The organism is Spirosoma harenae (assembly GCF_054776975.1).
The window spans coordinates 916851-1032193 of the sequence record NZ_BAAHBD010000008.1 but is presented as its reverse complement, the minus strand read 5'-3'; the positions used below and the strand labels follow the sequence as shown (position 1 = coordinate 1032193).

The following is a 115343-nucleotide window of genomic DNA, read 5'->3' as shown; positions in this document are numbered from 1 at the left end:
AAACTCGGTTGGGCTCATCAGTGTGTACTTTCGAAATAACTTACCAAAACTTGATAGATCATCGAACCCCATTTGATGCGCGATCTGAGCAATGGGTAAATCCGATTGAAACAGCAAAACTTTTGTTTCCAGCACAATACGCTCGTCTATCCAGACCGAAGGCGATTTGCCTGTCCGGCTTTTCAATACTTTATTCAAGTGATTTGGGCTCACATTAAGCTGCTCAGCATACGCAGTAGTTACTTTAGATTGCCGTATTTGCGTCGCCAGTAAATCCATAAACCGTTGTACCAACCGCTCACCTGCATCAGTTTTGGTTGGTAACGTACCGACATAGGCTCGATTAATTTCGACCAAAAGAGCCAGCAGATAAGCAGGAATCACATCTGTTTTAGCAGCCCCGTTTTCGGTATAGTCAATGGTTAACCGACTCAGTAAATTGCCTACGAACGTAGTCTGCTGTGGCGTTAAGGTAACATGCGGATTTCCAGTTAGTTTCAGAAACGCGAAGTCCGTCTCACCAACTGCACTGCGTACCAGCTCCTGACTAAAAAAACTGATATAACCTACTGAATCAGTACTGATAGTCTGGATCGCAAAAATCTGTAAAGCCGGTACAATAACCAGACTCTGTGGTTGGATGAGATACGTCTGATGCCCAACGCTTAAATCTACATACCCAGCCGTAACAAAAATCAGGGCATAATTGCTGGTTCGGGATGGGGGCAAAGGAAGTCTAATCACCTGCCAACTAGTTTCCAGCGGGCCAATGATAAACTGATTGAAATTCTCTTTAAATCGCTCCTCCCACGATGCATCCCTGATCAGAAATAAATCCTGTGACATTTCGGGACTAATCGCTGGAAAGGCATCGTCGTTGGTCATGGCTCATACAGCAGTTTACTCGAACGGATCGGACCGTCAGCCGCTTGTAATAACTTGGCTTTCAAGCGAGCGTTATACGCAGGACGATCGGCCAGAAATTTGCGTACCAATTGAGCCGTTTCGGGAGTTTGATAACTCGATAACGTAGATCGCAGCCAGGATTCAGGAAAGAAAATATCGCCCGTTCGCTGAATCTCTTCCAGAAGTTCCAGGCTCTTGAGAAGGTATTTCTCCGACGTTTTGGCTCGCAGCGGGTGGTGTAAATATCCAAGTGCAGCCGTTACGTAGGCTTCCCGTTCGCGATTGCTTTCGTTAGCCAGCGACGCAAAAAACTGATCGCGTTCCGCCACCTTCGATGATAGCGCGGGCATCATAAATTGCAGTCGTTTCTGGCGATCCGGGTTTTTGATCCGAGCTAACTGTTTGGCTAAAATGCCTTCTACTGGATAATCCCGGACAGCAAGCGATAATGCAAGTGCTGTATAATCGTCTTCGGTCAACGTGACACCTGTTGGGGCTTTTTGCTCGTTCCAGATAGCGTATAATCGGTCCTGTGCTTCCTTGCTGAGAGCAATGTTTTGATATAATCGGAACAGTAATTTCTTTTTACCGGGAGATACCTCATTTTCCATTGCCTGCCACGCTGCCTGCTCGACCGAAGCAGCCAAAGCTGGGCGTTTTTCAGGTTTGGTAAAATTCCAGACAATATCAGCTAGTTCGCCAGTAAGTAAACGTAAGTTCAATTCCTCTGACTCTTTGCTCAAAAGTTGCTGATAAATAGCGGCTAGTTTGGCTGGCGTACTTACTTGGCCAGTCAGCATATTCTCGTACAGATTAATGTAGGCAGAAGCTCGTGTTACGGGATTTTTGATCGTAGCCAACTGGGTTGTCATTGCCGTATCGACGGGGAAAACACCGTATCCTTGTCCTGATGAATTAAAGACCACAAACGAAGGAGCGGCTTTCCCAATCGCTTCGGCTACCGTAACGGTAGCCTGATTCATGGCAACAGTTAATTCTTCTATATGATCAGGATAGACAAAAGCAACTTCGAACCCTTGCGGCCACAACCGATTCGAGCCGTCTTCAGCTTTCTGGGAAATAACGAATCGAGAAATTTTTCCATGCTGCTTATCGAGTTGATACGTAAACGTTGGACGACCTGTTTCACTCACCCAAACGCGATTCCAGGCGACTAAATCGGTTGGTGTTCGAGCGTCCAGAATGGCAATCAGATCGGCCCAGGTTGCGTTATTGAACGCGTATTTTTTGAGATATTCCCGCAAACCATCACGGAGAGCAGTTTTGCCCATCAGTCGTTCGAGTTGGCGCATCATAATCGGCGCTTTATGATAAATGATGCCACCATACATCGTACCAGCTTCCTGCAAATTTGCTAGTGGCTGCCCAATCGGATTGGCTCCCTCGGTTCGGTCAACGGCGTAGGCTGCCGGAAAATGATCGACCACAAACTGAAGATCGTAATTGGCGTCGGCACTGGATACTTCCGTGATTTTATCGGCCATGAAATTGGCAAATACTTCTTTCAACCAGACATCATTGAACCAACGCATCGTTACCAGATCGCCAAACCACATGTGCGCCGTTTCGTGCGAAATCAATGTAGCGCGCGATAGTTTTTGATCGCGGGTGGCACCGTTATCCAGAAATAGACTCGATGCGCGGTAGTCGATGGCTCCGGCGTGTTCCATGCCACCGTATTGAAAATCAGGAATGGCAGCAAAATCGAATTTTCGGAATGGATACGGAATTTGGTTATAGTCTTCCAGAAAGCGAAGTGCGTCGGCATGCAGGTTAAAAATCGGATCTAAACTGAGTCGGATTTTCGTCGTATCGGTTTCGCGATGCAGCAGCGTCATTGGGCGGTTGGTCATCGTTCTCGTTACGGGTTTGAATTTACCGGCCACAAAAGCGAATAAATACGTTGGAAGCACATCGGAGGGATGGAATCGAACCGTTTTGCGATCACCTGCGACGGACGAATCCTGAACAGCCGCATTGGTTATGGCCTGCCAATCTTTCTGCACTGTCAGCGACAATTGAAACGAAGCTTTCAAATCAGGCTGATCGAAGCAGGGAAACACCGTTCGGGCGCGGTCGGGAACGAGTAGTGTGTAGAGATAATCATCGTTCCGATTCAGCGATAAATTGCCAGCCGTAAATTGTATAGAAATTACGTTCTTTCCCGGCTTCAGAAAAGCAGTAGAAACGACCAGATGTTCGCTCTCAAATACGATCGGAATGATCTTTTCATTCACTGAAATAGTCTGGATATGAGTACGTTTTTCCTTGAAATCGATCTGAACTGGTGCTGTGGTCTTCTTCCAGGTAAAGGAAATTGTTTCACTGGCTGGAATAGGTTGGCTTTTTTGGTTAGGAATATCGAACTTTAGTGCATAGGCTACCTGACTAATGGTTTGCTTGCGGGCTTTCGCCAGTGTCTGCGATACGCCTGTTTCGATAGGAACCTGTTGTGATGAAGTATTCTGGGCGTTGCCGTCCATTGTCAGGAGAATAAGAAAAAGTGCCGTAATGCCGTAACGAGTCATAGAAGAGTAGGGAGCGTTGGATCAAAAATAAGGTACGCAATGAAACAGTACTTAACTTTTCTGCTGGTATTCCTAGCTATATTGGCTCAAGCCACGCCCGTATGGGCTAATTTCGTCCTGATTCCGATGGATGAACGCCAAACGGATCACCTGAAAGCGTACGGCATCGCGTACAAAGTACTGAAAGATGATGGCGAAGTTGAATGGCTGCTGAACTACCGGGGAGGTAGTTTTATGACAAAACTGACTCCTTCTGTACAGACAGAATGTCGGGTGCGTGGAGTGGCATTCGAAGCCATTTCCGATGCGAGTGCTGAATCCATTCGGCAACAACTGACGAATCCCAATGTAAATATGGACGTCGTCAAGCTTCAGAAAGCGGCTAAAATCATTGTTTATTCACCTGTTAAAGTGGGCCCAGCTGAGTTCGAAAATACGGATGCGGTATTGCTGGTGCTTACCTACGCTGAAATTCCGTATGAATTAGTCTACGACGAAGAAGTACTGAAAGGCGATTTGCCTAAATACGATTGGTTGCACCTTCACCATGAAGATTTTACCGGGCAATTTGGGCGCAACATGCATCGACAGTCTTTAGCGGATATCAAAGCGCAGGAAGATATTGCCCGGAAATATGGCTATCAGAAAGTATCACAGATGAAACTGGCAGTAGCCAAAGGAATTAAGCAATTCTGTATGGGTGGTGGGTATTTATTTGCGATGTGTTCAGCCGCCGAAACGCTCGATATTGCGCTTGCTGCCGACGGTGTCGATATTGTTGGGAGCAGCTACGATGGTGATGGAATGGACCCGAATGCGCAGGAAAAACTTGACTTTGGTAAAACGTTTGCGTTCGGCAATTTTACGCTCGAATCGGATAACGGCTACCGGGGCTTCTCGACGTTCTCAGACATTAATTCGTCAGCTAATCGCGGTTTCGATGACCCCAGCGGTTTTTTCGAGTTGTTTAATTTTTCGGCCAAGTGGGATGTAATCCCGGCCATGCTGACGCAGAATCACGAGAATATCATTAAAGAGTTTTTCGGACAGACCACCGCTTTCCGAAAAGGAGCCGTTAAGCCCAGTAGCTTGGTAATGGGCGAAGGCAAAACCTCAGATCGTTATCTATACGGCGAAATGGGTAAAGGACAATGGACTTTCTACGGCGGACATGATCCCGAGGGGGTACGGGGCGGAGGAGGCTTCCGCAATCCAACCGATCTGAAATTACATCCCCATTCGCCAGGCTATCGACTGATTCTGAATAATGTACTATTTCCATCTGCCCGTAAGAAGAAGCGCAAAACGTAGTCGGCTAACTAATCCGCAAATCTGACAAAGGTCATAAACAGGAATGCTTATGAACATTCTACTGGGTATAATGGTGTTTCTGGCTATACTTGGGTTTTAATATAATTGAATTCTTCATCACTAATCTGAATGATATGTTCAAGATGTTTTCGTAGTTTATCCATAAAGGATAACGGATTCTATTTTACTATTTTTCAGACTTTTTCCACCGTAGCAAATAAATAAATTGATTCTCTTTTGTTTGGAAGGAAACCAACTCCCAACCGTTTCGAGTCATAAAATTCAGTGCGTCGATACTGGAATTAAACCGAATATCTTTATTGGAGGAGTTGCTGATTTTCTGTCGGTTGAATCCATTATCTACATATCGTTGGCCATAATCGATCTGTACCTGTGCTTTGTTCAGGCTTACCGCGTTTGTACAGATTAGTTGACAGAAAGGCGTATTCAGCGTATCGATGGCAATGCCATCCACATAAATCTGCCCAAACGTTTTATCAATAAAGAATAAGGTTAGGCAGACGATCAGGAGAGTTTTCATGCGAGTTGAGGTTTGTTTTATGGATACAGCAAGTCTGCTGGGAACTGGTCAATTTGGGTCTGAATACTGCCTTTCGTCAATGGTTTTCCTGTTCGTTAACGATATGGCGCGTGTGGGCTAGCATCGGTCTGTTGTTGAACCCAAGCGGAGTTCCTTGCTGATCCCTTTTGTCTGGCCGATCCAGGCAGGTTTCCCAGTCCACCAGATTTTTGCCATTAAAGAGCGACTTCCATGCTGTAGGCTTTGGCGCAACTGGAGCCACCATAAACGCTTGCGAAAAAATACCCAGGCAGAGCGTTGCTAAAATCAGCTTCATACATGAGCGGACAAAGGTTCACCTGAGTAAAGGCCAACAGGTTTGCCGACTACCCTACTTCCTGGATTGGGTCTGCCAAATAAACAGTTGTAATTCTGACCATCAATTTATGTTGGCATGATTTTGTGTACCTTTCCAGTCAAAATTCAGTTGAATGCGATTCCTGTGTCTGGTACTTGTTTTATTGCCCTTATTACTCTTTGCCCAACAGAAGGGCTGGCAGGAGATTACTATATCAGAAGGGTTGTCGCAAGGTATGATCTATGATCTCAAACAGGATCACAACGGCTTCATCTGGGCGGCTACTAAAGATGGCTTAAATCGATACGACGGCTATAATTTCACGGTTTTCACCCACAACGCCCATAACCAATACAGCTTGTCGTCGAATGCCTGTTCGGCCTTACTGACTGATCGACACGGGCGGTTATGGATAGGTACGTTAAATCAAGGTCTCAACCTGTATGATGATAAAACCCAACGGTTCTATCATTTCGACATGAGTGATTCGGCTTCACCCGATGCCGGTAATTATGAGATTAGTTTGCTTGTAGAAGACCCGGAAGGGAATATCTGGGTAGGCACCAGCCAGAATAAACTAGTGAAAATAACATTATCTGGTTCGCTAAAAAATGGTTTCCCTAGTCAGGCTGATGCTACGTCACTAGTCCAGTTTACCCGATTTACATTTCCGTTATATGATGTAAATAGTGGCAGCGCACCCACTCGGATCAGTTTTCACCGCCATGGTCAGGCTGATGTTAGCGTTGCCAAAGAATTATATACGCTGAACTGGCGACAGCCACAACCAACCGACTATTCGCCAATTAAGCGGTTCGGGTCATTGGCTACGCTGTTCCAGGCAACTCCCGACGGACAACAACCTGATTATTGGTTTGGATTCAATGAAGACACGCTCATTGGCTGGCAACAGACCAAACAAAAGGTCATTAAGTTACCACGCACTAAAAACTTTAATGTCTATCTAAATAAAATTGATAGCCATACGGTAGCGGTGGCGACGCCCGACTTTTTGTGGCTTATGTCACCCGCTCAACTCTACGCACAGGAAAGCTTGTCGGATCGCAATGCATTTGCCGTGATGCCGCCTGATTTATTTGCTGTCACCAAACTCCTTATCGACAAAACGGGAAACATCTGGGTTGGCACGGCTGGCTATGGCCTTCGGAAATTCAGTCCGCGTATTAAACAATTTCAAGTTTATCTGCCTGGCACCTCGCTCTCTTATTTATTTCAGGATCGACAGGGACAGACCTATGTACGAAATCAGTTTGACTATGGCCGATTAGACCGCGCAGATAATCGCTGGTTGCCTTTTCTGAATGAGAATGGTAAGGCTATATACGGTCGGTTGCGATACCTTATGCAGGATCGTCGGGGAATTTTCTGGGCATCCAATGTGGACAATCAGCACAACATAATTACGCATCAATTGGTGAAGTTTTCAGAGAATTGGCAACGGTTAAAAACGTATTCGCTGCCGCCAGGCACAGCTTTTGGCTTCTATGGTAATCAAACCCGAGAAGATGAAAAGGGGAATCTCTGGATTGGATCAATAAATGGAAAACTCCTTCGATTTAATCCGATTAACGAAACATTTACCGCATTTTCTTACCAGTCCCTGATGCCCGGACAGGCTGCCGAAGTCGAAACGTATTCCCTGTATTTCGATGGTGCGGGTACGGGATGGATCGGTACGCAGAACGGTCTGATTCGGGTCGATCAACCGCAGACAACCCCCACTTTTACGCTTTATAAGAACGATATCGCCAAACCCGAAAGCCTGAGCAACGATTTTGTATCGAGCACCATCGACGATCCTGATCAGCCAAACAAATACCTCTGGGTGAGCACGAAAGGAGGAGGGTTGGAACGACTTGATAAGCAGACGGGCCAATTTCAGCATTTTACGGAAGCTCAGGGACTGCCTAATAAAGTGGTGTACGGTATTCTGGTAGATGAGTTTAAGAACCTCTGGATGAGCACCAATCGGGGGCTGGCCCAATTTAACCACCGAACACGCAAGTTTCGGAATTACACTAAAGCTGATGGCCTTCAGGATGACGAATTCAATACGGGATCATTTTTTAAAACATTATCGGGTGAACTACTTTTTGGGGGCATAAACGGACTAACGGCCTTTCGACCGAAAGACGTAACCGCTACTACGACTGGTTCGATCCCACTGGTTCATATCATCGGGTTGAAAATCAACAATGAAACCGTTACTGTAGGCGCTCCTACTGGTATTTTATCCGAAAGTATCGAACAAACTGGCCGACTCGATTTGTCGCATACCCAAAATTTAGTGACGCTGGAATTCGCCCTCATGGATTACACCAATTCGGCGAAAAATCAGTTTCGCTACCGACTGGTTGGTATTGATCAGAATTGGGTTGATGCGGGTACGAATCGTTTTGCCAACTACGCTCAATTGCCTGACGGTAATTATATGTTTGAGTTGCAAGGCTCAACCGACGGAGACGTGTGGAGCAAGCCCGTTACGCTACAGGTTCGTGTGCATCCGCCGTTTTACCGAAGCTGGTGGGCATATCTGTTATATAGCCTTGTACTACTTCTGATTGGTTGGCAGTTATATCAATTCCAGAAGCAACGGTGGTTATTACAACAACAGATAGCTTTTGAGCATAAACAGGCCACGCGATTAGCCGAACTCGATAACCTGAAAACGCAGTTTTTTACAAACATTTCCCACGAATTCCGTACCCCATTAACGCTGATTCTGGGGCCACTGACGGACTTAAAGCAACGATTCCGTACGGAAAAAGTCGTCACGCTGACTGAGCCGGTTGTGACATTGATGGAACAAAACAGCAATCGGCTACTCCGTCTCATCAATCAACTTCTTGACCTGAGTAAACTGGAAGCTGGCCAACTCAACGTTTTCCTTCAGCCTGGCGACATTGCCGTTTTTTTTCGAACCCTGGCTTCGTCCTTTAATTCGTTAGCGCAAAGTCGCCAGATTCAGTTTTCCTTTACGCAACAACCCACCCACTTTCAAGCTAGTTTCGACCGCGATAAGATCGAAAAAATAGTTACCAATTTACTCTCCAACGCATTCAAGTTCACCTCCAAAGGGCAGCAAGTTCAGTTTCAGATTGACTACTCTTCGCCAGGTTCAACTGGCGAAGTAGTCATTACAATAGAAGATACGGGTATTGGGATTGCTCCGGTTAACCTAACGGCCATTTTTGAACGCTTCTATCAGGTCGATAGTAAAACCAATCGGATGTATGAAGGTACAGGCATCGGACTCTCGCTGGTCAGTGAATTGGTCAAAGTGTTAGGAGGTACGATCACTGTCACCAGCAAAGAAGGGGTAGGTTCACGGTTTGTAGTTCGTTTACCATTAGTAGACATTGAGCCGCCAATAATCAGAGAAGACCTTGAGTTAGCTGGGCCAGTGAACCATAGCGACCTATATCAGGAAGGTCTAATTAATACGATTTCACCAACGCCCGCAACGGATAATGTTCTGTTAGTCATTGACGACAATACGGACATTCGGGCTTATGTGCGGACGGTGTTCGAATCGGATTACCACATTATTGAAGCCGAGGATGGCGTAGACGGTCTGGAAAAAGCAACGGCCAGTTTGCCTACTGTCATTATTTGTGATTTGATGATGCCCCGACTCGATGGTTTTGGTTTTTGTCAGCAGCTAAAAAGCCACGAAATCACCAGCCACATTCCGGTCGTGATGCTGACGGCAAAGGCAACCATCGAGGAGCGCATTGAAGGCTTTGAATTAGGGGCTGATGATTACTTGACCAAACCTTTCAATCAGGCGGAGTTAAAAGCCCGAGTACGGAATCTGATGCAGAAACAAGCCCGCTTGCAACAGTATTACAATAGCAGAACTATCGTGGTGAGTGAAGCAGTTAGTGAGCCTGCTCGTTCGGTGAAGGAAGACGCATTTTTAACGAAAGCGTATGCTCTGGTAATGGCTCAACTGGCGAATAGCAGTTTTGGCGTAGAGGATTTCAGTCGGCAAATGAACATGAGCCAAAGCCAGCTGGTGCGCAAGCTAAAAGCGTTGACAGGGCAGACGGCGGTAGAGTATATCCGTACAATCCGATTGGCGCAAGCGGCTGAGCGATTGCGTCAGGGAGCGAGCGTTTCGGAAGTAGCTTATCAAGTTGGGTTTGAAAGCTTGTCCTATTTCACGCGCGTTTTTCAGGAGAAATTCGGCGTATTGCCTTCTGCGTTTACATGAGCGTAACTAGCCAGTAGTTTTTGATTCTTTTTTGTCATCCTGACTGCAAGGAAGGATCTTGTTGTTTCATAACACTCAGGTAAGGATAACTTAAGATCCTTCTTTGCAGTCAGGATGACAAAAAAAGTCAATCTACTTCCATCGTTTATATTGAATGGCCCTACAGAACGACCGAAATAGGCCAAATGCCGAAAATGAGTGAAAGAATGCCGAAAATGGGTTAACGTCAAAGCCTCAAATGTATCCACTTTTGCCGGGTGCTAACACTACTTCTTGTCTATAGATTTCAGACGGAAGCTTATACTTTATTTCGACTAAAATTGTGACAGTCAAATTAATTATAAGTCGGAATTAAATGTAAGGTAACACAAAAATTATCATACAATAATCTAACCCATAATGAGCTCAACTTTTACGAACCAGCCAAAGCTATATGCTGTTGGCTTCCACTTTTTTATCGCCCTCCTCTGTTGGCTCGTAAGCCAAACCACAGTGCTCGGTCTATCACTGCCAATTAGCTCCAACGGCGCTAATCAACCACCCGTAGTCGTTGCCACATCTACTTCGCTGACGGGTACGTCGCCCCTAAGCGTGACTTTCACGGGTAGCACTTCTTATGATCCTGACGGCGATCCTATTACGTATGCGTGGGACTTTGGCGATGGCGGAACCTCAACCCTGGCTAACCCAGTCCATGTATTCACCCCGATTTTGGGCCGACAAGGCGTACCGCAATTTGGCTTTAGTGTTAAAGTGGTCGTATCGGATAATAAAGGGGGCGTAAGTGCTACCAAAACCTTCCAGGTAACGGTTACCAATCCGCCCCCAACTGCCAAGATCACGACACCAGCCAATCTTTCCAAGTACGCTCTCGATAAGGCGACTACGTACACATTAGCAGCCAACGTTACTGACGATACACCCAGTAGCCTGAACTATCTCTGGCAGGTGAAATTACGCCATAATGGCCAGGACCAACTTTTGACAACGGCTTCGGGCGCTAGCCCTGTGGTTACTGTCTCACCAGCGGGCTGCGATGGTGGTGAAGATTATTACTACGTGTTTTCCGTGAAAGTGACAGATATAGGTGGACTTACTGCACAGGATTCGGTCAAGATTTATCCTGATTGTAGCTCGCCCAAACTGACAGTTACTGGCCTAACCGCTACCACCCTTAGTACGACCAGTGTACGGCTCAACTGGACAAATCCCGCTCTATCCTTCGATGATGTGCTGGTAGTGGGTAAAGCCGCTCCCCGGTTTAATGGTATCCCCCCGTCCACGACCTTTACGGCGAATCCCAGCATCACGGGCAATGGCGCATCCATTTTGGGTGGTAAGGTGCTTTATCAGGGAACAGGCACGTCAGTAACGGTGACCGATCTTACCGCGGGACAGCAGTACTTTTTTCGGGTCTATACACGCAAAGGCAACGTCTGGTCGGCTGGTGTGGAGGTGAGCGTACCCACCAATCGTCCGCCAGTAGCGGTGGCTACAACTACTTCACTAACAGGCTCATCCCCTCTGAGCGTAACCTTTACGGGAAGCCAATCCTATGATCCTGACGGTGATCAGCTTGTCTATCAGTGGAGCTTCAGTGATGGAACCGTTGTAAATCAGGCAAATCCCATAAAGGTCTTCTCTGTACAAACTGGTAATCAAGGGGTAGGTTCTATCAGTACATATACGGCTCAACTTACAGTGATTGATATTAAAGGGCAGCGAAGTTCCAGCCAGGTATTTACGATCTCGCTGAACAACACCACAACGGTTAAAATCACCAACCCCGTTAATAACGCCAAATATGCCCTCGATAAGGCGACTAGTTATACGCTGACCGCTACCACGACAAATGCCAGCAACACTAGTCCACTGTGGCAAGTGAAACTGCGCCGTGGCAATCGCGAACAACTTGTGAAGACTACATCGGGAAATAATGCCGTTATCGATATCTCGCCGGTAGGTTGTGATGGACAAGATACCTATTATCTGATTACAGCATCTGCGACTCCTATAGGCGGTGGGGCTGCGGTAAAAGATTCGGTTAAGATTTATCCGGACTGTAATTCGTCTAAGCTAAATGTTACTGGCCTAACCGCTACTACGCTCAGCAGCAGCAGTGTACGGCTCAACTGGACGAATCCAACCCTCCCTTTTGAAAAAGTACTTGTAGTGGGTGGAACCAGCGCTGGACTTACGGACATTCCCCTCGAGCCGAATTATACAGCAAACTCCAGCTTCACCGGCAACGGATCGGATATACCATCCGTAGGCAAAGTACTTTACCAGGGTACGGGAACTACAGTCACAATAACTGAACTCACGGCGGGGCAGCCCTATTATTTCCGAGTCTACGCTCGCGCGGGCAACGGCTGGTCGGGTGGTGTCGAAGTGAGTGCTACACCCACCAATCCGACGTCGACAACGTCAACTTCGGTTACGACGGTTGAGTATGACAAGTGTTACCGAATCGTTTCTCGGGTTAGTGGCAAGGTGCTGGGTGTAGAAGGTAGTTCTCAGGACGACGGCGCCCTGGTTAAACAGCGCACCGATGCTAATGCGCTTTCTCAACGCTGGCGGTTTGAATCGGTAGGGAATGGGTTTTACAAAATCGGAGCTGTACACAGTAACAAAGCCATCGACGTAATCTGGAGTTCGCAGGATAACGGCATGGGCATTGAGCAATGGACATTCAATGGCGATTGGAGCTTCAACCAGCATTTCTCGCTTCAACGAAATGCCAGTGGGTATTTTCAGATTACCGCTCGCCATTCCAGTAAGGCGCTCGAAGTTCAGGATGGCAATACCAACGAGGGTGGAATGATTGTCCAGAACACTCCAAACGGAGGCATCAACCAGCAATGGAGCATTGAAGAACGTTCCTGTACTACGACCACTCCGCCTTCATCCACGACCACCGCTCCTCCTTCGACCACGTCAATTACCAGCGTCGATCCGGCCAAATGCTATCGCATCCAATCGCGTAGTAGTGGACTGACGCTGAACGTGCCGGATAATTCATACAATGATGGTGCCACATTGAAGCAGAATACGAATGCCAACCAGCCCTGGCAGAAATGGAAGTTTACGCCCGCTGATGGAGGCTTCTATAATATTTCGGTACTGCACAATCAGAAAGGTATTCAAGTGAATAGCTCATCGACAGCCGATAACGCGACAGTTGAGCAGTGGACCTATTGGGGAGGCAGCCATCAGCAATGGAGTATTCAACGAAATGCCGAAGGCTATTTCACCTTCAGCAACCGAAATTCCAACAAAGCAATTACTGTGAAAAATGCCAGTACGACCGAAGGCGCTGAGATTGTCCAGCTAACATTAGGAACCGGGCAAAATCAGCAGTGGAGCATTATCGAAACGACATGCCCAGCCGGAGCTAGAGTAGGCGCTACGGAAATAGGTGTATCATATCGCCTGTCGCCAAACCCGGCTAATAACCATGTGCTGATTGATCTTAGTCCGGCTGTTGGCAAGCCTATTAGCCTGAAATTGAGCGATATTATGGGACGTATCCATGAACAGACGCATCTGGAAACTGCTCCGACAGAGCCTTACCGTTTAAGTACAAATCACTTACTGGATGGGCTGTATTTAATTCAGGTTACGCCCGATGGTCAATCGCCAACTACGTTGCGACTACTGATTCAGCGATAGTATACATTTTTAAAACTCATTTTTTTGTCATTCTGACCGCAGGGAAGAATCTCAAGCTTGCCTAACATGAGGCTTTGAGATTCTTCCCTGCGATCAGAATGACAAAAGCTGTTTATGGGCCTATCACTGCAAAACAAAAAATAATACCTCATTCACGTTAGATTAGGGCAGTTTACAGTTTTCTGTTTAAAGTGGCTAACGAAAAAAGGGAACCACTGTATATTACAAACCGAATATCGTCAAGTAAGATGCTCCATATTTTGCACGCAGGTTCCGTTCATGTTCAGTACGAAAACGGTTTTTTACGCTACATAACCGTCGATGAATCCGAAATAGTCCGAATGATTTATTTCGCCATTCGTGACCATAACTGGAGCACGGCTTCCATTAAAATCACGAATGAATCGATAGTTCAGAAAGCAGATTCCTTCCAGATCGATTACCAGTGGGAAACCGACGATCTCGGCATTCGGATGGTAGGGCAGGTTGTCATTATAGGCGATGAGACCGGTACAATTTCCGTCGATTGGTACGGGGAAGCACTGAATACATTTCGCAAAAACCGAGTTGGCCTTTGTATTCTACATCCGATTGACGGTGTTTTAGGGCAACCGGCTCAACTTGTTTCGCCCGATGGTAAGACAACTGATAGTCATTTCCCGACGTTTATCAGCCCCCATCAGCCATTCCTGAATGTACAGGCAATGCGTTGGCAATCAGCCTCTGGCCCAACCTGGCAGCTTGATTTTTCGGGCGAAGTATTCGAAACGGAAGACCAACGTAACTGGACTGATGCCTCTTTTAAAACCTATTCAACACCCGTTGATCTACCTAAGCCTGTTTCTGTGTCAACTGGGGATGAGTTTCGTCAACGTGTCGTATTTAGAAGGGCTGAAGAAGCGCTTACAGTATCTGCCGATAAGGAGAAAATGCAGGAAATGGACCAAGTTCGTTCCGCATTCGGCTCGACTCGTCCGCGTGTTGGTGTTGGTCAACGAGTAGGAGGGGAACCACTAACTGATACCGAAGCGGACTTACTGCATCAACTAAATCTGTCCCATCTGCGAGCCGATGTTTTCTTTAACCTTCCGAATTGGCAGGATTTGCTAACCAATGCGATTGCGGATGCGCATAAACTGACCGTTCCTCTTGAACTAGCCGTATTTTTTGGCGAAAATCCAGCAACTGAACTAGAAACATTGACGCAGTTTTTGCAGGAGCATCCCGTCGCTATTCAGTCGATGTCGCTATTCAATGCAGCTAGCCTAAGAACGTCTAATGAACTGTTACATGCCCTCGTTCCTACTGTGCGTGCGAACTGGCCTGAAGCAGCCATTGGTGGAGGAACTGACGATAATTTTGCCGAGTTAAACCGAAATCCGTTTGATTTTGATCTGGTCGATTTCGTAACGTATTCTGCTAGCCCGCAGGTGCACGCATTTGATAATCTGACGTTGCTGGAAAATATTGTCGGTCAGGCCGAAACGGTCATAACGGCCAAACACCTGACAGGCGGAAAACCGATTCATATTTCACCCGTAACACTTCGATTGCGCTACATAACGATCACCAATACAGCTACAGAACGACTAAATAGTCCCACCGATCCCCGTCAAACAACTGAATTCGGAGCCGATTGGACACGTCAGAGTCTGGAAGCGCTCGCCAACGCAGGAACCGAATCAATAACCTATTATCAGTCGCACGGCCCATTAGGGCTGGTAGATGGAGATAAAGCGTACCCACTTTTTACCGCGTTCGCGAATCGATAATTAGGGAAAATGAGAGAGTAATTTATTGGAAATCAGAAGCAAATTCTCCCCTCTCCTGTTTAGGAGAGGGGCAGGGGGTGAGGTCAATACGACCCCTACTTCCATTTTTTCTTACCCGAATAGTTCTTCGAGTAGTTCGGTTTCCCCGACTTTTCTTTCTTTGAACTTCCTAATAGCTTCTCTGCTAAATCCGGCCGATTGAGCTTGTTCAATCGATTCCGAATCCAATCTTTATGCTCGGGCTTATACCAGAAGAAGTAGCGATTTTGAGCTTGTTTTTCTTCGCGCGTTTTCGCCGTTTTAACAGGTTTCAACGTATACGGGTGAACACCAGAATAGTAGATCACCTCGGCTACCGTCATCGGTGTCGGTGTAAAGTCCTGAACCTGTTCGAGCTGGAAACCCATGTCTTTGGTTTCTGCCGCCAGATTCGCCATGTCCTGCTCTTCGCAGCCCGGATGCGACGAAATAAAGTACGGAATCAGCGGTTGTTTCAGGTTATGTTTTTCCTGAATCTGATCGTACTTCTTTTTGAATTGCTTGAAGTATTTGAATGACGGTTTCCGCATGATCCGAAGCGTATTATCGGCCGTATGTTCCGGGGCTACTTTCAACCTTCCCGATACGTGGCGGGTGGTCAGTTGCTCCATGTATTCGTCGTGATTGCCGTCGTCGTTGTTTTTATTGAAATCATCGACCAGCAAATCGTAGCGTACCCCCGATCCAACAAACGCTTTTTTGATATCCGGATTCGCATCAACCTTCCGATACAATTCTGTCAGCGGTTTGTGTGATGTATCCAGATTCGAGCAGATAACCGGGTGAATACAACTCGGACTTTGGCAACGGGCACAGATCGATTCATCTTTGCCCTTCATCTTATACATATTCGCCGATGGGCCACCCAGATCGGAAATATATCCTTTAAATTCAGGGTGTTTCGTGATTTCATCAACTTCTTTCAAGATCGACTTCTCACTCCGCGACGCGATAAATTTACCCTGGTGGGCCGAAATCGTACAGAAGCTACAGCCGCCAAAACAGCCCCGGTGCATATTCACCGAGAACTTGATCATATCGTAGGCTGGAATCGGTCCCCGCTTTTTGTATTTCGGATGCGGCAGACGCGTATAGGGTAAATCGAACGATTTGTCGATTTCCGTTTCGTCCATCGTTTTGAAAGGCGGATTGATGACCAGCACCTGATTCTCCACTTTTTGGATGATCCGATTGGCCTGCCACTTATTCGACTCTACTTCGACAATTTTGAAATTAGCTGCGTACTTAATTTTATCTTCCAGGCACTCCTCATGGCTTGCCAGTTCGACCGTATTCCAGTTGTTATAATCACGCAATTCAGTGCTGGCATCGTGCAGAAAAGCCACCTGATTGATGTTCCGCATCGACGAAAAAGGCACGTTTTTGCGAACCAGTTTCAGAATTTCACGCAGCGGCTGCTCGCCCATACCATACACCAGCATATCGGCCCCCGCATCGACCAGAATGGATGGGAGCAACTGATCCTGCCAGTAATCGTAGTGCGTAACCCGACGCAGCGAAGCTTCAATTCCACCCAATAACACCGGAACATCGGGATACAGCGTTTTCAGAATGTTGGAATAAACGATGGTCGCATAATCGGGTCGAAAACCGGCTTCACCACCAGGCGTATAGGAGTCGTTGGAGCGCAGCCGTTTGTTGGCCGTATAGTGATTCACCATCGAATCCATACAGCCCGCCGTAACACCGAAAAAGTATTTTGGACGACCGAATTTCTTGAAATCACGCAGATCATCTTTCCAGTTGGGTTGGGCAATAATCGCTACCCGAAACCCCTCACTTTCCATAATTCGACCGATTACGGCGGTTCCAAAGGCTGGATGGTCTACATACGCATCGCCCGATACAAGCACAATATCCACTTCATCCCAGCCTCTTTTTTCGACTTCTTTCATCGTCAGAGGCAACCAGTCTGTAAGGGGTCTTTCAATCATGAGTCTATAAAATGATCTGTCTAAAAAACACCGATTCGACTAAATAATTCAATGAATGATAGTGAATTGTAGAATCTCAGAAAGAAAAATCAGAATAAGTTGTCTAACTACCTAAACCGTTCTCAGTTGTGGGTTTTGTTATCCTGACGCAGGGAGGAGCCTAGCGTATCATAACGTTTAGGTAAGACAAGTCAAGATCCTTCCCGCGTCAGCATGACAAAAAACGATTTATAATAAGACTTTCACTTTGTTCTTTTTATCGCAACAACTGATTAGAAATAGGATAGAAAATAGCTTTCTCGTTACACGGAATCTTCATGCGGAAAAGCATATCTCGTATTGATATAAACGCAATCATAAAACCTTTAATCGGTCGAATCATGAAAGAAAATCAAGCAATTAACCGACGGGAGTTTGTCGGCAAAGCCGCTACGGCCTTGGCGGGATTTGTCATCGTTCCACGTTTCGTTTTAGGCGGAAAACGGCCCGATGGCACAAAATATCTGGCACCTAGTGATGTGATTTCGTTAGGATTTATCGGAACGGGTAAACAGGGCCGGGGTCTGACGGGCTCCTTTCTGGGGACAAACGAAGTTCGGATTGTTGGTATAAGCGAAGTTTACAAAGACAAAGCACAATTGACCCTTGATCGAATCAAGACGCACTACGAGAAAAATTCGCAGGCGGGTAAATATTCCGACGTACCTGTTTACAATGACTTCCGGGAATTGCTGGCCCGAAAAGATGTTGATGCCGTTGTGATTGCGGCTCCTGATCACTGGCACGCAGCTATGGCTGTGCGGGCAGCCGAAGCCGGAAAGGATATTTACTGCGAAAAACCGTTGGCTCTGACGGTGAAAGAAGGTCGGGCGATGGTCGATGCGACCCGTAAATACAACCGCGTATTCCAGACAGGAAGTATGCAGCGTTCGTGGCCCGAATTCCGGCAAACGGCCGAACTCATTCGGAATGGCTACATTGGTGATGTGAAAACTATTAAAGTGAACGTCGGGCCACCGCCAAAAGCGTATGATCTTCCTGCTGAACCCATTCCGGCTGCACTCGACTGGCCTAGCTGGCTCGGCCCCAATGAGCCAGTAGCATTCAACTCAGAATTAGCTCCACCGACCTCAAAAGACGTCTTCCCAAACTGGCGAAACTATAAAGAGTTTGGCGGGGGGATGGTAACAGATTGGGGAGCGCACATGTTCGATATTGTACAGTGGGCGCTGAATATGGACAATAGCGGGCCGGTTGAAGTGATTGCTCCCGATGGAAAAGATCACCCATTCCTAACCTATCGGTACGATAATGGTATCACGATGACGCACGAAAAATGGGATTGGTCGAACGCCATTCACTTTGTCGGAACGGAGGGCGAAATCAAGGTACAACGCAAGAAACTGGAAACAACACCCGCTACGCTAAAAGACAAAGTGATTGGCGAAACAGAAAAACACGTCTACCACAGCGACAATCATTACAAGGATTTTCTGAATGCCATGCGGAAACGCAGCAAACCTATTTGCGATGTAGAAGTCGGCCATCGTACGGCTTCGGTCTGCAACATTGGCAACATTGCGTATCAATTAAAACGACCCTTGCAGTGGAACCCGAAAAAAGAGCAGTTCAAAGATGATAAGGAAGCCAACGCATTGTTAGGCCGTCCGATGAAAAATCAATGGGCGATCAAAATTTAATTTTATTTACGCAGTTAACTCATTTACCGAAAGCCTGGACTCGTTTAGGCTTTCAGCGTATTTAGAGAATTAATGGATTACTGCTTTGCCTTTTTTGTCATCCTGACGACAGGAAGGATCTTAACCTTTCATGACACTCAAGTAAGGATACGTTAAGATCCTTCCTGTCGTCAGGATGACAAAAAAGGCTTGGTTATTTAATAATTATATTTGTACAATGCTCATCGTTAGTTATGCACTCTGAGCCATTTATTTCAAGGATTTACGAATTGCCATTATTTGATTTTTGCAACGATTGATTTGAATCCCGCAACACCAAACCTGATAAGCCAGTTTACCTTTGTCTGTGCCTTATCACCAACGTTTATCGTAAAGAGATGAATCTGTCAAACAACAAAATTTTGATTACTGGTGGCGCATCGGGGATTGGTCTGGGAATGACCGAGCGCTTTGTTCAGGAAGGAAATACCGTCATTATTTGCGGCCGACGTGAAGACGTACTTCAGGAAGTAGTCGCAAAATTCCCTGGTGTGATTAGTCGAGCCTGCGACCTGTCGGTGGCTGAGGAACGGCAGGCGCTTTACCAGTGGATTGCCGATGAACATTCGGATCTGAATGTACTGGTCAATAACGCTGGTATTCAGCAGTGGACATCCATTACCGATGACGATTTTATGGATCGGGCAAAAGCAGAAATTGCGGTAAACATTGAAGCTCCACTACACTTAACGTCGCTTTTTGTGAAACTCCCTTCCTTAACTACGATTCTGAACGTAACGTCGGGATTGGCTTTCGCACCGTTAGCCAAAGTGCCTGTTTATTCGGCGACCAAGGCTTTTTTTCGTTCGTTTACGTGGTCGCTACGGGCCCTGGTAAAAGCGCAGGGCATTGAGGTAATCGAAGTAATTCCGCCCGCACTCAATACTGATTTGGGGGGCAAAGGTTTGCACGATCATGCGCCACCAGTAAGCGGGTTTATCGACGCTATAATTGACCAACTGAAGCTGGGTAAAACGGAATTGACCTATGGCACTAGTGAGACCAGAGCCAACGGTTCGGCCGACGATCTGCGCAACTATTTCAATCAAATGAACGCGTCAGTCTAGGCGATCAAATAAAAGAGGGAGTTAGCAAAGCGTGTCATACTGCAGAACTTGTTGGCCAACAAATCCTGCAGTATGACACGCTTTGCTTTATAAAAATTAGGCTAAGTACGTCGCTATAAGTCTGTTTGGTATTGATTTTGTATAACCTGATAATTGATTGGTTAACGATTAAGGAATGAAAATTCCAGTTTTATTCATTATAGGTTTTCGAAAAAAGAAATTACTGTACGATCGCTAGTGCTGAACGCGTATGAAGAAACTATTTACGTATTCTATTCTGATACTCAGTTTGCTTCCCGGATTTGCGTTGGCGCAGCCAACCAACTACACAGCAAACACAGGTAATTCTACAACGCCGGGTAGTTATAATACGCTAGTAGGAGCGAATGCAGGAAATATATCTCTATCAGGCTGGTATAACAGCTTTTTGGGATATGCTTCAGGCAGTAACAATTCGACTGGTGCTCAGAATAGCTTTATAGGATTTGCTGCGGGACGGGAAAATATAGATGGTAGCTATAATAGTTTTCTAGGGTATGCTGCGGGGCAGGCTAATTCGTCGGCTAATTACAACACATTTATTGGCTACCGGGCGGGATATGGCAACACAACGAGCGGGTCTAATACCTTTCTGGGAGCTTTTGCCGGTTATTCAAACTCGGGAGGTAGTCAAAATGCGTTTTTGGGTAATTATGCAGGATACGCTAATTTATCAGGTGGGCAGAATACTTTTCTGGGTAATTACGCAGGCTATGGGAATACGACGGGGGCCAATAATACTTTCGTGGGACAGCAAGCTGGTCAGAACGTTACGTCGGGTAGCAACAACATCATTATTGGCCCCAATTCAGGGACCACTGTCATTACAGGCAGCGATAATGTATTGATGGGCTATAACTCTCAAACGGGTCAAGGGCAAGGAGGAAACCATGTCATTATCGGTAGTGGAGCGGGTACTGGTCTCTGGGCAGGCGTAAACAATACGTTCATTGGGCATCAGGCTAGTGCTGAGTCTGTTTCGTTGCACAATGCTACAGCGTTGGGTGCAGGTGCTCGCGTTACTATCAGTGATGCAGTCGTACTCGGCAATAATGCGAATGTTGGCATTGGAACTTCAGCACCTACCGCTCGTCTGGAAGTGGTTGCTCCTGAGGAGAATAACAGCGGCATTCGATTGACCCGATTGACCGCCAGCAGCCCAGCTGTATCCAAGACAGACCAGTTTCTAACGGTGAATGAACGGGGGGAAGTGGTCAAAGGTCGCTACCAGTTGCACATCAATTCCAGCGCGGATTGGAGCGACAAGGTATTTGAAGTCGGCTATCGATTGCCTTCTCTAAACTGGGTAGATACGTATGTGAAGCAACATCGCCATTTACCCGGAATCCCCTCGGCAGATGAAGTCGTACAGAAGGGTATTGACTTAGCCACACTGAACGCTACATTGCTGGAAAAAATAGAAGAACTCACCCTTTACACCATCCAGTTGGAAAAATCCGATCAGGCTAAGCAGTATGAACTACAGCAACTTAAGTTGGAAGTAGGGGAGCTTAAATTACTGGTCAGGCAATTTCTGGAAAAAAAGTAGCAGAGTTGTAAAAGCGATTATCTTGTCGAATGTTTTCACCGGAATGTACCATGCAAACTATCGATAAGCGAATTCGTGCCGGTTTAGTGGCCTTTTGGGCATTTTATTTCTCTATCGTACTGCTTAGTAATACTGCCGACGCGCTTAAAAACCTGTCGATACTTCCGGCAGATTGGTCGTTTGCATCAGGAAATTACATACTGATTGTTAGGGTAATTGCCATTTACCAGTTGCCAGTTTGGCTGGCAGTTGGGTTCTTTACGGGGGTAGTTCTGTGGGAAGCCATAGGGGCGATCCTGTTTTGGAAGGCCTTTCTGGCGACTGTCCGACAGACGCTTACGTATGAAGCTACTGTCCATCGGGCGTTCGGCATTACGCTAGGTTTATGGGCCGCTTTTTTGCTGGCCGATGAAATTTTTCTGGCCTATCTGCTCGGCGGTTTAACGGCAACCCATTTCAGCCTCCTGCTGGCCGAATTAGCTACATTTATTTTGTTTACCAGTATAAGGCAGGGGACTAAGGCAACTGTAAAATGATTTATCACCTACCCTAGCCCCCTGCCTTATACTATTCTGACCGTAATGATTTCACCGGGTTTACCAGCGCGGCTTTGATGCTTTGGAAACTAACCGTCAGTAAGGCGATGGCTACCACTAATCCTCCGGCTAGAGCAAACACCCACCATTCAATATTGATTTTGTAGGCAAATGCCTGAAGCCAGTTGTTCATAGCCCACCACGTAATAGGTGAGGCAATCAAAATAGCTAGAATAACCAGTTTCAAAAAATCCTTCGAGAGGAGAGTTACAATACTGGCTACGGAAGCTCCAAGCACTTTTCGGATGCCAATTTCTTTCGTCCGAACTTCAATAGAGAATGTCATCAATCCTAGTAGACCCAGACATGCTACCAACAGCGTAAGCGCCGTAAATCCATTGAATAACCGAGCCAGCCGCTCTTCTTTCGCGTAGAGTTTGTCATAAGCCTCATCCAGAAAATAGTAGTCGAAGGGGGCTGCCGGATGAGTGGCTTCATATAACGTTTTGAGGTGGCCTACCGCTTCCGGTACGTTTGTTTGTGGCTTTAACTTGATGAACAGATACCCACCATGCTCGAGCGCAGAGCGGTTGCTATCACTGACCACGGTTAACTTCATAGGCGAAACAGCGCCGTGCAGACTGCGCACATGAAAATCGGCTGCGATACCGTCAGCTGGCTCGTCTTTTAGGGGAGCGGGTTGCAGTAATGGATTTCCTTTTATACCAGCATCCCGAATCAGTGTCTGGTTGTAAACCGTCAATTCCTTAGTGACTGGACCAGCCTCCCAGCCAGCCGGACGATAGGCCCAACGAATGCCCATCATGTCGAAAAAGGGTTTATCGACAGCCAGAAAGTTCACCATGAGTTGTTTCTTGTTCGTTTCCGTTTTCACGAACATCGTTGGACAGTGGTCGGTAAATAAGGCAACATTGGAAAAGGCCACATTCTCACGTCCAGCCCATTTTCGTACATTATCACGAAGACCGGCGAATTGAGAAGTCATTTCAGGATCGATAAACATCGCTACGACTTGCGCCCGATTAATGCCCAGATTCTGAGTTCGGAGAAGACGCATTTGTGTGTAAATGACCACACTACAAATCAGCAAACCAATGCAGGCTGTGAACTGGACCGTAGTGAAAATCTGTCGTAGACCAGCCCCTCCGTGCCGTACGTTTGTCGTGCCTTTGAGTACCAGCGCAGGCCGGAACCCCGACAGCATCAACGCTGGATAAGCTCCCGCGAGCAATGAACAACTAATCCACAAGGATACCATAACGCCCCAGTACGGCCCCTGCGACAGCACCCGATTGTCCATGTGCAGATCGAGCGAATGATTAGCCCACGGAAACAACATCTGGAGTAATGCCAATGAGAGCCCAAATGCCAAGGTAGTCGTCAGAAATGATTCGAGAAAAAACTGCCCAATCAATTCGCGTCGCTGACCACCGATGGCTTTGCGGATGCCCACCTCTTTGGCTCGTTTGGTGGCTCGGGCTGTGGTCAGACTAACGTAATTGATAACGGCTAGCACCAAAATAACCAGCGCAATTGACAGCAGAATATAGAGCGATTGCCGCGTACTTTTCGGTTCGCTACGGCTATCTAGATGCAGGGATGGCAACGCTTCCAGGAAGTATTTACCTGTGATGTCGGCAAACTGGACATCGGCTTTTACTTTGGCTAGCTTTTTCTCTACAGCCAATACGTTTGCATCCTGAGGTAGTACAACATATGTGTTCAGAAATCCACCTCCTTTGTAAACCTGTTGCTGATTGGGGCCGAGCGTAGGCATGGAACTCAAGGAAACCAACGCCTTAAACTGAATAATGGAATTTGTTGGTAAATCGTCGAGGACGGCTGATACCGTAAGAGGAAAATGCTTGTCGTACGTTATCGTTTTTCCTACAGGATTCTGATCGCCAAAATATTTCTCACTTAGCTGACGTGTCAGTACAATTCTTCCTGGTTCGCTGAGGGCAGTCGCTGCATTGCCATACCGTACGCGAAATCCCATAATTGCCAGCGTAGGCGCATCTGCAAAGCCAATCTGTTCTTCCTTGAACCGATGATTTTCATCTGACTGAAGGATGGCTTCTCCACCCGCGATCCGAACAACTTCCTCTGCTTCAGGAATCTGCCGTTTTATTTCGCGACCAAACGATTCATGAAGGCCTGTAAACGTAACATCAGCACCCCCAAACTTGACGATCGACATAATTCGATACGTTCGATCAGCAAATGGCTGAAAACGGTCGTAGTGGAACTCATGCCAGACGTAGAGCGCAATGAACGTACTAACGGCCAGGCCTACAGTTAAACCAATGATATTTAATCCGCTGAATAGCTGGTTTTTCCACAGCTGACGAAAAGCGATGGCGAAATAGTTTCGATACATAGTCAGGTTCAGAAAAGGGGTTTTTATAAAATCATTGGGTTGTCGTTTTATCGCAAAAGGCTTGATAAAGCCCAATACATCCCACCAGTATCGCCAACGCGCCGGTCGTTCACCGATTCGTTTTACCTGCCAGGCGAACTCCTCATGCAAATCCCCCTGCACTTCCTCCAACCGTTCAGGCGATAGGAAGACGCGAAGAAATCGGTCAGCGAGTTTGGGAGGTTGCATGGGCGGAGTGATGAGCGATAAGTGATTAACGATAAGTGATGAGCGAGCTTTAGCCATTCATCGCTCGCTCACTCCGACCGAAGTGAGCGAACCGGATTCACCAGGGCCGCTTTGATGCTTTGAAAACTGACCGTGAAAAGGGCAATAACGATGGATACCAGACCGGCTAGGGCAAAAAACCACCACTCGATGTCGATTTTATAAGCGAAACCCTGTAGCCACTGATTCATGGCCCACCAGGCGACAGGTGTTGCCAGCACAATAGCGATGAAAACCAGCTTAAGGAAATCTTTGGAAAGCAATCCAATAATGCTTGACACACTCGCGCCCAGCACTTTCCGAACGCCAATCTCTTTGGTGCGTTGCTCGGCCGTGAACGTAGCGAGACCAAACAACCCTAGACAGGAAATGAAAATAGCCAGAAACGCAAAGTAATTGGAAAGCTTGCTGACCACTTGTTCGCTCTGGTATTGCCGGGCGTATTCCTGGTCGGTGAAGGTGTACGTAAAGGGAAACGTTGGGTTCAGTTTTTTGCAGATGGCTTCTATCTGAGCAAGCGTTTCGGTGGTTTTACCCGCTTGAATCCGCACGATGGCATTGACATTACCCGTCAGACGTTGTGTGCGTAGATTAGCAATGAGTGGTCGGATCGCAGTGTGAAGCGATTGGAAATGGAAATCTTTTACTACGCCAACAATAGTCCCTTTCTGATTGCCCCAATTGATCGGTTTTCCAATCGGTTGCTTATAACCCATGACCTTAAGAGCGGCTTCGTTAATGATAAAGCGACTGGTATCGGCAGGGAAGTCTTTCGAAAAATCCCGGCCTTCCTTCAATTGGATATGCATGGTTTTGACAAAATCATAGCCGACTCCGACAGGCGTGAACCGGACTTTGTCGTTCGGATCACTGCCCGGCCAGCTAATGCCTTCAGTTCCTGACCCATTCGAAGCTGGATCGGCCGTCATATAGGATACATAGCTAACACCCGGAAGTTGGCCAAGCTCAGCTTTCAGCACGTCGTAGTTCTTGCCTAAATCACCTTCTATCGGAAAGAAAATGAGGTTTTCGCGATCGAAACCAATGTTTTTGGTTTGTATGTAATCCACTTGTCGATAAATGATAATCATACCGACAATCAGAATGACAGATAGCGAAAACTGAAAAACGACTAAGCCTTGCCGTAGCCAGGTCGATTTTGTATCAAATTTGAGAACGCCTTTTAAAATCCGAATCGGACTAAGCGACGATAAGAAGAAAGCTGGATAACTACCTGCAATCAATCCAGTTAGTAACGTCAATCCGGACAAACCAACCCAAAATATCGGTGTACTAATCGGTAAGACAATTTGCTTGTCTGTGAGCATATTGAACGCAGGTAAGAGTAGAGCAACCAGTAGAACAGCCAGAAAAATGGCGAAAACCGTCAATAGTAGCGCTTCGCCCAAAAACTGCCCGATAAGTAACGAACGAATGGCCCCGACGACCTTCCTAACGCCCACTTCTTTTGCTCGTTTGGCTGAACGAGCCGTCGCCAGATTCATGAAATTGACGCAGGCAATCAGCAGAATAAATACCGCAACGAGACTAAACAGTCGGACGTATTCGATACGCCCACCATCGATTTGAGCGTTTTTGAAATTGCTGTTCAGGTAATATTCGTGGAAGGGTTGCATTGCTAATTCCGTATGAAATGGCTTGCCCTCATCCCGCTTGAATTTATCCAGTATATGCTTCATTTTGGCCTCTACCTTCGCTGGATCAGCATCCGGCCGAAGCATGAAAAACGTAAGTGGGTCCGTGCTGTCCCAACCTGTGGCCCAATCGTTCCCATCGGCTACATAGGCATCCCAATTGCGCAGGCAGTCGAATTGTAGCGTACTGTTTTTGGGCATATTTTCGAAGACAGCCGTTACGGTCATATCCGTGCGATTGTCATACCGAATCGCTTTGCCAATGGCGGCTTCAGGACTGCCAAAAAAGACTTCGGCCATGCTTCGGGAAATCGCCAGACTATTCGGGTCTTTTATGGCGGCTTCGGGTGTTCCCTGCAAGAGTTTGACACTAAACATCTTAAAGAAATCTGCTCCAGTCGCATTAATCATTTGTTTGTTGACTTTTGTGCCAACGGAAAATGTTTGCTTGTTGGGCCATTCATAAGCCGTTGCATATTGAATTTCAGGGATTTCCTTTTTCAACTCAGCCGCCAGTGGTCCGGGTGTCCAGATGACCCCCTGCATTTTTCCGCTGAAAAACTCACGCATGTAAATCCGATATAGCTGATTCTTATTCGCGTGAAATGCATCGACGCTCCGTTCGTCCTGTATCCAAAGAATAATTAATAAACTACAGGCCATTCCTAAGGCCAGGCCCAGTGTATTGATTGCCGAAAACGTTTTGCTCTTAACGAGATTTCGAAAAGCGATTTTCAGATAATTACGTAGCATAGTTGGGTTCAGTAAGAAAGTTGTTGAATACAGTTCAGTTTTTCGTTTTAAGGCAAAGGGTTGTAAGAAACCGATCACATCCCACCAGTATTGCCATCTTGCCCGTCGTTCGCCGATTCGTTTTGACTGATACGAAAATTCCTCATGCAAATCCCCTTGTACCTCTTCCAAACGATGAGGAGATAGGAAGAAGCGAAGTAGTTGGTCAGCGAGTTTGGGAGGTGTCATCGAATGGTTATTTTGTAGAGACGCAATCCCTTGCGTCTCATGACCGGATGGTTATTAGGCCTATTGCTGACGCCAATGAGACGCAAAGGATTGCGTCTCTACGTTCATCACTCCGACCGAAGTGAGCGAACCGGATTTACCAGGGCGGCTTTGATACTTTGGAAACTGACCGTCAGTAATGTAATGGCTAAGGCACCGATACCGGACGCGGCAAAAATCCACCACGCAATATCGGTTCGGTATTCATAATGCTGTAGCCAGTTGTTCAGATAATAGTAGGCGATTGGGCTGGCGACGAAACAGGAAATGAATACCAACACAATGAAATCTCTGGACAGTAAACTCCATAGATTGAATACCGAAGCGCCTAATACTTTCCGAACGCCAATTTCCTTGGTACGTTGTTCGGCGACAAATGAGGCCAATCCGAAGATGCCCAGACAACTTATGAAAATGGTTAGGATCGCGAAGAAGCTTGCCAGTCGACCGATACGCTCTTCGGCGGCAAATTTTTTGGCGTATTCCTGATCCGCAAACTTGTATTCGAACGGAGCGGCTGGATTGAGTCGTTTGAAAACGGTTTCCAGTTTGCTCAATGCATCCTGAGCACTTATCGCAGGATTTAGTTTGATGTGAATGACGTTCAACGGTCGTTCATTGGTATTCATCATGAAAACTGTTGGCGTTACGGTCTCAAACGGCGATGTCATGACCATGTCTTTAATGACTCCGATCACCTTCCAGTTTTGATCGTGCCAGCGGATGATTTCGCCAATTGGCTTCTTGAGCCCCATTAGTTTTATGGCCGCTTCGTTAAACATAAACGTGAGTGAATCGCTCGTAAACTGCCTTGAAAATGAGCGGCCTTCCTTTACTTTCCACCCCACTACATTGCCGAATTCGGGTGTAACCGAGATCGTACCAAAAGCTGAGGTTCGGTTCGGATCTTTGCCCTGCCATTCCAGATTATTGGCTCCAGACCAGATATTGGTCATCGGACTCGACGATTCGGCCATGTCGGCAACAACGCCAGTTGCCATCAATTCAGCCCGAATTGCATCGTAGCGCCCCTGAATTTCTGGTGTGTTCATCGTGATGTTGATCAATCCATCCCGACTATAGCCAACGGGGCGATTTTTGGCGAATTGTATCTGGCGATAAACGATGATAGTGCCAATAATCAGCGTGACGGATACCGTAAACTGTACTACAACCAGTACCTTACGCGGAATAGCCGCCACACGACCTAACACAAATGTGCCTTTGAGTACTTTAATGGGTTGAAACGACGATAGGAATAGAGCTGGATAACTGCCTGCTACAAAACCCGTTAAAAGAATAAATCCGAGAGAGAGGACCCAGAAACGTGGGTCAGTCCATAAAATGGCTATGGTTTTGTCGGCTACGTTGTTAAAGGCAGGGAGCGTCAGTTGAACCAGACCAAGCGCCAGCACAAACGAGAGTCCGACCACCAGAAACGACTCGCTGAAAAACTGACCAATTATCTGGCTACGTAACGATCCAATCGCCTTCCGAATACCCACTTCTTTCGCCCGTTTTTGCGAGCGTGCTGTGCTCAGATTCATAAAATTGATACAGGCCAGCAACAACACAAACACTCCGATAGAACTAAACAGCCACACAAATTCGATCCGCCCACCCGCATTGACGCCGTTTTTAAACTCTGAGCGCAGGTACCAGTCGTCCATAGGATGCAGAAAGAGCGACGACTGCGTTTTATCCGTTATGTGCTTACCAAAAACACCCTTGATCTTAGCTGAAACATCCTTGAAATTCCGGTTTGGATGTAGTTGCGCAAAAATGGCAAACGAACTACTCCGCCAGTTATCCATTCCCTGCCCCGATTCGAAAAGCAAACCGACGGGTGCAATAAACGCCAGGTCCTTAAACATGGTATTGTGTGGCAAATCTTCAAAAACACCGCTTACCTGAACCGTATACCGATTGCCGACTTTGATGATTTTCTGGAGAGGATCAGTATCACCAAAAAGTGCTTTCGCCGTTGATTCAGAGAGCAGAACGGTGTTAGGGTTTTGTAGTCCCTGCCGCGTTCCCTTCTTCATGGACAGCGTCATCATTTCTGGAAATTCGGCTTCGGTGAAGCAGCCAAATCGGGTGAATTTTTTGTCGCCGTAGGCAAGAATCTGATCGAATTCAGACGAGGCTACTACCGATTTGAAATCCCCGGCATATTTGGTTCGAAGCTCCTGACTTAATGGCAAGGGAAGGGCTCGATATGTCTGAATTCCCTGTTCCAATGTTTGATTTTCCACGATTTGCGCAATGCGTTCGTGGTTCTCGTGGTACATGTTGTATGACAATTCATCATACACCCATAGACCAATTAACATCGCTACAGCCATTCCGACCGATAATCCGCCAATATTGATAGCTGAATAACCTTTGTTGTTGACCAAATTCCGCCAGGCGGTTCTGAAATAATTTCGATACATATTCGGGTTCAGTAAGGAAGTTGTTGAATACAGTTCAGTTTTTCGTTTTAAGGCAAAGGGTTTCAAAAAGCCCAGTACATCCCACCAGTATCGCCAGCGGGCCCGTCGTGCCCCCACCCGTCGCACCTGCCAGGCAAATTCCTCCTGTAAATCCCCCTGTACCTCTTCCAATCGTTCAGGTGATAGAAAGACGCGAAGAAATCGGTCGGCTAGTTTGGGAGGATGCATAAAGAGTGATGAGCGATAAGTGATGAGCGCGCTTTAGCCATTGATCGCTCATCACTCCGACCGAAGTGAGCGAACCGGATTCACCAGGGCGGCTTTGATGCTTTGGAAACTGACCGTCAGTAACGTAATAAGTAATGCACCTGCGCCTGTGGCCGCAAAAATCCACCAGGAAACCTCGGTTCGGTAGTTGTATTTCTGAAGCCAGTTGTTTAGAAAATAATATGCGATGGGCGAAGCGATTCCGAAAGCAACAATCACCAGTACGACAAAATCTTTCGACAGTAATCCCCACAGATTAACTACTGAAGCTCCTAACACTTTCCGGATGCCAATCTCTTTGGTGCGTTGCTCAGCAATAAAAGAGGCTAAACCAAACAACCCTAAACAAGAGATTAAAATGGCCAGCGTTGCGAAAACTGAGGCCAGCTTTCCAATGCGTTCTTCGGCGGCAAACTTCATCGCATATTCCTGATCGACAAAGTCGTACTTAAATGGCGACGACGGGCTGTATTTTTTGAAAACCGCTTCGATGTGCCGCAACGCATCACTGGCGTTAGAAGTAGGATTAATCCGAATGGTAATGAAATTGCCTGATCGTCTGGGGATAAAATAGATGGTCTGTTTGACTGGATCGTAAGGCGACATCATTAACATGTCTTTCACCACGCCAACGACGTTGAAACTGCGGTCACCCCACTGAACAATCTGACCGACTGGATTTTTCAATCCCATGAACTTGACAGCCGCTTCGTTCAGAACAAACCCGGACGAATCGCTGGGAATCGCTCTGGAAAAGTCTCGACCATCGGTAAATTTCCAGCCAACCGTTTTCCCAAAACCATGCGAGATCCCAATAGTCGCAAAGTCGGTTTGCAGATCAGGATCTTTTCCTTTCCAGTTGAAACCCGTATTGTTCGACCAGACATCAGTAGCTGGACTCATGGATTCGGCAAGGGCCAGCACGGTGCCCGATTTGACTAGCTCATCCTGAACCGCATCGAAATGGTCATGAATATCGGGTGTCGTGGTGTGCATCATCACCAGTCCTTCACGGTTGTAGCCAATCGGGCGATTTTTCGCGTGGAGAATCTGCCGATATACAACGACTGTTCCGACAATCAGCGTGATCGAGACCGTAAACTGCATCACTACGAGTACTTTCCGGGGAAGTCCCGCCATTCGCCCAAACCGAAGGCTTGATACGGTTCCTTTGAGCACCTTAATAGGCTGAAACGACGACAGATAAAAAGCAGGGTAGCTACCGGCTAATAGACCTGTTAACAGGCAAAAACTTAGCCCGGCTATCCAGAAAAATGGACTAGTCCATGGCATCTTTATTTGCTTGTCGGCAACGTCGTTGAAGAAAGAAATTGTGAGCTGTGCCAGTAGCAAAGCGAGTACAAATGCAAAGGCAACCACTAGATACGATTCGCTTAGGAATTGACCAATCAACTGCCGACGGAGCGACCCAATGGCTTTACGTATGCCTACTTCTTTCGCTCGCTTTTCAGAACGTGCTGTACTTAAATTCATGAAATTGATGCAAGCCAGCAACAGCACAAACAAGCCCGTACAACTGAATAACCACACAAATTGAATCCGTCCACCCTCGTTAATTCCATTGATCCAATTGGTATGCAAATGCCACCGATCCATCGGGTACAGGTGTATTTCAGGCTTGAACTTAAGTTCATCTTGACCACCTTTCTGTTGCTTGATCAGTCGTATTTTATCAGAAACAGCGCCCAGATTGGCGTTCTCGGCGAGCTGGACGAAGAGCTGAAACGAATTCTGGCCCCACTCGTTTTCGTTGGACGCTTTTTTCACCCAATCAGTTGAGGCTACATATAGATCCCAGGGAGCAATAAACCGAAGATCCTGAAAGGCCGAATTGTACGGTATATCCTCATAAATTCCCGTAACTTTAACATCCAGCTTATTGTCAATTTTGACCAGTTTATCTAACGGATCGATTTCACCGAATAGGGCTTTTGCTACCGATTCGGATAGTAAAATAGACGATGACTCCTGTAATCCCGATGTGGAGCCTTTGAGCATTGTCAGCGACAAAAGTTCAGGTGCGTCGGGTGCCATAAAAGCTCCCATTTTGGTGAACTTGGTGTCGCCAAATGTTAGAATATGCCGGGTATTCCAGGAAGAAAGCGTTACGTGTTTGAAGTCGGCTCCGTACTGATTTTGCAACACGCTGGCCACTGGAATTGGTATCCCCTCCGTCGTTAGAATTTCGCCGTTGACGGTGCGTTGGTGTACCACACGAGCGATTTTGTCGTGGTTTTTGTGATACCTATTGAACGTCAATTCATCATACACCCATAGACCAATCAATAGAGCAACGGCCATACCAACGGCCAGGCCGCCAATGTTGATAAAGGAGTACACCTTGTTTTTTGCCAGACTACGAAACGCGATTTTGAGATAGTTACTTAGCATGTCCGTATATGTTGGGTTGGGGTAATTACTACGTTTTCTTTTATCCGCAAACAGTTTGATAAAGCCCAATACATCTCGCCAGTACTGCCACTTCGCCCGTCGCTCGCCAATCCGTCGCACCTGATACGCAAATTCCTCCTGTAAATCCCCCTGCACTTCCTCCAACCGTTCAGGTGATAGAAAGACGCGAAGAAATCGGTCGGCGAGTTTGGGAGGTTGCATGGGCGGAGTGATGAGCGATAAGCGATGAGTGATGAGCGCGCTTTAGCCATTGATCGCTCATCACTCCGAACGAAGTGAGCGAACCGGATTCATCAGCGCGGCTTTGATGCTTTGGAAACTGACCGTCAACAGGGCGATGGCAAGGGCCAGTAAACCAGCCAGTACGAATACCCACCACTGAACGTCAATTTTGTAGGCGAAATCCTGCAACCACTGACTCATGGCATACCACGCAATCGGGGTAGCAATCAGAATAGCAATAACTACCAGTCTGATGAAATCTGTCGCCAGCATTTGAATGATACTTGATACGCTGGCACCCAGTACTTTACGTACGCCAATCTCGCGGGTTCGTACTTGTGCCGTGTAGGTAGCAAGGCCGAATAAACCTAAGCTGGAAATGAGAATGGCAATTCCCGCAAATACGTTGAATAGCAGGCCCGTTTGTTGTTCCGACTTATACAGGCGATTGAATGATTCATCTAAGAACGCATAGTCGAACGGGAAATCTGCGTTGTACTGCTTGTAAAGACGTTGTGTTGCGGCAACTGCCTGTTGTGCATCCTGCCCTGTTGTTTTGACGTACAGCGCTCCCATTTGGCTGGGTCTGTAAAAGAAAATCGCTGGTTCAATTTTCTGACGCATCGACTCAAAATGGAAGTCTTTTACTACCCCAACGATGGTTCCTTTGTCTTTCCACAACCGGAACGACTTACCAATTGGGTCTTTCATACGAGCTCGTTTAACAGCGGTTTCGTTCAGGATAAAATGCAATGAGTCGGACGGCGTGCCCCTAAAATTCGCTCCCTGCAATAGACTCATTTTGAAGAAAGGAATAAAATCTTTGTCGATGGCTACGGGTCGGATAAACATGGTTTCGCCTTTCTCTTTGCCATCCCACTCGTTATCACCTGTCTGCGCGCCAATCTGAATGATGTTACTACTGGCCCGAGTAACAGCCGCTACACCTGGCTGATTCAGCAACTCAGCTTTTATGGCATCGTAATGTCGACTCATCTTATTACGCATGAAAAAACCAAACACATGCGTTTTGTCGTAGCCCAGTTCTTTCGACTGAATGTATTTTAACTGATTGCTGATAATCAACGTACTGGCAATTAGAATCACTGAGACAGCAAACTGTGTCACGACCAGCACTCGCCGGAACATAGCTTCGCTCAGCCGGGGCGACACTTTGCCTTTCAGGGCTTTCATTGGTTCAAAGGAGGAAAGCAGTAAAGCTGGATAAATGCTCGAAGCGGCTAACGTACCGACGATTGTCAGACCAATGAGCCGCCAAAGCCGATAGTCCGAAAAATCCAGGACCAATTCTTTGCCCGATAGTTGGTTGTAAGCGGGGAGCAGCGCATACATCAATCCGAACGCCAGTATGGTTGCCAGAGCAAACAGAAGGGCTGTCTCGATCAGGAATTGCATGAATAACTGACTCTTCGCTGCGCCTACAATCTTACGCATACTCACTTCTTTGGAACGTAATAAGGAGCGCGCTGTGGAAAGATTAACATAGTTGATGCAGGCAATCACCAGAATCAGCAAGGCAATAATCGAAAACATCCGTACGGTTTCGATGCCGCCATTGCTTCCATCGGCACGGTACAAGTGCATGTCGGCTAGTGGTTGCAACAGATACGTCAGGTCGGTATCGTCGGGTTTGTTGCGGAGGTGGATGTTACGAAGTTTGTCCGTTAGTTGATCGATTGAGGCACCCGGTTGCAATAGGTAATACGTATCGTAGTTGAACTGTGAGAAATCATTCGTCTGATCCCGATCATTTGTACGGTCGCGATACATTGTCTCGAACATTAGCGAAATCGGTAATATCATATCGCGTCGGATGCTCGAATTCTTCGGAAAATCCCGGATTATACCGCTGACTTTGAATGAGTTGTTGTCAGTACTTGCCAGGATTTTACCAATCGGATTTTCGTCGCCAAAATACCGTTTCGCTGTGCTTTCCGTCAACACAATTGAGTGATTATCCGGGAACGGATTCGCTGGATTTCCCTGAATCAGTGGGAAATCGAACATCGAAAACAGCGTCGGATCGGCGAAGGTTGTATTGTCTTCATTGACCGTTTTATCCTTGTATTTGAACAAGGTGTACATATAATTATAGGATAGCCGAACTGACTCTTTGATCTCTGGCAATTCCTTTTTTCCCATTTCAGCAATAGGTGCTACCGTCGATGTCCAGATTTGCCGACTACTGCCCGTTCCGGCCCAGTTTTCGAGCCGGTAAATGTTGGTGGCCTGTTGGTGAAAACGGTCGAAGCTTCGCTCGTCCTGAACCCAGAGCAGAATCAAAATTCCTACGGCTAATCCGGCGGTCAGTCCTGTAATGTTGATTAGCGAATAGAATCGATTTTTGACCAGATTTCGCCAGGCGGTTCTAAAATAGTTTCGTAACATAATTGAGTTCAATAAGTAAGTTGTCGAATAGGTATCAGGTTGTTTAATAGCCCAGGGCTTCAGAAATCCGACCACATCTCGCCAGTACTGCCACTTCGCCCGTCGTTCGCCCATCCGTCGCACCTGCCAGGCAAATTCCTCCTGCAAATCGCCCTGTACCTCTTCCAGTCTCTCCGGCGATAGAAAGACGCGAAGGAATCGGTCGGCGAGTTTGGGCGGGGTTGGGGGCATGGGGCAAAGGGGTTAGGGTTGGGGTTGGGGTGGCGGGCTGGTTTTACCCGATGCGCCCGAACCCCAGGCCATTGGCTATTCAGATCGTAGTGATTTTACCGGATTGACTAAGGCTGCCTTAACGGCCTGGTAGCCAACGGTTGCTAATGTGATTAGGGTAATTGAGAAACCAGTCAGAATAAAGACACCCATACCTAAATTGATATGGTACGCAAAATTTTGTAGCCAACGACTCAGCGCCCAGCCAACCAGGGGAAACGCAATGACGAGGGCTACCAAAAGCAGTTTCAGAAAATCCATCGACAGCATTATTGTGACGTTGCTGACCGACGCACCTACTACTTTTCGAACACCAATTTCTTTTTGCCGTCGTTGGGCCGTGAAGGCTGCCAACCCGAATAGTCCCAGGCAGCAAATCAGGATGGCGAGTCCGGCGAAATAGCGCGATAAAACCCCAATCCGACGTTCAGAAGCATAAAGTGCGTTGTAGTTCTCATCCAGAAATTGATAGTCGAAAGCAAGCCCTCTATTGTAGTTCTCAAAAACGCTTTGAATCTGGGCGATGGTCTGTTTTTCGGAACCGCCCCGAATCTTCACCATGATGTTAGGCATTATTGGATAGACCTGAAAAAAGCAGGGTTCGACCGTTTTATAAAGTGACTCGAAATTGAAATTTTTGACTACACCAACAATTTGACGTTCACGGTCCCAGAATTTAACAGTTTTGCCAATCGGGTTCTTCAATACCATGCTTTTGATTGCCGCTTCATTGAAGATGATTTCTTTGTCAACGCTCTGGTTGTTGGAAAAACTACGGCCTTCTTTCAACTCCATGCCTATGGTTTCGATGAAATTGTAGCCGACTTCGAGATTGGCGAATTCAATGTCTTTGCCAGGATCTTTACCCGGCCACTGAAACCCGGATATCGCCCCATGTTGACCGGTCAGGTTATGGTAATAGCTCGAAACATTTATGACACCAGGAAGACGTTTTAGTTCGCTTAAAAATGCCTCTGATGTTTTCATATGGATGGAATCCATTTCAAACGGTATTTCAAAATGAATGATGTTATCGCGGTTATAGCCCAGATTTTTGGTCTGTATGTAATTGATTTGCTGATAGACAACCAACACCGCAACGATGAAAACAATGGAAACCGCAAACTGAAAGACGACCAATCCTTTCCGCACCATCAACTCGCCAACAGACGTTTTAAGCTTTCCTTTCAAAACGGCCGTTGGATTGAAGCCAGACAGGTATAGAGCCGGGTAACTGCCCGCAATCAGACCGGTTAATATGGTGAGGCCTAAAACGGCCAGAATCAAACTGCCATCGAAAGCCAGACTGATTTGTTTGCCGGTAATGTTATTGAATTGCGGAAGCAGGATTATCAGCAGAAGGATAGCTAGAGCAAGAGACAGAAAAGCCATTAAAACTGACTCGCCCAAGTATTGCGTAATCAGCGAACTACGTAGCGCGCCCACTACTTTTTTGATACCCACCTCCTTCAGACGACCCGACGCTTTAGCCGTACTCAGATTCATAAAATTGATGCAGGCAATCAGCAGAATAAAGAGGGCAATGACCGAAAACAATTGTATGTACGTAATGCGTCCGCCAGTCTGTACGCCATTCTCAAACTGACCATGCAGGTATATATCTGAGTACTTAATGGCGAATAACTGCGTCGTGATTTCTTTGTTTTTTGTCGCTAAATAGCTGTTGATTTTGGCATTGAACTGATCGAGGTTAGTTCCTTCTTTCAGAATCAGGAATGTACTGGGATCGCTATTTCCCCAGTTTTCCATGCCGGGACGCCTTACAACAAATACGTTAAAATTGAACAGCAGATCAAACGGCTCCGTCGAATTGGCCGGTGGGTTCCGGAAAATACCCCCAACGCGATACGTTCCGCTGAACTGGCCCTGATCCCATTGTATAGCCTTCCCAAGAACATTAGTTGTTGTTCCAAATAATTTGATAGCCATATTTTCAGAAAGAGCAATCGTGCTATTATCCGAAAAGAGGCTGTTTTTATTCCCCGCCAGAAACGGGCAGGTAAATACGTTAAAGTAGTCTTTACTCACAAATTGCCCACCTGCTTTCAGATGGTTTTCGCCGACTGAAATCAATCCTTTATTTGAAAACCAGGAGGCCGGAACGACCGTAACGGCGTGTTCGACTTCGGGCATTTCGGCTGCCAATGCATTCGCGAGAAGTCCGGGGGTGTGGTTGCCAGTTTTTATATCATTCTCGTGGAAGAAATTAGACATCACCTGAAAAAGCTGCTCATCTTTTTCGTTGTATTTATCCATATGGATTTCGTCATTCACCCACAGATAAATCAACAGCGTACAGGCTAAACCCGTCGAGAGGCCAGTTAAATTAAGGAGCGTAAACTGACGATCTTTTACCAGATTTCGCCAGGCGATTTTGACGTGATTTCGAAGCATAATCAGGTTCATTACTGAGGGTTGTATGGAATTCAATTCAGGTTGTCGTTTACTCAAAAAAGGCCGTTTTAAAAAGCCAATTACATCCCACCAGTATCGCCAGCAGGCCCGCCGTGCCCCCACCCGTCGCACCTGATACGCAAATTCCTCCTGCAAATCGCCCTGTACCTCTTCCAGTCTCTCCGGCGATAGAAAGACGCGAAGAAATCGGTCGGCGAGTTTGGGTGGACGGTGTTGCATAGGGCACTGATTCGGGGCTGTGCGTTTTGGGAAAAGGTTGGAATTAGACGCTGGTTGTACTCTATGCACCAATCCTCTGCTATAGACTCGTCGCGGGTTTGAGTGGACTCAGCAGTCGATCCCAGAAACTGACGCGCACTTCCTGAATTTCCTGTAAGGTTCGTCTCCCATAGGCCGTTACGGTAAACAGCCGCTTGCGTCGGCCACCCCGTTCGGCGGTTGGCTCGCCCATTTCAGACTTCACCATACCTTTATCTTCGAGCCGATCCAAAGCCGCGTGAATCTGGTTGAGCCGAACCGATCGGCCCGTTTGCTCGATGATTTCGTGGGTAATCGCTACGCCATACGCATTGCCCTCCATAACCGCCACGGTTAGCAGAACAATCTCCTCGAACTCGCCTAAGTAGCTTCGTTTCATTGCCATTGATTAGTTCTAGTTTTGCTGATCAAATGATCGGCCAGAAAATAAAAAGCTCCTCTGTTTAATAGAAAAGGCCTTTTTCGTGAAAAGGATAGTAAATCCGTTGTCCGGTATCGGACAGAAAACGTACGGTTTGGGACATAGGAGAAGGGTAAACCATTTAAACGTGTGTGCAGTCGTTTGCAAATGACCAATGTCGTTGGGAGTAAATGGACCAGCTGAAGAGAACGAACACGATCCTGATAGGTATGGCGTAAGCGTGTTCCTCTTTTGAGTTAGAAACCAAGACGATTCTGTTATGAACTATTGCAAAAAATACCTGTTGTGTGGGATAGCTTTGTTGCTGTGCGCAACCGTCGCACTGGCGCAGAAAGGCCCGGAAGATAAAGCGGGCTGGAAACTCGGCTCTCAAGCCTATTCGTTTCGGCTATTTTCCTTTGCCGAAGCTCTCCGTAAAATTGACAGTTGTGGACTGAAATACGTAGAAGCTTTTCCGGGCCAAACTATCGGCGGGGGTGTCGATGGGAAAATGGATTTCTCGATGGATGCGGCTACTCGTCAGGCCGTCAAGAAGTTAATTAAAGACAGAGGGTTGACGGTTGTTGCGTATGGCGTTGTGAATCCTAAAACCGACGACGAATGGAAAACACTGTTTGAGTTCGCGAAAGAAATGGGGGTTCTGAATATCAACTCTGAGCCAACTCCCCAACAGATGCCACTGGTTCGTAAACTGGCTGAACAGTATAAAATCAACGTTGCCCTGCACAATCACCCTAAACCATCGCGCTACTGGCACCCCGATACGGTTCTGGCGGCTATTGGTGGCAGTAAATACGTTGGTTCGTGTTCAGATATTGGCCACTGGGTACGTTCGGGACTTGATCCGGTCGAATGTCTGAAAAAGCTAAACGGACACGTATTGGGTATGCACTTCAAGGATGTGAAAAAGGATACGCCCGATGGGAAATACCACGACGTTGTCTGGGGAACTGGCGACTGCAAAGTTTCAGAAGTTATCGCCGAAATGAAACGCCAGAAATTCAAAGGCCCGATCTCTGTCGAATACGAATACCATTGGGAAAATAACGGCCCCGAAATTGCCGAAAGTGTGAAAAACTTCCGCAAAATCTACAGTGGTGGGCAGTAGGCTGGCACAGGGGTAAGGGTATAGGAAAAACCAGAATTGAAACTACCCCATGCCCTTACCCTTATGCCCTCCGCTATCTTATTGAATTATCCATATCGGCGGCAATGAGCCAGCGCCCGTTGGGTCCTTTGCGAAGGGCGAGAATGAATTTGCCAATGTCTGGCCCAGTTGCTTTGGCGCGGTAGGCACCAATGATGTAGCCAACGGAGCCTTCCTGTGCAAAAGATAACGCTCGCAGAAACAGCGGCTGACCGGCCCCTCCACGATAAGCGTCTTTTAGATTTTCCTGCCCACGTATAGCCGGTCGACGGGGCTGCATAACAAACCCATCGGGTGTAAATAGGGCAACTAGTTTTTCTATATTATCGGCCTGCCATTCGCGTTCATAATCGCGTAGTACGCGGTCAATCTCAGGTGGTAAGGTAACGGATGCTAGAGAATCCGTTGGCGGGAACTTCTGATTAGATTGTTGAGCCATCAACTGGCTTGCAGAACAAAACAGGCTGAAGAAAAGAAGCAGGCGTAACTGGAACATGATTGTCAATTAGTTGTCCTTGGTAAAGGTAGAGACAAGCAGGCCTTGTCTCTACCTTTACCAAGGTACGGCATTATTCGCTACGCAACGTTTTTACCGGGTTTACCAGTGCGGCTTTTATACTCTGGAAACTGACGGTAAGTAGCGCAATACCAACAGATAATAGCCCTGCCAAGGCAAATACCCACCATTCAATATCGATCTTATAAGCGAAATCGTTTAGCCACTGGCTCATGGCCCACCAGGCAATCGGTGACGCAATAATGAGCGAAATGACAACCAGCTTCAGGAAATCTTTCGACAGTAAAGCAACGATGCTGCTGACCGATGCGCCCAGTACTTTCCGAACACCGATCTCCTTAGTACGTTGTTCTGCCGTAAACATGGCAAGGCCAAACAAGCCCATGCACGAAATCAGAATCGCAATGGCCGTCGCCGTATTGACTAGCTGACTGGTTTTTTGCTCTTTTTCATAGAGGGTAGCAATCGAATCGTCGAGAAATTTGTAGTCGAATTTATTGTCAGGAAATACGCTAATCCATTGCTGCTCCAGGCTGGCCAGCGTCGCTTTTACATCAGCTATATCTTTCCCTTTTGTTTTCAGTTTGATACCGATATTCCGTGCCTGGCCAGGCATATATCCAATAAAGGTCGGTTCGATTTTTTCATGAAACGATTGTTCATGAAAATCAGCTACTACACCGACAATTGGATATTTTTTGCCCTGCCAGTCAATGAATTGATTCAGGGCATCAGCTGGTTTGCGGAAGCCAAGCGCTTTGGCGTATGTAGCGTTAATGATCAGCTCGCGAAGCGAATCACTTTTTACGTAATTCCGTCCCGCTAACAGCCGTAATTGGTAGAGTGGAATGAAATTTTCATCTCCTACTTTCGCCGATACATCGAGTTCGATGGCTTGCTTCTTTGGGGGCTGATAAGTCAACTTAGTTACCATGTAGGCTTGTCCCATCGGTGGAAACCATTGGACTGTGACACGATCAATAGCCGCTAATTGCTTGATTTTCTGCACCAGTACAGGACCCTTATCACCGTTACTGCCCCGTGGAGGACGGATTTCCAGAATCGCATCAGTCGAAAATCCGAGATCTTTATTGCGAATGAAGCTGAGCTGGCGACCTACCATCAGCGTACCGATGATGAACACTAACGAAACTGTAAACTGGAACACAATCAGTGCTTTACGTAAATGACCTTTTTGCCCATTAGTTAATGCGGCCTGGCCTTTGAGCGTGAGGGCTGGTCGATAGGAGGATAATATCCACGACGGATAAAAGCCAGATAGTAATGACGTAACGACCGTAACGAAAAGCAGAAACAGACCTGTTTGGAGGCTAAACAAATCGAATGTCAGACCTTTGGGTGTTAACGACTGAAAACCAGCTAGAATCGGATTAACGAGCAGTAAAGCGATTAGTATTGCGATGAGCGTCAGGAATGTTGTTTCGCTCAGAAATTGGATCACCAGACTCGTGCGGCTGCTGCCCATCACTTTGCGAATACCAGTTTCTTTTGCTCGTTGTACGGATTGAGCTGTCGACAAATTAATGAAATTGATAGCCGCAATCAGCAGGATAAATCCAGCAACAGCCATCAGGCCATATAGCGTTGGTAAATGTGCTTTTCGTGAATAATTATCCCCGTAATCTTCGTTGAAATGTAGGTCAGATAGCGGCTGCAAAGCAGGTGTGTATTTAAACTCCTTTGGATAATGAGCCTTGCCAAAACGCTGGAATTGTGCCGTAAACTGAGCGGGGGTTGCGCCTTTCGGTAATTTGACAAACGCTTGTGAAGCCGACCAGATATCATCCCATTGGTCGAGATTAATGCCTTTCTTCAACTGACTGGCCCGAATCGTTGCGAACGAGATAAAATCAGTGAATTTGAAATCGCTAGGTTGCGCCCACGCTTTCACAATTCCAGCTACGTTTGTGTGGACGGAGTCCTGGTAAATAACTTCTTTGCCAAGCATTTTTTCTATGGGCAGATCGCCGAAATAAGTACGGGCTTTCTGTTCTGACAGGACTACTTTAAACGGCTCATTGAGTGCCGTTTGCGGATTGCCAGCCAGCCATTGATACTTGAAAAGATCGAAATATTGAGGTTCAACAACGATCGTTTCACTGTGTTGATTTTCAAATCGCCTGGGTTTCTCACTACCATCCGGAATCAATACATCTGAACTGATATTATGAAAGGCCGTTACCGTTTCCAGGCCCGCAATTTCTTTTCGGATTGCCGCCGGAACGGCATTGGGAACAAACCCTACCGGATGCTTCTCGCCGGGAGTGCCGTATTGCGATTCGCCAACTAACCGATAAATACGTTCTCTTTCTGGATGGAACGTATCGTAGCTCAGTTCGTAATTGGTAATCAGGTAGATAACCAAACAGGCCGTTACGCCTAGCGTAAGCCCAAGCAGGTTGATCAGCGTGCTGACTTTGTTTTTCGCCAGATTGCGCAGACTGGTTTTGAGATAGTTGCGTAGCATAATTGGATGGAGTAATAGGGGAGAAGAATACTCAGAAGGTTGCCGTTTGAGCGCAAACGGGCGAATAAATCGTAGGACATTGAACCAATACCGACGGTTGGCTTTTGCTACGCCATCACATTTCAGATCCCGAACGTATCGCTCATATAAATCGCCCTGCACTTCCTCTAGTAGATGCGGAGCGCAGAACCATTCAAGTAATCGGTCAGCCAGGCGGGGCGGGGCGGTTCGAGGAGGAGATTTCATAGCAGAGATTGCGGAGTTTGCATGGGTTGCAGGATTGTCCGGACCGTCCACGCAAACCATGCCATTTATTCACTACGTAATGATTTCACCGGATTCATCAGCGCAGCTTTGATACTTTGGAAACTGATTGTCAGCAGGGCAATACAAACGGCTACCAGACCAGCCAGGGGGAGCATCCACCATTCGATGTCGATTTTATACGCGAACTCCTGTAGCCATTGCTTCATGGCATACCAGCCTATTGGTGAAGCAATGAGAATGGCGACCAGAACTAATTTCAGAAAATCGGCGGATAAAAGTGTAACTACGCTGGCGACTGAAGCGCCCAGGACTTTGCGTACACCAATCTCTTTAGTACGTTGCTCAGCCATGAAAGCGGCTAGCCCGAATAGTCCTAGACAGGAAATCAAAATGGCCAGAAACGCAAAATAATTCGCTAATGTACCGATGATGGTTTCGCTTCGATACAGCTTTTGAAACACCTGATCAGCAAAGGTATATGTGAACGGAAACTTTGGATTAAACTGCTGCCATACCGCTTCCAGACTCGCCAAGGCTTGCTTTGATTGGCCCGGCTGTGTACGAACAATGATATTTTTACCATCCGACTTAAGGCTGAGTTTGACAATCATTGGCTCAATGGCCTGATGGAGCGAATTCTGATGGAAATCCTTGATAACACCAATGATCGTTCCCGGTTTACCCCACAGCGTCAGCGGCTTACCAATCGCCTGCTGATAACCGATACGTCGGGCGGCTGTTTCATTGATGAGGTAACTGGTAGAATCCATACCAAAATCACGAGAGAAATCTCGACCTGATACGTTGACTTTCAAGGTTTTGGCGAAATCATAGTCGACCGTTGAAAACTGGAATTGCACACTACTGGTCGGATCTTTACCCGGCCACTGAACATTGCCTGTGCTCCCGAACGTACTGGTTGGCGTACCGTCCATGTATGTAATTGCCTGTATACCTGGCTTTGGTAGTAACTCCTGCTTGAACGCTGCATAATTGGTTGCTAAATCACCTTCACCATAGAGGTAAATCAGATTTTCCCGATCAAATCCAAGGTTGGTTGTTTGGATAAAGCCAATCTGTCGGTAAACTATAATTGTTCCGATGATGAGCAGTATCGACAGTGAAAATTGGAAAACAACCAAGCCTTGCCGAAATAGTCGCGCTCCAGCCCCAAATCGAAGTGTGCCTTTCAGGACCCGAATCGGGTTCAGCGATGACAATACCAGTGCCGGATAACTGCCCGCAATGAAGCCCGTTAAGAGCGTCATTCCCAGCAAGGTTATCCAGAAATTAGCATTGATCAACGGAAAGCTGATGTGTTTATCCGTCAGCGTGTTAAAAGCCGGTAAGATTAATCCGGTTATGCCCAGAGCAATAATCAGCGCTATAATCGTCAACAGAAGGGCTTCGCCGATAAACTGCCCGATCAATAAACTCCGGGCTGCACCGACTACTTTCCGGACCCCCACTTCCCGCGCCCGCTTGACCGAACGGGCCGTCGCTAAATTCATGAAGTTGATGCAGGCAATCAGCAGGATAAAAGCGGCAACAATACCAAACAAACGGACGTACTCAATTCGACCACCATCCTGATACCCATTTTTGAAATTAGAATAGAGGTACGTATCCTGATAGGGTTGCAGAAAGAGTTGAATATCAAAATTCTCTTTTCCGATTGATGGGTTATAGCGTTTCAGGAATGTCTTCATTTTAGCCTCCAGCTTAGCCGGATCAGCCGAAACCCCGGTACGGTCAACCCGGAGTTGGATTCGTGTAAGAGGTGCGTTGTTGCCCCAATCGTTGAGCCACTCGTTACGCTTCAGAAAATCCTGCCAGGAGAGTACATAATCGTAGGTTTCCGAACTATTGACAGGAATATTGTCAAAAACCGCGCTGACCTGATAATCGGTTGTATTGTCCAGACGAATACTTTTTCCAATCGCTTCCTCTGGGCTGCCAAAGTAATTCTGAGCCAGTTTCCGGGAAATGGCAATGTTATTGGGAGCGGCCAAAGCAGCCTCGGCCTTACCGGCCAGCAGAGGTAGGCTAAACATCGTAAACCAATTCGCTCCGGCAGATCGGCCCTTTTCTTTATTGAGTTTATCGCCAACGGCGAACGTGTGCGTCTGTTCCCAGGATAAACTGGCCGCGTGTTCAATTTCGGGAAACGACTTTTCCAACTCATCGGCCAACAGCGCCGGTGTACCTGGACTTGCTTCAACTTTCCCATCAAAAAACTGGCGCTCCATAACTGTGTAGAGCTGTGGCCCATTGGTATGATAGGCATCCACACTAAATTCATCCTGAATCCAGAGGTAAATAAGCAGGCTGGTAGCCATACCCAGTGCCAGACCCATGATATTAATGGCCGAAAATGATTTATTCTGGATCATGTTTCGCCAGGCGATTTTTAGATAATTTTGTAGCATAACCGGGTTACTAAAAAAGGGTTGTTTATAGTCGGATTTGGGTCGTTTAAGGGCAAATGGACGAAAGAAGCGCAGTACGTTCAACCAGTATTTTCGATTGGCGCCAGCCCGACCATTACGTTGCAGATCTCGAACATAGCGTTCATACAGATCCCCCTGTACCTCTTCAAGAATATGCGGAGCGCAGAACCATTCAAGTAATCGATCAGCCAAACGAGGAGGTTTCATAGACTGATGGCTGGTAAGGCATTGGGTTCAATTGAATTCCATAATTGATCACGCATTGCCCGGATGTCATGCAAGGTTCTGCTTCCTAATGCCGTAACGCTGAACAATCGTTTACGGCGGCCGCCCCGCTCTGCCGTGGCTTCGCCCATGTGTGAAGAAAGCATGCCTTTTTCCTCCAGCCGTTGTAGCGCTGCATGGACAGCGCTAATACTGACCGACCGGCCTGTCTGGCGATCCAGCTCATCGGCAATGGCTACCCCATAAGCCCCCTCATTCAATACCGCAACCGTCAACAGGACTACCTCTTCAAACTCGCCTAAGTATGTTCGTTTCATACGGAGAATATATATTCAACTTCTGTAGAACAAATGCTTTGCCAATTTGTGAAAATGCTATTCTGAGCTTAAAAAGGCATTTTTAGATAAATCACTCTGTCCGAAATCGTACAATTTCTGTCCGGTGCTGAACAGGGCGAACAGCCGTTTGGCCACAATAAAAGTTGTCGGAATCGACCCGTTATCTGTCGTTTTTGCCCTAGTGATGGCCTGTTTGAAGAGTGTACCTTTGTCGTGTAAAACATGCAAAACAGTAGAACAACATGCAAAAAATCACCACATTCCTGACGTTCAACGATCAGGCAGAAGAAGCGGCTACTTTGTATACGTCTGTGTTCAAAAATTCAAACATTACTCATGTAAGTCGTTATGGCGAAGGCGCACCTGTACCGGCAGGAACGGTCATGTCTGTTACTTTTCAATTGGATGGCCAGGAGTTTATGGCGTTGAATGGTGGCCCACAGTTCAAGTTTGCCGAAGGCATTTCTCTCTTCGTGGATTGTAAAACGCAGGCGGAAGTTGATACTTATTGGGAGAAACTTTCCGAAGGAGGAGAAAAAGGCCCTTGTGGCTGGTTGAAAGACAAATTTGGCGTATCGTGGCAAATTGTTCCGTCTGCCCTGAGAACGATGTTGGGTGATAAAGACCCCGAAAAATCGAAGCGGGTTATGCAGGCTATGCTGAAAATGAGCAAAATTGACATCCCGACTTTGGAAGAAGCTTATAACGGTCAACTGGCAGATAACCAGAATAAATAAGCCTGTATTAGACACGTTTCACACGATTAACAAATAAGAACAGAACAACGATAAATTATGAGAAAAGTAATCCTATCGATGCAGATGTCTCTGGATGGCATTGTCTCGGACCCTGAAAAATGGATGATGTTAAGTGATGAAATCATTGAAGATTCTCTCACTTATTACAATACGCTGGATGCAATCATTGTAGGCGGAAATTCTTATGAAGGATTGGCCGGATACTGGCAAAATGCCGAGACAGCCTCTGAGTCAGATATTGAACGTCGATTTGCCAAAAAGATCAACGATATCAAGAAGTTCGTATTTTCTCGAAAAGCAATCGATCTTACCTGGAAAAATTCGGAACAATTGCTGGTTGATGACAAGGAATCGTTGATTCGTGAAATTGAGAAGCTGAAGGCTGGTGGCGATAAAAATCTGTCGGTCGAAAGTGGGCTAAAGAGCTGGCAACTGTTTCTGCAGGAATCGCTTTTCGACGAACTGATTATTGGGGTTCATCCGGTAGTGGCTGTAAACGGCGAGAAACTGTTTTCAGAAATTCCCTCCAAAATCTCGCTGCAATTGTCGACTAGTAAAGTGTATAAAAATGGGGTTGTAAGCCTGCATTACCAACGAAGGTAATTGCTCTAATCCATTCGCAAGCTTGTCTGCCAGACAACTAAACTATTTCTGTCTGTAGGAGTCTTATTGACAAAACGTATTCTTCTGAAAGGCTATGCGTATCGTTTTGTTCAGTATGCTTCTGCTGGTAGTTGCCTGCCGCCGACCATCGACGCAATTGGCAGCGATGTTCACGCCAGTGCGCGAACCCGCCGATTATTCAAAATACCTGAAATCGGGCGACGAACTAATTGCTATTGGGAGCAAACCCGTCTGGTTATTGAGGATCAATCCATCGAAGAATCAGCTAATTTTTAAATTGGCTGATGGAGATAGCCTTACATCTACATCGCCTGAACGTCAATCTGAAGCAGGTGAGGTGATTCGCTATTCGGCGAAAACTGAATCAGGCCAGTTGACTGTGCAGTTTAAACCCGATAGTTGTTTGGATGCCGCCACCGGACAACCATATGATTATCAGGTACAGGTTGAGGTTGGTGGTAAAAAATACGATGGTTGCGGGGTTTCGTTGCAAAAGGTGGCCCTGCTTCAGGACATCTGGGTATTGACTGAGTTTCAAGGACAAACTATTAAAGCAGATGATGCTCGTCGTGACGTACCCCGGCTGGAAATTACCTTGACCGAAGGCCGCGTAACGGGAACAACGGGCTGTAATCGACTGAGTGGAACTATAAAAGCCGATACCCGACAGATTGCTTTTGGTCCATTGATAACAACGAAAATGGCTTGCATCGGAAGTGTTGGCGAGCTTGAAACCGATTTCCTAAAGGCTCTAACTGGTTCGCTGGTTTATCAGGTGAACGATGGGAAACTAACCTTAACAGGAAGTAATAATGTCAAGTTGACATTTAAAAAAGTAGATTAGTGCCCTTTATGTCTTTATTACAAGCGAATGCCGCAAGTAGGCATTCGCTTTTTTGTTAGCTTTGTTTCTACTTAAAAGACAAACGAATCGTTGAATAAGGTAACTTTTTCAGTATAGTATTGTAACCAACCACTTTGCTAAAATCCCCAATACCTATGAAAAACTTACGGTTTCCCTCCCGCGCACTTCTGTTAGCGGGCGTGTTGACAACCGCCGTGTCTCATTTGTCAATGCCGGTTGAGGCACAAACCATGGCCAAGCGAGCTGTGGCCACGAAGCCAGCAATGGCTTCTGCAGAGGCACCCATTGCGTTAAATAGAGTGCTGGTTTTCTCCAAAACCAAAGGCTTTCGCCATTCATCGATTCCGGCTGGCAAACAGGCTATCATGAAGTTAGGTCAGGAGAATGGTTTTGCCGTCGATACAACCGAAGATGCGTCTAAATTCAACGAAGCCAATCTGAAAAAATACGGAGCCATAATCTGGCTGAGCACGACTGGTAACGTTCTCGATGATGGGCAACAGGCTGCCTTTGAGCGCTATATACAGGCCGGAGGTGGTTTCGTAGGCATTCACGCAGCGGCTGATACGGAATACGACTGGCCTTGGTATAACCAATTGGTTGGGGCTTACTTTCTGAGCCATCCGAAGCAGCAGAATGCCGAAATCGAAATTATCGATAAAAGCCACCCGGCTACCAAAATGCTCCCTGATCGCTGGAAACGTTGGGACGAATGGTATAATTACAAAAGCATCCAGGGCGATCTGAAAGTGTTGGGCAAGCTGGATGAGAAAACCTACGAAGGCGGTAAAAACGGCGATAATCATCCGTTTATCTGGCACCATGATTTCCAGGGCGGAAAAGCATTTTATACGGGTGGAGGACATACCGACGAATCGTATATCGATCCGATGTTTTTGCAGCACATTCTGGGTGGAATTAAATCGGTTATGGCCAGTAGTCTGAAATTTGGTCAGGCGAAAACCCAGCCGTTTCCTGAAGAGAATCGCTTTGAGCAGCACGTCCTGGTTCAGGGTATGGACGAACCCACAGAACTGGTTGTGCTCGATAACGGAAAGGTACTCTACACGCAGCGGAAAGGCGAACTGACCGTTTACGATCCGCAAAAAAAAAAGACTAAGATAGTTGCTAACTTCCCGGTTTTCAACAAGTTCGAATATGGTCTGATGGGCTTGAATATCGATCCGAACTTTAAGCAGAATAAGTGGATTTACGTGTACTATTCCCCCTTAAATGGCGCGACAGTCGCTGACACGGCGCAGCATCTGTCGCGTTTCGTTTATGATGAAGCCAGAGATACAGTACTTCTCAATACGGAGAAAGTATTGCTGACTATCCCAGTTAAGCGTGATGGTTGCTGCCATACAGGCGGTTCGATTGCCTGGGATCGGAAAGGAAATCTCTATCTGTCCACAGGTGATGATACAAACCCGTTTAACTCAGAGGGATATGCACCCATTGATGAGCGGCCTGGTCGGAAAGGATGGGATGCTCGGCTGACATCGAGCAATACGAACGATTTGCGGGGTAAAATTATCCGCATTCACCCCGAACCCGATGGAACATACTCCATCCCAGAAGGGAATCTTTTTCCGAAAGGAAATCCGAAAGCTCGGCCTGAAATTTATGTAATGGGTAACCGCAACCCATACCGTATTTCAGTCGATCAGCGAACGGGTTATCTGTATTGGGGAGAAGTTGGGCCCGATGCTGGTAACAATAGCGATAAATACGGGCCACGTGGTCACGACGAAATGAACCAGGCGCGTCAGGCGGGGTATTTCGGCTGGCCATTGTTTGTGGCTGATAACCGGCCTTACCACCAGCGTACCTTCGCTGATAGCACCACCGGGCCGCTGTTCGATCCGCAACATCCTATCAATGATTCACCAAACAATACAGGTTTGCGCGAATTACCGCCTGCTCAGAAAGCCTATATCTATTACCCTTATGCCGATTCGCCGGAGTTTGGTGAGATCGTAGGAAAAGGTGGTCGGAATGCCATGGGCGGGCCAGTATATTACTACGATGATTATCCAGAAACGGCCGTAAAATTTCCCCGCCATTACGACGGTAAATTCTTTGCGTATGACTGGATTCGCGATTGGATTCACCCAGTTACGATGAAACCGAACGGCGATTTCGTGAAGATGGAGACCTTTATGCCGAGTACGAAATTTTCGCACATTATCGACATGCAATTTGCCAACGACGGTTCGCTCTATACGATTGAATACGGTCAAAAATGGTTTGGCGCTAATGCCGATGCCCGACTATCAAGAATTACGTACAACGCCGGAAATCGGAAACCAGTAGCTGTTGCCAGTGCGAATAAGATGGTTGGGGCTGCACCATTAACGGTGAAATTCGATGGCAGGCAATCGATGGATTATGATGGCGATGCGCTGAAATATGAATGGTCGTTTGGCAAGAATATGCCAAAACAAACGACCGCTTCTCCAACGGTTACGTTCGCTAAACCGGGCGTTTATCCTACAACACTAAGGGTGACCGATGCCGCCGGAAACGTAGCCGAGAAAACCATGGAAATTAAAGTCGGTAACGATGAGCCAAAAGTAGAGGTCGCGGTTGCCGGGAACAAGACGTTCTATTTTCCGAATAAACCGGTTAAATACAGCGTAAAAGTTATGGACAAGGAGGATGGGACCTTGCAAAAAGGCATTAACCCCGACGATGTGACCATGACGATTGACTACCTCGAAGGTTTCGACAAAACGATTCTGGCTCAGGGACACCAGGCCAATACAGGTTTTTCAACCGGCAAGCGCCTGATTGATCTGAGCGACTGCAAAGCCTGCCATACGATTGATCAGAAATCGATTGGGCCAGCGTATATCGACGTAGCGAAGAAGTACAAAGGTGCTGGTGCTGAAAGTAAACTGGTTCGTAAAGTAATTACTGGCGGTGGTGGTGTTTGGGGAGAACAAGCCATGAGTGCCCACCCACAATTGAAAGAAAGCGAAGTGACGGATATGGTTCGGTATATCCTTTCGCTTGCCGACGATAAAGCGGCAAATCGCAAACCGATTGCTGGTGATTATGTGCCGATGCAGCAGAAAAAAGATGGCTCGTATATTCTGACGGCGACTTACACCGATAAAGGCAATGGCGTTATTGGGCCACTAACCGGATCAACTTCGCTGGCACTGCGTTCGCCATCCGTTAAAGCTGTTACTGCTGATGTAAAACAGGATATTTTTCAATATGATATTCCGAAATTAGGCCCAGCAGCTATCGGTACAAAATCGGGGAGTTACATTGCTTTCAACGACATTGATTTGACAGCAATAGAAAGCATATCACCCACAGTTTTCGCGTCAACTACGCAAACAGTTGGTGGCAAACTCGAAGCCCGGATTAACTCGCCAACAGGACCTTTACTTGGAGACGTCGAAGTAAAACCGGGTACAGCGGGTCCAGTTAATTTGCCTTTCCGTCAACCCGTTCAAGGGATACATAAACTTTATCTCGTTTTTGTGAATCCAGAAGCCGGCCAAAAAGCCCTGTTTGCTTTAGACAAAGTGCAGTTTGATACGCAGGGAATGTAAAGGAATTACTTATTACGATTTTCGAGTAAAAACGAATTGCCCCGGCCAACACTGACCGGGGCAATTCGTTTTTATATTTTCCCCAAACGTCCATCAGCCATGCGAACAGGACGTAAAGGAGTGAGGTCGTAGCCGTAATGCTTAAAAAATAAGGTTCGGTTGACGAAATAGATATCGCCCAGTATAAGGTAATTAACGATTTAGGCCTGAATGGATGCATATCTCATAGCTACTGCCGGAATAGGCTGGGCTCGTTTCCAGATCACTACACCTAGCCAGATGGCCCAAACAGGAGCCAATACTAGGTAGATATTGAGGCCGATGGTTGCTAATCCGGGTAGGCCAATCAGATTGCCCAGCGCGTCGAGGAGTGTAGAGCCGCCTAATATGACGGTTGCCCAGCCGAGAGACTTATGCCAGGTACATATCGTGAAGCCAGTAAGCGTCCACCATGTTCCTGCCAACAGCGTTTCGAGCACATTCCAAAGTCCGTTGTATACAATGCCGTTTAGTGTTTGATACGTGATACGGAGATGGGCCTGTTGGTCAGCCGGTGCAATGAAATATTGACTTAATACCGGGCAAACTACCTCTGACATAATAACAGCTCCAATTGATCCAACTAGTACATAGGCCGTTCCGCAATACGTAGCTAGATCCGCCCAGGCAGTTTGCTCGCGCAGATAGGTACGCAGAAAATAGATGGCGGGTAGAAGCAATAAATAATAGCCAAACAGATCCGCTATCATAGACCAGCGCACGATTGCGATATTCAGGCTAGGCATTTGCAGCAATTGCATTGGATCATCGTAAGCATTAGGGTTGTCGGCAAACGCGATACCGAGCAAGGCGAGACATAGCATTGCCAGCAAGCCAGACAGGATGCTCATAGCGGCCACTTGTTTCGAGTATCTGGTAGAGAAGTTCATGTTCTTAGTTGTTTATTGAGTCGAAATTGAGAAGGAACGGATACGCAGAAAACAGGAAAGGTTATGAAACGGAATAAGTAGCTGTTGGAGAGACTTATTTCTTCATTGATTCCATATTGCAGACTTTCAGATTCAATGACCGTTTACGCAGAAAGCCGTTGATTAAATTAACTTTTTTGCTTATTTACTTCGAAAATCGGTGATTTAGATACCGTTTTTAACTCAACGCAAATAAATAACTGTTGTGAACGGCTTTCGTATTCTCTTTTTGTTCATAAGCTTAGTCGTGGCTTATACTGGCTGGGCGCAAAATCCTGTCAATGGCACGGGAAATCTTACATCGGGTGGCCGTACTCGTTCGTTCGCCTATCATCTTCCAGATAATGTACCTCCCAACAATCTGCCACTGGTGATTGCGTATCATGGCGATGGGGGTACAGGCGCTGGTTTTCAGTCGTATGCTGGTCTGGATGCGATAGCGAATACGCAGAATTTTATTGTCGTCTACCCAAACGCTGCGACGGTAGGAGGGAGCATTCAGTTTAACAAATACGCTGATACGGCTCCCGGTTTTGGCTCGGCTGGCGATTCAGGCGGACCGAACCCTCCCGATCCCAATGCGCCTGATGATGTGTTATTAACATCTGATCTGATTGACTATTTCGCGCAAACGTATCACATTAATCGAAACCGGGTCTATGTGACCGGGCATTCGGGCGGAGGATTTATGTGCTATTTTCTGACGATGGCACTGCCCAATAAAATTGCTGCTTTTGCGCCGGTTGCTGCCAGTTTATGGGTAAATAACGCCTATTCAAATTCCTATTTTTCAGCGAATACCTATACCGCAGTTCCGGTTTTGCACATTCATAGCGCGGGTGACCCTACTGTTACTCCGCCGATCGTTCCCTATCCCAAAACGCCCGCCTACGTTTGGCCGCTCTCGACCTATGCAGGAATGAATTGCAGCAATTGGAGTTCCTACACAACTACTGCATTTAATACGAATGTAGATTTACTAACATTTTGTGGGTCGGGTAAAAAGGTGAATTTGCTAATCACAAAAGATGCAACGCATGGTTGGAGTTCGCAATTCAATGTGGCGCAAACAATCTGGGATTTTGTTAAGAATTATCAGTTGAATATTGTGGTAACAACGGGGCCGGAAATCGACAATCACATCAAAATCGATCAATTTGGCTACTTACCACTGGCGAAGAAAATTGCGGTGATCAGCAATCCGCAAACGGGCTATAATTCGAGCGAACCCTTTACGCCATCCAGTTCATATCAGGTTCGAAAAACGATGAACGATGCCGTTGTATATCAGTCAGCCCCAACATCCTGGAGTGCAGGGGCTACACATACGCAATCGGGTGATAAAGTCTGGTGGTTCGATTTTTCGACAGTACAGGATACAGGCCACTATTATGTGTATGATCTGGTGAAAAACAAACGATCATACACGTTCGAAATCAGCAATACCGTCTATCAAAATGTGTTGAAGCAGGCAACCCGCGTCTTTTTCTATCAACGAAGCGGGTTTGCCAAACAAACGCCACATGCCCAAACTCCCTGGACGGATGGGGCCGCTTTTCTGGGAACACAGCAGGATATAGACTGTCGGTTGGTGAGCAATACATCTGCAGCTACATCGAAGGATTTGCGAGGGGGATGGTTCGATGCGGGGGATTATAATAAGTATGTACCGTTCACCTATGGACCATTGGTCGATATGTTATTGGCGTATCAGGAAAACCCCGCAGCCTGGACGGATGATTTTAACATCCCGGAGTCAGGCAACAGCGTTCCTGATTTGCTCGATGAGGTAAAATGGGAACTCGATTGGCTACTGAGAATGCAGCAATCGAATGGATCACTACTCCACAAAGTTTCGGTAACTGATTTTAGTGCTACCTCGCCACCGAGTGCGGATACGCATATCCGTCGATATGGAGCTGCTAGTACGGATGCAACGGCTACTGGAGCCGCTGTGTTTGCGTTGGCTGCTATCCAGTTTAAGTCGCTCAGTAATCCAACTATGCAGGCCTATGGAACCACGCTTCAGACCGCAGCGATTAATGCCTATAACTGGGCGGCCAGCAATCCATCCGTAGTATTTACTAATTCGGGTTTCCAAAGTGCAGCGGCTACGTGTACGGATAATGATCGACTGGCTCGGCGGATTGCCGCAGCGGCTTTTCTGTATGTGCTCACGGGTGATAATTCCTACAAGACATTTTTCGATGCGAATTACAATCAGGTTCACTTAATTCAGTGGCAATTTGCTTATCCATTTGAAGCTACTTATCAGGATGCGTTGTTGTATTATACACGAGCTGCTGGCGCAACCGCTACGGTTAAAAATGATATACTAGCCAAATACTCGGCTAGTATGAAAACAGGTAATTCCGATAATTTGCCATCGTATCTGAACCAGTCGGATGCGTATAGGGCGTTTCTGAAAAACGACAACTATACCTGGGGAAGCAACGAAACCAAGTCACATCAGGGGAATATGTTTTTTACGATGAATGTCTACAATCAGGATGCGGCCAATAAAGTCAATTATCGGGATGCAGGCATGGGGTTCATTCATTATCTGCATGGCGTCAATCCGACGGCTTATTGTTACTTGACGAATATGGGTGCTCATGGGGGTGAATTTTCGGCGCCTACGATGTATCATTCCTGGTTTGGCGATGGCACTGTTTTCGATACGAATCCACCGCCGGGCTATCTGATGGGCGGAACCAACCCAACCTATGCGCCCGACGCTGCTTATTCGGGCCCGGTTATTTCTCCCCCTCAAAATCAGCCGATTCAGAAATCATATAAAGCCTGGAATACAAGTTACCCCGAAAATTCCTGGCAGATCAACGAACCCGCTATTTACTCACAGGGCGCCTACATTCGGCTATTGTCACAGGCAACGTGCTATACAGATCTGATAACTAGTGTGAAATCCGGTAACTGGAATGATCCGGCTACCTGGGCTTGCGGACGAATTCCGACCTTAACGGATCGGGCACTGATTCAGTCTGGTCATATTGTAACAATTGATGCCGCCGTCAATGCTAAAAAACTCGATTTGAAAGGGAAGGTCAATTACGTCAACAGTGGGAAACTGACCTTAGTGAATTAAAATCGGCTACTGATTTTCAGTCTGATAGTAGTGTTGGTCAATCATCGGCATAACCTTCGCTCGTTTCTGTGGTTATATAACCAGAATCAAATGCTCAACAAAACTATGGAAACGCAGCAACGATTGCAGGGAAAGAAGGTGGCGATTCTGCTAACCGACGGGTTTGAACAGGTCGAAATGACCGAGCCACGCAAGGCGTTACAGGACGCTGGAGCCACCACCCATCTGATTGCGCCGAAAGGCGGTGATGTAAAAGGTTGGGAACATACCGACTGGGGCGATACGTTTCCGGTTGATCTACCCATTGCCGCAGCCGATCCCGCTCAATACGATGCGCTGCTTTTGCCGGGTGGTGTGATGAATCCGGATAAATTACGGATGGAACCGAAGGCCGTGCAGTTTGTTCGTCACTTTTTTGAGAATCAGAAACCCGTTGCGGCTATCTGTCATGCACCCATCATGCTTATTGAAGCGGGCGTTGTAAATGGTCGTAAACTTACGTCATACCCGTCAATTCAAACGGACCTGAAAAATGCCGGTGCGAATTGGGTCGATGAAGAGGTCGTAACCGATCAGGGCTTGGTTACCAGTCGTAAACCCGACGATATTCCAGCCTTCAATCGAAAAATGATTGAGGAAATTCGGGAAGGAAAACACGATCGACAACACGCATAGCAGCCGCTCGATGAAGACGTTTTTCCTCGGAAAGAGGCTACCTTTTGGGTAGCCTCTTTTTGTTGATGAATGTCGCATTTGTACAATGATGCGTATCGGCAGGGAAACATCTTTGTTTTTACAAAACTCATTAGCCAATGCGCTTCTTTTCCAGCCTATTTACGATTTTGGTATTGGCCTCTACCAGGGGGTTAAGCCAAAGTAATGAGCCTTATACGGCTTCGTTCATTGGCCGCATGGGGGTCGATACAGTATTGGTTGAGACGTACACAATGGTGAATAATCATTTGTATGGCAAAGCTTTTGTCCGGGTACCCGAAGATTATATTGGCGAGTTCAGCATCCATTTTCACCCAGACGGCTCGATCCGGGAATTTAATGTGAATGCCATGAATCCAGCCAATAGCTCGGTTCCGTTTCAGGCAAAATCCGGTGTATTCGAATATCGGTTGAACATGAACTGCCGGAACGATACCTGCACCTATTACAATTCGGAGCGGGGCGAAAAGACCGAAACAATTTTTAGACATCCAGCTAACTCAGTTGATTTTGTAGGTGGGTGGGTTCCGTTTATTTCATTGATGGAGTGGAATTGTCTACGTTTGATCAAATCGGGCAAACCGAAACTGCCGTTGAGAATGATCAATCATCGGATTGGCGTGTACGACATTGGCGTGCATTTTGCAACGAAAGATACCATCATCTTCGGTGGCCCATTTCTCGAGTATACTCGGCTGAAGGTGAATCCAGAGGAGTGAATTTTAGCGGTAAACGGGATCGGAACACCGTGGAATTACATCGTCACAAAGCACCAGCCAATTGATATTGAACAGGTGGCTAAACGAATGACGAAAACCCCTGGTATTGGCATACCTTCTCCTACCGAAACTATTCGGGCCACCGTGAAACAATCGGCCATTGAGCTAACCTACGGACGGCCTTTTAAACGCGGTCGTGTCGTGTTGGTGGAGTAGTCCCTTACGATTCTGTCTAGCGAACCGGGGCCAATGGTCCAACCCGAATAAACCTCCCGCAATCGATCCGAATTGGTAAAACGACTATTCCTAAAGGAGTGTATAGTCTCTATTCGATTCCTCAGAAAGACAAGTGGACGCTCATCTTTAATACTGATCTAACTGCCTGGCCTACTGATCCAAACCGACGTAAAGATTTTGCTCAGGTGGTTATTCCGGTAAAAATTACTACGGATCGAAAGGAGCAATTTACAATTGGCATTCAGGAAACAACAACCGGTGGTGAATTAACTTTTCACTGGGATAATGTGCTGGCTACGGCTGCGTTTGAAGTGCTTCCGAAATGACGTTACATCGATTTCGCAAAAGCCAAACTTTTTGCCCTACTCTGGTATAACTATCTCCACTATTTATTAATGGATTGGCGCTACATTCAACCGACGTGATACCCCAGCGCCCGCTTCAGTATGAATTTCTGATGGAAATCCGGGCCGATCTGGGCGGAGTCTCATATTCTGTGTATCGGATTGTATAGCCAAATTCGAAACGATTATAGTTCGTAGATAAGTAGGGTAACAGCTTATCTATGAGAGATTTATTATGTGTTAAATACCTAAATTTGGGGATGGCGTTTGTTTGCAGAAGTTGATATTTTTACGACTAAGAAAATAGCTATCTACAGTTGAACACCTTTATGAAACCTTACTACCTCACTACGCTAACACCACTTCGGGGAATTGCCGCTCTGATGATGGTCATGTTTCACTTCAATCTGCTCGTGCTTCCGATCATTGATCCGGCCATTACACAACTACATCGGCGGTGGTATTTGCTGGTAGACTTTTTCTTTATTCTAAGTGGCTTTATTATGAGTTATGTCTATGGAAACTGGTTCGATGAACGGGTGTCGGCAGGAACGTTCCGTCGATACATGGCAGCTCGTTTTGCCCGGGTTTATCCATTGCATTTCGTAACGTTACTCTGGGTAATTGGCCTCTATATACTGATTACTCAGGTTCATCACATAACTATGGACGCTACGTTGCGATCAGTGCTGGATCCAACGGTTATTCCGCTTCACGTATTCATGTTGCATGGTTTTAACCAAGCCTGGACGGCCACCTGGAACACACCCGCGTGGTCTATTGGTAGTGAGTGGCTTGTGTATTTGATTTTTCCGTTTCTGATGCCCGGTTTCCGACGATTAACCCCAATCGGTAACGCTATTTTACTGCTGCTGGTGCTATGTACCTATGTCTATCTGACTCTTCCAATCAGAACAGGTACACCTTTCAAACCCTGGCTTTGGCATATTCCCTACATGATTGATAACATTATGTTTCCGAGTAGCTTTCTTCGGTGTCTGGCTGGTTTTCTGACTGGTATGGTAACCTGCTACGCGTATTATCAACAATGGGGTATAGGCTGGTTGCGTCGTGGTACGGTAGTTGGGGTTTTAGGTATCGGACTAGCTCTGAGTTACCATTTTCAACTCCCCGACGCATTGACGATCTGGGTATTTCCACTCCTTATTCTGGGAGCTTGTTACAACACGGGCCGACTCGCCAATTGGCTCCAAACTCGGCTATTTCAGCGGCTTGGTGACTGGTCTTATTCGATCTATATGGTACACATGCCGGTTCTGTTTTCATTTCTGGCAATAGAGATCGTTAACAAGCCGAAACCAGTTGCCAACGCACCTGTTAAGCCAATTACCTATGGTCCTGAAGGTGCTATTATATGCCTTATTTATATAGTCATAGTGTTGGTCGTTTCCTTTTTGAGCTATCGGTTTATTGAAGTTCCAGCCCGTGATTACCTAAACAGAAGGCTCAAAACGAAGCAACTTGTTGTATAATAGAGGATTCAGCATACACTATTTCTGAAATCATGCCTAATTGTTTGCCTATCCGTTAGATAGCTATTTAGCTGTAAGTAGCCGAAAAATAGCTATCTAGTAAGATTAGCGTAGATCAGTCTCTGCACCCATGTTTTATCAGAAATATACCCCGGCTCCCCATTTGGCTCCCTTTGTGGAGTGTTATTACATCTGGGAAAAAATGCAGGATACACAGACTGAGCAATTGTCTGGAAAACGTCCGTTTATTGTGGAGTCTCCTCCGTCTGGTTTCGGATCGTTTGTGTTTAATTTAGGAACGCCTTATTCCGTAGAAAACACTCAGCAAAATAGCGTTCGACTGGTACCTCAGGCTTTCATGACTGGCCAGGCTACTCGCCAGTATAGGCTTCATCTGCCTGACCTGATCCGAATGGTGGGTATTGTTTTTCGTCCGGCAGGTATCGGCGGCTTGTTTGGATTGCCCATGGCTGAGTTTACCGATGAGCGTATCGCGCTAACCGATGTGCTGGGGCAATCAATTCAGTTCCTAACCGAACAATTGGCTGAAGCCGTCAATCATTCAGCCCGTATTGCCTGTCTCGAACAGTTTTTGTCGTTTCAATTGATCAAACGAACTATTCAGCCCGACCGAATCGACTATACGACCAACCTGATCGTAGCCCAGCGAGGTGTTGTGAATATGGCCGAATTAATCGAAGATTCGTTTCTATGCCGTCGGCAGTTTGAGCGGAAATTTCTGAATCGGGTGGGGGTAAGTCCTAAATTTTATGCCCGTATCCGTCGCGTGGGATATCTATGTTCCGAGCTGGCTAGTCAGCGGTGGCAGGTTACCGACTGGCAGGATCTTGTCTATCGCTGTGGTTATTACGATCAGTCACATTTCATAAAAGAGTTTACCGAATTTACTGGCAAAAATCCGTCGCTCTACGTCCGTAACAACGTTGAACTGACTCATTATTTGTCAGGGCAATGAAGTAGTAGCGCAAGGTTCTTCAATAGCCGGAAGGTAGTTCTTCATACAGCAACTGAATGTCGCAATTTTACAATGACAGCTTGGGATGGTCCTGTAGTTTTGCCTCATCAATCAACTATGTAAACGATGAACAACTACTGGACAATTGTACGTTTTTTGACAACTACGCGAACCTACTATCTAGGTTGGGCTCTACTACTTCTTATTAACGGCCCACTGCTGGCTCAAACACCCTCACCAGCAAAACTTTGGACCGAGGCCGATCGGCAATACACGATCGATAACCTCAAACGCACCCGCGATCTGATCGTACAGGAAACCGAAAACCTGAGTCCCGCGCAATGGCGTTTCAAGGAATCGCCTGATCGCTGGAGCATTGGCGAAATTGTGGAACACCTCGCTTTATGGGAAATCATCTGGGCGCGGGAAGTGAGTATGGGCAGCCGTAGTAAACCCCAGCCTGAACTTAATCAGACCAGCAAACCTGATCAGTTCTATGCCGACTGGATTATGGAAGATACTCCGCACGTATCACCCGATTTTTCCCGCCCAACGGGTTTTATTGATGGTAAAAACAACCTTACTTTTTTCCTTAAACTACGGAATCAAACCATTGCCTTTGTGGAGAAAACCCAGGTCGATATGCGCGCACAGTTTGAGCTGACGGGCACTGATAACCCCCGCAATATGCATCAGGTGTATATTTTCCAGTGGGGCCACGTAGATCGACACTTACGCCAGATTCGCAAAGTGAAGGCGCATGCCAATTACCCGAAAGAAACGGCAGGAAGGTAGTTTTCACCAGATTGACATCCATACACTTTTCATTTTATAAACACGATATCCCTTACAATCATGGAACTAGTAAAACAGGAATCCGTAGCTGAATTAACCCGAAAAGGGGCATGTTTAGCATTTTTTGAAGCGTATAGTGACCTCGACACCGCCCGAATGATTAACCTGGCTACCCCCGATGCAACCGTCCATTTCGTACCGCTCGGCGAGGATGGTAAAGGCACCTTCTGGGAATTTGGCAAATCGGTTTGGGAGTTAATTATGGATTGCTTCCCCAATGTCGACAATACCGTTGACGCCATCACGGCTGATGGAGATGTGATTACGTGCCAGGTAACGATTTTTGGCACACAGGCCAAGGAATTTATGGGCATTCCCAGTAAAGGACATACATTCAACAGTGATCACATTTTTGTGTTCCGCTTCGATGAGGCTGACCGAATTACCCACGTAGACATTAGCTGGGATGCTGCTCGATTTGCCAGTCAGCTTTCCTGATTGATGAGTTCGAATGAACGCCACTGATCGTGGTAATCCGGCAACTTTCATAAAAACGGTCTTATCTTTACCAAGTTAATAGGAACCGTTTTTATGAAAGTTGCCGGATTTAGTTTTATCCGAAATGCCATTCTGTTCGATTATCCGATTGTAGAGGCTATTACGTCGGTATTACCGGTCTGCGATGAATTCGTGATTGCTGTTGGCGATTCAGACGACGATACGCTTGGGCTGATTCAATCGATTCCTTCCGATAAAATTCGCATTATCCGCACCACCTGGGATCAGGATGCACGAACTGGTGGACGTGTATTAGCTTTGGAAACTGACAAAGCATTGGCTGCTATTTCGCCAGATACCGATTGGGCATTTTATATACAGGGCGACGAGGTATTGCATGAGCAATCGATTCCGGCTGTTCGGGAGTCGATGGAACGCTATCTCAATGATAAGAATGTAGAAGGGTTGCTGTTCAAGTATGTCCATTTCTTTGGCTCGTACAGCTATGTGGGTGACTCCCGACGTTGGTATCGACGCGAAATTCGCGTGATTCGGAATACGGGTAATGTTGTGTCGTACAGAGATGCGCAGGGCTTTCGAACGCGAGGTAATCAGAAGCTTCAGGTCAAATTAATTGATGCCTATATTTATCATTACGGCTGGGTAAAACCACCTGATTTACAGAAGAATCGTCTTCGATACGCGAATCACTTCTGGCACACAGATCCCGAACGAATTGCTGAAGTAGAAGCGTTGCAGGAGAATTTTGATTATAGTGAAATCGATTCACTAGCACTTTTTACGGGTACACATCCCGTCGTTATGCAGCCCCGCGTCGACCGCTTGAATTGGAACTTTACATTCGATACCAGCCAGAAACGATACACGCTACGTGTGCGATTTCTAACCTTTATCGAAAAGTTAACTGGTTGGCGAATAGGGGAGTATAAGAATTATAAGCTGTGAATAGTTAGGACATGGGGTGAAGGGCATAGGGTAAAATGTAGAATAGTTTATTACCCTATGCCCTTCACCCCATGCCTTATGCTCCTTCTACACATCACACAACACCACTGCTTCTTTCAGACTGGTTAGCGGGTCGCGTTTTGGGATAAATTCCTGGGCTACGAAACCTTTGTATCCTGTTTCAACAATGGCTTTCATAATAGCTGGGTAGTAAAGCTCCTGTGTTTCGTCGATCTCATTACGACCTGGATTGCCGCCCGTGTGGTAATGACCAAAGTATTGGTGATTATTTCGGATTGTACGGATGATATCACCCTCCATGATTTGCATATGATAGATGTCGTACAGCAGTTTGAAATTTTCCGATCCGACTTTCTTACACAATTCGACACCCCAGGCGCTATGATCGCACATGTAATCTTTGTGATCCACTTTGCTGTTGAGCAACTCCATAATCATGGTTACACCGTACTTCTGTGCGCTAGGCATCAGGCGTTTCAGACCCACAGCACAATTCTCCATACCTTCGGCATCGCTCATACCCCGTCGGTTTCCTGAGAAACAAATGACCCGATCCAGACCAGCTTCTTTCAACTTCGGAAAAATAGCTTCGTAACTGGCAACCAGTTCATCGTGCAGTTTAGGGTCGTTAAAACCTTGCGTAATGCCCTTGCCAGCGCCCTGCGGCATCGAGCAGGTCAGGCCGTATTTTTTAGCGACTTCCCATTGGTTAGGATCAAGCAGGTCGATTCCCTTAATACCCATGTCTTTTGCCGCTTTGCAAAAATCTTCGAGCGGAATTTTGCTGTAACACCATTTGCAAACGGCATGGTTGATATTTCCTTTCAAGAGGGTAGGGGCTTGTTCAGATTGCGTCATGGAAGTAGCAAACGAATGGGTCAGGGTAGGCAGCGTTAGTGCCGTACCAGTGAGAGTTTTTAGGGCCGTTCGGCGTTGCATAGTGATAGAATGATTGAGTGATAGAATGATTGAATGACTGAATAGGAAAGTAATTGGCCGGGCCATTCTATCACTCAATCATTCTATCATTCAAAATTATAACTCACGAATCCGGATGTTGCGATACCAAACTTTGTTGCCGTGATCCTGCAACGCAATATGGCCAGTCGAATACTTGCCAAAGCCTTCCCATCCCTTGAATTTACTCTCCGAAACCATTTTATCCCACTCAGGGCCGCTGGTTGGATACTCCGCCGTTTTCTTGCCGTTCAGATATTGTTCAGCTTTGCCGTTATTGATAACCAACTTGGCTTTATTCCATTCGCCAGCGGGTTTAGCGGCTCCGGGTGTAACGGGCTTTTGTAAATCATACAAAGAACCCGCCGTACGGTTGCCGTCGCGGCCTTGTTTGGCATCAGGATGGCGCTCATTATCAAGAACCTGCATTTCAGGTCCTGTTTGATACGTAGCCTTGTATTTTGGGTCTTCGTGAACGTGATAGATAATCCCACTATTACCGCCCTCGGCGATTTTCCATTCCAGTTCCAGTTCGAAATTGCCGTATTCTTTGTCGGTAACCAGGTCCCCGGCTCCACCGGCCGTTAAATGAATGGCGCCGTTATCAACGGTCCATTTTTCCGATATAGGTTGGCCTGCTTTCAGGTAAGTGTGCCAGCCTGTCAGGGTTTTACCATCAAATAAGGTTTCCCATTTTCCTTTGCTGGCTGGCGATTCGTAGCGAGAAAGCGTACTGGCCGGTGTATTGACTGAATTAACGTTGAGAGTGAGCGCGATGGCTAGCAGACTGGCAGAAACGCCACCTGTTACCGAAACATGCGTGAGGTTCATAATAGAAAAACGTTTGGATTTTGTCGGAGCAATAGTACTAAAAAAAAGATTCTGGTTAGACGTTTATAGGCCAAAGTTCCAGGTTTACTAGGCATAAAGCAATAAAGATTTGTAAGGTATATAGTGAAAAATTACCCCCATCTATCCAGTGGGACTGTAAAATATTTACGTTTGAACGATCTTTAATGCAATTTTAGCCCCGATAAATCTGTTGGATTAAAGCAACATTGATTTAGGTTGTATATTGCCCTTATGGAAACACGAACCCTCGTACCTGCTGAACAGCAACGTTATCAAAAGCACCTGAATTTACCGGAAATTGGCACTGCTGGACAATTAAAACTCAAAAACGCTCGTGTACTCGTTGTAGGAGCTGGCGGATTAGGATGCCCGGTTTTGCTCTATCTGACGGCAGCTGGTGTAGGTACCATTGGCGTAATTGATCCAGATGCGGTAGACCTCAGTAACTTACAACGGCAGGTCCTGTATACAACTGGCGAAGTTGGTAAACCCAAAGTAAAAACCGCCGTAAACCACCTGAATCGACTTAATCCGGAAATTCGATTCGATACCTATGCAATGGCACTCGATTTTGGTAATGCCCGATCCATTATTGAGTCCTACGATATTGTGGTGGATTGCACCGACAATTTTAAGGTTCGCTATCTGGTCAACGATGTGTGTGTACTATTGGGGAAACCGTTTGTATACGGAGCCATCCATCGATTTGAAGGGCAGGTGGCGGTCCTGAATGCTGAATTAGGTGATGGCCGACGAGGACCAACGTATCGGTGTTTGTTTCCTGAACATCCGGCCGAAATGGAAATTCCTAATTGTAATGAAACGGGCGTGCTGGGCGTGTTGCCGGGTGTAATCGGGACATTTCAGGCCAGCGAAGTCATTAAATTGATTACAGGCATTGGGCAGTCATTGAGTGAGCAGTTACTGATGATTGATCTACTGACTATGGAGCAGCAAAAGATTCGTACAAAACGTCGGACCGATGCGGAAGAGTTGGCCCGAAATGGATTGACATCGGCTGGTTCGCAATCTAATCCGGGCGTGTCGGGGCCTCAAAAGATGACGGTGCACGAATTAGCCGATCACCTGGCACGCGAAGAGCCCGTTTTCTTACTCGATGTACGTGACCGGACCGAATATGATCTTTGCCACCTTGAAGGCGCTGTATTGATTCCGGTGAGTATGATTCCGAATAATCGGAAGCGAATCCCAACCGACCGACCGGTTGTTATTTACTGCCACCACGGTATCCGTTCGGCCAATGTCGCACAGTATTTATATGCGCAGGATGGTCTTACGAATTTATATAATCTCGACGGAGGAATTAACGCCTGGGCGCGTGAGATCGAACCTGAAATGGCAGTTTATTAACCTCCATTTACTAAACCATTGCCAGTCATTTCATCGAAACTCCGTTACTTTGTACCGGAGTTTTTTCGTTGGAACAGCTTCTAATACAAATAGGTCGTTATGTCAGAATGGCCATTCCGTCGCATCATGCGCTTATGAATCTTACAAATATTCTCAAATACGTTGTTTCTCTGGCAATTGCTGGTGGACTTCTCTGGTTTACCTTTCAACAAAGTCATCTCGATGCAGCCGATCTATGGCAGAAGATCAGTGCCGCTGATTATCGGTGGGTATTGTTGTCTGGTGTGTTTACAATTATCGCTCACTGGAGCCGGGCCGAACGATGGCGTATTTTGCTCGAACCCGTCGTTCCACAACGTCCTACCTCGCTTGATGCAACGGTTAGTGTACTGACAGGTTATCTGGCGAATATGGCCCTGCCACGCGCAGGAGAAGTGGCTCGTTGTGGAACGCTGTATCGTTTATCAGGCGTTCCGGTTAATGTTAGTTTCGGGACCGTAGTGGCCGAACGATTATTTGATTTGTTGATGCTTATTCTATTACTAGGCGCTACGTTCGTGCTGGAGTTTGATCGATTGAGTGAATTTTTTACGGAATTTCTGGGGGGTAAACTGCCGCAAGGTTCTAATGGTGCGGTTTTATTGGCTGCTGTTGGTGCGGTAGTACTAGGGATCGCCTTGCTTGGTTGGTTTTTATACAACCGCTACCGGGAAGCGTTGGGTAAACATCCTTTATTTCAAAAAGTCACGGGTTTTCTAAATGGTCTACTGGCTGGATTGTTAAGTGTACGGAAACTGCATCGCCCTGGCGCTTTTATATTCCATACCCTGCTCATCTGGACCATGTATTACCTGATGTCATACGTCTTGTTTTTTGCGCTGCCCGCTACCTCTGGGCTTGGCATGCTGGCTGGTTTGACCATTCTGGTGGTTGGCTCGCTGGGAATGGCTGCACCAACGCCTGGTGGCATCGGATCGTTTCACTTACTGGTAGGTCAGGTTGCTATTTTGTATAACCTGACTAGTCAGGACGGCCAGATTCTGGCGACTTTTATTCATGGTGTTTCGGCCATTATGATTATTATTCTAGGTATCTTGGCACTCTTTGTAGTGTTGTTCAGACGGAATAAAGTAACCAATCTACCAGACGTACTCGACGACCCAAAAGCTATTAAACTGGAACAGTAATTATGACTGAATCCAAAATTCTTACGCGTGAACAGGCTATTCGTCAGGCTGACCAATGGCGGACGGAAGGGCAGCAGATTGTCTTTACCAACGGCTGCTTCGATATTGTTCACCTTGGCCATATTGATTACCTCGAAAAAGCCCATGATCTAGGCAACAAGTTGATTTTAGGGCTAAATACAGATGCATCGGTAAGTTGTATTAAAGGTCCGTTACGACCTGTGGTGAACGAATACGCCCGCGCTCGACTAATGGCCGCTCTTGAATTTGTAGACGCTGTGGTTCTTTTTGGAGAACCAACTCCGCTGGAATTGATCGAAGACGTAAAACCCGATATTCTGGTAAAAGGCAATGACTATTCCGTAGCGACCATTGTTGGCGCTGATTTCGTACTGGGCCGAGGTGGCCGTGTTGAAACTATTGAACTGGTGCCCGGCTATTCGACCACCAAACTAATCGAACGCATCAAACAGAGTTATTAGGGGGTAGTCGATAGTTACGGTCTGTCGTTGCGGTCACGCAAGAGACGTTTGTTGTCAACTCCTATCAACTCTAACTTATATCGTCTCCTTCAACGGTTCGCTGCTTGGATAAATGGTAAAAAGTTGGGATACTTTTTAGGCAAAACTGTTGTTTTACTAACGATGGCCGGTTAATTGGCCATTTTCCACAAACCTAACTAATTAACGATGATCTGGTTAATCATGATTCTAATCTTCGGCGCTAGCGCATTTGTGAGTTGGCGATTACGAAGCAAATTCAATGAATATTCACAAATCGGACTGAGCAATGGTATGAGCGGAGCTGAAGTGGCTCAGAAAATGCTGCGTGAAAACGGCATTTATGATGTTCGCGTTGTTTCAGTTGAGGGTATGCTCACCGACCACTATAACCCGCAGGAAAAGACCGTTAACCTGAGTGCAGATGTATATTATGGTCGAAGTGTAGCCGCTGCGGCTGTTGCTTCACACGAATGTGGTCACGCTGTGCAACACAAAGTTGCTTATGGCCCTTTGCAGTTCCGTTCGGCAATGGTGCCCGTGTTAACAGTTTCGTCGCAGTACTTACAATGGGTGTTGCTGGCCGGTATCTTATTGCTGCAGACTACGCCGATTCCGTTGGCAATTGGTGTTGCTCTGTTCGCCCTGACTACCATTTTTAGCTTTGTTACGCTTCCTGTTGAGTTCGATGCCAGTCGTCGGGCTTTGGCGTGGATTCAGACAAATGGTGTGGTGAATCAGCGGGAATACGGCTTTGCCAAAGATGCCCTTTGGTGGGCTGCTATGACTTATGTCGTTGCCGCGCTTGGTTCACTGGCCACGTTGCTATATTACGCTAGCCTTCTGCTAGGCGGTCGTAGAAGCGACTAACCGAACGCATAAAGGAGTTGACTATCAAAAAAAGCCACGTCTCAACAGACGTGGCTTTTTTTGATAGTCAACTCCTCAATATTAAGCTAATTGGCGAATTGTTATGAGTAGTGCTTCGTAACCCGATTCAACCATTTCGGGGGTTGGTGCTGAACGATCGATCAATGTTCCCACGACGGCTACAGCGAGTGCAATAACCAGGGCAGGCCAGAAACCGACAATCGTGAAGCTATCCATGAACTTGTCGATGAGTTTTAGCAGAAGAGCCGTTACAATAATACGAACCAAGCCAGTCAGCAGGAAAAACGTGACCAGATTGAGAGGAAACCGGATAATCCAGCCTACAAAGAAATTAAGTAAACCTAGTAATAGCGCAATCAGTACGGCTGTTCCGAAGTTCTTAACGTCGACTTGGGGCATGAGGTAAGCCAACCCAAAAATTACGCCGGCGTCAACAAGAATGTGTAGGATGAGATTCATAAACAGGTATATGCAGTGTAAAAAAACAACCGTTTTGGTACACGGATGGTTTAACTCCTAAACTAGATTCGATACGTATGCACCAACTTTGGATTTTACTACTTGTGTCGCTATTTGCCTGTGGACAGCGTTCTCCTCAGCAGGCAACCGCATCCAGTCAGGCCGATACGGTTGCTGCGTATCAGTTGCGTACCCCCAGTCGCGATGGAACTGGCAAGATCTATCAGGGCCGCGAAATCGCGCAGGTAATGGGACATCTGGGCGCATCCTGGCTCGAACGTCCGGAACGCGAGCGTGAAGAACGCACCGATCTGCTACTCAAAGCACTTTCGTTAAAATCAAGCGACGTTGTTGCCGATATTGGCGCTGGAACAGGCTTTTTTACGTTTCTGATGTCGTCACAACTCCCGAAAGGAAAAGTAATTGCCGTTGATATTCAACCCGAAATGATTGAGTACCTGAACCAGGGAAAACGTAAACATAAAGCCTTTAATGTTGAGCCTGTACTTGGCACAGAATCCGATCCGAAACTGGCGGCCGGCAGTATCGATATGGCTATTCTGATTGATGCGTACCACGAATTCTCGTACCCACGAGAAATGATTAATCACATCGCAACGGCTTTAAAACCGGGCGGTCGCATTGTGTTAGTCGAGTATCGGGCTGAAGATCCGAATGTGCCGATCAAAGAACTGCACAAACTGAGTGTAGCCCAGGCGGTCAGGGAGATGAGCGCGGCTGGATTAAAATTGCTCAAAAATGATGACCGTTTGCCGCAACAGCATATTATGTTTTTCGGACGGTAAAAGTCATGACTCTACCAGTTCTCTCCCGGCTAGTTTACTTTTACGGAATCCGTACGAGAAGTAAATCACTAGTCCAATGGCGAGCCAAACAAGGAAAATAACCCAGTTAGTAACACCAAGCTCAGTCATTAAATATAGATTGGTAAGTATCCCCAGAATAGGAAGCAGCGAAAAATTATTCTGAAAAGCAAGGACAGATAGCGTAGCCCAGACAATCCAGAAAACGGCTACAAGCGGCTTTTCGACAATCATTGGTAAAAAATCGCCTGTTGAAAGAATGTAGCCAATCATTAAAATAAAGCTGACCCCAACCAGATATTTTCCGTTGACATAAGGCACCCGAAACTTCGATTGTTGCGAAATTCCCTTAGCATCCAGATATAGAATTCCTCCACAAACCAGAATAAAAGCGAAGAAAGTACCAACGCTGGTTAGATCGATAAAAAACTGCATATCTAGAAATAGCGAAGGAACGGCAACTAGAATGCCAGTAATGATCGTCGCAAATGATGGGGTGCGAAACTTTGGATGAATTTCCGAAAATTTCGGCCACAGTAAACCATCGCGGCTCATGGTCATCCAGATACGGGGTTGCCCCAGTTGATAGGCCAGTAACGCACTCGTAATAGCTACGACAGCACTTACTGAAATAATACCAGCCATAAAGTTTAGGTCCAACTTCTGGAATACGTACGCCAACGGATCGTCGACGCCAAGCTCCTTGAAATTAACCATGCCTGTTAACACCAGAGTGATCAGCACGTACAGAATCGTACAGATCACCAGGCAGTATATCATAGCGCGAGGTAGATCGCGTTGTGGATTACGACACTCTTCGGCTGTCGTTGAAATCGAGTCGAAACCGATAAAGGCGAAGAATACAGAAGCTACACCACTGAGCACACCCTTCATTCCATTTGGCGCAAATGGTGACCAGTTATCGGGTTTTACGTAAAAAACGCCGACGCTAATTACTAGCCCAATCACGAAAAGCTTTAGCACTACCAAAAGATTACTGGCATTCCGGGATTCTTTAATACCGATATAAACCAGTGCCGTGATCAGTACGGTAATCATACCGGCCGGTACATCCATAATGATTTTCAATCCACCTACCGAAGGAGCTTCGTTGAAGGCATTAGCCAGGGCCAGCAGGTTTTCAGGGAGGGCAGTTGCTGCCGGTCTGGCAGCCTGTACCTGTTCGTAGGCACGATGGGCTGATCCGTAATCGGTTGCTAGCCAACCGGGAAATTTTATGCCAAATCCTGATAGCATCGATGTAAAATACTCGGACCACGAAATGGCTACGACCATGTTCGAAACCGCATATTCAAGAATTAACGCCCAACCAATTATCCAGGCAAAAATTTCTCCAAACGATACATACGCATACGTATAAGCGCTGCCACTAACGGGGACAGTACTGGCAAACTGAGCATAACTCAAGGCCGTAAATACGCAGGCAATAGCGGTAAAGACAAACAGGAGTGATACAGCAGGTCCTCCGTTAAAACTGGCTCGGCCGATGGTGCTGAATATCCCCGCACCAATAATAGCGGCTATTCCGAGCGAGGTTAAATCGCGAACGCCCAATACTTTCATCAGGTGCGAAGAGTCGCCTTTACTGGCATCTCCAATGGCTTGCGTTACGGTCTTTTTACGGAAAACGGACATGTATCAGGAGAGGAAAAACGGGTTCTGTTGACGTTAAACCGCTAAAAATAGCCATTCTTTCCGTTTATCCAAAAGGTACGGAAAGGCTCTAACTTCGTTAATAATTTACTTCTTAAGCTTGCCGTAACTGTTATTATAGGTTTTCCCTTCCTTAGGATGAGTGAATTTTAAAGCTGTCCAGGTAGCGTTTACGCTTAGATTCTTACTTTCAACAAGCCCGTAATCATAGCCTATTTCAATCACCTTGGTTATTTTTAGGTCAGTACCCAGTTTTCCGGCTTTGGGCCAGGATACCCAAAGTGTACCGGTAGGTCTTACATGATCTTTTAAGATTGGGAACATCTTATGGAGTGTTGCCTGATCGGTAGCAAATAAATGGATGAAATCGAAATCACCGGATAACGTTTCGGCTATGTCAAGAGTCGGCAAATTCATGGACTCAATTGCTTCTGCAGGTGCGTCGATGAATATTGCTCGCGCACCTGGTTTTATTCCCATCTTTTCTGATACTGATTTGTTTGTGCTCATACCTGTAATGTAAGTAATACTTATTGTGGAGTTTATTTTCCAGGAAATCAGTTATATAACACAGTTAAAACATAGGAAAAGATGAAGCAAGCGAAGGTGATTGATACGCCTGTAAAGGGAATGTTGAACCAATATTTTCTAGCTACCCAAACGTAAAAGCCAACTGTCAGGATATTGGAAAGAAAGAAGAAATGATCGGATTGTAAAACGGAAAAATAGCGAACGGCTAAATAGAAATTAACGATCCCAATAAACATAACGCCACTGCTATGACTTCCATTGAACCCAATCCAGGCTTTCCACATGTTTATTTTCGGAGAGAGAATGGGAGAGGAAATTTTCATTTCGTCAACCATTTTTTCATTTTTTGACGAGAATGCATTGGTTAAAAACGTAAGATATAAGTGCATACTTCCTAGGAATGCAAAAATTAGTGCGCCTATTTCCCAAAGGTATTTTGCTAGCATCATTGGTTTGTAAAAGGAACAGGTGGATATTGCTAAAAGTAGCTTTTTATTTTCGTCTTATGCCAATTCGGTATTCGGCGTCGTTCATGTAGAGCAGAATTATTAAACTATGTCCATACTGGTTCAGAATCTTACGAAAGTATATAATCAGCAGCGGGCTGTCGATCAGATTTCGCTGACGGTACAGCAGGGAGAGATTGTCGGATTTCTTGGGCCTAATGGAGCCGGAAAATCTACAACGATGAAAATCGCAACCGGTTATTTAGCCCCCACAGAAGGAACGATAGAGGTGAATGGATTCGATGTTCGAACGCAGTCGATGGATGTTCGTCGAAGTGTGGGCTATCTTCCCGAACATAACCCCTTGTATCTGGATCTGTATGTGAAAGAATATCTGCGATTTGCAGGGTCGCTGCATGGTTTGCGGGGTTCCAGCCTGAGCCAACGGATAGCTGCGATGATTGAGCTGGTTGGTTTAGGGCATGAACAGCACAAACGGATTAGCCAGTTGTCAAAAGGATATCGTCAGCGAGTGGGATTAGCACAAGCGCTCTTACATAATCCGCCAGTCTTAATTCTGGACGAACCCACTACCGGGCTTGATCCAAATCAGCTAGCTGAAATCAGGCAGGTTATTCGTGAGGTTGGCCGAAACAAAACGGTACTGTTTTCCACGCACATCATGCAGGAGGTCGAAGCCATCTGTGACCGTGTTGTCATAATCAATCGGGGAAAAATAGTAGCTGATAGCCCGCTGAGCCAGCTAAGAAGCGCTTCAACTACGGAAGGTATTATCGTGGTAGCTGAGTTTGAGCAGGAATTGGAAAATTCAGATGTACTGAAGAGGTTACCTGGGGTAGAAAAAGTGGACTTATTAGGCAATGGGCAGTATCGCATCATGGCTAAATCCAGCACAGATTTGCGAGCGTCTATTTTTCGCCTGGCTGCCGATCATCAGTTAACCCTGGTGGGGTTACGCCAACAGGAGAATTCGCTGGAAGGAATCTTTAAGGAACTAACAAAATGAAGTCGTCAGTCGATAGGCACGAGACGCCAGTTACTGACGTTGGTAGCTATTGACTGACGACTAATTTTTTACGGCTAACGACTATTTTGCTGACGCCATCAGCGGATATTGGTCGAAAATAGATCGGACGATTCCTTTGAAGTAGTTGTTCTTGAAATTCTGATTGCGCATCATTTTCGAGGCATATCCTTTCCAGATAACCTGATACGACTCAGCGTCGATCAGCGAAATCATTAACGTACCTTCGTCTAGATTATAATCGATGCGTTTGTACGTAGCATCATCATCTTCACGCACAACCCAGTCTTTGATCACTGGCTGTTGATAGCCTCTGAAACGCAGATCAGATCGGAAAATGTTGTAGGAAATTAATAGATTAGGGCTACGGTTGCTGACGCGATAGCCACGGGCTTCCATCTGGTGTCGGATTGCGTCTTGAATATCGGAGCAGAGAAGCGTTGAATCAACGAATTCACACTCCAGGAAATTAAATGATTCGTAGTTTTTGAAATGACCTTCATAGCTATAATCATGCTCCACAAACAATCTGGTGGATGAGCAACCCGCCATAGCAATAACGGCCATTGTAAATAGAATTCCGACGAACGTTTTCATGCGTGCTTAGTAAAAGTTTTCGAGCTATATTATTAGAGGCAATGAATTAACTTGGATTTACTTCTGGTCGAACTCAAATATAATCGTAAATGTTTGGCAAACAATATTGTATCGCCAAATTTTAATTCTTAATTAGGCCCCGGTAAAATTCTAATCCGCGACGCATTTCGGCTCCAGTTACAACTACATCGAAGGTGCAACTGCCCGGCCCATCAAGCAATGCCATGCGTACTTCCCGACCCCGATTCTTTTTGTCTTGCAACGTTAATGCCAGAATGGGTTCAATATCGTCATCGGCTAGCCGAACATTACCATATACGGAAAATAGGTACTCTTCGGTTGCGGTAAGTAGCTCCTGATCGATCATTTTTTTTTGAAACGCGATAAATGCCTCCGCAACCATGCCTACTGCAATGGCTTCGCCGTGTAAAAGGCGCTTGCGGGGCTGGTTTAAAAAGTAGGTTTCAACGGCATGACCCAACGTATGACCAAAGTTGAGAATTTTGCGTAACCCCTTTTCGGTGGGGTCCTGCTCCACAATACGTTGTTTGACGGTTACCGAATGAGCAACCAACGTACTCCAGTCCTGCTCATCGAGATCACGCCGACGAATCTGGTCCCACATCGACGCATCGGCAATCAGACAATGTTTGATAATTTCTGCAAAACCTGACCGGAGTTCACGTTCGGGAAGAGTTGCCAAAAACGTTGGATCAATTAAAACAGTATTTGGCTGTTGAAACACCCCAATATGATTTTTAAGTCCATTAAAGTCGATGCCGAGTTTGCCGCCTACACTGGCGTCTACCTGAGCGAGCAGGGTGGTGGGTAGTTGAGCAAAGGCGATTCCGCGTTTGTACGTAGCTGCGCAAAAGCCACCCATGTCGCCAATAACTCCTCCGCCGAGATTGAGCACAAGTGCATGTCGGTCAAAATTGGCCCGCGTCAGTGAATCCCAAATTAATTCGCAAGTGGCAATGTGTTTTTGCTCTTCCCCCGCCTTAACCCGGATGACGGTATGTTTGGGTAAGACTGCTTTCAATTCAGGATAACAAAAACGATAGGTATGATTATCAGCGATGACGGCAATGGCCGAAAAATCGTAAGACTCAAGGAAAGCAGGTAGGCTTTCGGAAATCGGAGCAATGGCTACTGTTGACATGGTGTAAAAGTACGGAAACTGCCGTTCTCTGTTGCATATATAAAACGCAGTTAGCACACAAATCTCGATTGAATTTGCCGTGTTTCCCACAGGCCGCTAAATCCGGTTTCGTAATTCCCTGGTCAAAAACCGCAGGAGTATATCTACTTACTATGTACCTATTGGTATTTGAATTGTAACTATCTGCAAATCAGTGCTTTGTAATTTTATATAGAAAGCATATGGCATTTTTTAGTTATCGCCTTATAATAAAGTGGCTATCTGATTATCAAGTAATTATCCTTATGTTTAATAGTAAATTTTTCTATTACACACCAGTTTTTCGTTCACCTTCCTGTATGAAGCACATATTACTTGCGCTTTCCCTGGCTACGCCATGCGTGCTGTACGCCCAATCCGACTCGTTGACCAATGGCTCAGCAGTCGCTTCTCAATCTCCCAAACCCTTACCACTTTATCGCCCTGGATTTGCTGTAATGGCCTCGCTTGGCTCGGCTGGTGGAGGAGTTGCCGTTGGGTACTCAATCAATCGTCAATTAGCTGCCCGGCTTGGTGCTAATTTGTTCAACTATTCCGATAAGCTGAAAAGTGGTAAAGATTCGGATGACCTACAGATTGGCTTCGACTACAAAGTCAAATTACAAACCGTCAATCTGTTAGTGGATTACTATCCATTTAAACAAACGGGTGTTCGGGTTACGGGCGGAGTGTTCTATAATCTGAATCAGATTTCGTTTTTTGGTAAACCGACGAAAGACGTAAAACTTAACGATATAACCTTCACCGTTGACGAGGTCGGAACCTTGGATGGTAAAGCTGATTTTAATCGCGTTGCTCCTTATGTGGGATTAGGATTCGGGAATCCATATACCCGTCGTCGACTCAAATTCATGTTCGATATTGGATTTTTCTACCAGCAATCTCCCCAGATTACGTTTCAAACAACCGGCATGCTGGAACCCTCGTCCGATCAGGGAGCTGTGATTCAGAATAACCTGAAGCCTCTCAAATATTACCCAGTCATCAATTTGGGTCTTTCTTATAAACTATAACCATACCTCTTATTTAATGAATCCCTATCGTATCATGAAAACATCGTTACGCAATTCACGTCGTCCTTTTCTAAAGGCGCTCTCTATTTCAACTGCCTTAGGCCTGATCGTTGGTTGTCAGGATATAAAAGATATTCAGAATATAGATCCACTAAATGGGGTCGTTTTCAAACTCAATTATCAACCGGCTAAAACGCAGATTCAGGGTTTAGTCGTTGATGCCAAAACAGGTATGCCGCTAGAGGTTCCTATCCAGATTTCTATACTAGGCAAGGATGCGAGCCGAACAATTACCTTTGAAGGGAAAGCAGTTACTTCCTATACGGCTCCCAAAGGAGATCTGTTTATTGGCTTGAAAGGTAATATTCCAACAAAAACAGCCCCTGCCGAACTGCGTGTTATTGTCGATGCAGAAGGGTATGTATCCTCCAGTACGAATTTAACCCTAATGAGCGAGTCAAATGCTCCTTTCGTCATCCGTTTAGTAAAAACAGATGCTGTGCCGAATGGAGTTGGAGCCGTAGAGTCAACGGTAGCTGCTACATCAACAGGAGCACTGGCGGCCAGTAAGTCCATTGAGGTAACGACGTCTGCTAATGGTATCGCAACGCCTGTACAAACAACCTTATCGCTTCCTGCCAATACTGTGCTTAAAGATGAAAAAGGACAACCCATTGTAGGGAATATAAAAATGTCGGTTGTAGCTTATGCAGGGCAGAATGAGCAGGTTTCGAATCTGTTTCCAGGTGGACTGGTAACGACTATAGCGAAAGATGCATCAGGTAAAACCGACGTGAGAAAGGTGTTTCAACCTGTTGGTTTTGTGGCGATTGACATGACAGGAAGCAATGGCCAGCAGGTGAGCACATTTAGCCAGCCTGTTCAGATTGAAATGAGCGTGCCATCCACAACCATCAATCCGTCAACCAATCAACCTGTGAAAGTAGGGGATAAGATGGCTGTTTATAGCTACAACGAGAAAACAGGTGTTTGGACATATGAGCGTAGTGTTGCCGTTGAGCAGCAAGGCGGAAAGCTGGTTGTTAAAGCGCCAATTACACACTTATCGTACTACGCGGTTGAATGCGATACGCCTACTAGTTCGACATATATGTTTCAGGTTACTGTTGCCGGTAATGTCGGCTATCCCAAAGGTTTCCCAATTACCTGGCGTATTACCAACAAGAATGGTACCTTGGTTTTCGGTGCTACAGGGGAACTTAGTTCCGAGATGGCGGATGGGTCGTATAGTCATCACTTTGACACGTCTGTTCCTACTTATAATCCGATAGGAATGACAGCGCCCAACAATGGCTACACGATTACAATAACATCGGCTTCAGGTGAGGTATTATATACTGAGGATTTTACCGCCAATTTTACGTTAATGGGAGGCATGGATTTTAAGTATTTACAAATTCAGAAACCTTACAAGCCGGGCCTGAAGGCAAAATTCACGATCCAGGCTAAATGCGAGAATGGTAAGAATCTATCGATAAACCCTTCTGGAATTACAGCCTTTGTCACACCTCTAGACAATTCAGCAGTAACTGTGCAAGGCTTTGGGCTGTATGCACAGTTTGAAAATGGCGTGGGTACCTTCACCGGATTGGCAAAAAATACAAAATACAAGGCTTGTGTTTATAATCAAGGTGCTTTTTGTGAGGAGTTTACAACCGGAGAAACAGATTCAGAACAGACGTTGAACTACATATTAAAGGCGAACACGCAGGTTTGTAAATAGAAGCAAGGTCATTAATTGGCTTTGATGGAATGAATTAAAAAGAAAGGATTCGATTTTTAGAAGTTGACGGCAATCTTTTCGCTTACTTCGCTTAAAATCTAAACCTTTCTTTTTGTTTTATGAAGGTTCGCTACCGTGTTCTGTCTGTTTTATTCCTTCTCTCTACCATTACCTACCTCGACCGCGTTTGCATGAACGTTGTCAGTAAATACGTTAAAGACGATTTACACCTTAACAATCAGCAATTTGGCTGGATTTTGGGCGCTTTCTCGCTCTCCTATGCATTATTTGAAATTCCGACAGGTTCACTCGGTGATAGTGTTGGGCCACGACGTATATTGACTCGCGTAGTGTTATGGTGGTCGGGGTTTACGGCACTTACTGGTACTGCGTTCAATTTTCTCTATCTCCTGATTGTTCGATTTCTGTTTGGTGCCGGTGAAGCAGGCGCTTATCCGAATGCCTCCATTGTGATTGCCCGTTGGTTTCCGGCGGTCGAAATTGGTCGGGCTCAGTCGGTTATTTGGGCCGCCGGACGATTGGGCGGAGCGTTGACCCCTTTGCTGGTAATTCCATTAGTTCACTGGGCTGGTTGGCGGTGGGCGTTTGCTATTTTAGGCATTGTGGGTGTGATGTGGGCTATCGGCTGGTATATATGGTTTCGGGATGAACCGGCTGAAAAAGAGGGAATTAGTCAGGGGGAAGTGCTGGAAATAGAAGCAGGACGTACGGTGAGGCACACCGACCATAGCATTCCCTGGACGACCATTATCCGCAACCCTGATTTGTGGGCGCTTATGCTGATGTGCCATCTGTTTTTCTATGGATCGTACTTTTTTACCAATTGGTCGTCGGTTTACTTTCAGGAGGGGCGTGGTCTTAGCGAAGACGAAACGAAAAATTTTATTTCCCTGTCCTATTTTCTAGGCGCAATCGGTTGCCTGGTAGGAGGAGGATTGAGTGATATTTTGACCAAACGTTATGGGCTAAAAATAGGTCGACGTGTGGTCGGAGTTGGAGGCCTAGGGTTGTCGAGTTTGTTTTTTCTGCTGGCCGGATTGGCTACTGATAACCAAACGGCAGGCTATTTACTGGCGATTTGTGTCTTGATGAAAGACCTGGCCCTGCCAGTGGCTTTTGCCGTGTGTGTCGATATTGGGCAACGAAATGCCGGTACCGTTGCTGGTTCGATGAATTTTGCTGGACAATTAGGTGGTTTTTTCATTACCATTCTGTTTGGCATCATTGTCGAGCAGACGAAGAACTTCAATTATCCACTATTTATGATAGCTGGTTGTCTGCTGGTTAGCTCCTTACTCTGGTTGCGCATTGATCCCACAAAGCCTGTATCGATAAAGTAAGCATCATCGGAAAATCCAACCGTTAAATAAAAACTATACGTCTTATTTCATTAGCAATCTCTACACTAATTGGTAAAAATGAGCTTTATTGGCCGATTTTTTATCAGTATGCTAATTATCAGCTCATTCAGCCTTATAGTTTCTAACCTTCTTGAAAAGTTGGTAAATTAGAATAGTGCTATTTTATTGAAAGCTATCCGCTCATTTGTGTTATTCATTAACCCATTTCTACTCATTGTTGATTGTGCGTCGCCGGACGATTTTGACCGCCATACCTTTGTTGCGGTCAATTAATCAAAACCAATAAACGACAAATACAATGAACAAATTAGTGAAATCGTGTGCTATTGCTTTTGTAAGTCTGAGTGCCTGTACGGGATTAGTTTCCTGTGATAAAAACCAGTTAGTGGAGCCGCTTGTACCAGCCGCTAATCCAACCGATAGCGAAATTGCCAGCATCAATGCGCTGGGACGTAAGCAGTATCGGTTGATGAAAATAAACAAAGTGCACTCGAATGGAAATACCAACGAAACCATCTTTCAGTACAGCCGCGAAGGCAAGCTAACGCGTGTAACATTGTCTGGTAAACGATTCGACTTCGTATATGGCAATAACACGATTACCTCAACTGTTTTTGTTGCAGATACAGCCGGTGTCGTTCGTAAACAAACCGAATGGATTTATAAGCTGAATGCCAGCGGCCGGTGCTACCAGGCGTTAGTGAGCTACTTCGACAAAGACGGACTGTCTTACGGTCAGAAAGAATTAGATTATTATTATACGGGTACTGGAAAGTTGGAAAAAATCAAACATGGAGCAGATATAGAAGCGTCATTTATTTACAATAATAATGGTGATCTGTTTAAAAGCCTGAACATGAGCAATTTTGAGCAGCTCTATTATTACGACAAACCAGGACTTTACGCTGCTAATCTGCTATCCACTAAACCCGGTGAATTACCCTTGCAAGGGCTAATTCCTGATAAAAGTGACTTGAATCCCTGGAATTTGCCTTACGTGAATGAATTTCTGCCAATCTTTGGCCGGTTCCGCACCCACCTTCCCAAACGCTACCAGCAGCATCATATAGATACAAATACGACAAATGCTGATTGGTCGACAGGTTACTCTTTGAATGAGGACAATCAGGTTATCGAACGCAGTATCATTGTTAGTGCAGGTTATGGCTGGAAAGACAGTTATAATTACAATGTAATTCAAATAGAGCCTAATCAGCAATAAAGATCGGATCGGCAGTTGACTGTATAAAAGCAATAGGTGTCTCAATAAGCCACCTATTGCAGTATTAAAAAAAGAGGAAGGATTCTATCTCTTACGAGATCACTTTCAGCACATCGGCGAAGGCTTTCATTTGATCAATTGTGCCCAGGCTAACACGGCACCAGTACTGACCGTCGAATTTCCATTGACGGATACTTACGCCCTGTTCCATCATCCGGCCGACGAAATCTTCACCCTTCATCCGAATCGGGAACATCACGAAGTTGGCACCCGATGGTAGTGGTTCATAGTTTGTTTGTTTCAGGACGCCCAACAAGAAATCTTTCGATTCTTTCGCTTTGCCAAGCGAATAATTGATAAACTCCTTATCCTGCAAACTAACCATGGCTGCCCGTAGGGTCGTCATACTAATACAGCCACCACCCGTAGCGAATTTGCTGATTTCTTCCAGCAACTCAGGCTTAGCAATCATGTAGCCTGTCCGTAAACCAGCAAAGCCATGCACTTTCGAGAAGGTTTTCGTGATGATCACATTGCTGCCTTTTTTCACCATGTCTACCATACTATAATTTTTCGGATCTGGCGTATAATCGATATAAGCTTCGTCGACCAGAATTGGCGTTTTGGCACCAACTGATTCGCAGAATGCCCGCAGCTTGGACGGATCTACGATAATAGCCGTCGGGTTATTTGGATTGCAGAGATAAACCATACCCGTCTGCGCGTTAACACGACTGGCTAATTTATTCAGGTTTATATCATAACCATCGGCCGCTACCAGAGGGACACGATCAATCGTAATGCCGTGTTTGATAGCAGCGCGGGGTAACGCATCAAATGTTGGATCAGGAGCCACAATTGTACGACCCGCATTGGGACGGTAAGCTGCCCATAGCGAAGCCGCCGTCAGCAATTCGCCTGAGCCTGCACCCAATAAAATATAGTCTTCGGGAACCCCTTCCGTATCGGCAACCAGTTTCCGAAACTTTCTGGCGTACTCCATCGCATAGAGATAACCATCTGGAGCGGCTTCAGCAATGGTTTTGAGTACTTTCGGCGACGGACCGTATGGATTCTCGTTGGCCGATAAGCGGGCTTTCAATGGTCCTTTCGGAGCTTTGTAGCCCACTGGCATTTCGGGCGCAGGTTCGCAGAAGGCGGCTGGTGCAGCGGCCAGACTAAGGCCAGACAACATACTGGCCCGGAGCCAGTCTCGACGGTTGATAGACATAGATCAGTTTGATTGCGATGACAACGGATGAAGGTTTTTTTTAGAGACTTTATGGTCCATAAAAATGAAATACAGTTTATGGCCATTTGTTCTGCTATATGATTGCGAACAGATCAAAAATACGCCTATATGACTTGTTTTCGCAAATAATATTTTAACTATTTAAACTGAAATCATATAATGTTCTATATAGTGCAATTTTTTAAGAATAAAATATAATGAATAGATAGTGGTGGCCCCTTTTTACGTATAAAAAAAGGCAAGTGACTGAAAGTCTGACTAGTTATAAACGGTCTGACTCCTTTTCGAGGACTGGAAATGCAATCAATCTAATCGGGCTAATTCCTCTACTGAAATACTCCAGGCGCACCGGAAATGGCCCAACGGACATGCCTTTCGGCCATGCAGATTACAAGGTTTGCAATCAAGATATTCTGAAGTCTGGACAACTCGCGAGCCGTCGGCCAGTGGGCCAAAGCCAAACTCTGGTATTGTCGAACAGAAAACAGCTGTGGTGGGAGCATTCATTGCTGAGCACAGATGTAAGGGCGCTGAATCATTTACATAATTCATCATGGCTTCCTGTTGTAAAGCCGCCGATTGGAGCAGAGTCAATTTCCCCGCCAGATTGATTACTGATCCTTCTCGGCCTGAACGTGTTCGGATCGTTTCGCAGGCCGCTGAGTCGGTTGGTGCGCCCAGTAAATAGACCCGAATATGTTCGGGTAATGCCTGAATCAACTCCGCCCAACGTTCGGCCGGATATTGCTTTGTAAACCAGACCGACATAGGGGCTATGCATACATACGGTTGACCCTTATACGTACGTATGGCTTCATAATCAGCTTCTGACGGATAGAGTTTTGGACGGATAGGTACTTTAATCTCAGAAGATACAAAAGGGAACCGATTCGTGTTTTGCAAAGCATTTAGAATGCCTGCATTACGGTCAACTTCATGCAGCCCCGGTTCAAACCGATGCTCTACCTGAGCCGTAAAAAATCGGGAAAATGGGTTTTTAGTAAAACCAATAGTAACGGCTGCTTCTGATAGAGCCGTAAGCAATCCCATAGTTCCGAATCGTTGCAGATTAAGCACCGCATCATATTTCCGGCTGCGAACGATTCGTAACAGTCGCCATAAATCCCGATATTTGGCGAACGCACCCCCAGATCCTTTTTTGTGCCAGATCAATACTTCGTTCAGAAATGGGTGATTCGCTAATAGGCCTTCATTCCCTTTTCGTACCAGTATATCCAAAACGGCTTCAGGATAGACCCTATGGACCTGCTCGACTAGAGCAGTCGCCAGGATCACATCGCCGATGAAGGCAGTTTGGACGATCAGGAACCGGGGCCGATTGGTTGGGGTTATCATCAGTACGCTTACAGCGTCAATTTAGTTAAAATGGAAGATTACGAAGTATATACTTTACCCAACGGAATTCGGATTGCGCATAAACAAATACCACATACGCAGATTGCTCACTGTGGAATTATGCTCGACATTGGTAGTCGCGACGAGCAGCCGCATCAGCAGGGATTGGCCCATTTCTGGGAGCACATGGCCTTCAAAGGTACGGAAAAGCGTAAATCGTACCATATAATCACCCGTCTGGAAACCGTCGGGGGCGAATTAAATGCCTACACAACCAAAGAGAAAGTTTGCTTTCATGCCTCGGTATTAGACGCGCATTTTGAAAAAGCCACTGAATTACTGGCCGATATCACATTTCATTCCATTTTTCCCGAGAAGCAGATCGAACGTGAACGGGGTGTTATTCTGGAAGAAATGGCCATGTATTATGATTCGCCCGAAGATGCTATTCAGGATGATTTCGACGAACTGGTATTCCCAAACCATTCGCTTGGTGGCAATATTCTCGGTACGACCGAAACGGTAGGTTCTTTTCAGAGGGCAGATCTGCAACGATTTATTGCTGAGAATTACGATACCAGTCGAATTGTTTTTGCGTCGGTTAGTAAGTTGCCTTTTAAACAGGTTGTAAAAGTTGCCGAAAAATATTTTCGCGACGTACCTGCACAGTATTCAACTCGTCAGCGTAAAACACCTACGGATTACGTACCTCGCCACACACGGGTTGAGCGGCCCATTACACAGGCACAGTGCGCTATTGGCCGACCAGCCTATGCGTTAACTGATGCACGACGGCTTCCTTTTTTCATGCTAATCAACCTACTTGGTGGTCCTGGCATGAACTCCCGGTTGAACCTGAATCTGCGCGAAAAATACGGCTTGGTTTATTCGATCGATGCGAATTATACCCCGTATCTGGATACCGGATTTTTAGGGATTTATTTCGGAACAGACCCGAAAAAGGTAGATAAGGCACATTCGCTGATTATGGGGGAATTGAAGCGATTACGGGAGCAACCCCTTACGACGCTACAACTTCATCAAACCAAAGAGCAATTGATTGGGCAGTTGGCGATGGCGGAAGAGAGCAACAATAGTTTCATGCTCATGATGGCCAAAAGTCTGCTCGACATTAATCGTGTTGAAGCATTAACGGATATATTCCACGACATTAAGGCCGTAACGTCTGAGCAACTGCAAACACTGGCACAGGAAGCCTTCGACGAAATGCAATTCAGTTCGCTCACGTTTGTACCGGAAAAATGAGTCGATAGCAGCTATCGACTATCGACTTTTATGACTATCAAAGACGCCCAAACTACGGTTGATGAGTGGATCAAGACAGTTGGTGTTCGTTATTTTAATGAACTGACCAATATGGCTATGTTGACTGAGGAAGTGGGTGAAGTAGCCCGAATTATTGCCCGGCGTTACGGAGAGCAATCAGAGAAAGAGTCGGATAAGCAGAAAGATCTTGGTGATGAAATGGCGGATGTATTATTTGTTCTCATTTGCCTGGCCAATCAAACGGGGATTGATTTGACTGAAGCCTTTGAGAAAAATCTGGCCAAGAAAAATATCCGTGATGCGACCCGCCATTTGGCTAACGAAAAGCTGAAATCGTAAGAGATTCTGGCTTTTTACAGCCCCTCAATTAGATTGCCGCCCATAGATTCTTTGGATGCTATTGCTTCCTTTTGGTCTTGGTTATGCACAAACTCTTTTTAGTTCTTATCAGCAGTTTATTGATTGCCTGTTCAGGTCGGAATTCATCGACGGAGACTACCAATCAAGCTACTTCGCAGTCAGAAACTACAAGTATGTACGATAAAGACCGACAGTTTTTACAAAAGCATCATCCTGACCTTATTGAATTGCAACTTGGCGACGCTCGTGCGCTGATCTGTCCGGCCTATCAAGGGCGCGTCATGACGACTACGGCCGATGGTCAGGCCAGTTATGGCTGGATCAATTACGAATTGATCCAATCAGGAAAATTGCTTCCGCACATGAATGCGTTCGGGGGGGAAGACCGTTTCTGGCTGGGGCCAGAAGGCGGACAATTTGCCTTGTATTTCAAAAAAGGCGACCCATTCGATGGTGATCATTGGCAGACACCAGCCGCTATTGACTCTGAGCCGTTCGCGGTTGCTGATACGAACAAGACTTCAGCAACATTTACCCGTAAATTTTCCGTAACCAACTATTCGGGCAATCGTTTCGACATCGGTATTGAACGGACAGTTCGTTTATTGGATAAAACTGCTATAAAACAGCAACTAGCGATTGACACAGATTCTCTGAGAGTAGTTGGTGTTCAGTCTGATAACAGTATTGAAAATCAGGGAAGTCAGCCCTGGACAGCCGAAACGGGAATGCTGTCCATCTGGATATTGGGTATGATGAATGCGGCACCTACTACGACCATTGTTGTTCCCTATCGGGAAGGGATGGGGCAGCCTGTTAATGATGCTTATTTTGGGAAAGTCCCGGCCGATCGGTTGCGGATGGGCAAAACGGCAGCTTTCTTCAAAGCCGACGCGAATTACCGAAGTAAAATTGGCGTTTCACCCGCACGGGCTACGAACTGGATTGGTAGCTACGATCCTGCCACCAAAACACTGACGCTGGTCACTTATGATTTCAACCCTAGCGATCATCAGTATGTAAATTCAGCCTGGGAAATTCAGAAAGAACCCTTCAGTGGTGATGTGTTGAACGCCTACAATGATGGCCCCATGAAACCCGGTCAGCCGCAAATGGGCCGTTTTTATGAATTGGAATCTTCGTCGCCAGCCGCCAGCCTCGCTCCTGGAGCCAAACAACGGCATCGCCATACGACTTTTCACGTACAGGGTCCAGAGCAACTTCTCAATCAATTGTCCGAACGCTTGTTGCACGCAGGTCTGGAGGACATTAAATAATTTGTTGGAGGATTTTGGTTCGAAGCCGAAGGCTGGTATAAAATGGTGTTGATTTCCACTTTGTCGGAGCAATACCTTAAAACGTCTGCAAAACGTCGGACTCAAATACGTGTTTGCCAATTAATCCCCGTTGAGCAATTTCCATCATTGCACTAGCTACTTTTGAGCCCTCAATTCCTTTATACCTATCGGGAATAAGTGGCCGGAAGAACTGCATGAATCCTGATCCAATTCGCTCACCGAGTCGATATTCTGAACGGTTACCTAATAAAAGTGACGGTCGAAAAATGAGTAGACTAGGGAAGTTGAGCGCAGCTAAATCGCGCTCAACCTCGCCTTTAACCCGATTGTAAAAAATAGATGAATTTGCGTCGGCCCCCATCGACGTAACAATCGAGAATTGTTGGGCACCGCTTGCCAAACTCAGCCGGGCAATATCGATAGGATACTGATAATCTACTTTGCGAAACGCTTCTCTTGAGCCCGCTTTTTTAATGGTGGTTCCTAAACAGCAAAAAACATCGTCGGCCTGAGTGAGCAACCCATTCGGATGATCAAAATCGAAGTTAATCTCTTGCAAACGAGGATGTTGCCAGGGGAGTGATTTTCGGACCAGCACTTTAACTTTCTCATAAAAAGGGGAGTCCACAAGCTGATGGGTTAGGAGATTGCCGATTAGGCCGGTTGCACCGAGTATTAATGCTGTTTTCTGGACGGGCATAGTCGTGATAAAGTAAATATTTGACTAATTTAGTGACTCCACAACCTAAAAAAGGCGCCAAAGCCGTAAATCTATTGTATGCTTTCCAACCTATCCCGTTCAGCTTTTCTGATTTCCTTACTGACATTAGTAATCATTACTGCGTTCCGGTTTACCGATGATGGTTTTGGAAAACGATTAATCGAGCAATTTCGCGCCTATAGTCATGCTCGCCCGGCTGAAAAAGTATACCTCCAAACTGACCGCGATGCCTATCTGATCGGTGAAACGATCTGGTTAAAAGGGTATTTATTTAACGGTATAAATCATGAATCCGATACCGTTAGCAAAGTTCTTTATGTTGATTTAGTTGACCCCGTAGTCCGCCGTACTCGACTGCATATGCAATTACGGGCTACGGGTGGATATGCACCCGGTCAATTGTTTCTTCCCGACTCGATACAGGCTGGAACCTATCAGCTCCGAAGCTACACAGGTTTTATGCGTAACGAGCCTGAAGATTACTTCTTTACCAAGACCATAACCGTGCTACAATCGGATGGGGCCGCATCTAAATTGGATAAGAGGGAAAGTAAGGCCAATAAACTTGATGTTCAGTTTTTACCTGAAGGGGGACAATTGGTGAATGGCATCGAGAATCGGGTTGCGTTTAAAGCAATCGATGAATTGGGTAAAAGCGCAGCTGTAGCTGGATTTGTTCTAGATGCGAAAAAAGATACCATTATTGGATTCAACAGTGTGCACCGGGGAATGGGTTTTTTTACACTTAAACCAGAAACGGGGCAGGTATATACAGCCTTTATAAAACAAGCTGATGGTTCCACAATCTCCTATCCACTCCCGACTGCGCAACAACAGGGAGTAGTGATGCAGGTGGATAACGTGAGTATGAAAGATCAGATTAAGGTGTATATCCGACATAACAAAACAGAGATCAAGCCAATGGATTCGCTTACACTTTTTGCGCAAACACGCGGTCAAATTGTTCAGGTAGTTCGGATTTTGCTGGCTAAAAAAGGATCATTGATTCAATTACCAAAGGCATCTTTCCCCGAAGGAATTGCGCAATTGACGGTCTTTGACGAAACACAAAAGCCGGTTTGTGAACGATTGGTGTTCGTGAATAAGAACGAGCAAATGACTGTTGCGCTTTCCTCGGACAAAAAGACCTATAAAAATCGCGAGAAAGTAAATCTGACCATTACAGCCACCAACGTCCAGGGGCAACCCGTAGCCGCTAATCTATCTCTGGCAGCTGTCGATGCCCGCTTATCGCCGGAAGCCGATTCGAATGGAGCGACTATTACCTCGCATATATTGCTTGCGTCCGATTTAACCGGCACCATTGAACAGCCAGCCTACTATTTCAATCCTGCCAATACAGATCGCTGGCAATTATTAGATCTGCTTTTGATGACCCAGGGCTGGCGACGATTTTCCTGGCCAAATGTTTTATCAGGAAACATCCCGCCTTTAAAATACTCGGCTGAGGGTGGTCTGTCACTCACCGGGCGCGTAGTTCGACCAAATCAGAAAGATATTGGTGGCACAGTGAAATTGTCTTTTATGATCGTAAAACGTGACAGTACCCGCGATTTTTTGATCGGCGATACAGATGAAGCGGGAAATTTTGGTGCCTATAATCTGGATTTGACGGATACGACCGTAATTATGATTCAGGGCATAAAAGGAAAAGCCAATCGGTCGCTGGCTATTTCTCTCGATCAATTACTGGTACCAAAAGTAACGTTAACCCGAGTGCCTTATAATCCATTGGAATTTCGAAGTGATGAACTGGCGGAGTTTATTCGACGAACGAAAGAGTATCAGGAAATCGAGGAACAGATTCGGAGGAATGGCGAGGTTCTCTTAAAAGCCGTAACAGTAAAAGGTAAAAAGACGCAGGAACTTGATTCTCGGGTCATTTACGGCACTCCCGATGCGACCGTTAAATTCGATCAAATGAATACGGCTGGTAGAATGACAATTCTGGATGTGATTCAGGGGCAAGTTGCTGGTGTACAGGTGATTGGGTCTGGCTTTAACGCGCGTGTACAAATTCGGGGTGCGGCCAATTTCAGCGGTCCCGTTTCACCATTGTTTGTATTGGATGGGATGCCGATGGATTTGCAGGGAATTATGGGTATTTCCGTGCAGGATGTAGACCGGGTTGATATATTGAAAGGGGCATCGGCTGCGATTTATGGTTCACGAGCTGCCGGTGGCGTTATCTCGATTCTTACAAAGCGGGGATCGCCAAACTATGATTACACCAAAGATGTAACGCCCGGTACACTGATTGCTAAACTGCCGGGTTATGCGCCTGTACGAGAATTTTATGCTCCTCGCTACGATGTTCAGAAACCAGAACATGTAAGACCTGACTACCGGACAACCCTGTTTTGGGCGCCCATGATTCAGACAGATGCACAGGGAAAAGCGACAGTGTCGTTCTTTACGTCAGATGCCAAAACAACCATGCGGATTCGGGTTGAAGGCGCAACCGTGAACGGCATGCCGGGCATTGGTCAGGGAATATGGCAAGTAGACTAGTTAATAACAAGTAATCGACTGCTCTGTATTTTAAAGAAATTCCCGTGTCTGTGTCCTCACAGACGCCTGTGCGTCACCAACGCTCACCATCCGGAAGTGTGTCTGTGAGGACACAGACACGGGCAGAGTATGTAAGGATTACTTCCCTTTTAAATCGGCTTTCTTCTCTAATTCAGCCCGTTGGTCGTCGCGGAGGGTTGGGTATTTGATACCTAATTGCTCGAGGTAGGTTTTATACTTCGACGGATCGTAGTAGAATTTCTCCAGCTTGGGTTTGAATTCGGTCATAATTTTCTTGTTCAGATAGATGGCCGGCGTTTCCTTCGACGAAATCAGCGATTCGTATTTCGTTTCTTTCGTTTGCTCGTCCGTATAATAGGCTTTTGCCTGTTGAATAATCTCTGGCTTCAGGAGCATATCCAACAACGTCATGGCTTCGACTTTCGCACCGGCCACAACGCCTTTATGAGCAATTGGTGTAGCCATCGAAATGGCGTTTGACCAATGGTGGCCTGGTAAACCTGGAATATTGGACGGATAAACCAGCACGACGGTTGGTAAAGCCCATGAAATGTCGGAAATATCGTCGGAGCCCCCCGTTAGCGGAACCATAGTCTGGCCACCCATCATCTGGGTAGGGGCATTAGAAACCGGCGTTCCAATGCTATCCAGTTTGGTATCCAGACCTGCCAGATTTGGCGACTGAAGCTCTTTTTGGGTTGCTCTTGCCAACATCTGATCTTCGGGCGACCAGGTTGGCAAGCCGATTCGTTTCATATTCTGATACATATCGACAGCAATAGGCTTATTAAAATGCCCCGGCCAGGCTGATCCCAGAATTTCGTAAGTAAATTTTGTATCAGTCATCATAGCAGCCCCTTCCGCCATCTTGATTCCTTTTTCGAACAGCGCTTTGATTTTAGGGTAGGAGCGCTCCCGAAAATAATACCAGACCGATGCTTTTGAGGGAACTACGTTAGGTTGGTCGCCACCGTCCGAAATGACGTAGTGCGAACGTTGCGATAGTTCGAGGTGTTCGCGTCGGTAGTTCCAGCCGATGTTCATTAATTCGACGGCATCGAGCGCACTTCGGCCCCGCCAGGGAGCGCCTGCTGCGTGAGCGGCTTGCCCTTCAAAGGTAAATCGGACGGAAAACATGCCGGTATAACCAGCATCACCATAGGCAACAGAGAGATTATCACCGACATGCGTGAAAATACAGGCGTCAACATTTTTAAAATAGCCATCCCGAACGTAAAATGCTTTCGCACCAAGCTGTTCTTCCGCAATCCCCGGCCAAAGCATTAACGTACCCGATAGCTTATTCTTTTCCATCAATTGTTTGACAGTCAGCGCAGAGACAATGTTCAGTGCCTGACCAGAATTGTGTCCTTCACCATGACCGGGAGCCCCGTCAACAATCGGATCTTTATACGCAACACCGGGCTTTTGGCTGGCTTTCGGAATACAGTCAACATCGGAGCCGATAGCGATAACGGGTTTACCGGAACCCCAGGTAGCAATCCAGGCTGTGGGAATGCCAGCAATGCCTTTTTGGATTGTAAACCCCTCTTTTTCAAGAATACCCGTCAGATATTTGGCCGATTCTTCCTCCTGAAAACCCAACTCAGCGAAGCTGAACAGCATATCGTTGATCTGCTGAGCCTGATCTTTCCGTTGGTCAATGGTTTTTATGGCTTCCTGTTTTAATTGCTCCAATTTACCGTCGACGGGTTTTGTCGCTTTGCTCTGTGCGTATACCAGCGTCGGAATAGCACAGATAGCTATAAATGCTTTTGTAAACCTGTTCATAGAAGTCAAGAAAGTATATTTTGGTGAGTGGCTGTATTCTGGATAAATATATGGTAGAATTGGCGGTTTACATACTGAAAATTTTCATTTTAATGAACTTGCACTTTTTCTCACCAACTGATTAATTCAAGCTTAATCAAACCTGAAATCTGGAAAACGATTTGTTTTTTGTAGATTTGGGTATGAGTGATTTCACTACAATTGATTCCTTCTACAAACGGATTCAGCAACCGCTTCAACCGCTGACCGGAGAAGCTGGACATTTCAATATGTTTCGGATTGAAGATGTGTTGTCACCCGATCATAAACAGGCGAACTACAGTCGACGAAATTTCTTTAAAATCAGCCTGATTACGGGCAAGAATCGGATTTTTTACGCCGACAAGACCTTTGATATTGATGGTACAAGCCTGGTATTCACCGACCCGATGGTACCTTACCTTTGGGAACGGATCACAGAAGAACAAACTGGCTACATCTGTATTTTTACCGAAGCGTTTTTGAACCGAATAGGTGAAATAAAAACCTTTCCAGTTTTTCAACATACCGAATTGGGAGTAGTTATGCTGCCAGAAACCGATGTTACATTCTTCCAGAATCTGTTTCGACGAATGGAGGAGGAATTGCTTGGAAGCTATATCTATAAATACGATCTGATTCGCAACCTATTAATGGAGGTAATTCACGGAGCCCAGAAACGGCATCCTGTTGAAGCATCAACCGTTTCTCAATCTAATGCCGCTGAGCGGATTACCACTATTTTTAGGGTGTTGCTGGAGCGTCAATTTCCAATTGATCTTTCCAATCAGGTGATTCAGATTAGTACCCCATCAGGTTTTGCCCAGCAATTGAACATACACGTTAATCACCTCAATAAGGCTTTGAAAGAGCAAACAGGCCAGACGACGATCCAACTTATTAACGATCGAATCCTGCAGGAAGCCAAAGTGCTGATCAAAACCACTGACTGGACCATCAATGAAATCGCCTGGAGCCTGGGCTTTGAAGAAGCTAATCATTTCTCGGCCTTCTTCAAAAAGCGAGTCGGATTTACGCCTAAGGCGTTCAGTGTAGATTGATTTTTGTAGTTTTTGCTTTCATATTTATATCCCCCTGCTTCGTCTTTCGACGGAACTTTGTCCCATAAAATCAAACTAGTTATGTGGACAACGAATGATATGCCTGCCCAGACAGGTAAAACGGTGATTGTAACCGGTGGCAATACGGGAATTGGTTATGAAACCGCCCTCGCTCTGGCTAAAGCCGGTGCCAATGTACTACTCGCCTGTCGTGATCAGGAGAAAGCCGACAAAGCTGCCGAAGCGATCCGGCAGCAAACTGAAAAAGGGACAGTAGCAACGGCGATTCTGGACCTGGCCAGCTTGGAAGCCATTAACCAATTTGCCGAACAGTTCCGCCAAACGCACAACAAACTCGACGTGCTGATCAACAATGCCGGAGTAATGTACTGTCCCGAAATGAAAACGGAAGAAGGTTTTGAACTGCAATTCGGGGTTAACTTCATCGGACATTTTGCTCTAACGGGCGCTTTATATCCTCTACTTAAGGCGACGCTCGGCTCTCGTGTGGTCACGGTGAGTAGTATGGCCTATCTGCGAGGACAAATAAATTTTGACAACCTGCGTTCTGAGCAGTCATATGATCCCGTTCGGGAATACAGCCAAAGCAAGTTGGCGGATATTTTGTTGTCACTTGAATTAGATCGAAGGATTAAACAGGCAGGAGATTCTGTGTTATCGATTGCCGCACAGCCTGGTGCCAATAGTACCGAATTGTCGAGGCATATGAATCAGGATGACTACAATGCTGCTGTACAACGAGTAGGGGGATTGATGGAACCCTGGCAAGGCGCTTTACCCAGTCTGTATGCTGCTACCATGCCCGATGTAGAGGGGGGAGATTTCTATAGCCCACATGAAGATGGCGGCTATCGGGGTTATCCGGTTAAATTTCCCTACACTGATAATGCATTGGATGAAACCACCGCTGCCCGCTTATGGAATCTGGCCGAAGACGCTACGGGTATCCGTTTTCCTGCATAAGCACCTATAACGAAAAACGGTCTACGACCTTTCTGATAAGTAGAAAGCCGTAGACCGTTTTCTATAAATGATCAGGTGCTTAAACCGCGCCCTGAATCTTCATATTGATCGGGTCCCAGTTCATGATCTTTTTCTGGAAATAGCTCATGTTACCACACTGCGTAGGTCCGCAGGCACGTAAGCCAAAGGTCGCATCTTCCACGTTGGGCGCTCCTGTTCGTATCGAATTGAAAAAATTGACAAAATGTTCGTAGCGGTCGCCTTTGTATTCTTTGGGGAACGAGTATTTAAACTCTTTCGGACCAATCAATTCAGGCGTTTGCGGATACATTTTATTGTATTCGGCGATATACAATTCCTTCTGATCTTTCGGGAAATTATCAACCGACATACCCGGTGCTTTGGGGAATTTGTTTCGGCGAACCGTCAAACTATCCATGCCGAGCGACAAATCACCTTCGGTACCTACTAGTCGAACCAGATACCCGCCACCCCCACCATCGACGAAGTTGGAACGGGTAGTCAGGTTAAATTCTCCATGTTCAGCTGTTTTTGGGTAATCGTAGATACTGAGCTGAATATCAGGTACATCACGTCCATCTTTCCAATAGCGAGTTCCGCCTGTCGAATACACACGCGTAGGACCTTTAGAACCCGTAATCGAGTGCAGCGATGTCAGTAAGTGAACGTATAAATCACCTGCTATACCCGTACCGTAGTCAGTATAATTCCGCCAGCGGAAGAATCGGAGCGGGTCCCAGGGGCGTTTTGGCGCGCTACCCAGGTATTTATCCCAGTCAACGGTTTGGGGCGATGCATCGGGCGGAACGGAATATTGCCAGGCTCCCTGTGCACTGTGCCGATCGTAGATAGCTTCTACAAAAACTAATTCGCCAATGTCACCTGCTTTCAGGAGTTCGCGGGCTTTGGCAATGAGTAATGAACTCGCAAACTGACTGCCAACCTGAAATACTTTACCCGTTTCCTTGGCGACTTTAATCAGTGTATGTCCATCCTCAAACTTCTGAACCATTGGCTTTTCGCAATACACGTGCTTGCCTTTACGCATCGCATCGGTCGAGATTTTTTCGTGCCAGTGGTCGGTCGTCCCGTTGATGATAGCATCGACATCGGTACGATCAATGATTTCCCGGTAATCTTTCGTGACAGGAAGATTCTCTCCCCAAAGTTCTTTTGCCCGGCGCAAACGGCCATCGTAAAGGTCACAGGCGGCTACCATTTCAACGCCATCGACCATCAGCGCTGTGTTGGTGTCGCCCATCCCCATGCCGCCTGTACCAATCAGGGCAATACGAACTTTATCGTTGGCTGCCGTACTGCTGTGGCTACGAACCAGATTTAGATATTGGGGAATAACCGTTGTGCTTGACGCGGTTTCGGCCAATGCAGCGGGTGCCGTAGCTGCGGCTGTACCGGCCAGACCCAGGGTTTTTAGAAACGACCGTCGGGAGGAATTGCTGCTATTGTCCGACGAAGCCGATCGTTTTTTGTTTTTCATGTACGGTAAAGATTGGAAAGAGAAAAATCTCTTAAAAATAGTCGAATATTCGTTATGCCGGTTGCCAACCTGCGAATGGTTTTATCGTTCCGAAAGGAGGTCCTTCATCTTTACCCGTTCCAGAAACCTGCGTGACAAGAGCCTGCCCGACATCTCCCAATAGTTGATGAGCGACATCCCAACTAATTTTCGGTAACGGAATTTTCATCCGACCACTCCATTTGGAATCAGGCTGACCAGCATAGGAACCGACATCGATGTACACAAAACGGGCTGATGGATTACCCTGCACAAACGGGCCGAGGAGTGTAGGATAAACATCATTGTCGGGATCACCTTTTACGCGTACAGTAAAGTCAAAGCGTAAATCCTGTGATTGGGATCGTTGTTTCTGCACCGTTTCATAGTGATGCCCACTTCCCTTTTGCAGACCAAAATCGACACCCGCAGTTGGACCTTCCAGGATAATTCGCAGCGAAATTTCCTTATCCATCTTACTTTTTCTTTTTTGTCTGCTTTTTAATTAATTCCTGTTCCTTATTCTTTTGGGCGGCATACTGCACCATTTCGTTCAGGAGTTTGGCGGGAATTGGCTGATTAATTGGAAGATGAATAGCCGATTTTGTTTGGCTATACACACTCAACTGATCCTTAAAGGCTAAAAGAATGCCAGGTGGCATGTAGATACCATAATGGTTTTTATTGGCGGCAAACCAGATCAGCTTGCCATGATATCGGTATCCTGGCATCTGATAGCTGATTAATTCTTCTACATCAGGAATTGCCTGCTTAATGATCTGTCGAATTTCCGTTAACGAGGGGCGCATCGATTCGGGTTGCAGTGCAATGTATTCGTCAACGGTTGCGAATTGTTTTTTTGTCGAGTTGTCCATTAGTGGTTTCGTCGTTAGATTACTTATTACTTTACCCCCAACACCTGAAAGGAGGCTGAATTTGATGTGGCAATTAGCCCCTCAAAGGGCTGGGGTAAGATTCTACTACTAATCATGGTCCTGATGAAGCGTTTCGTACATTAAAAGTAGTTAGTTGTACGCTTTTCCTCATTGGGTACACACTCTAATTCTTCGTACTATTGCCGCTAAATTCCTGACACTACCCTATGAAAAATACAGCATTACTAGTTGCCGGTTTGCTGACTACAGCTTTGCGGCCTGCCATTGCTCAAACAACGCCTTTACCAACGATTGGCCAGATCGTCAAAGCAGACCCCCGGCTGGATAAACTGATTCCGGCTGAGTCCAAAATTGAAGTGCTGGCCGATGGATTTATGTGGACGGAAGGGCCCGTTTGGGTGAAAAGCGAAGCTTATTTGCTCTTCTGCGATATTCCCCAAAATAGCATTTATAAATGGACTGACAAAGAAGGTGTTACCCTGTTTCTAAAACCGTCAGGCTATACGGGCGTCGGTACATACGGCGACGAACCCGGTTCCAATGGACTGACAATCGATAAACAAGGCCGACTGATTTCCTGCGAACACGGCGACCGACGGATAACTGCCATGCCGCTCAATGGCGGTGGCGGTAAACGTACACTGGCCGATAATTTTAACGGAAAGCGTTTCAACAGCCCGAACGATATAGTTGCCCATTCGAACGGTAGTTTCTACTTTACCGATCCGCCATATGGTATGCCCAAAAAAGAGAAAGATCCGGGTCGCGAAACAGACGGGTATGGCGTTTATCGGATTGCTCCCGAACGCGGAGGAATACCTGGAGCCGTATCGATTGTGGTCAGTGATTTGAGTCGGCCCAATGGGATTGCGCTCTCACCTGATGAAAAAACGCTATTTGTTGCTCAATCTGATCCGCTACGTCCTGTAGTCATGGCCTACCCAATTCAGGCTGACGGCTCAGTTGGGAAAGGGCGTATTGTATTCGGTCCTGAAGGCATGAAAAAGCAGGGTTTGGAAGGTGGATTCGACGGTATGAAAGTTGATCGTGACGGGAATCTCTGGGTAACGGGTGGGGGAGGAGTCCTCGTACTGGCACCGACGCAGGGAACAGGCCCGTACGATTTCCTCGGTCATATTAAAATTGGCGGAGCAACGGCCAACTGCGCCTGGGGCGACGACGGCACCGTTCTATACATCACCGCCGATATGTACCTCTGCCGTCTTCGCACAACCGCGAAAGGGTGGTAATTTTGAGTGATGAGTTATAAGTGATGAGCGATGAGTGCTATGTGCTGGTCGATTTTATTATTTATCACGCATCACTTATCGTTTATAACTCATAATTAATACACTAACTTTGTATAAAGCATACGTAGCTTGATTGAATAGAGTTTATTCTCATGTTAGAGAATCGAAAGTGGGTCATCATTGGCCTTTTTTGTTTGGTTGGCCTGATTTACTTGGCCCGATTGTTTTATCTGCAAGTTCTGGATGATACCTACTCGCTGGGTGCATCGAAGAACTCCATCAAGCGAGTGGTCGAAATTCCCTACCGAGGGCAGATTTATGACCGAAATAATCAACTGCTCGTTTATAATACACCCGTCTACGATCTATACGTAACGCCTAAGCAGGTCAAAATCCCCGATACACTGGCTTTCTGCCGGATGATGGATATTACCCGCTCGGAGTTCGATAGCATTATGGGGCTGGCGGTTAATTATTCAAGGGTAAAACCATCATTGTTCCTGCGTCAGCTTTCCAAGGAGGATTTCGCACGCATACAGGATGCCCTCGTCGATTATCGGGGTTTTGAACCACAGATTAGTTCGATGCGTACGTATCCAGCGCACACAATGTCCAATGCACTTGGCTATGTGAGTGAGATTAGTAAGAAGCAGTTGGAAGAACAGGATATTGTCTACTACCGTCAGGGCGACTACATTGGTCATAACGGGCTGGAAGAACAATACGAAGAGCAACTACGAGGCAGACGTGGTGTCAAATTCATGATGCAGAATGTTCACGGGGTGAACAAAGGCTCCTGGAAAAATGGTGAATTTGATACACTGGCTGTAGCAGGGCAGAATCTGATTACAGGTATTGATGTCGAAGTTCAGAAATATGCAGATAGCCTGATGCAGAATAAAGTAGGCGCTGTGTTGGCCGTAGAGCCCTCAACGGGCGAAATTCTGGTTTCGGCTTCGGCACCTACCTACGATCCTAATCTGCTATCCAGTAGGTTCTTTTCGAAGAATTACCGATTGCTGGTTAAGAATGTCTATAAGCCACTGATTAATAGGCCTATTACCGCTAGTTATCGACCAGGTTCAACCTTTAAGCTGATTCAGGCTTTAATTGCTCAGCAGCAAGGGTCGTTGTACCCGAATACCGTTTACGGTCATGCTGGGTCGCCGATGCGTTGCCACTGTCGGGGGGGTAATAACCTTCGCGGAGCCGTACAGAACTCCTGTAATCCGTATTTCTATTATGTGTTCCGTCGATTTCTGTATTTTAATGGAGAGCGGAATACATTTAAAGCGTCGGCCATTGGGCTCAGGCAATGGCATGATATGGCCGAGAAATTTGGCATTGGGGATCGTTTGGGCGTCGATTTGCCCTTCGAGCGAAAAGGAAACCTGCCAACACCTGAATATTACGATAAAGCGTATCGTGGGGCACTTCGCTGGAAATTTTCGAATGTTTATTCACTTAGTATTGGTGAAGGCGAATTGTTGATCACACCGTTGAAGTTAGTGAACCTGGCCGCAACCGTTGCCAATCGGGGTTGGTACATTACACCCCATTACATCAAAGGTCTTGGCAAAGCTGGGGTTGGTGTACCAGCCGAATATCTCGAAAAACACGAAACAGGTATTGACTACAAATACTATTTGCCGGTTATCGATGGGATGCGGGGGGCGGTTGCTCACGGAACGGTAACTCCTTTGGCGAATATTGAAGGAATTGACCTGTGCGGAAAAACTGGAACGTCGCAGAATAACAAATACGGTCATAAATACGACCACTCGATTTTTATTGGATTTGCTCCGATGAACAATCCGAAAATCGCGGTGGCGGTATTTGTTGAAAATGCCGGTTGGGGCGGTAAAGCCGCTGCATCAGTAGCGGCTCTGATCGCTGAGCGCTATCTGAAACGAAAAACCGAAGCGTTGGTATTAGATGCTCAGGTGAAAGCTTCCAACTATCTGCCTCCAGCTCAATTCCTCCCCGATGCGAGAAAACCCGTTATCCCGAAAAAAGATAAGGATACTACACAAAAGCCGACTACTCCTAAACCGATGATGACGACAACGAAGCCGAAATCGGTTTCGATAGTTGCTGTTTCTGGAAACTAACTGATCTACGAAGCCGTACTGCAACGGTGGACCGTTTTGTAGATCATAAATCATTACTGCTTTGGCACGCCAAAACGACCCATTTTCGCAAAATATTGACTGGCTTACCCTAATACTCTATTTATGTTGTGTAACGCTGGGGTGGTTGAACGTGTATGCGGCTGTGTACACACCGGAAAACCATATCAGTCTGTTCGATCTTTCAACCAACGCCGGAAAGCAATTGATGTGGATCGGAACGACGCTGATTTTGATCACCTGTATACTGGTGCTCAATCACACGTTTTTCGACACGTTTGCTTTTGTCTTTTACGGATTCATGATCCTGATGCTGATTCTGGTGCTGGTAGCTGGAAGCAATATCAATGGATCAAGGTCCTGGTTTAAGTTTGGCGCGTTCTCGATTCAACCGGCTGAATTTGCGAAAGTGGCAACAGCGCTGGCACTGGCAAAATACCTGGATGTGCCGGGCATGAACATCACCAAGCAAAAAGACCTGATGTACATTGCCGGAATCATTGTGTTGCCCTGTTTACTGATTATTGCGTCTAATGAAACCGGGTCAACGCTGGTGTTTGCTTCTTTTGCGATTATGCTTTATCGCGAAGGATTACCTGGCTGGATTCCACTGATTGGCTTCACCGCAGCAGCTTTGTTTATTCTGGCGCTCGTCTTTCCGAAGATGTATATTTTTATCGGCATCGTGGCTTTACTGGTGCTGATTATTCTGATCATGCCACGTTTTAACCGTACCCTAACCAATCTGATTGCGATTGGTGTAGTCGGAATCGGCATGATGGTTTTTGTGACAGGCGTTGATTTTTTTGTAAATAATGTTCTCCAAAAGCACCAGCGAAACCGGATTAAAGTGCTCGTCGATCCGACGATTGATCCGCTGGGCGTGGGCTGGAACGTGACCCAGGCAAAAATCGCTATCGGCTCCGGCCGACTTCAGGGCAAAGGATTTTTGGAAGGAACGCAAACCAAATTTGACTTTGTACCGGAGCAGAGTACCGACTTTATTTTCTGCACAATCGGTGAAGAACACGGATTTATTGGTGCATTGGTTGTGATAAGCCTGTTCATTGGTCTACTCTCGCGAATTGTGATTCTGGCCGAAAAACAACGAACCAAATTTGCAAGGGTATATGGGTACTGCGTCGCTGGCATCATCTTTTTCCACGTCATGGTCAACATCGGCATGACGATCGGCCTCATGCCCGTTATTGGGATTCCGCTACCGTTCTTTAGCTATGGAGGGTCGTCGCTCTGGTCGTTTTCTATTCTCCTCTTCATTTTCCTCAAACTCGATTCCCGTCGAACCGCGTTGACGAGGAGGTAATATGGCGTAGGGTATGGGACTTTGGGCATAGGGATTATTTGTTTTTTAACCCTACGCCTACAGCCCCATACCCTACGCCATATAACCGTTCCCGAAATACTTCATGTTAGTGGAAATGAAAAACCCTTATTTTTAGGGCATTGATTTATAGTGACTTATAAATCGAATTCTCGTATTTTAACCAACTACATGGAATCAACAGCTACACTTCCTCCAACTATTGTTCAAGACGACGTAATCGTCGCCAAACCCGTAAACCTTTCGGAACGAATCCAGACCATTGATGTCATTCGTGGGGTCGCGCTCCTGGGTATTCTCCTGATGAATATTCCATTTTTCGGACGAGCCTTTCAACTGGATTATGATCCCTTATTGCACCCCGGCACCACAGATTATACTGTATTTGTGGTTATCGGAGTTCTGTTTGAAGGCAAGATGCGGGCTTTATTTTCCATGCTGTTCGGAGCAGGTATCCTTATTTTCACGAGCCGAAAAGACTCAACGATTGGCGATTCTGCCGATTTTTATTACCGCCGACTTCTTTGGATGGTGTTGTTCGGGGTGATTCACGAATATGTATTGATGTGGGTCGGCGATATCCTCTTTGATTATGCTATTTCGGGACTCTTCCTTTTTCCTTTTCGCAAACTCAAACCGCGCCAGTTATTTATCTGCTCGCTGGTATGTCTGACTATTTTTATAGCCAAGCGGGAGCGGCAAACAATAGAGTTTAAGGATAAATATGCCAAATATCAACAGACCGTTGCCCTGGAAAAAGCGCACAAAAAACTAACAGACGAACAGAAAAAAGATAAAGAGACTTGGCAGAAAATTGTGAAGGAATCCAAGGCCGATCCGAAGGAAGTTGCCGAATTTAACAAAAAGATGCGTTCGGGGTATGGTACGGTATATAAGACGCTGGAGCCTGAGAATATTCGTTTCCATGGCACGTATCTGTATCTGGGCATCTGGGATGTGTTATCGATGATGTTTCTGGGAATGGCGCTGTTTAAGTGGGGTTTTTTCTCGAACAAATTGTCTACCAGAACCTATTGGCTGACGTTGTTGGGTGGCTATGGAATTGGCTTACCCTTAAGTGCTGTTGGCGTATTTATGGTGCAGCAGCGATTAACCAATCCAGCCGCTTATGCTGAAACGCAATGGCTTTCTCCAAGTCTGGCATACGATTTACAACGAGCACTAGTTGGTATTGGGCACGCTAGTCTGTTGTTACTGTTGTATCGTTCGGGCGCAGTGAAATGGCTGATGCGCGCTTTATCGAACGTCGGGCAGATGGCGTTTAGTAATTATATCCTGCAAACACTTTGTTGTACATTCTTCTTCAATGGTTATGGTTTGGGGTATTTTGGTAAACTGGCTTATCATCAGTTGTTTTACGTAGTCGCTGTTGTCTGGATACTTAATCTGATTTTTAGCGCGATTTGGCTACAGTTTTATCGGTTCGGTCCATTGGAATGGGCATGGCGAAGTCTGACGTACTGGCAAAAACAGCCACTGAGAAAAGTATAAGTACTATAAACAAAAAGGTCTCGACGAGACCTTTTTGTTTATATAAGTTGATGGCTTAATTTACTTTAGATACTTTCAGCGTTTGCTGCTGCGTTGGCGTACTAACCTGAATCAAGAACAGGCCAGATGATTGATTACCAATTGGAAGCGTTTGCCGCTCTACGGTTTTAGCCATACTTACGAATTGATTACTAACCAATTGACCGCGCAGATCCATTAGCTGGAATCGCAAGGGCTGTCCTTCCGCTCCCCGCACTTCGATGTTAATTGTAGACCCTTCAACCAGATTTCCCAGAACTTTTACGTGCAAACTAATTACTGTAACTCTTGTTCCATTTTGGGGTACTTATGGTCTTTTTTACTCTGGAAGTATATTGGTGTATAAGTAGAGTTATTGGTATTGTGGAGGTTAGTCGAATAGTAAGCAACAGGATACTAACGATAGATTATTTCGTCAAACCTGTATTTAGCACCAGATTCGGGTAGTGCGCCAGTTAGTAGGATACGCAACTAAAACATAGGGAATTAGGGGGCAGTGGTTATATTTGGTTGACTTGTTAAAGCATATGAACGCATTACGGACGGGGATAGTGATATTCCTGATGGGCTGGGCACAAAGTCTCGGTTGGGCGCAGCAGTTCATGTTACCAACGCCTTCACGCCAATGGAATCAACCATACCCGATTAAGTTTTTTGACAAAAAACAGACTGATGAACAGAAATTGCTGATTTGGCAATCCAATCAAAGCAGTGGATTTTCGTTTGATGGGCACCATTTTCAACTAACTGATGAAAGCCAGCCCGGGAAAGCTAGATACCGGCTGGCACAATCGGAGTATGATGGGCGGATTTGGGTTATGGAGGATCGAGTAGGTCAGCCTCGTCAATTAGCGTATGTCGATCTCGCCAGAAGACAGATTGTTAACCTGCCAGATTCCAGTCAGTTAGTGAAAATGTACCTCCATTCGCAGGGATTTTCCAGATTGTATTTGGGTAAACATGGGAAAATTTGGCTTAGCCTGCCTGATAATCTACTAGTTGGCGTAAACTCCCGAACGTTGACAGTAGAGTGCGTAGTTAAGGCCGAAGCCCCTAAAGATTTAAGTGAAGCGCCCGACGGGCGGATCTGGTTCAATACACCAACTGGATTGGCAGTGTTGAATCCTAAAACGGGCCAACGTTGGGATTATCAGCATGACCCACAGCAACCAGATGGACTCTCGAAAGGAGAGATAACGGCCATTCGAGTTCGCGACAACGGGGATGTATTGCTGGGATTGCCTAATGAAATTAACATCCTGACTCCCAGTACAGGTAAGATTCGTAAAATTAAGCTTCCATTGCCGACAGCGGCCAGCCATATGTGGACGGATGCGTTTATTCCGGATCGAGCAGGGAACGACTACTTCTCGGTCGGGTTAATGGTCTGCCGGATTTCTCCGCAGGGACAACTACAACGGATTGATTTCTCGCATCCAGCCGAAAAAATCATCTCGTTATTTATCAATTCAGGAGAAGGCTCCGGACCCGACCGGCTATGGGTTCGTGTAATAAGTGGTCGAATTGATGAATATGATTTGAGTCGTTTGAGAGCTACAGAATCGTTCAATATTCTGGATGTAATCGTCAATGGAACCCGACTCATTGAGAATGAGCACACGCAGGAAGATCGGTTTCAGCGCGATTCAACAGGCTACCCCAGTATTCGGATCGAAGAAGGAGAATTTGTGCAGATTCGTTTTACCGCCTTTGCCGACTCTCGCGAATCGCGCTTCCGCTACAAAGTAGATAGCTACAGTCCGCAATGGTCGACATATTCTGATTTTGTTGGCGTTGCTACCTACCAATTGTCTGCCGGAACCTATCATTTTTTGTTTGATCGACAGACGCCTGCGGGCTGGCAAAAACAACCCGCTAGTTTGCGTATTGAAGTGCAACCAATTATCTGGAAAACGCTCTGGTTCCGATCATTGGTACTAATTGTGCTGGTTGGATTGGGATTTTGGGTAATTCGCAGTGCCAATCGAAGACGTAAACTGCGGAAGGAACTTGCCCGTCGGGAGTTTGAAGCGGCAACGCTACGTCAGATGGACGAATTGAAAAGCCAGTTTTTTGCCAACATTACCCACGAATTTCGGACCCCGCTGACAATCATTCTGAACGCAACGGAGCAATTGGCAGATGAACCAAATACGTCTCGGAGAGCTGATCGACTCAACACAATTCAGCGGAACGCCAATCAGTTGCTCAGGCTGATCAACGAAACCCTCGAAATGACCCGATTAGATGCGGGCAGACTGGATAAACGAGATTACCTTGGTGATCCAATTGCGTTTGTATATCAGATGGTTGCGCAGTTTAAAGGACTGGCTGAGCAGAAAAATCTTGAGCTGAATTGGAGTAGTCCTATACCAACCGACGATCATCCGGACTTATATCATTTCGATCAGGACAAGCTGGAAAAGATTACCTACAATCTGCTTGCCAACGCCATTAAATTTACACATACCGATGGTCAGATTCAGGTTGAAGCGCTGATGACAGAGGAACAGAATCTGGTATTTCGAGTAAGCGATTCGGGAATTGGGATACCAACTGAACAATTAGCCCGCATTTTTGATCGATTTCATCAGGTGGATTCGTCATCGACTAAGGCGTATTCAGGCACGGGTATCGGTTTGGCCCTTGTGAAAGAATTAACGGAATGGTTAGGAGGCAGCGTGAATGTGGAGAGCGCCGTTGGAAAAGGCAGTCAATTTACCGTAAGCATACCCCTGAAAATCTACGAATCGTCGGAGGCTGCCGAAGCTATTTTGCCACAACCAATAGATGTTGACAGTAAATTGACTGATGTAATACCTGTTGCTGAGCCGGCAGCTAATTTTGTTAAGAACGTGGCTCTAAAAGATGATAAACGATCATTGGTGTTGGTCGTTGAAGATAACGCTGAACTGCGTCGGTTTGTGGTTGATTATCTGGCTAAGACTTATCAGGTAATTACGGCTGAAAATGGGCTGATAGGCCTCCAAAAAGCGCAGGACCAAATACCAGACCTAATCATAAGCGATGTAATGATGCCCGGTATTGATGGCTTCGAACTGGTTGAACGTCTGAAAGCTAATGAATGTACAAGCCATATTCCTGTCGTGTTATTGACGGCTAAATCATCCTATGATAGCCGTATGAAAGGCCTTGGCGTAGGGGCCGATGATTACCTTGGCAAGCCGTTTAGTTTGGCTGAATTACGTTTACGTATTAATAACGTTTTACAAACCCGGCAAAACTGGCAGTGCTGGCTAACCAATCGAACCGGCGAAGCCGGGCAGACCACAACTGCTGACCCGCAACTAAATCGAGAAGATAAATTTCTAACCCGAATGCGCCAGATTGTGCTCGATCATCTGAACGTCCAAACGATGGATGTGGACTGGCTGGCTGATCAGGCAAGTATGAGCCGTGCGCAACTTCATCGCAAACTAACCGCACTTACTACACTAAGCCCCAACCGGTTTATTCACCGCGTTCGGATTGAGAAAGCCGCTGAATTATTACGGACTGGTGAATTAAATGTGGCACAAATTGCCTATTCGGTTGGTTATAGTTCACCTTCCCATTTTACCAAAGTGTTTCGGGAGCATTTTGGTTATGCCCCCACGAAAGTAAAAGAGTAATCGTTCTGCATCGAAAGACTGTTAAGTTTGTTGTATGAAACTTACTCAACCCGTTCGGCTGACGATGGTAGGAGGGGGAAGTTGGGCGACTGCGCTCGTGAAAATCCTCTCCGAAAATAATGTCAGCGTAAAATGGTGGCTTCGCAAAAAAGCCGATGCGGACCACATTAAAAAATTCGGCCATAATCCCAGCTATCTGAGCGATGTGCAGATCAACACTCGTAAAGTGAAGGTTTGTACCAAAATCAAGGAAGCCTTTCGCGACAGTGAATATATCATTCTGGCTGTACCGGCCGCTTTCGTTGGCGATGCATTAACGGGCATCACGTCAGCGCATTTTGCCGGGAAATCGGTTGTGTCAGCCATAAAAGGCATGATTCCAGGCGCCAATCAACTGGTTACGGATTGGGTAAGCCAGCAGTTTGACGTCCCCGTTGAGCGCATGTCGGTAATTGCCGGTCCTTGCCATGCCGAAGAAGTGGCGCTGGAAAAACAGTCTTATCTGACCATTGCCTCCCAAGATCCTGTCCAGGCTGGGAAAGTTGCTGATTTGTTGCGCTGTCGGTTCGTCCAGACAACTCCTGTGGATGATATTTACGGGATCGAGTATAGCGCCGTGATGAAAAATATTATTGCTTTGGCTAGTGGTATTACGCGAGGATTGGGCTATGGCGATAATTTTCAGGCGGTCCTGGTATCCAATGCCATGCAGGAAATTAAACGGTTTGTGGACGCGATTTACCCAAAACATCGCGACCTAAGTGGATCGGCTTACCTGGGGGACCTACTGGTAACAGCCTATTCGCCATTCAGTCGTAACCGAACATTTGGTACACTCATTGGTCGCGGCTATACAATCCAATCGGCTCAGGCTGAGATGAATATGATTGCTGAAGGGTATTATGCCGTCAAAAGTATACACGAAATAAACCAGAAAGTTGGCGTTGATATGCCGATTACAAATGCTGTTTACTGTATCCTTTACGAACGTGCAGCACCGACGGCTGAAATGAATTTGTTGAAAGGGATGTTAGTGTAAAGTCGATAGTCAATGGTCATCAGTCGATAGGGGTGCCTGCAGAAAGTATACTTGTAAGTCCGTTACCAAGAACCGACGTTTGTTGACGATCGACTCAATAAAAAAGCTCCCTGAAAAATCAGGGAGCTCTATATCGTTTATAGCGGTTGTCGGTAAAAGTTACCGGCAGTTGTGCCTTAGCAAAAATTACTTCGCGCTATCAGCAGCCATCGTCGATGCAGTGTCGGTAGCCATCGTCGTGTCAGCAGCCATCGTCGAAGAAGAATCGGTCGTGGTTGTGGTCGTTTCGGTAGACTCAGTTTTTTTCGAGCTGCAAGACGTAGCCAGGGCGATCATCGCCATGAAAAAGAAGGCTGATTTTGTGATTGCTTTCATAGTTTTGAGAATGTTTTCGTTTAAGTGATTAATGATTAATGTCGACTATTAATACGTGATCAGGAAAAAGGTAACCCAACAATTTTTAATTTTTTTTTGGGTTACGTATCAAAGGTTTCCGTATTAAGTAATGACTCAACCAATGAAGGAAAGTAGGCATTCTGTATTGACTGATGAGGAGTTGCTCATGGGGCTGGCCAACGGTTCCGACGACGCTTTGACTCAGTTATATCGCCGGTATTTTCCGATGGTCCTTCACTTCGTAGCTAATAATAGTGGTACAGACGACGATGCGAAGGATATTTATCAGGAAGTATTGATTGTACTTTATGAAAAAGTAAGGAGTGGTTCGCTGGAGTTACACTGCCAATTGAAAACGTACATTTACTCAGTTAGCAGACGTCTGTGGCTCAAGCAATTAGCACATAAAAGCCGCTTCATGGTGCGCGATGTTGAAACGCCCGCGTCAAACGAAGCCGCACTGGAGCAACTAGATGATGATCTGTCTGTACATGAAGAACGGGATCAACAGTTTGAGTTAATGGCTGATTCTCTAAACCGGCTTGGCGAACCCTGCCGAACGCTGTTAGAGGATTTTTACATTCAGCATCTAAGCATGCAGGATATTACAGAAAAGTTTGGCTACACCAATGCTGATAACGCGAAAACCCAAAAGTACAAGTGTTTGATGCGGTTAAAACGGCTTTTCTTTTCAGAATACAAACAGTGAAAACTAAAGGTCAAAAAGTTGTAAAGTTGATAGAGTTGTAAAGTATAGGTCTGATTATCAAGAGTTTATGCTTCGTAACTACAATACATTATAACTATAGAACTCTTTTCAAGATGGACGAAGAAAGAGATATCGAAAACGCCCTACAGGCATACGGTGAGCGGCTTCGCTTGAAACGGCGGCTGGCCGCAATTCAAGCGGATACCGACATGAATGCGATGCGTCGGGCAGCAGACACGTATCAGTCGGAAGAGAGACAAGCTGGGCAAATTCGTGCCTTGTGGCAAACCTACCGAACTACGCTGGCAGTTGCCGCGTCGGCAGCTATCATCACGACGTTTGGCTCTATTTTTCTGTATCGATCCTATCAGCAAAGCCATAAGCAGGAGCAGCAGTATAGTCAGCTAAGTAAAGAAATTCAGGCTGTTAAGTCGTCGCAACGAAAATTGCTCAGCGATCTGAACGGACGTGGTCGGATGTTGAGCGTTAATCCAGGGCAGGTAGCAGGATCAGGCTTTTTGCTGACAGGTGATGGCTACTTTGTGACCAATAATCACATTGTTCGCGATGCCGATTCTGTCTACGTACAAAGTGGCAAAGGTGAAGTGTTTAAAGCACGGGTTGTATATACCGATCAGGCTCATGATCTGGCTTTTCTGCAACTTTGCGATGATAGTGCGTTTCGTTCACTGCCTCCCGTTCCGTATAGTTTCGATGCTCGTCCGTCGGATTTGGGCGAACGTGTGTATACTCTCGGCTATCCTCGGGAAGAAATTGTATATGGTGAAGGATATCTAAGTTCAGGAACTGGTTATCGGGGTGATTCAACAGCGTATCAAGTAGCGATTGGTGTCAATCCGGGGAACTCAGGTGGTCCGCTGTTGAACGAAAAAGGAAATGTAATCGGAATTATTAGTGGTAAACAAACCACATCGGAAGGAGTAAGTTTTGCCGTAAAAACAAATTATCTGTTTGAAGCGCTCAACGTGATTCCGGCTGATTCGATGAAAGGCCAACCACTGCGCCTTAACAAGAAAAATACGTTAGCTAATTTGCCAAGGAAGCAGCAAATCAAGCGGATACAGGATTACGTATATCAGGTAAAAGTATTTAAGCACAAAGAATAAAATAAACTAAACAGTTGACCTATGTTTCTGGTTATTGTTGATAAGTAAAATAACTCAACGACCATGAAAAAGCTCATAGGATTGACAACTGCGCTACTTTTTTCAACGGCAATAGTGCTGTTCGCGCAGGATACCAAAGAAAAAGCGAAGGAGACAGCCCATCAGGCTAAAGAAACGACAAAAGCAGCTGGACGTAAAGTGAGTCGTGAGGCTGATAGAGCAGGCGACAAAATGTCAAAAGCCGCTAAAAATACGAAAGAGGACGTTAAAGAAGGAACTGACAAAGCCCTTACCAAGACAAAACGTTCTATGAAAAAGGCCGAACGCAAATTAGATAATTCGAAGTAGACGTTGGTTTTAGATTTAAAACGGTGCTATTCCTCACGAAGGATAGCACCGTTTTTTTATGAGGACTTGACGAACTTCAATCCCTGATTACTGCGTTGTTTCCAAACAGGTTATTCTGAATTTACTTATGAATGCATCCGTATCAGTTCTGTTGTTTGGAATCACCCGCGATCTGACGGGCCTGACAACTGTGTCTGTGCCAATTTCTGAAAATGCTCGCGTTGGCGATTTGCTCAATGTGTTACACCAGCAATATCCTAAACTGGCAGGCATCCGGTCATTATTAGTAGCGGTTAATGGCGAATATGCTGAGACGGACCAGTTACTGACCAGTAACGACGAGATTGCTTTAATTCCTCCCGTCAGCGGGGGATAGTTTTCATCACTTTTTTTCATCATTTACTTGTTGTATGATTACCCTTACTGCCGATCCGATTGACGTAGCCACTGCACTCATTGACCTTCAATCAGCACAGGCTGGGGCGATTGATTTATTTCTGGGTGTTGTCCGGAATAATACACAGGAGCGCCCGGTTGATCGGCTTGAGTATGAAGCGTATGATCGGATGGCCATCAGTGAAATGCAGAAAATTGCCGATGAAGCGCGTCGGCGCTGGCCAATTCTGCGCTGTTTGATTATTCACCGGAAAGGTACATTACAAATCGGGGAAGTTGCTGTGTTAATTGGAGTCGCTACAGCTCACCGCGCCGATGCTTTCGAATCTTGTCGCTTCATTATCGACACCATCAAACAAACAGTTCCGATCTGGAAAAAAGAAGTATTTACGGATGGTGAAGAATGGGTAAATGCGCACCCGTAACGATGTATAAATTAGAAGGCTAGTTGATGCGGATATCTCCTATCTCACTTAATCATATATGTTCCGACAATAGGGTAGTGGTCAGAATACTTAATATAATTAATTGTTTCAAAGTCTAAGACTGGCAGTTTTGGATCGTGAAACTGGTGATCGATACGAATAAAGCCCGGTAAACGATTGTAGCTAAAGCCAAAGCCACGTCCACGGTCTTCGAAAGTATTAGGAAGAGTCCGGCGTAAGCGTTCATAAACGACGCTATAAGGCGTATCGTTATGATCGCCAGTTACGATAACGGGGTAGGGGCTTTCCCGGATACACTGCTCTACTTTTCTGACTTCATCATTTCGGTCAATAAACCCAGACCGGAGTGCACTCAAAACGCCCCGAGTTTCGTGCTGGACGCCTTTTATTTTATTTTGTCGTAGTACTCGACCTACCCGAATTCCCATGGAATGCAGATGTACATTAATGACGCGAACTGTATCTTTCCCGACTTTAATGTTGGCCCAAACCATCCCATTATGCATACCGAAAAACTCCCGACCAGAATCAACGATAGGGTATATGGAAAAAATGGCTACTCCAATATCGCCAAATCGGGTCTGCGCAAGTTCGGGATGCAAGAAAGCTGAGTACTGATAACCAGCTTCCTGAAACCGTGGAATAAGATTATATTCAGGTATGCTGGTTGTTGTATAGAATTCCTGAAAACACTTTATTGGGGCTTCATAACGTAATACGTAGTTGAGTATACGTCGAACGCGGGGAGTACTCTGGTTGGGCATCCATTCATCGGTTATTCCAAACTGATGAACATTGTAACTGAACACTTTCAGGGAAGTCCCCTTGCCCGTAGGTTCGATAGGTTCGTGCCAGACAAACGTTCGTGAACCAAATAGAACGATTCCAATCAAAACAGCTAATCCTGATAACCAACTCCGCCAGGGACGCGTTGTGAGCCACAGGCCAACAACAACTAAATTTAAACCCCAGACAACGGGTATGCTAATCATAATCATACCAGCCAGCCAATGCTCAACTTGCAAGCTGTAGAGGAGCCAGTAAGAGAAACAAGTATATAAAACCAGTAGCAGGTTAATCGACCACAGCAACGACCGAAAAAAATAAGCAACAACCTGTCCGACCCGCGTTTTTATTGCCATATTGTCGTTGTCGAATCAAAAAATAATCTCTTGAAGTGCCAAAAATAAGCTATACACGTTGGAACACCCACAATAGCGTTAGAATCTAGCTTGCTAAACATGCAAAAATAGATTACCTTTGTAGCACAAAAGACATGTGGTATTGATTAAAAAGGGGAGTCGCACTCCCTTTTTTGTTAGCCCTACCTTATGGATGATAAAGAAAAACTAAACCAGTGGATTTCTCCTTATCTGAATAATGGACAGTTTTATGTTGTTGATTATCAGATAGCTGGTCGTCGAGGTGGTCATGTTAAAGTCACGATTTTACTGGACAGCGACGCAGGTATTAGTATTGATGAGTGTGCGGAGATTAGTCGTAAATTAGGTGCGCAAATGGACGAGCAGAATTTTTTTGGCGATTCGCCATTTACGCTCGAAGTTTCGTCGCCGGGTGTTGATTTTCCGTTAACATTTCCTCGGCAATTTGTCCGTAATATAGGTCGGCAGCTAGTGGTAATTCTTACGGATGGTTCTATCCGAAAAGGAAAACTGGAATCCGTTGCCGACGATCACATTGTTTTGGATATAGAAGCTGAGAAAAAGTCAAAAAGTAAAAAGAAAAAAGAAGCTGATTTAGTTACTGAAACAGTTCCTGTTGGTCCTACACCAATTTCGTTTGAGCAAATTAAAAAAGCGAATGTAGAAGTATCATTTAAATAAAGTCATCAGTCGTTAGTCGATGATTGCCAGCCTTCACTAACGACTTTCGACTGATAACTAATGACTAAACACTATTATGACCAGTGGACTATTAATTGAATCGTTTGCTGACTTTGCCCGGTCGAAAAATATTGACCGGCCTACCATGATCGGTATTTTAGAAGAGGTTTTCCGAACGATGATTCGTAAAAAATACGGCACCGACGAAAATTTCGATGTGATTATCAACGCGGAAAGTGGTGATCTGGAAATGTGGCGGACCCGTGAAATCGTTGACGATGACTCTGAAGATATTTGGGATTACGACAAAATTCCGCTCGCCGAAGCGCGTAAAATTCAGGACGACTTTGAAGTAGGTGAGCAAGTTGCCGAAGAAGTAAAGCTGGAGGATTTTGGCCGCCGGGTTGTGCAAACTGCTCGTCAGACACTGATCCAGAAGATAAAGGATATGGAAAAAGAACTTCTTTATCAAAAATACAAAGACCAGGTCGGCGACTTAATTGGCGCTGAAGTCTATCAATTGCTAAAACATGAAATTATTCTGGTCGACGGGGAAAATAATGAATTAAGTTTACCCCGCACCGAGCAGATTCCGAAGGACCGCTATCGAAAAGGTGAGTCCGTAAAAGCAGTGATTAGCCGGGTCGAGATGTTGAATGGTACGCCTAAAATTGTTTTGTCTCGAACCTCACCAGTGTTTCTGGAGCGGCTGTTTGAGATTGAAGTACCTGAAATTTACGACGGCCTGATTTCGATTCGCAAAATTGTTCGTGAACCGGGTGAACGGGCGAAAGTTGCCGTAGAATCATACGACGATCGCATCGATCCGGTTGGCGCCTGCGTAGGGATGAAAGGGTCGCGTATCCACGGGATTGTTCGTGAGCTGGGCAACGAAAATATTGACGTCATTAATTATACCGAAAACCTTGAACTGCTGATTAGCCGTGCGCTGAGTCCGGCGAAAATCAGTACAATGCAAATTGACCGTGATCACAAACGGGTTTCTGTTTTTCTAAAACCGGATCAGGTTTCATTAGCTATCGGTAAGGGCGGGCAGAATATTAAACTGGCCGGTCGATTAGTAGACATGGAGATTGATGTATTCCGTGATAACGAAGGGCAGGAAGACGATGAAGACGTTGACCTGATGGAGTTCTCGGATGAGATCGATGCCTGGATGATCGATGAACTCCGGAAAGTGGGTCTCGATACGGCTAAGAGTGTCCTGGCGCTTAGTAAAGAAGAGTTAGTACGACGAACCGATCTGGAAGAAGATACGGTTGAAGAGATAATCAATATTCTGAAACAGGAATTTGAATAAAAATTGTTTGATAAACGATAGGTGATGAGTTGGCTGACGCGAAAAAACACTCATCTTTTATCGTTTATCACTCATCACTAACAAACACTTTTACAAAAGAGGGATTTTAATTGCCCTAACAATTGTTCATACCATAAGAACAACCATTAAATTTGCCGAATATAGACCGAACGTATGGCAGAAGAAAAGTCAATGCGCCTAAGCCAAGTGGCAAAAATTCTCAACAAAGGGCTTTCCTCTGTTGCGAGTAGTCTGTCTGCCAAAGGGTTTAAGGTGGAAATTAATCCTAACACCAAAATCAACATGGAACAGTTGGAGGTGTTAGCGAAAGAGTATAAATCAACGGAACTCCTGAACGGAGCTCGCCGGACCGAACAGCCTGTTGCGGTCGCTGAGCCACCGCGTCGTCAGGAGGAGGATGTTGTTGCATGGCGTCGGGATGACGCTAGACGTCCAAATGTAGAAACAAAGCCGGAACCTACTCCGGCTGAACTGCCTAAAGTACCTACAGCAGAACCTAAATCAATGCCGCAAACTGCTCAGACTGGTTTGCCTGGATTGACAATTGTAGGTAAAATTGACTTGAATCCTCCTAAACCGGCCACACCTTCTGTACCGCCAGTACAAGCAAAAACGACGCCTGTACAGGAGGTAAAAGCTCCTGAGCCACCAAAACCGGTGGAGGTTCGTCCTACGCCGGAAAGCGTAGTGGCACCTGTACAGGAAGTAAAAGCTCCTGAGACATCTAAGCCAGTTTCTGTCCCGCCACAAGCTGAGGTTGTAAAACCTGTTTCGGAGAAGCCGGTTGAAATAAAGACTGAGCCTGTACAAGTAACTCAGCCTACTATTTCTGCCAAAGAAAGTGCTCCGCCTGTTGAGAACAAGCCACAGCCTACGCAGGCTCCAGTGGAAAAGCCGGTTGAAAAAGTTGAAGTAGTGAAACCCATTGCCACTATAGAAGCGCCTAAGCCAGCATCTGTGCAGTCGAAGACGGATGTATCGCCAGCCAAACCGGCTGTAGTCACTCCGTCGGATGATGACGAGGTTGATGCGCCAACGGAAACCATTCGGGCGGCAGGTAGTCACCAATTGGGAGGATTGAAGATTCTCGGAAAGATTGAACTTCCTGTGAACAACCCGCGTCAGGGTCAAGGTGGAAATAATAATAATGCCGATAAGAAAAAGCGGAAGCGAATTCGTGGCGGACGTGAAGGTGCGTTAGGAAGTACGTCACAACCTAATCAGGGCGGTGGCCAGCAGCAAGGCCAGGGTGGAAACCGGAACGATCGTAACCAACGGGATGGTGATCGCGGACCCGTTAACCGCGCTCAGGGTGATCGTCCTCAAGGGGATCGCAATCAACCGAACCAGAACGGTGGTCAGCGTGATGGAAATCGCCAGCAGACTCAGGGTGGTAATCGTGAAGGCGATCGTAACCAGGCACCAGCCAATCGTGGAGGAGGTCAAAACCAGAATACCAGTAATAACAATACCCCGAACCGAAATGACCGAAATGGTCAAGGCGGTAATAACAACAATACCAATAACCGCAATAATAATAGCGGTGGTGGTAATAATAATGCCAATAACCGCTCAGGGGGTAATGGCCGTGATCGTGGTGGCAATCGGAATGACCGTTCTGGCAACAATCGCCGTGAAGCACCCACTCAGGCTGACGTTCGGAAGGCTATTCAGCAAACGAACGCCCGAATGCAGGGTAATACACCTAATCGGGGAGCAGACCGTCGTCGGGATCGCCGGAACCAGCGTGAAGAAGATCGCCGTTTGTTAAGTGAACAGGAAGAACTGGAAGCAAAAACGCTGAAAGTGACTGAGTTCGTTTCGGCTAATGATCTGGCTTCCCTCATGGACGTATCGATCAACGACGTTATCTCGGTTTGTTTGAATCTAGGTATGTTCGTATCGATCAACCAACGGTTAGATGCGGAAGCTATTACGGTTATTGCTGATGAAT

General features: G+C 46.2%; 88 protein-coding genes (2 of these 88 cut by a window edge). 53 read left to right on the top strand and 35 right to left on the bottom strand.

Going from position 1 to position 115343, the window contains the following annotated elements:
• Together ACYVE4_RS12640 and ACYVE4_RS12635 are read right to left on the bottom strand one after the other, a co-directional pair.
• A protein-coding gene (locus tag ACYVE4_RS12640; protein ID WP_461040293.1) for a helix-turn-helix domain-containing protein crosses the window boundary here: on the bottom strand, positions 1-885 show its 5' portion. 24 nt of this gene lie to the left of the window's left edge; 885 of the gene's 909 nt are visible here — the first part of the coding sequence; it begins with the start codon at positions 883-885; the stop codon falls past the left edge of the window.
• Positions 882-3455 carry a M1 family metallopeptidase gene (locus ACYVE4_RS12635; RefSeq protein WP_461040292.1) on the bottom strand — a complete coding sequence of 858 codons (2574 nt, stop codon included), beginning with the start codon at positions 3453-3455 and terminating at the stop codon, positions 882-884. The genes ACYVE4_RS12640 and ACYVE4_RS12635 overlap by 4 nt, the downstream gene beginning before the upstream one ends.
• Positions 3456-3494: 39 nt before the next feature.
• Here ACYVE4_RS12635 and ACYVE4_RS12630 point away from each other — a divergent pair, with 39 nt between their 5' ends.
• Positions 3495-4766 (top strand): asparagine synthetase B, encoded by a 1272-nt coding sequence (locus ACYVE4_RS12630; protein WP_461040291.1) that lies wholly within the window; start codon positions 3495-3497, stop codon positions 4764-4766.
• A gap of 187 nt (positions 4767-4953) precedes the next feature.
• On the opposite strand, the gene ACYVE4_RS12625 is transcribed toward ACYVE4_RS12630, so the two are convergent.
• A complete protein-coding gene (locus ACYVE4_RS12625) occupies positions 4954-5307 on the bottom strand; it encodes a hypothetical protein (protein WP_461040290.1) in 354 nt (117 codons plus the stop codon).
• Positions 5308-5383: 76 nt separating this feature from the next.
• Positions 5384-5623, bottom strand: coding sequence for a hypothetical protein (locus ACYVE4_RS12620; RefSeq protein WP_461040289.1), 240 nt, complete (start codon positions 5621-5623; stop codon positions 5384-5386).
• Positions 5624-5777: 154 nt separating this feature from the next.
• Between ACYVE4_RS12620 and ACYVE4_RS12615 the strand changes: the two genes are divergently transcribed.
• From ACYVE4_RS12615 to ACYVE4_RS12605, 3 genes are all read left to right on the top strand, one after another.
• Entirely contained in the window at positions 5778-9881 is a 4104-nt protein-coding gene (locus ACYVE4_RS12615) for a hybrid sensor histidine kinase/response regulator transcription factor (protein WP_461040287.1), read from the top strand.
• Positions 9882-10280: 399 nt separating this feature from the next.
• Positions 10281-13553, top strand: a complete 3273-nt coding sequence (locus ACYVE4_RS12610) for an RICIN domain-containing protein (RefSeq protein ID WP_461040286.1) — start codon at positions 10281-10283, stop codon at positions 13551-13553.
• Positions 13554-13801: 248 nt separating this feature from the next.
• A complete protein-coding gene (locus ACYVE4_RS12605) occupies positions 13802-15325 on the top strand; it encodes a hypothetical protein (RefSeq protein ID WP_461040284.1) in 1524 nt (507 codons plus the stop codon).
• 95 nt (positions 15326-15420) lie between these two features.
• On the opposite strand, the gene ACYVE4_RS12600 is transcribed toward ACYVE4_RS12605, so the two are convergent.
• A complete protein-coding gene (locus ACYVE4_RS12600; RefSeq protein WP_461040282.1) occupies positions 15421-17319 on the bottom strand; it encodes a YgiQ family radical SAM protein in 1899 nt (632 codons plus the stop codon).
• Positions 17320-17699: 380 nt separating this feature from the next.
• On the opposite strand from ACYVE4_RS12600, the gene ACYVE4_RS12595 reads away from it, so the two are divergent.
• The 4 genes from ACYVE4_RS12595 to ACYVE4_RS12580 all read left to right on the top strand — a co-directional run bounded on the left by ACYVE4_RS12595 (position 17700) and on the right by ACYVE4_RS12580 (position 22249).
• Positions 17700-19019 (top strand): Gfo/Idh/MocA family protein, encoded by a 1320-nt coding sequence (locus tag ACYVE4_RS12595; RefSeq protein WP_461040280.1) that lies wholly within the window; start codon positions 17700-17702, stop codon positions 19017-19019.
• A gap of 377 nt (positions 19020-19396) precedes the next feature.
• Positions 19397-20125: an SDR family oxidoreductase gene (locus ACYVE4_RS12590; RefSeq protein WP_461040279.1), complete on the top strand. Its 729-nt coding sequence runs from the start codon at positions 19397-19399 to the stop codon at positions 20123-20125.
• A 250-nt stretch (positions 20126-20375) separates the two neighbouring features.
• Positions 20376-21713, top strand: a complete 1338-nt coding sequence (locus ACYVE4_RS12585; RefSeq protein WP_461040278.1) for a hypothetical protein — start codon at positions 20376-20378, stop codon at positions 21711-21713.
• A gap of 50 nt (positions 21714-21763) precedes the next feature.
• On the top strand, positions 21764-22249 hold the full coding sequence (locus ACYVE4_RS12580) for a hypothetical protein (RefSeq protein WP_461040277.1): 486 nt from the start codon (positions 21764-21766) through the stop codon (positions 22247-22249).
• Positions 22250-22280: 31 nt separating this feature from the next.
• On the opposite strand, the gene ACYVE4_RS12575 is transcribed toward ACYVE4_RS12580, so the two are convergent.
• The 7 genes from ACYVE4_RS12575 to ACYVE4_RS12545 form a co-directional block, all read right to left on the bottom strand.
• The gene (locus ACYVE4_RS12575) at positions 22281-24935 is read right to left on the bottom strand and encodes a permease prefix domain 2-containing transporter (protein ID WP_461040276.1); all 2655 of its coding nucleotides are present in this window, start codon (positions 24933-24935) and stop codon (positions 22281-22283) included.
• Between the two features lie 11 nt (positions 24936-24946).
• On the bottom strand, positions 24947-27553 hold the full coding sequence (locus ACYVE4_RS12570; RefSeq protein WP_461040274.1) for an ABC transporter permease: 2607 nt from the start codon (positions 27551-27553) through the stop codon (positions 24947-24949).
• Positions 27554-27660: 107 nt separating this feature from the next.
• Complete coding sequence (locus ACYVE4_RS12565) at positions 27661-30255, bottom strand: ABC transporter permease (protein ID WP_461040273.1); 2595 nt, start codon at positions 30253-30255, stop codon at positions 27661-27663.
• A 51-nt stretch (positions 30256-30306) separates the two neighbouring features.
• Positions 30307-32928, bottom strand: a complete 2622-nt coding sequence (locus ACYVE4_RS12560; RefSeq protein WP_461040272.1) for an ABC transporter permease — start codon at positions 32926-32928, stop codon at positions 30307-30309.
• 60 nt (positions 32929-32988) lie between these two features.
• Complete coding sequence (locus ACYVE4_RS12555) at positions 32989-35589, bottom strand: ABC transporter permease (protein WP_461040270.1); 2601 nt, start codon at positions 35587-35589, stop codon at positions 32989-32991.
• A 75-nt stretch (positions 35590-35664) separates the two neighbouring features.
• Positions 35665-38283: a permease prefix domain 2-containing transporter gene (locus ACYVE4_RS12550; protein WP_461040268.1), complete on the bottom strand. Its 2619-nt coding sequence runs from the start codon at positions 38281-38283 to the stop codon at positions 35665-35667.
• Positions 38284-38362: 79 nt separating this feature from the next.
• Entirely contained in the window at positions 38363-38701 is a 339-nt protein-coding gene (locus tag ACYVE4_RS12545) for a PadR family transcriptional regulator (RefSeq protein ID WP_461040267.1), read from the bottom strand.
• 301 nt (positions 38702-39002) lie between these two features.
• On the opposite strand from ACYVE4_RS12545, the gene ACYVE4_RS12540 reads away from it, so the two are divergent.
• The gene (locus ACYVE4_RS12540) at positions 39003-39851 is read left to right on the top strand and encodes a sugar phosphate isomerase/epimerase family protein (protein ID WP_461040266.1); all 849 of its coding nucleotides are present in this window, start codon (positions 39003-39005) and stop codon (positions 39849-39851) included.
• 73 nt (positions 39852-39924) lie between these two features.
• On the opposite strand, the gene ACYVE4_RS12535 is transcribed toward ACYVE4_RS12540, so the two are convergent.
• From ACYVE4_RS12535 to ACYVE4_RS12520, 4 genes are all read right to left on the bottom strand, one after another.
• Entirely contained in the window at positions 39925-40386 is a 462-nt protein-coding gene (locus ACYVE4_RS12535; protein WP_461040265.1) for a YybH family protein, read from the bottom strand.
• A 73-nt stretch (positions 40387-40459) separates the two neighbouring features.
• On the bottom strand, positions 40460-43141 hold the full coding sequence (locus tag ACYVE4_RS12530) for a permease prefix domain 2-containing transporter (RefSeq protein WP_461040264.1): 2682 nt from the start codon (positions 43139-43141) through the stop codon (positions 40460-40462).
• A 65-nt stretch (positions 43142-43206) separates the two neighbouring features.
• Positions 43207-45819: an ABC transporter permease gene (locus tag ACYVE4_RS12525; RefSeq protein WP_461040262.1), complete on the bottom strand. Its 2613-nt coding sequence runs from the start codon at positions 45817-45819 to the stop codon at positions 43207-43209.
• Positions 45816-46154 carry a PadR family transcriptional regulator gene (locus tag ACYVE4_RS12520; RefSeq protein ID WP_461040260.1) on the bottom strand — a complete coding sequence of 113 codons (339 nt, stop codon included), beginning with the start codon at positions 46152-46154 and terminating at the stop codon, positions 45816-45818. Before ACYVE4_RS12520 ends, ACYVE4_RS12525 begins: the two co-directional genes overlap by 4 nt.
• 263 nt (positions 46155-46417) lie before the next feature.
• Here ACYVE4_RS12520 and ACYVE4_RS12515 point away from each other — a divergent pair, with 263 nt between their 5' ends.
• The 4 genes from ACYVE4_RS12515 to ACYVE4_RS12500 all read left to right on the top strand — a co-directional run bounded on the left by ACYVE4_RS12515 (position 46418) and on the right by ACYVE4_RS12500 (position 51991).
• The gene (locus tag ACYVE4_RS12515) at positions 46418-46912 is read left to right on the top strand and encodes a VOC family protein (protein ID WP_461040258.1); all 495 of its coding nucleotides are present in this window, start codon (positions 46418-46420) and stop codon (positions 46910-46912) included.
• Positions 46913-46969: 57 nt separating this feature from the next.
• Positions 46970-47536, top strand: a complete 567-nt coding sequence (locus ACYVE4_RS12510; protein ID WP_461040256.1) for a dihydrofolate reductase family protein — start codon at positions 46970-46972, stop codon at positions 47534-47536.
• A 94-nt stretch (positions 47537-47630) separates the two neighbouring features.
• Positions 47631-48401: an META domain-containing protein gene (locus ACYVE4_RS12505; RefSeq protein WP_461040255.1), complete on the top strand. Its 771-nt coding sequence runs from the start codon at positions 47631-47633 to the stop codon at positions 48399-48401.
• Positions 48402-48556: 155 nt separating this feature from the next.
• Positions 48557-51991 carry a ThuA domain-containing protein gene (locus ACYVE4_RS12500; RefSeq protein ID WP_461040254.1) on the top strand — a complete coding sequence of 1145 codons (3435 nt, stop codon included), beginning with the start codon at positions 48557-48559 and terminating at the stop codon, positions 51989-51991.
• A gap of 200 nt (positions 51992-52191) precedes the next feature.
• On the opposite strand, the gene ACYVE4_RS12495 is transcribed toward ACYVE4_RS12500, so the two are convergent.
• A complete protein-coding gene (locus ACYVE4_RS12495; protein ID WP_461040253.1) occupies positions 52192-52920 on the bottom strand; it encodes a hypothetical protein in 729 nt (242 codons plus the stop codon).
• Between the two features lie 244 nt (positions 52921-53164).
• Here ACYVE4_RS12495 and ACYVE4_RS12490 point away from each other — a divergent pair, with 244 nt between their 5' ends.
• From ACYVE4_RS12490 to ACYVE4_RS12445, 10 genes are all read left to right on the top strand, one after another.
• A complete protein-coding gene (locus tag ACYVE4_RS12490; protein WP_461040252.1) occupies positions 53165-56065 on the top strand; it encodes a glycoside hydrolase family 9 protein in 2901 nt (966 codons plus the stop codon).
• A gap of 105 nt (positions 56066-56170) precedes the next feature.
• A complete protein-coding gene (locus ACYVE4_RS12485) occupies positions 56171-56740 on the top strand; it encodes a type 1 glutamine amidotransferase domain-containing protein (RefSeq protein WP_461040395.1) in 570 nt (189 codons plus the stop codon).
• Between the two features lie 137 nt (positions 56741-56877).
• Positions 56878-57498 carry a hypothetical protein gene (locus ACYVE4_RS12480; protein WP_461040250.1) on the top strand — a complete coding sequence of 207 codons (621 nt, stop codon included), beginning with the start codon at positions 56878-56880 and terminating at the stop codon, positions 57496-57498.
• 87 nt (positions 57499-57585) lie between these two features.
• Positions 57586-57714, top strand: coding sequence for a hypothetical protein (locus ACYVE4_RS12475; protein ID WP_461040248.1), 129 nt, complete (start codon positions 57586-57588; stop codon positions 57712-57714).
• Positions 57715-57761: 47 nt separating this feature from the next.
• Positions 57762-58061, top strand: coding sequence for a DUF2911 domain-containing protein (locus ACYVE4_RS12470; protein ID WP_461040393.1), 300 nt, complete (start codon positions 57762-57764; stop codon positions 58059-58061).
• Between the two features lie 347 nt (positions 58062-58408).
• On the top strand, positions 58409-59572 hold the full coding sequence (locus ACYVE4_RS12465) for an acyltransferase family protein (protein ID WP_461040246.1): 1164 nt from the start codon (positions 58409-58411) through the stop codon (positions 59570-59572).
• A gap of 130 nt (positions 59573-59702) precedes the next feature.
• Positions 59703-60548, top strand: a complete 846-nt coding sequence (locus ACYVE4_RS12460) for a DUF6597 domain-containing transcriptional factor (protein WP_461040245.1) — start codon at positions 59703-59705, stop codon at positions 60546-60548.
• A 126-nt stretch (positions 60549-60674) separates the two neighbouring features.
• The gene (locus ACYVE4_RS12455; RefSeq protein ID WP_461040244.1) at positions 60675-61343 is read left to right on the top strand and encodes a DinB family protein; all 669 of its coding nucleotides are present in this window, start codon (positions 60675-60677) and stop codon (positions 61341-61343) included.
• 60 nt (positions 61344-61403) lie between these two features.
• The gene (locus ACYVE4_RS12450) at positions 61404-61841 is read left to right on the top strand and encodes an ester cyclase (protein ID WP_461040242.1); all 438 of its coding nucleotides are present in this window, start codon (positions 61404-61406) and stop codon (positions 61839-61841) included.
• A 93-nt stretch (positions 61842-61934) separates the two neighbouring features.
• A complete protein-coding gene (locus ACYVE4_RS12445) occupies positions 61935-62807 on the top strand; it encodes a glycosyltransferase family protein (protein ID WP_461040240.1) in 873 nt (290 codons plus the stop codon).
• An 87-nt stretch (positions 62808-62894) separates the two neighbouring features.
• Here ACYVE4_RS12445 and ACYVE4_RS12440 read toward each other — a convergent pair whose 3' ends face one another.
• Together ACYVE4_RS12440 and ACYVE4_RS12435 are read right to left on the bottom strand one after the other, a co-directional pair.
• On the bottom strand, positions 62895-63767 hold the full coding sequence (locus ACYVE4_RS12440) for a hydroxypyruvate isomerase family protein (protein ID WP_461040239.1): 873 nt from the start codon (positions 63765-63767) through the stop codon (positions 62895-62897).
• A 96-nt stretch (positions 63768-63863) separates the two neighbouring features.
• Positions 63864-64616, bottom strand: coding sequence for a 3-keto-disaccharide hydrolase (locus ACYVE4_RS12435; protein ID WP_461040238.1), 753 nt, complete (start codon positions 64614-64616; stop codon positions 63864-63866).
• Positions 64617-64868: 252 nt separating this feature from the next.
• Between ACYVE4_RS12435 and moeB the strand changes: the two genes are divergently transcribed.
• The 4 genes from moeB (at position 64869) to ACYVE4_RS12415 (ending at position 68565) form a co-directional block, all read left to right on the top strand.
• A complete protein-coding gene (gene moeB / locus ACYVE4_RS12430; RefSeq protein WP_461040237.1) occupies positions 64869-66008 on the top strand; it encodes a molybdopterin-synthase adenylyltransferase MoeB in 1140 nt (379 codons plus the stop codon).
• A gap of 134 nt (positions 66009-66142) precedes the next feature.
• Entirely contained in the window at positions 66143-67195 is a 1053-nt protein-coding gene (locus tag ACYVE4_RS12425) for a lysylphosphatidylglycerol synthase transmembrane domain-containing protein (protein WP_461040236.1), read from the top strand.
• Positions 67196-67197: 2 nt separating this feature from the next.
• On the top strand, positions 67198-67677 hold the full coding sequence (gene rfaE2 / locus ACYVE4_RS12420) for a D-glycero-beta-D-manno-heptose 1-phosphate adenylyltransferase (RefSeq protein ID WP_461040235.1): 480 nt from the start codon (positions 67198-67200) through the stop codon (positions 67675-67677).
• Between the two features lie 222 nt (positions 67678-67899).
• On the top strand, positions 67900-68565 hold the full coding sequence (locus ACYVE4_RS12415; protein ID WP_461040233.1) for a zinc metallopeptidase: 666 nt from the start codon (positions 67900-67902) through the stop codon (positions 68563-68565).
• Positions 68566-68646: 81 nt separating this feature from the next.
• On the opposite strand, the gene ACYVE4_RS12410 is transcribed toward ACYVE4_RS12415, so the two are convergent.
• Positions 68647-69045: a phage holin family protein gene (locus ACYVE4_RS12410; RefSeq protein ID WP_461040232.1), complete on the bottom strand. Its 399-nt coding sequence runs from the start codon at positions 69043-69045 to the stop codon at positions 68647-68649.
• A 77-nt stretch (positions 69046-69122) separates the two neighbouring features.
• Here ACYVE4_RS12410 and ACYVE4_RS12405 point away from each other — a divergent pair, with 77 nt between their 5' ends.
• On the top strand, positions 69123-69851 hold the full coding sequence (locus ACYVE4_RS12405) for a class I SAM-dependent methyltransferase (RefSeq protein ID WP_461040230.1): 729 nt from the start codon (positions 69123-69125) through the stop codon (positions 69849-69851).
• A gap of 3 nt (positions 69852-69854) precedes the next feature.
• Here the strand turns inward: ACYVE4_RS12405 and ACYVE4_RS12400 are convergent, their stop codons facing one another.
• From ACYVE4_RS12400 to ACYVE4_RS12390, 3 genes are all read right to left on the bottom strand, one after another.
• A complete protein-coding gene (locus tag ACYVE4_RS12400; protein ID WP_461040228.1) occupies positions 69855-71525 on the bottom strand; it encodes an amino acid permease in 1671 nt (556 codons plus the stop codon).
• A gap of 105 nt (positions 71526-71630) precedes the next feature.
• Positions 71631-72053: a hypothetical protein gene (locus ACYVE4_RS12395; protein WP_461040226.1), complete on the bottom strand. Its 423-nt coding sequence runs from the start codon at positions 72051-72053 to the stop codon at positions 71631-71633.
• 47 nt (positions 72054-72100) lie between these two features.
• On the bottom strand, positions 72101-72520 hold the full coding sequence (locus tag ACYVE4_RS12390) for an LIC_13387 family protein (RefSeq protein WP_461040391.1): 420 nt from the start codon (positions 72518-72520) through the stop codon (positions 72101-72103).
• 109 nt (positions 72521-72629) lie between these two features.
• Here ACYVE4_RS12390 and gldA point away from each other — a divergent pair, with 109 nt between their 5' ends.
• On the top strand, positions 72630-73547 hold the full coding sequence (gene gldA / locus ACYVE4_RS12385) for a gliding motility-associated ABC transporter ATP-binding subunit GldA (RefSeq protein ID WP_461040224.1): 918 nt from the start codon (positions 72630-72632) through the stop codon (positions 73545-73547).
• 81 nt (positions 73548-73628) lie between these two features.
• Here gldA and ACYVE4_RS12380 read toward each other — a convergent pair whose 3' ends face one another.
• Together ACYVE4_RS12380 and aroB are read right to left on the bottom strand one after the other, a co-directional pair.
• Complete coding sequence (locus ACYVE4_RS12380; RefSeq protein WP_461040223.1) at positions 73629-74162, bottom strand: DUF4136 domain-containing protein; 534 nt, start codon at positions 74160-74162, stop codon at positions 73629-73631.
• Between the two features lie 121 nt (positions 74163-74283).
• Positions 74284-75324 carry a 3-dehydroquinate synthase gene (gene aroB / locus ACYVE4_RS12375; RefSeq protein WP_461040222.1) on the bottom strand — a complete coding sequence of 347 codons (1041 nt, stop codon included), beginning with the start codon at positions 75322-75324 and terminating at the stop codon, positions 74284-74286.
• A 338-nt stretch (positions 75325-75662) separates the two neighbouring features.
• Here aroB and ACYVE4_RS12370 point away from each other — a divergent pair, with 338 nt between their 5' ends.
• The 4 genes from ACYVE4_RS12370 (at position 75663) to ACYVE4_RS12355 (ending at position 80724) form a co-directional block, all read left to right on the top strand.
• Complete coding sequence (locus ACYVE4_RS12370; RefSeq protein WP_461040221.1) at positions 75663-76376, top strand: hypothetical protein; 714 nt, start codon at positions 75663-75665, stop codon at positions 76374-76376.
• A 34-nt stretch (positions 76377-76410) separates the two neighbouring features.
• The gene (locus ACYVE4_RS12365; RefSeq protein WP_461040219.1) at positions 76411-78120 is read left to right on the top strand and encodes a hypothetical protein; all 1710 of its coding nucleotides are present in this window, start codon (positions 76411-76413) and stop codon (positions 78118-78120) included.
• 119 nt (positions 78121-78239) lie between these two features.
• Positions 78240-79481, top strand: a complete 1242-nt coding sequence (locus ACYVE4_RS12360) for an MFS transporter (RefSeq protein WP_461040217.1) — start codon at positions 78240-78242, stop codon at positions 79479-79481.
• Positions 79482-79800: 319 nt separating this feature from the next.
• A complete protein-coding gene (locus ACYVE4_RS12355; RefSeq protein ID WP_461040216.1) occupies positions 79801-80724 on the top strand; it encodes a hypothetical protein in 924 nt (307 codons plus the stop codon).
• 91 nt (positions 80725-80815) lie between these two features.
• Here ACYVE4_RS12355 and ACYVE4_RS12350 read toward each other — a convergent pair whose 3' ends face one another.
• Together ACYVE4_RS12350 and ACYVE4_RS12345 are read right to left on the bottom strand one after the other, a co-directional pair.
• Positions 80816-81955, bottom strand: a complete 1140-nt coding sequence (locus tag ACYVE4_RS12350; protein WP_461040214.1) for a pyridoxal phosphate-dependent aminotransferase — start codon at positions 81953-81955, stop codon at positions 80816-80818.
• A gap of 324 nt (positions 81956-82279) precedes the next feature.
• A complete protein-coding gene (locus ACYVE4_RS12345; protein WP_461040213.1) occupies positions 82280-83332 on the bottom strand; it encodes a glycosyltransferase family 9 protein in 1053 nt (350 codons plus the stop codon).
• Between the two features lie 30 nt (positions 83333-83362).
• Between ACYVE4_RS12345 and ACYVE4_RS12340 the strand changes: the two genes are divergently transcribed.
• From ACYVE4_RS12340 to ACYVE4_RS12330, 3 genes are all read left to right on the top strand, one after another.
• The gene (locus ACYVE4_RS12340) at positions 83363-84598 is read left to right on the top strand and encodes a M16 family metallopeptidase (RefSeq protein WP_461040211.1); all 1236 of its coding nucleotides are present in this window, start codon (positions 83363-83365) and stop codon (positions 84596-84598) included.
• Between the two features lie 30 nt (positions 84599-84628).
• A complete protein-coding gene (locus ACYVE4_RS12335; RefSeq protein WP_461040210.1) occupies positions 84629-84958 on the top strand; it encodes a nucleotide pyrophosphohydrolase in 330 nt (109 codons plus the stop codon).
• 83 nt (positions 84959-85041) lie between these two features.
• Entirely contained in the window at positions 85042-86256 is a 1215-nt protein-coding gene (locus tag ACYVE4_RS12330; RefSeq protein WP_461040209.1) for a DUF6786 family protein, read from the top strand.
• Positions 86257-86332: 76 nt separating this feature from the next.
• On the opposite strand, the gene ACYVE4_RS12325 is transcribed toward ACYVE4_RS12330, so the two are convergent.
• A complete protein-coding gene (locus tag ACYVE4_RS12325) occupies positions 86333-86977 on the bottom strand; it encodes an oxidoreductase (RefSeq protein WP_461040207.1) in 645 nt (214 codons plus the stop codon).
• Positions 86978-87055: 78 nt separating this feature from the next.
• Between ACYVE4_RS12325 and ACYVE4_RS12320 the strand changes: the two genes are divergently transcribed.
• Positions 87056-89530, top strand: coding sequence for a TonB-dependent receptor plug domain-containing protein (locus tag ACYVE4_RS12320; RefSeq protein WP_461040206.1), 2475 nt, complete (start codon positions 87056-87058; stop codon positions 89528-89530).
• Between the two features lie 138 nt (positions 89531-89668).
• Here the strand turns inward: ACYVE4_RS12320 and ACYVE4_RS12315 are convergent, their stop codons facing one another.
• Complete coding sequence (locus ACYVE4_RS12315; RefSeq protein ID WP_461040204.1) at positions 89669-91342, bottom strand: amidohydrolase; 1674 nt, start codon at positions 91340-91342, stop codon at positions 89669-89671.
• A gap of 182 nt (positions 91343-91524) precedes the next feature.
• Here ACYVE4_RS12315 and ACYVE4_RS12310 point away from each other — a divergent pair, with 182 nt between their 5' ends.
• Together ACYVE4_RS12310 and ACYVE4_RS12305 are read left to right on the top strand one after the other, a co-directional pair.
• Entirely contained in the window at positions 91525-92421 is an 897-nt protein-coding gene (locus ACYVE4_RS12310) for a helix-turn-helix domain-containing protein (protein WP_461040203.1), read from the top strand.
• 81 nt (positions 92422-92502) lie between these two features.
• On the top strand, positions 92503-93405 hold the full coding sequence (locus ACYVE4_RS12305) for an oxidoreductase (protein ID WP_461040202.1): 903 nt from the start codon (positions 92503-92505) through the stop codon (positions 93403-93405).
• 79 nt (positions 93406-93484) lie between these two features.
• Here the strand turns inward: ACYVE4_RS12305 and ACYVE4_RS12300 are convergent, their stop codons facing one another.
• The 3 genes from ACYVE4_RS12300 to ACYVE4_RS12290 are packed head-to-tail and all read right to left on the bottom strand — an operon-like array spanning position 93485 to position 95817.
• Positions 93485-94924: a Gfo/Idh/MocA family protein gene (locus tag ACYVE4_RS12300; protein WP_461040200.1), complete on the bottom strand. Its 1440-nt coding sequence runs from the start codon at positions 94922-94924 to the stop codon at positions 93485-93487.
• A gap of 52 nt (positions 94925-94976) precedes the next feature.
• Entirely contained in the window at positions 94977-95417 is a 441-nt protein-coding gene (locus ACYVE4_RS12295) for a DUF5990 family protein (RefSeq protein WP_461040198.1), read from the bottom strand.
• A 1-nt stretch (position 95418) separates the two neighbouring features.
• Complete coding sequence (locus ACYVE4_RS12290) at positions 95419-95817, bottom strand: iron chaperone (protein ID WP_461040197.1); 399 nt, start codon at positions 95815-95817, stop codon at positions 95419-95421.
• A 227-nt stretch (positions 95818-96044) separates the two neighbouring features.
• Here ACYVE4_RS12290 and ACYVE4_RS12285 point away from each other — a divergent pair, with 227 nt between their 5' ends.
• The 4 genes from ACYVE4_RS12285 (at position 96045) to ACYVE4_RS12270 (ending at position 102071) form a co-directional block, all read left to right on the top strand.
• Positions 96045-97088: an SMP-30/gluconolactonase/LRE family protein gene (locus ACYVE4_RS12285; RefSeq protein WP_461040196.1), complete on the top strand. Its 1044-nt coding sequence runs from the start codon at positions 96045-96047 to the stop codon at positions 97086-97088.
• A 152-nt stretch (positions 97089-97240) separates the two neighbouring features.
• Positions 97241-99199, top strand: a complete 1959-nt coding sequence (locus ACYVE4_RS12280; RefSeq protein WP_461040195.1) for a peptidoglycan D,D-transpeptidase FtsI family protein — start codon at positions 97241-97243, stop codon at positions 99197-99199.
• Between the two features lie 61 nt (positions 99200-99260).
• The gene (rodA, locus tag ACYVE4_RS12275) at positions 99261-100541 is read left to right on the top strand and encodes a rod shape-determining protein RodA (RefSeq protein WP_461040194.1); all 1281 of its coding nucleotides are present in this window, start codon (positions 99261-99263) and stop codon (positions 100539-100541) included.
• 189 nt (positions 100542-100730) lie between these two features.
• On the top strand, positions 100731-102071 hold the full coding sequence (locus tag ACYVE4_RS12270) for a DUF418 domain-containing protein (RefSeq protein ID WP_461040192.1): 1341 nt from the start codon (positions 100731-100733) through the stop codon (positions 102069-102071).
• A gap of 55 nt (positions 102072-102126) precedes the next feature.
• Here the strand turns inward: ACYVE4_RS12270 and ACYVE4_RS12265 are convergent, their stop codons facing one another.
• A complete protein-coding gene (locus ACYVE4_RS12265; RefSeq protein ID WP_461040191.1) occupies positions 102127-102381 on the bottom strand; it encodes a T9SS type A sorting domain-containing protein in 255 nt (84 codons plus the stop codon).
• A gap of 256 nt (positions 102382-102637) precedes the next feature.
• On the opposite strand from ACYVE4_RS12265, the gene ACYVE4_RS12260 reads away from it, so the two are divergent.
• Together ACYVE4_RS12260 and ACYVE4_RS12255 are read left to right on the top strand one after the other, a co-directional pair.
• On the top strand, positions 102638-105742 hold the full coding sequence (locus ACYVE4_RS12260) for an ATP-binding protein (protein WP_461040190.1): 3105 nt from the start codon (positions 102638-102640) through the stop codon (positions 105740-105742).
• A 34-nt stretch (positions 105743-105776) separates the two neighbouring features.
• On the top strand, positions 105777-106781 hold the full coding sequence (locus ACYVE4_RS12255; protein WP_461040188.1) for an NAD(P)H-dependent glycerol-3-phosphate dehydrogenase: 1005 nt from the start codon (positions 105777-105779) through the stop codon (positions 106779-106781).
• 186 nt (positions 106782-106967) lie between these two features.
• Here ACYVE4_RS12255 and ACYVE4_RS12250 read toward each other — a convergent pair whose 3' ends face one another.
• Positions 106968-107156: a hypothetical protein gene (locus tag ACYVE4_RS12250; protein WP_461040187.1), complete on the bottom strand. Its 189-nt coding sequence runs from the start codon at positions 107154-107156 to the stop codon at positions 106968-106970.
• Positions 107157-107298: 142 nt separating this feature from the next.
• Here ACYVE4_RS12250 and ACYVE4_RS12245 point away from each other — a divergent pair, with 142 nt between their 5' ends.
• The 5 genes from ACYVE4_RS12245 to ACYVE4_RS12225 all read left to right on the top strand — a co-directional run bounded on the left by ACYVE4_RS12245 (position 107299) and on the right by ACYVE4_RS12225 (position 110182).
• Complete coding sequence (locus ACYVE4_RS12245) at positions 107299-107886, top strand: RNA polymerase sigma factor (RefSeq protein ID WP_461040185.1); 588 nt, start codon at positions 107299-107301, stop codon at positions 107884-107886.
• A gap of 113 nt (positions 107887-107999) precedes the next feature.
• On the top strand, positions 108000-109013 hold the full coding sequence (locus tag ACYVE4_RS12240; RefSeq protein ID WP_461040183.1) for a S1C family serine protease: 1014 nt from the start codon (positions 108000-108002) through the stop codon (positions 109011-109013).
• A 63-nt stretch (positions 109014-109076) separates the two neighbouring features.
• Positions 109077-109361 carry a hypothetical protein gene (locus ACYVE4_RS12235; RefSeq protein WP_461040182.1) on the top strand — a complete coding sequence of 95 codons (285 nt, stop codon included), beginning with the start codon at positions 109077-109079 and terminating at the stop codon, positions 109359-109361.
• Positions 109362-109488: 127 nt separating this feature from the next.
• The gene (locus ACYVE4_RS12230; RefSeq protein WP_461040180.1) at positions 109489-109737 is read left to right on the top strand and encodes a MoaD/ThiS family protein; all 249 of its coding nucleotides are present in this window, start codon (positions 109489-109491) and stop codon (positions 109735-109737) included.
• A gap of 34 nt (positions 109738-109771) precedes the next feature.
• Positions 109772-110182: a molybdenum cofactor biosynthesis protein MoaE gene (locus tag ACYVE4_RS12225; RefSeq protein ID WP_461040179.1), complete on the top strand. Its 411-nt coding sequence runs from the start codon at positions 109772-109774 to the stop codon at positions 110180-110182.
• Between the two features lie 44 nt (positions 110183-110226).
• Here the strand turns inward: ACYVE4_RS12225 and ACYVE4_RS12220 are convergent, their stop codons facing one another.
• On the bottom strand, positions 110227-111345 hold the full coding sequence (locus ACYVE4_RS12220) for an endonuclease/exonuclease/phosphatase family protein (RefSeq protein ID WP_461040178.1): 1119 nt from the start codon (positions 111343-111345) through the stop codon (positions 110227-110229).
• A 189-nt stretch (positions 111346-111534) separates the two neighbouring features.
• Between ACYVE4_RS12220 and ACYVE4_RS12215 the strand changes: the two genes are divergently transcribed.
• The 3 genes from ACYVE4_RS12215 to infB form a co-directional block, all read left to right on the top strand.
• Complete coding sequence (locus ACYVE4_RS12215) at positions 111535-112047, top strand: ribosome maturation factor RimP (protein WP_461040177.1); 513 nt, start codon at positions 111535-111537, stop codon at positions 112045-112047.
• Between the two features lie 76 nt (positions 112048-112123).
• Positions 112124-113368: a transcription termination factor NusA gene (gene nusA / locus ACYVE4_RS12210; protein WP_461040176.1), complete on the top strand. Its 1245-nt coding sequence runs from the start codon at positions 112124-112126 to the stop codon at positions 113366-113368.
• A gap of 174 nt (positions 113369-113542) precedes the next feature.
• A protein-coding gene (infB, locus tag ACYVE4_RS12205; RefSeq protein ID WP_461040174.1) for a translation initiation factor IF-2 crosses the window boundary here: on the top strand, positions 113543-115343 show its 5' portion. 1595 nt of this gene lie beyond the right edge of the window; 1801 of the gene's 3396 nt are visible here — the first part of the coding sequence; the start codon lies at positions 113543-113545; its stop codon lies beyond the right edge, outside the window.

Excerpts from the sequence above, each read along its gene's own strand:
- ACYVE4_RS12330 (WP_461040209.1), top strand. The coding sequence starts at position 85,042 with ATGCACAAACTCTTTTTAGTTCTTATCAGCAGTTTATTGATTGCCTGT.
- ACYVE4_RS12520 (WP_461040260.1), bottom strand. The coding sequence starts at position 46,154 with ATGAAACGAACATACTTAGGCGAGTTTGAAGAGGTAGTCCTGTTGACG.
- ACYVE4_RS12500 (WP_461040254.1), top strand. The coding sequence starts at position 48,557 with ATGAAAAACTTACGGTTTCCCTCCCGCGCACTTCTGTTAGCGGGCGTG.
- ACYVE4_RS12220 (WP_461040178.1), bottom strand. The coding sequence starts at position 111,345 with ATGGCAATAAAAACGCGGGTCGGACAGGTTGTTGCTTATTTTTTTCGG.
- ACYVE4_RS12295 (WP_461040198.1), bottom strand. The coding sequence starts at position 95,417 with ATGGATAAGGAAATTTCGCTGCGAATTATCCTGGAAGGTCCAACTGCG.
- ACYVE4_RS12405 (WP_461040230.1), top strand. The coding sequence starts at position 69,123 with ATGCACCAACTTTGGATTTTACTACTTGTGTCGCTATTTGCCTGTGGA.
- ACYVE4_RS12370 (WP_461040221.1), top strand. The coding sequence starts at position 75,663 with ATGAAGCACATATTACTTGCGCTTTCCCTGGCTACGCCATGCGTGCTG.
- ACYVE4_RS12595 (WP_461040280.1), top strand. The coding sequence starts at position 17,700 with ATGAAAGAAAATCAAGCAATTAACCGACGGGAGTTTGTCGGCAAAGCC.
- ACYVE4_RS12440 (WP_461040239.1), bottom strand. The coding sequence starts at position 63,767 with ATGCAACGCCGAACGGCCCTAAAAACTCTCACTGGTACGGCACTAACG.
- ACYVE4_RS12225 (WP_461040179.1), top strand. The coding sequence starts at position 109,772 with ATGATTACCCTTACTGCCGATCCGATTGACGTAGCCACTGCACTCATT.
- ACYVE4_RS12250 (WP_461040187.1), bottom strand. The coding sequence starts at position 107,156 with ATGAAAGCAATCACAAAATCAGCCTTCTTTTTCATGGCGATGATCGCC.
- ACYVE4_RS12215 (WP_461040177.1), top strand. The coding sequence starts at position 111,535 with ATGGATGATAAAGAAAAACTAAACCAGTGGATTTCTCCTTATCTGAAT.
- ACYVE4_RS12320 (WP_461040206.1), top strand. The coding sequence starts at position 87,056 with ATGCTTTCCAACCTATCCCGTTCAGCTTTTCTGATTTCCTTACTGACA.
- ACYVE4_RS12550 (WP_461040268.1), bottom strand. The coding sequence starts at position 38,283 with ATGCAACACCGTCCACCCAAACTCGCCGACCGATTTCTTCGCGTCTTT.
- moeB (WP_461040237.1), top strand. The coding sequence starts at position 64,869 with ATGGAAACACGAACCCTCGTACCTGCTGAACAGCAACGTTATCAAAAG.
- ACYVE4_RS12245 (WP_461040185.1), top strand. The coding sequence starts at position 107,299 with ATGAAGGAAAGTAGGCATTCTGTATTGACTGATGAGGAGTTGCTCATG.
- ACYVE4_RS12340 (WP_461040211.1), top strand. The coding sequence starts at position 83,363 with ATGGAAGATTACGAAGTATATACTTTACCCAACGGAATTCGGATTGCG.
- ACYVE4_RS12345 (WP_461040213.1), bottom strand. The coding sequence starts at position 83,332 with ATGATAACCCCAACCAATCGGCCCCGGTTCCTGATCGTCCAAACTGCC.
- ACYVE4_RS12365 (WP_461040219.1), top strand. The coding sequence starts at position 76,411 with ATGAAAACATCGTTACGCAATTCACGTCGTCCTTTTCTAAAGGCGCTC.
- ACYVE4_RS12415 (WP_461040233.1), top strand. The coding sequence starts at position 67,900 with ATGATTCTAATCTTCGGCGCTAGCGCATTTGTGAGTTGGCGATTACGA.
- ACYVE4_RS12290 (WP_461040197.1), bottom strand. The coding sequence starts at position 95,817 with ATGGACAACTCGACAAAAAAACAATTCGCAACCGTTGACGAATACATT.
- ACYVE4_RS12590 (WP_461040279.1), top strand. The coding sequence starts at position 19,397 with ATGAATCTGTCAAACAACAAAATTTTGATTACTGGTGGCGCATCGGGG.
- ACYVE4_RS12285 (WP_461040196.1), top strand. The coding sequence starts at position 96,045 with ATGAAAAATACAGCATTACTAGTTGCCGGTTTGCTGACTACAGCTTTG.
- ACYVE4_RS12580 (WP_461040277.1), top strand. The coding sequence starts at position 21,764 with ATGCAAACTATCGATAAGCGAATTCGTGCCGGTTTAGTGGCCTTTTGG.
- ACYVE4_RS12465 (WP_461040246.1), top strand. The coding sequence starts at position 58,409 with ATGAAACCTTACTACCTCACTACGCTAACACCACTTCGGGGAATTGCC.
- ACYVE4_RS12435 (WP_461040238.1), bottom strand. The coding sequence starts at position 64,616 with ATGAACCTCACGCATGTTTCGGTAACAGGTGGCGTTTCTGCCAGTCTG.
- ACYVE4_RS12540 (WP_461040266.1), top strand. The coding sequence starts at position 39,003 with ATGAACTATTGCAAAAAATACCTGTTGTGTGGGATAGCTTTGTTGCTG.
- ACYVE4_RS12555 (WP_461040270.1), bottom strand. The coding sequence starts at position 35,589 with ATGCCCCCAACCCCGCCCAAACTCGCCGACCGATTCCTTCGCGTCTTT.
- ACYVE4_RS12485 (WP_461040395.1), top strand. The coding sequence starts at position 56,171 with ATGGAAACGCAGCAACGATTGCAGGGAAAGAAGGTGGCGATTCTGCTA.
- ACYVE4_RS12480 (WP_461040250.1), top strand. The coding sequence starts at position 56,878 with ATGCGCTTCTTTTCCAGCCTATTTACGATTTTGGTATTGGCCTCTACC.
- ACYVE4_RS12630 (WP_461040291.1), top strand. The coding sequence starts at position 3,495 with ATGAAACAGTACTTAACTTTTCTGCTGGTATTCCTAGCTATATTGGCT.
- ACYVE4_RS12350 (WP_461040214.1), bottom strand. The coding sequence starts at position 81,955 with ATGTCTATCAACCGTCGAGACTGGCTCCGGGCCAGTATGTTGTCTGGC.
- ACYVE4_RS12230 (WP_461040180.1), top strand. The coding sequence starts at position 109,489 with ATGAATGCATCCGTATCAGTTCTGTTGTTTGGAATCACCCGCGATCTG.
- ACYVE4_RS12455 (WP_461040244.1), top strand. The coding sequence starts at position 60,675 with ATGAACAACTACTGGACAATTGTACGTTTTTTGACAACTACGCGAACC.
- ACYVE4_RS12280 (WP_461040195.1), top strand. The coding sequence starts at position 97,241 with ATGTTAGAGAATCGAAAGTGGGTCATCATTGGCCTTTTTTGTTTGGTT.
- gldA (WP_461040224.1), top strand. The coding sequence starts at position 72,630 with ATGTCCATACTGGTTCAGAATCTTACGAAAGTATATAATCAGCAGCGG.
- nusA (WP_461040176.1), top strand. The coding sequence starts at position 112,124 with ATGACCAGTGGACTATTAATTGAATCGTTTGCTGACTTTGCCCGGTCG.
- ACYVE4_RS12530 (WP_461040264.1), bottom strand. The coding sequence starts at position 43,141 with ATGAAATCTCCTCCTCGAACCGCCCCGCCCCGCCTGGCTGACCGATTA.
- ACYVE4_RS12515 (WP_461040258.1), top strand. The coding sequence starts at position 46,418 with ATGCAAAAAATCACCACATTCCTGACGTTCAACGATCAGGCAGAAGAA.
- ACYVE4_RS12305 (WP_461040202.1), top strand. The coding sequence starts at position 92,503 with ATGTGGACAACGAATGATATGCCTGCCCAGACAGGTAAAACGGTGATT.
- ACYVE4_RS12240 (WP_461040183.1), top strand. The coding sequence starts at position 108,000 with ATGGACGAAGAAAGAGATATCGAAAACGCCCTACAGGCATACGGTGAG.
- aroB (WP_461040222.1), bottom strand. The coding sequence starts at position 75,324 with ATGTCAACAGTAGCCATTGCTCCGATTTCCGAAAGCCTACCTGCTTTC.
- ACYVE4_RS12300 (WP_461040200.1), bottom strand. The coding sequence starts at position 94,924 with ATGAAAAACAAAAAACGATCGGCTTCGTCGGACAATAGCAGCAATTCC.
- ACYVE4_RS12605 (WP_461040284.1), top strand. The coding sequence starts at position 13,802 with ATGCTCCATATTTTGCACGCAGGTTCCGTTCATGTTCAGTACGAAAAC.
- ACYVE4_RS12425 (WP_461040236.1), top strand. The coding sequence starts at position 66,143 with ATGAATCTTACAAATATTCTCAAATACGTTGTTTCTCTGGCAATTGCT.
- ACYVE4_RS12505 (WP_461040255.1), top strand. The coding sequence starts at position 47,631 with ATGCGTATCGTTTTGTTCAGTATGCTTCTGCTGGTAGTTGCCTGCCGC.
- ACYVE4_RS12255 (WP_461040188.1), top strand. The coding sequence starts at position 105,777 with ATGAAACTTACTCAACCCGTTCGGCTGACGATGGTAGGAGGGGGAAGT.
- ACYVE4_RS12450 (WP_461040242.1), top strand. The coding sequence starts at position 61,404 with ATGGAACTAGTAAAACAGGAATCCGTAGCTGAATTAACCCGAAAAGGG.
- ACYVE4_RS12360 (WP_461040217.1), top strand. The coding sequence starts at position 78,240 with ATGAAGGTTCGCTACCGTGTTCTGTCTGTTTTATTCCTTCTCTCTACC.
- ACYVE4_RS12355 (WP_461040216.1), top strand. The coding sequence starts at position 79,801 with ATGAACAAATTAGTGAAATCGTGTGCTATTGCTTTTGTAAGTCTGAGT.
- ACYVE4_RS12610 (WP_461040286.1), top strand. The coding sequence starts at position 10,281 with ATGAGCTCAACTTTTACGAACCAGCCAAAGCTATATGCTGTTGGCTTC.
- ACYVE4_RS12325 (WP_461040207.1), bottom strand. The coding sequence starts at position 86,977 with ATGCCCGTCCAGAAAACAGCATTAATACTCGGTGCAACCGGCCTAATC.
- ACYVE4_RS12445 (WP_461040240.1), top strand. The coding sequence starts at position 61,935 with ATGAAAGTTGCCGGATTTAGTTTTATCCGAAATGCCATTCTGTTCGAT.
- ACYVE4_RS12535 (WP_461040265.1), bottom strand. The coding sequence starts at position 40,386 with ATGTTCCAGTTACGCCTGCTTCTTTTCTTCAGCCTGTTTTGTTCTGCA.
- ACYVE4_RS12475 (WP_461040248.1), top strand. The coding sequence starts at position 57,586 with ATGACGAAAACCCCTGGTATTGGCATACCTTCTCCTACCGAAACTATT.
- ACYVE4_RS12410 (WP_461040232.1), bottom strand. The coding sequence starts at position 69,045 with ATGAATCTCATCCTACACATTCTTGTTGACGCCGGCGTAATTTTTGGG.
- ACYVE4_RS12635 (WP_461040292.1), bottom strand. The coding sequence starts at position 3,455 with ATGACTCGTTACGGCATTACGGCACTTTTTCTTATTCTCCTGACAATG.
- ACYVE4_RS12560 (WP_461040272.1), bottom strand. The coding sequence starts at position 32,928 with ATGCAACCTCCCAAACTCGCCGACCGATTTCTTCGCGTCTTTCTATCA.
- ACYVE4_RS12545 (WP_461040267.1), bottom strand. The coding sequence starts at position 38,701 with ATGAAACGAAGCTACTTAGGCGAGTTCGAGGAGATTGTTCTGCTAACC.
- ACYVE4_RS12600 (WP_461040282.1), bottom strand. The coding sequence starts at position 17,319 with ATGATTGAAAGACCCCTTACAGACTGGTTGCCTCTGACGATGAAAGAA.
- ACYVE4_RS12400 (WP_461040228.1), bottom strand. The coding sequence starts at position 71,525 with ATGTCCGTTTTCCGTAAAAAGACCGTAACGCAAGCCATTGGAGATGCC.
- ACYVE4_RS12585 (WP_461040278.1), top strand. The coding sequence starts at position 20,376 with ATGAAGAAACTATTTACGTATTCTATTCTGATACTCAGTTTGCTTCCC.
- rfaE2 (WP_461040235.1), top strand. The coding sequence starts at position 67,198 with ATGACTGAATCCAAAATTCTTACGCGTGAACAGGCTATTCGTCAGGCT.
- ACYVE4_RS12625 (WP_461040290.1), bottom strand. The coding sequence starts at position 5,307 with ATGAAAACTCTCCTGATCGTCTGCCTAACCTTATTCTTTATTGATAAA.
- ACYVE4_RS12260 (WP_461040190.1), top strand. The coding sequence starts at position 102,638 with ATGAACGCATTACGGACGGGGATAGTGATATTCCTGATGGGCTGGGCA.
- ACYVE4_RS12380 (WP_461040223.1), bottom strand. The coding sequence starts at position 74,162 with ATGAAAACGTTCGTCGGAATTCTATTTACAATGGCCGTTATTGCTATG.
- ACYVE4_RS12270 (WP_461040192.1), top strand. The coding sequence starts at position 100,731 with ATGGAATCAACAGCTACACTTCCTCCAACTATTGTTCAAGACGACGTA.
- ACYVE4_RS12525 (WP_461040262.1), bottom strand. The coding sequence starts at position 45,819 with ATGAAACCTCCTCGTTTGGCTGATCGATTACTTGAATGGTTCTGCGCT.
- ACYVE4_RS12565 (WP_461040273.1), bottom strand. The coding sequence starts at position 30,255 with ATGCATCCTCCCAAACTAGCCGACCGATTTCTTCGCGTCTTTCTATCA.
- ACYVE4_RS12310 (WP_461040203.1), top strand. The coding sequence starts at position 91,525 with ATGAGTGATTTCACTACAATTGATTCCTTCTACAAACGGATTCAGCAA.
- ACYVE4_RS12315 (WP_461040204.1), bottom strand. The coding sequence starts at position 91,342 with ATGAACAGGTTTACAAAAGCATTTATAGCTATCTGTGCTATTCCGACG.
- ACYVE4_RS12615 (WP_461040287.1), top strand. The coding sequence starts at position 5,778 with ATGCGATTCCTGTGTCTGGTACTTGTTTTATTGCCCTTATTACTCTTT.
- ACYVE4_RS12460 (WP_461040245.1), top strand. The coding sequence starts at position 59,703 with ATGTTTTATCAGAAATATACCCCGGCTCCCCATTTGGCTCCCTTTGTG.
- ACYVE4_RS12390 (WP_461040391.1), bottom strand. The coding sequence starts at position 72,520 with ATGCTAGCAAAATACCTTTGGGAAATAGGCGCACTAATTTTTGCATTC.
- ACYVE4_RS12510 (WP_461040256.1), top strand. The coding sequence starts at position 46,970 with ATGAGAAAAGTAATCCTATCGATGCAGATGTCTCTGGATGGCATTGTC.
- ACYVE4_RS12395 (WP_461040226.1), bottom strand. The coding sequence starts at position 72,053 with ATGAGCACAAACAAATCAGTATCAGAAAAGATGGGAATAAAACCAGGT.
- ACYVE4_RS12235 (WP_461040182.1), top strand. The coding sequence starts at position 109,077 with ATGAAAAAGCTCATAGGATTGACAACTGCGCTACTTTTTTCAACGGCA.
- ACYVE4_RS12570 (WP_461040274.1), bottom strand. The coding sequence starts at position 27,553 with ATGACACCTCCCAAACTCGCTGACCAACTACTTCGCTTCTTCCTATCT.
- ACYVE4_RS12575 (WP_461040276.1), bottom strand. The coding sequence starts at position 24,935 with ATGGCTAAAGCTCGCTCATCACTTATCGTTAATCACTTATCGCTCATC.
- ACYVE4_RS12495 (WP_461040253.1), bottom strand. The coding sequence starts at position 52,920 with ATGAACTTCTCTACCAGATACTCGAAACAAGTGGCCGCTATGAGCATC.
- ACYVE4_RS12620 (WP_461040289.1), bottom strand. The coding sequence starts at position 5,623 with ATGAAGCTGATTTTAGCAACGCTCTGCCTGGGTATTTTTTCGCAAGCG.
- ACYVE4_RS12335 (WP_461040210.1), top strand. The coding sequence starts at position 84,629 with ATGACTATCAAAGACGCCCAAACTACGGTTGATGAGTGGATCAAGACA.